Source organism: Paralimibaculum aggregatum (assembly GCF_030270585.1).
Lineage (GTDB): Bacteria > Pseudomonadota > Alphaproteobacteria > Rhodobacterales > Rhodobacteraceae > Thermohalobaculum > Thermohalobaculum aggregatum.
The window spans coordinates 1-105,891 of sequence record NZ_BSYI01000017.1 but is presented as its reverse complement, the minus strand read 5'-3'; the positions used below and the strand labels follow the sequence as shown (position 1 = coordinate 105,891).

Genomic DNA, 105,891 nt, shown 5'->3' with positions numbered 1-105,891 from the left:
CCGGCCGACATGCGCGCCCGCGCCGAGCTGGTGCGCCAGCGCGCGCTCGACGCCCGGGCCCGCAAGCAGTCCGAGCCGCTCGACATGCAGTCGGACCCCGAGTTCCTCGATCTCGACGAGGACCCGCGGCTCAATGCCGGCCATGGCCAGCCGGCGCGCGATCCGCTGGCCGGGCGCCGTCCGGCCGCCGGGATCTCGGCACCGCGCCGCGAGCCGGCGCCGAAGCCGCAGGAGCCCGGACAGCGCCAGGGCCTCTTCACGATCAACAAGCTGATCCACCGGGTCGCCGGCGGCGGCGGCCAGCAGGACCGGCTCGACCCGCTGAGCCTCGCGGGCGGCCGCCGCGGCGACGAGGACGACGACGGCGAGATCCCCGCCTTCCTCCGTCGCCAGGCCAACTGATCGGGCCAAGCGCCCGCGGCAGCACCATAACGGCCGCCATCACGCGGCCGTGAAACTCCCGGAAGACAGCGCCGTGGCCCGGCGGTGTCTTCCTTTTGTTTGAAGCGTCAGCGCCGGGAAGCTTGCGCTTTACTTCACCCGGCGGCGCCTCGTCGGGCGCCACACTTGGCGCTGACGGGCGTCTGTTGCAAAGCGTCACAAAGCGTGATTTGAGTCTGACGCTTCCGGCACGTACCTCCATCCCGAAAGAGGGGCGTCAACGCCTCGACAATGCGATAATTAGGCAACCGTTACAGGCGGTGCGAGCGGGACAGGATGGCGGCAATGCGCAGGACCGTGAAGTCGGCGATTGAGTTCGAGGGCGTCGGGCTCCACAGCGGTGCGACGGTCAGGGCGCGCATCCGGCCATGCCATGTCGGCGGCGGCCTCCGCTTCCGGCGCATCGACGTGGCGCAGGGCGAGGGCGACATCCCCGCGCGCTACGACCTGGTGACCGACACCCGCCTCTGCACCAAGCTGACCAATGCCGCCGGGGTCTCCCTCGGCACCGTGGAGCACGTGATGGCGGCGCTCGCCGGCAGCGGCGTGACCGATGCGCTGATCGAGGTCGACGGGCCGGAGATGCCGATCATGGACGGCTCCTCGGCGCCGTTCGTCGCGGGGCTGCTCGAGACCGGCTTCATGCGGGTGCCGGCGGTGCCGCGGGCGATCCGGATCCTGCGCCCGGTGCGGGTCGAGGACGGCGACCGCTCGGCGGCGCTGCTGCCGGCGCCGCAGCTCAAGCTGCGCTTCACCATCGACTTCCCGGAGCCGGCGATCGGCACGCAGCGGCTGGTGCTCGGCCTCTCGGGCGATGCCTTCGTCTCGGAGCTGGCGGAGTGCCGGACCTTCTGCCGCGCCGGCGAGGTCGAGGCGCTGCGCCGCATGGGGCTGGCGCGGGGCGGCAGCCTGGCGAACGCCATCGTGGTCGATGGCGGCCGGGTGCTCAACCCCGAGGGGCTGCGCCGGGCCGACGAGTTCGTGCGCCACAAGATGCTCGATGCGGTGGGCGACCTGGCGCTGGCCGGGGCCCCGATCATCGGCGCCTATGAGGGCGTGCGCGCCGGCCACGAGATGACCAACCGGCTGCTGCACGCGCTGTTCGCCGCGCAGGATGCCTGGGAGTGGACGCGCCCGCTGCCCGGCCAGCTGCCCGCCGCCAGCGGCGCCCGGCTGCCGGCGATGCCGCTCGAGGCCGTCGCGGTCTGACCGCGGCTGCCCGCGGCACCCCGCCGCGCCGCAGTGGCGGGGACCCCTTCCCCTCGCGCCCGCACCCGTCTATCTTCCCGGCCAAGCGACGGATGGGGCAGCATGGCCCCACCAAGAGGAACGGGTGGCAAAGATGCGTCGGCTGACACGGTATGCGGTGGTGCTCGCGACGGTAGCGGGGCTCGGCGCCTGCACCTCGGTGAAGGAGTTCTTCACCGGCCCGCCCGAGAAGAGCGTCGAGGAGCTGACCGCCAGCGAGATCTACGAGCGCGGCCAGGCCCAGCTCGCCGCCGGCAGCGAGGTCGCGGCGGCGCGCACCTTCAACGAGATCGAGCGGCTCTATCCGTTCTCGCAGTTCGCCAAGCGGGCCAACATCATGTCGGCCTATGCCTCCTACGAGGGCGGGCAGTATACCGATGCGCGCAGCGCGGCGCGGCGCTATGTCGAGCTCTATCCCTCCGACGAGGACGCGGCCTATGCGCAGTACATCATCGCGCTGACCTATTACGACAACATCTCCGATGTCGGGCGCGACCAGAACATCACGCGCAACGCGCTGCAGGAGCTGACCGAGGTGGTGCGGCGCTATCCGAACTCGGACTATGCCCGCGACGCCGCGCTGAAGATCGACCTGACGCTCGACCACCTCGCCGGCAAGGAGATGGAGATCGGGCGCTATTACCTCAAGCGCGGGCATTATTCCTCGGCGATCAACCGCTTCAAGGTGGTGGTCGACGAGTACCAGACCACGAGCCAGGCGCCGGAGGCGCTGCACCGGCTCACCGAGGCCTATCTGGCGCTGGGGCTGGAGCGCGAGGCGATCGCCTCGGCCGCGGTGCTCGGGCACAACTATCCGGGCTCGGACTGGTACGTGGCGAGCTACGAGCTGCTCACCGGCCGCGACATCGTGCCGGACAACGACGAGGCCGACGGCTTCTTCTCCCGGGTCTACCGCCAGGTGATCCAGGGCAAGTGGCTCTGAGCGGGGCCGCGCAAACATGCTGCGCGGCCTCGAGATCCGCAACATCGTCCTGATCGAGCGGCTGGACCTGGCATTCCGCGACGGGCTGAACGTGCTCACCGGCGAGACCGGGGCGGGCAAGTCGATCCTGCTCGACGCGCTCGGCTTCGCGCTCGGCCGGCGCGGCCGGCACGCGATGATCCGCACCGGCGCGGCGGAGGGCTCGGTCACCGCGATCTTCGAGCTGGACGACGGCCACCCGGCGCAGGCGCTGCTCGCCGAGCTCGGCCTCGAGGCGCTGCCGGGGGAGCTGATCCTGCGGCGCGTGCAGGCCGCCGGCGGGCCGGCGCGGGGCTTCGTCAACGACCGGCGCACCACCGCGGAGGCGCTGGCCCGGATCGGATCGGCGCTGGTCGAGGTGCATGGCCAGCACGACGAGCGCGGGCTGCTGAACCCGCGGGCGCACCGGGCGATGCTGGACGCCTATGGCGGGCTCGGGCCGCGGGTCGCCGAGGCCGGGTCGCTCTGGGCCGCGGCGCAGGCGGCGGAGGCCGCGCTGGCGGCGGCGCGGGAGACGCTGGCCAGGGCGGCCGAGGATGCCGACTATCTGCGCCACAGCGTCGAGGAGCTGGAGGCGCTGGCGCCCCGGGCCGGGGAGGACGACGCCCTCGATGCCGAGCGCCGGCGGATCCGCTCGGCCGGGCGCATCCGCGAGGAGCTGGAGCGCGCGGCGGGGCTGATCGCGGGGCAGGGCGCCGAGGGGGCGATGGCCGAGGCGCTCAGCCGGCTGGCGCCGCTCGGCGACGATCACGGCGATCTCGTGGCCGAGCCGGTGGCGGCGCTCGACCGGGCGATGGTCGAGCTCGGCGAGGCGCAGCGCGGGCTCGAGGCGGCGCTGGAGGCGCTCACCGTCGATCCGAACCGGCTGGAGGCGGTGGAGGAGCGGCTCTTCGCGATCCGCGCGCTGGCCCGCAAGCACGGCGTGCAGGCCGATGCGCTGCCCGATCTCGCCGCCGACATGGCCGCCCGGCTCGACGCGATCGACCACGGCGCCGAGCACATCGCCGGGCTGGAGGCCGAGGCCGGCGAGGCGCGCGCCGCCTTCGACGCGGCCGCCGCGGCGCTCGGCGAGGCCCGCCGCGAGGCCGCCGCCCGGCTCGACACCGCGATCATGGCCGAGCTGGCGCCGCTGCGCATGGAGGCCGCCCGCTTCGTCACCGAGATCGCGCCGGCGCCGCCGGGGCCGGAGGGCGCCGACCGGGTGCAGTTCACCGCCGCGACCAACCCGGGCAGCCCGCCGGGCCCGGTCGACAAGGTCGCCTCCGGCGGCGAGCTCTCGCGCTTCCTGCTGGCGATGAAGGTCTGCCTCGCCGCCCGCGCGCCGGGGCTCACGCTGATCTTCGACGAGATCGACCGCGGCGTCGGCGGCGCCACCGCCAATGCCGTCGGCCGCCGGCTGGCGCGGCTGGCCGAGACCGCGCAGGTGCTGGTGGTGACGCATTCGCCGCAGGTCGCCGCGCTCGGCGCGCATCACTGGCACATCGCCAAGCGCTCCGACGGCGCCACCACCGTCACCGGCGTCGAGGCGCTGGACCCGGCGGCGCGGCTCGACGAGATCGCCCGGATGCTGGCCGGCGCCGAGATCACCGCCGAGGCGAGGGCGGCGGCGCGGGCGCTGCTCGAGGCGGCGGAATGACCGCGCCGGCAGGCCGTGCCGCGGTCTTTCACGCCGCGGAAGAATCGGCTAGTCTCGCGCTTCGAGACGGATGTGGGGCGGATTCCGGGGTCACGCTATGATTGCACGGGTTGGCGGCGGCGCCATGGATCTGGTCACCTCCATCATCGATGGCGGTGTCGAGAAGTGGAACGAGGGGCTGGTGCCCTTCTTCACCAGCCCCTACGGCATCGCGGTGCTGTTTCTCGTGCTGTTCCTGTTCCTGAACTCGATGCGCATGCGGCTGTGAGGCCCGCGGCGGCGCCGGCGGCAACCCGCCGGCCGCACCGCTCCCCGGCCTGCCCCCAGCTCTGGAGACCGTGCCGATGACCGCTGTCCGATCCCGCCGCGTCCCGGTCCGGACGCTCGCCGCCGCGGCGGTGTTCGCCGGGCTGCTCTCGGCCTGCCAGGTGCCGGTGGCCCAGCCGCTGCCGCCGTCCTATCAGCCGCCCGCCTATGTGCCGCCGCCGCAGCCCGGCTACCCGGTCGACAGCCGGGTGGACCGCCGCGAGATGCGCCGCTTCTGCCGCAACGAGGCGGCCGGGCGCTACGGCGTGCCGCGCGATGCGGTGGCGCTCGGCGAGATCGAGCGCGCCGGCAGCGGCTACCGGCTGTTCGGCGAGGTCGATCTGCCGCGGGCGCTGGCCACCTTCTCCTGCCGGTTCGGCCCGCGCGGCGGCTTCGACGGCATGGCCGAGATCGACCGCCGGGCCAAGCGCGGCCCGAAACCGGGCCCGAAACCCGGGCCGAAGCCGGTGCCGCCGCCGCCGCAGGCCCCCTCGCTGCGCGAGATGGAGCGCTTCTGCCACGACGAGGCGGTGCGGCGCTACCGCACCGGCGCCAAGGGGGTGACGATCACCCGCTCCTGGAAGGCGGGCGACAGCTATGTCGTGCTCGGCACGGTGCCGCGCCAGGGCGCCGAGTTCGCCTGCCGCTTCGGCCCGCGCGGCGGCTTCGACGGGATGCGCCAGACCAACTGATCCGCAGACCGGCCGGCGCGGCGCCGCGGCGGCGGGACGGCCCCGCGCGCCGTGGGTGGGCCGCGCTGCCGCCGCAGCCGCCGCGACGGTGCAGGGGCGGGGCGCGCGGGGCCGTCCCGCCCTGCCTCAGTTTCCGGGAACGATCTTGCCCGGGTTGAGGATTCCCGCCGGGTCGAGCACCGCCTTGATCTCGCCCATCAGCCCCCAGGCCTCGCCATGCTCGGCGGCCATGTACTTGCGCTTGCCGAGGCCGACCCCGTGCTCGCCGGTCACCGTGCCGCCGAGGCGCAGCGCCCGCTCGTTGATCCGGCCGGCGAGGCGCGCCGCCTCGGCGATCTCGGCCGGGTCCTCCGGGTCGATCAGGATCGAGAGGTGGAAGTTGCCGTCGCCGACATGGCCGACCAGCGGCGCCATCAGCGGGCTTTCCGCGAGATCCGCCTCGGTCTCGGCGATCGCCTCCGCCAGCCGCGAGATCGGCACGCAGACATCCGTCACGTAGCCGCGCGCGCCGGGCCTGAGCGACTGCTGCGCGTAATAGGCCGAGTGCCGCGCCGCCCAGAGCCGGTTGCGCGCCTCGGGCTCGCGCGTCCAGTCGAAGCCCCTGCCGCCGTTCTCGCCGGCGATGGCACCCACCGTCTCGGCCTGCTCGGCGACGCTCGCCTCGGAGCCGTGGAACTCGAGGAACAGCGTCGGCAGCTCCGGCATGTCATAGCCGGAATAGCCGTTGAAGCCGCGGATGGTCAGCGGGTCGAGCAGCTCGATCCGCGCCACCGGCACGCCCATCTGGATCGTCTCGATCACCGTCTGCACCGCGTCCTCGAGCCGCCCGAAGGCGCAGGTCGCGGCCGAGATCGCCTCCGGCTGGCCGTGCAGGCGCAGGGTCAGCTCGGTGATGATGCCGAGCGTGCCCTCCGAGCCGACGAAGAGCCGCGTCAGGTCGTAGCCCGCCGAGGACTTGCGCGCCCGCGTGCCGGTGCGGATCACCCGCCCGTCCGCCAGCACCACCTCGAGCGCCAGCACCGCCTCGCGCATGGTGCCGTAGCGCACCGCGCAGGTGCCCGAGGCGCGGGTCGCCGCCATGCCGCCGAGCGAGGCATCGGCGCCGGGATCGACCGGGAAGAACAGCCCGGTGGCGCGCAGCTCCTCGTTGAGCCGCTTGCGGGTGATGCCGGGCTGGATCACCACGTCCATGTCCTCGGCATGAACCTCCAGCAGCCGGTCCATCCGGCTCATGTCGAGCGAGATGCCGCCGCGCACCGGGATCACGTGGCCCTCCAGCGAGGTGCCGGCGCCCCAGGCGACGATCGGGCAGCCATGGGCGCTGCAGGTGCGGGCGATCTCGGCGACCTCGGCGGTGCTCTCGGGCCAGATCACTGCATCGGGCGGATGCGGCGCATGGTGCGCCTCGTCGGCGCCGTGCTGCGCGCGCACCGCCTCGGCGCGCGACAGGCGCTCGCCGAAGCGCGGGGCAAGCTCGGCGATTGCGGTTTCGATCGACATGGGTTCTCCTCCCCTGGGCTCGGCGATAGAAAGCGTCCCGTGCGATGGCCGGCCGGGCGGAATGCCGGCGCGCAACGAGGGATGCGGCCCCGCGACGGGCGCCGCGGGACAGGACAGGGGGCACCATGGCCGAGGACGGGTTCGACGGCAAGCCGCTGCGCAGCGCGGCCGCCTATGTGCAGGCCGACTGGATCGACTACAACGGCCACATGAACGTGGCCTACTACACGCTGGCCTTCGACCGGGCGCTCGACGAGATCTACGAGCGCATCGGCATCGGCCCGGGGCTGGTGGAATCCCACAACATGGGGCCGATGGCGCTGCAGACCCATATCCACTATGTCGGCGAGCTGCGCGAGGGCGAGCGCTTCGCCTGCGATTTCCGCCTGGTCGATGCCGATGCCAAGCGGGTGCATGTCTATGTCGAGATGCTGGCGCTCGACCGCGCCGAGGCGCTGGCCGCGACCTATGAGAGCCTGACGCTGAACGTCGATCTCGGGGCGCGGCGCTCGGCGCCCTTTCCGGCGGCGGCGGCGGCGCGGGTGCAGGCGCTGCTGGCGGCGCAGGCCGGTCTGCCGAAGCCCGACCGGCTCGGCGCGCCGCTCGGCATCCGCCGGGGCTGAACGCCGCCCGCCGGCGGCCGATCATGGGGCCGTGCCCTTTGCAGTGGCACGGCTGAAGGATTAGGCTGGTTGGCCCACGCGTCCTGCAGACGAAGGCCCCATGTCGTCGCTTCTCACAGCCAAGCACCGCGCCGCGATCCGGTCCCGCATGGAATGGATGGCGGACTATGTGAGCCGCGTCGCGCTCTCGCCCGATCTCACGCTCTGGCCGGTGGCGCTGCTGATCGGCATCGCGGTCGGCTATGCGGTGATCGGCTTCCGGCTTTCGATCTCCGGGCTGCAGACGCTGTTCTACGGCGCCGACGACCTGATGCTGCATTCCACCGCCGCGGCGCTGCCCTGGTATGTGGTGCTGGTGATCCCGGTGCTCGGCGGGCTCGCGGTGGGGCTGCTGCTCACCCGGCTCACCCCCGATTCCAAGGCCCGCGCGGTGGCCGACGTGATGCGCTCGGCGGCGCTGCAGGGCGGCCGGGTCGACCGGGTGCCCGGCATCGCCTCGGCGCTGGCCTCGCTGATCACGCTCTCCACCGGCGGCTCGACCGGGCGCGAGGGACCGGCGATCCATCTCGGCGCGGTGATGGCCTCCTGGGTCTCCGACCGGCTGCGGGCCAGCGCGATCACCGGCCGCGACATCCTCGGCTGCGCGGTGGCGGCGGCGGTCTCGGCCAGCTTCAACGCGCCGCTCGCCGGGGCGCTCTTCGCGCTCGAGGTGGTGCTGCGGCATTATGCGCTGCACGCCTTCGGGCCGATCGTGGTGGCCGGGGTGGCGGCCACGGTGGTCAGCCGCATCCATCTCGGCGACGTCACCGAGTTCACGCTGCCGGGCCATACCGTGGAGTTCTACTGGGAGCTGCCGGCCTTCGTGCTGCTCGGCCTGCTCTGCGGCCTGGTGGCGGTGGTGATGGTGCGCACGATCTTCTTCGCCGAGACGGTCGGGGACCGCGTGCAGGCCGCGCTCCGCCTGCCCGACTGGGCGCGCCCGGCGGTGGCGGGGCTGGCGCTCGGGATGCTCGCCATGGCGGCGCCGCACATCATCGGCGTGGGCTACGAGACCACCTCGCTGGCGCTCACCGAGGCGATCCCGTTCTGGCTCGCAGTCGCCTACGCGGTGATCAAGGTGGCGGCGGTGGCGATCACCCTGGCCGGGCGCATGGGCGGCGGGGTGTTCTCGCCGGCGCTGATGCTGGGCGCGCTCACCGGCTCGGCCTTCGGCGAGGTGGCGATCGACATCTTCCCCTCGGTCTCCGGCAGCCAGGGGCTCTATGCGCTGACCGGCATGGGCGCGATGGCCGGGGCGGTGCTCGGCGCGCCGATCTCCTCGACGCTGATCGTCTTCGAGCTGACCGGCGACTGGCAGGCGGCGATCGCGGTGATGATCGCGGTGCCGCTGGCCAGCGTGGTGGCGGCGCGGCTCGGCACCCGGTCGTTCTTCCTGATGCAGCTCGCGCAGGGCGGGCTGCACCTCGCCGCCGGCCCGCAGGGATACCTGAAGAAGACGCTGACGGTGGGCCATCTGATGCGCCCGCGCGGGGCCGAGAACGGCGCCCCGGACGGGGCCTGCTGGGAGCTCCATGCGCAGAATGTCTCGCTCCGCCAGGGCGACACGCTGGAACGGGCGCTGCCGATGTTCGAGCGCCTCAAGGGGCCGTTCCTGCCGGTGATGGCGCCGCCGGCCAGGCGCGGCGAGGACCCGGAGCTGATCGGCGCGCTGTTCCAGGTCGATGCGCTCCGGGCCTATGCCCGCACGCTCGAGGAGGAGCTGCGCGAGGAGCACAGCTGAGGCGCGTGCCGCACGGGCAGCCCCGGCCGGCGGGCCCCACCCCTGCACCGCCGCGGCGGCTTCGAGGGCATCGCGGCCCACCCATGGCCCGCCGGCCGGGGCTGCCCCCGCGGCACGCGCCCGCCGTGCTCAGCCGAGGACCTGGGCCTCCCAGTCCTTCAGGTTGTAATAGGTGGTGACCCGGGTGATGGCGCCGTCCTGCACGGCGAGGAAGGCCCCGGCCGGCAGGCGGTAGGTCTGGCCGCGCGCCTCGGGCAGCCCCTCGTCGGTGGCGAGATAGGTGCCGTCGACGATGAACTCGGCGGCGGCGCGGCGGCCGTCCGGCGCGACCATGATCACCATCTCGGACAGCGTCTCGCGGTAGCAGCGCGCCATGTGGGCGCAGAATGCCGCGAAGGCCGGCCTGCCGATGCGCCGCGGGCCCTGGTTGACGTCATGCACCGCGTCCTCGGCGAGGCAGGCGAGCATGCCCTCGGCATCGCCGGCGTTGAAGGCGGCGTAGTAGCGCTCGATCAGCGCGCGGGTCTCGGCGGCGGACATGGCACGGGCTCCCCTCTGGCTCCTGCCCGGCCATAGCGCCGCGCCGCGGCCGCGGTCAAGCGGGCTGCCCGGGCGCGCCATGGGTGGGCCGCGATGCCCCCGCAGCCGCCGCGACGGTGCAGGGGCGGGGCGCGCCCGGGCGGCCCGCCCGCCGCCGTCAGATCGAGAGGTATTCCTGGCGCAGGTCCTCGTTGTCGAGCACCTCCTGCGCGGTGCCGTCGAACACCACCTGGCCCATGTCGAGGATGATCGCCCGGTCCGCGAGGTGCAGCGCCGCGATGGCGTTCTGCTCGACGATGATCGTCGTCATGCCGAGATCCTTGATCGCCTCCAGCGTCTTCTCGATCTCCTGCACGATCACCGGCGCGAGCCCCTCATAGGGCTCGTCGAGCAGCAGCAGCTTGAGATCCCGCGCCAGCGCCCGGCTGATCGCCAGCATCTGCTGCTCGCCGCCGGACATCGTGGTCGCCTCCTGCCGGCGCCGCTCGCCGAGCCGGGGGAAGAGCTCGTAGATGCGCTCCACCGACCAGCCCTTCGGCGGCGCGATCTGCGCCAGCTGGAGGTTCTCCTCCACCGTGAGGCCGGGGATGATGCGCCGGTCCTCCGGCACCAGGCCGATGCCGGCGCGGGCCGCCTCGTGGCTCTTCATCTCGTGCAGCGGCTGGTGGTCGAGCCAGATCTCGCCGTGCTTGAGATCCGGCACGCCGATCCGCGCCAGGGTGCGCAGCGTCGAGGTCTTGCCGGCGCCGTTGCGCCCGAGCAGCGCGACGATCTCGCCCTCGCGCACATCGAAATTGACCCCCTGCACGATGTAGCTCTCGCCGTAATAGGCGTGCAGGTCCCAGGCCGAGAAGAAGGCGGGCGCGCCGCCCATGCCCTTGACCGGGGCCTTCATGCCGTCCTGTGCGGCCTTCCACTGCTCGGGGCCGAGAAGGGTGCTGGTATCGGTCATCTGCGGGCGTCCTTGGTTTGCGCGGCGCGGGATGCGGGGGCGGCGCGGCGGGAGGCGCGGCCGAAGGCCAGCACCCGGGTTGCGACGAGGCGGACCAGCGACAGCGCGGGGCTGCGGGCGGGCGCCGGGGCGGCGGCCTGGGCCGTGACATGGGCGGGCGCGGCGAGGGCGCGGTGCGCGGCGTGCCAGTCGGCGGGGCTCAGCAGCCCCCGGGCGAGGGTCACGGGGCTCACAGGTGCGCCCCCCCGAGATAGGCTTCCTGCACCCGCGGGTCGCCCTTGATGTCCTGCGGCAGGCCCTCGGCGATCGGCGTGCCCTGGGCCAGCACCGTGATCTTCTGCGCCAGCGAGAACACCACGTGCATGTCGTGCTCGATCACCACCATGGTGATGCCGCGCGAGGCGATGGTGCGCAGCAGCTCCACCGTGGTGTTGGTGTCGCCGCGCGACATGCCGGCGGTCGGCTCGTCGAGCAGCAGCAGCTTCGGCTCCTGCACGAGGCACATGGCGAGCTCGAGCCGGCGCTTGTCGCCGCGCGAGAGCTGGTCGGCCTGCACCCCTGCCTTGTCGCCCATGTTGAGATCCTCGAGCATGTGCATCGCCTTCTCCTGGATCGAGCGCTCGCCGGAGAGCCGCGACACCGCGTTGAGCGTGAAGGAGCCGTCGCGCCGGGCGAAGGCGGGGATCATCACGTTCTCGAAGCAGGAGAGGTTGCCGAAGATCTCCGGGGTCTGGAACACCCGGCTGACGCCGGCCTGGTTGATCTCGTGCGGCTTCAGGCCCAGCAGCGAGGTGCCGTTGAACACCACCGAGCCGGTATCGGGCTTCAGCCGCCCGACGAAGCAGTTGAGAAGGGTCGACTTGCCCGCCCCGTTGGGCCCGATGATCGCATGCACCGTGCCCTCCTCGACGGTGAGGTTGACCTCGTGCAGCGCCTTCAGCCCGCCGAAGCGCTTGTTGACGTTCTGAACCTCGAGAATGCCCATGCTCTGTCTCCTCATTCCGCCGCTGCGGGGGTCTTGGCGGGGTGCTTGCCGGCCGCGCCGCGGCGCCGGTTGAAGAGCCCGAGGATGCGGTTGAAGCCCTCCATCAGCCCGCCGGGCAGGAAGATCACGATCAGCATGAACATCACGCCGAGGGTCAGGTGCCAGCCCTCGCCGACGAAGAGCGCCAGCACCGAGACCAGCGGCTCGGCGATCGCGGTCGGCAGGAAGGAGAAGAAGTCCAGCAGCTCCGGCTTGTTGAAGGCCGAGAAGATCTGCTCCATGTACTTGATCGCGCCGGCGCCCAGCACCGGGCCGAGCAGCGTGCCGGTGCCGCCGAGGATGGTCATCAGCACCACCTCGCCGCTCGCCGTCCACTGCATCCGCTCGGCCCCGGCCAGCGGGTCGGTCACCGCCATCAGCCCGCCCGCGAGCCCGGCATAGCAGCCCGAGATCACGAAGGCCGCCAGCGTGTAGGGCCGGGTGTTGAGGCCAGTGTAGTTCATCCGGTTCTGGTTCGACTTCACCGCCTTCAGCATCATCCCGAAGGGCGAGCGGAAGATCCGCATGGCGATCCAGAAGCAGAGGATCAGCACCACCGCGCAGACATAGAAGCCGGCATTGAGCTGGATCTCCCAGCCCATGAAGTCCCAGGTCCAGGTCTGGTTCATGTCGAGCCCGAACAGCGAGGAGACCGGCAGCGCCGCGCCGTATTCGATGCCGAAGGCGGTGTCGAGCAGCCGCGGGTCGGCCTGGTCGAGCTGCAGCCCGGTCTCGCCGTTGGTGATCGGGGTCAGCACCGAATAGGCGAGGTTGTAGGACATCTGCGCGAAGGCCAGCGTCAGGATCGAGAAGTAGATCCCCGCCCGGCGCAGCGTGATGAAGCCGATCACCAGCGCGAACAGCCCGCCGAGCAGGGTGGCCAGGATGATCGCCGGGATCGGGTTCATGCTGAGCAGCTTGAACGACCAGACCGCGGTGTAGGAGCCGACGCCGAGGAAGGCGGCATGGCCGAAGGAGAGGTATCCGGTCAGCCCGAACAGCAGGTTGAAGCCGATCGCGAAGATCCCGAAGATCGCGAATTTCTGCAGGAGATCGGGATAGCCCGCGCCGAAGGGGGCGAGGATGATCGGCCCGAAGAGGGTCGCCAGCGCGAAGACCCAGAGCAGCAGCGTGTCCGTCTTGGTGGATGTGGTCATGGCTCAGGTCTCCATCACGCCCTTGCGCCCGAGCAGACCGCGGGGACGCAGGAGTAGGATGACGATGGCAACGAGGTAGATGATGATCTGGTCGATGCCGGGGAGGATGCTCTTGATCTCGTTCATCGAGGCGAAGCTCTGCAGGATGCCGAGCAGGAAGCCCGCGAGCACCGCGCCGCCCAGGCTGCCCATGCCGCCGACCACGACCACGACGAAGGAGAGCACCAGGAAGTCCATGCCCATGTGATAGTCCGGTGGCAGGATCGGCGTGTACATCACCCCGGCCAGCCCGGCGACCACCGCGGCGATGCCGAAGACGATGGTGAAGCGCCGGTCGATGTCGATGCCGAGCAGGCCCACCGTCTCGCGGTCCGCCATGCCGGCGCGCACCACCATGCCGAAGGTGGTGAACTGCAGGAAGGCGAAGACCGCCGCGATCACCACCGCGGCAAAGGCGAAATAGACGAGGCGCCAGTAGGGATAGACCACCGTGTGCGGGTCGAAGCCCAGCGCCATGCCGATATCCGCCGCGCCCGAGAGCGTCTCCGGCGCCGGCTGCGGCAGCGGGTTGGCGCCGAACTGCGCCTTGACCAGCTCCTGCAGCACGATGGCGAGGCCGAAGGTCACCAGGATCTGGTCGGCATGGGCGCGCTTGTAGAAATGCTTGATCAGCCCGCGCTCCATGATCAGGCCGACCAGCAGCATCACCGGGATCGCCAGCAGGATCGATAGTGGCACGGAGAAGTCGAGCATGAACTCGCCGGCCGAGCCGAACCAGTCGACGATGTAGGGCGTCCGCACCTCGAGCGGGGTGCCCCAGGCGGTCATCTGGGTCTCGTCGATGGTGACCTTCTCGAGCCCCATGAAGGCCGAGAGCGACACCGCGCAGAAGGCGCCGAGCATGAACAGCGCGCCATGGGCGAAATTCACCACGCCGAGCGTGCCGAAGATCAGGGTGAGGCCGAGCGCGATCAGCGCATAGGCGCCGCCCTTGTCCAGCCCGTTCAGGAGTTGCAGCAGGATGACGTCCATCGCGGTCCGTGCCCTCGCGTCTCGATTTTGCCCGATGTGGGTTCGGTATGGATTCGGTGCGGCTCCGGCGGGGCGGACGGTCGGCCTCGCGGCGCCGTCATGGGCCCCGGGCGCGCCCGGTCTTCCGCCGCGCGCGCCCTGCCGAAACCCGGTCTCCCATGGGGCCCCGCCGCAGCGGCCGGGCCCCGCAGGCCGCGATCAGGCGCCGTCGTTGAACGGGCCCTTGTTGCAGCCGAGGAGGTCGGTGCCGTACTCGACCTGGGCGCGCGGGGTCACCTCGACCACCTCGAGCACGTCGAACTTGGAGGTCGGGTTCTCCTTGCCCTTCACCACCAGCACGTCCTTGAAGCACTGGTGATCGAAGCCGCGATAGAGGGTCGGGCCGTTGCCGAGCCCGTCGAACTCGAAATCCTCGAGCGCCGCGCCGACCGCCGAGGGACGGAACGAGCCGGCCCGCTCCACCGCATCGGCATAGAGGATCGCCTGGCAGTAGGTGGTGTGCGCCGCCTGGCTCGGCGGGAAGCCGTATTCCTGGCCGAAGGATTTCACGAAGGCCTTCGAGCCCTCGTCCTGCAGCGACCAGTGCCAGTTGGTCGAGCCGAAGATGCCCTTGACGTTCTCGCCGGCGCCCTGCGCCATCAGGCGCGAGTAGAGCGGCACGACGATCGCGAAGTCCTTGCCGTTGACCTGCTTGTCGCGCATGCCGAACTGCACCGCCTGGGTGAGCGAGTTCACCATGTCCTTGCCGTAGTGGTTGAGCACCAGCACGTCGGCGCCGGAGTTCAGCACCGGGGTGAGATACTGCGAGAAGTCGCCCGCACCCAGCGGCGTGCGCACCGCGGCGGCGGTCTGCCAGCCGAGCTGCTCGGTGTATTTCTTGATCGAGCCTTCCTGGCTCCAGCCCCAGGTGTAGTCCGCGGTCAGGTGATAGGCGATGCGGTCGGTGCCATAGGCGTTCTTCAGCACCGGAGCGAGCGCCGCGCCCGACATCTCGGTGTTGAAGAAGTGGCGGAAGCCGTTGGCGCGGCAGTCCTTGCCGGTGGTGTCGTTGGAGTGGGTGAGGCCCGCCATGAAGATGACGCCCTCCTCCTGGCAGAGGCCCTGCACCGCGATCGCCACGCCCGAGGACGAGCCGCCGGTGATCATGATCGCGCCGTCCTTCTGGATCATGCGCTTGGCGCTGGCGCGGGCGGCGTCCGACTTGGTCTGGGTGTCGCCGGTGACGTACTCGACCTTCTTGCCGAGGATGCCGTTGCCCTTGAGAACCTTCGAGGAGAAGGTGCTGAGCATGCCGCCGTCGCCCTCGCCGTTGAGGTGCTTGACCGCGAGCTGATAGGCGCGCAGCTCGTCGGCGCCCTCATCCGCATAGGCGCCGGTCTGCGGCACGTTGAAGCCGAGGGTGACGCTGCTGCCGGTGGGTTCGTTGGTGTAGCTCGCTGCCCATGCGTAGCTGGGGAAAATCGTCGGCGCAGCGATGCCGGCGCCGAGGGCGGCGGAGCCTTTGAGCAGGCCGCGGCGGTTGATGCTGAAGGTGCTCATAATTCCTCCCGAGTTCTGTTGACGCACCTGGCGGGGATCGGCCCCGCCGGCACGTTGCGGGCTCTGCGCCCGCCCTTACCCTCCGGCATCAGTGTCAAACATTCAATAACCAATTGACTTGTCACACTTTTTCTGTCACAACGTTTTCTCGCAAGTGCAAAAAATTGTCAATTCTTTACAACTGTCCGGCAAAGCCGCTGGCGGGGAAGGGAAATCGCCCATGAGCACGAGCATCGTCGGCGCCCGGATCAGGGAACGGCGGCGCAGCCTCGGCCTCACCCAGGCCGATCTCGCGCGCAGGGTCGGCATATCGGCCTCCTATCTCAACCTCATCGAACGCAACCGCCGGGGAATCGCCGGCAAGCGGCTGGCCGACATCGCCCGCGCGCTCGAGCTCAAGGTCAGCGAGCTCGACGGGGCCGCCGAGCGCCGGCTGCACGAGCAGCTCGCCGAGGTCGCCGCCGATCCGCGCCTCGCCAGCCTCGGGATCGAGGCGGAGGCGGCGGGCGAGCTGATCGGCCGCTTTCCCGGCTGGGGCCGTGCGATCGCCGCGCTGGCCCGCTCCGAGCAGGAGCAGGCGGCGCTGGTGCGGATCTTCTCCGACCGGCTGAACCACGACCCGTTTCTCGGCGAGACCGTGCACCGGATGCTGACCCGTATCGCCGCGATCCGCTCCACCGCCGAGATCCTCGACCAGGTGCCGGATATCGACGCCGCCCAGGCCGCGCGCTTCCACGCCATCCTCTCGGAGGAGAGCCGCACCCTCTCCGAGGTCGCCGAGGCGCTCGCGGGCTATTTCGACAAGGCCGCGACGCCGGATCGCGAGGTGACCCCGGGCGACGCGGTGCAGACCTTCTTCGAGGAGGCCGAGCACCGCTTTCCCGCCATCGAGGCGGCGCTTGCCGGCGCGCCGCCGGCCGCCACCGGGCAGGCCGCCCGCGCCACCGCCGAGCTCCGCTCCGGCCCGGTGATCGACCGGCTGATCGAGGAGGCGCCGGGCTTCGGCACCGCCTCGGCCCGCTCCCGCGCCCGGCGGGCGCTGCTGGCCTGGGCCGCCGATGCCGCGCAGGCGCCGCTCGGGGCCTTCACCGCCGAGGCCGCGGCCCATGCCTACGACATCGAGCGCATCGCCGCGGCCACCGGGCTCTGCATCGGGCTGGTCTGCCGCCGGCTCACCGCGCTGGAGCCGGCGCCGGGGCGCCCGCGCTTCGGCTACATCGCCGCCAATGCCGCCGGGGCGATCCTCGATCTGCGCGCGATCCGCGGCTTCCAGCCGGTGCGCCAGGCGACGCTCTGCCCGCTCTGGGCGCTGTCGCGGGCGCAGGCGGCGCCGGAGCGGGCGCTGCGCCAGCTCGTCGCACTGCCGAGCGGGCACCGGTTCGTCTTCGTCGCCCGGGCCCGCGCCGTCGGAGCCGCCGGCTTCGCCGCCCCGCGCGACTATGTGACCGACATGCTCGCGCTGACCGAGGACGACGCCGCCCGCACCGTCTATGGCGCCGGGCTCGAGGCGCGCGCGGCCGAGGAGGTCGGCACCACCTGCCGGCTCTGCCCGCGCAAGCGCTGCGATCACCGGGTCGAGGATCCGCTCGGCGCCGAGATCGCCGCCGCCTGAGGCCGCCGCGCGCCGCCGGGCGGGGCCGCGACCCGATGGATGCAAGACAGCCCGGACGTGACTTGCTACTCTCTCCGCCAGGCCCGCGTTCAGACGGGCTGGTACGACGAGGAATCGCCCATGACGAGCCGCGTCCTTCTGGCCGAGGACGAACCGCATATCATCGAGCTGCTCTGCTTCCTGCTGGGCCGGGCGGGATTTGCGGTGGATATCGAGGAAACCGGACCGGGTGTGCTGAGCCGCATGGCCGAAGGCCCGCCCGACGTGCTGATCCTCGACGTGATGCTGCCGGGGATGAACGGCTTCGAGGTGATGCGCCGGCTGCGCTCCGACCCGGTGGGCGCCGAGGTGCCGGTGGTGATGCTCACCGCCAAGGGCCAGCGCGAGGACCGCGAGGCCGCCGAGAAGCTGAACGTCGACGTCTTCATCACCAAGCCCTTCTCCAATGTCGAGCTGATCGAGACGGTGCAGCGGCTGGCCCACGGGCGCGCCGCATGACCGCCGGGGCGCCCTCCGCCCCGGAGCGCCCCGACCCTCCGGCGCCGCGGGACCCCGGCGTGCCGCCCGACCCCGGCGCGCTGCCCGGCGCGCGGCCCGACCCGCTGCCGAACCCGGTGCCGATGACCGCGACCGCGCCGGACCCGGACGCCGCCTCCGACATCGCGCTGCGCGCCCGCAAGCGGCGCGACGCGGCGCTGCTGCTGCCGGTCTCCGGCGTGGTGCTGCTGATGCCGCCGATGGCGGAGATCTTCGCGGTGGAGGGGACGGTGCTCGGCGTGCCGCTGGTGGTCGCCTATGTCTTCGCGGTGTGGTTCTGCCTGATCGTGCTGGCGGCGCGCATCGCCCACCGGCTCGAGCCCTGAGGGCGCGGCATGTTCTCCCCCGACCGGCTGCTGCTGTTCTGCCTCGCCTATGTCGTGCTGCTCTTCGCGGTGGCCTGGATCGGCGACCGCCGCGCCCAGGCCGGCAAGATGGCCTGGCTGCGCTCGCCGGTGATCTACACCCTCTCGATCTCGATCTACTGCACCTCCTGGACCTTCTACGGCGCGGTCGGCTCGGCGGCGCGGGGCGGGCTCGACTTCATCACGATCTATCTCGGGCCGACGCTGGTCTTCGTCGGCTGGTGGTGGCTGCTGCGCAAGCTGGTCCATATCGGGCGGACGCACCGGATCACCTCGATCGCCGACCTGATCTCCTCGCGCTACGGCAAGAGCCCGGCGCTGGCGGTGGTGGTGACGCTGATCGCGGTGACCGCGACCACGCCCTATATCGCGCTGCAGCTGCAGTCGGTCGCGCTGTCCTATTCGGTGGTGGCGGGCGAGGCCGACCACACGCGCACCGCCTTCTGGGTGGCGGCCGGCATGGCGATCTTCACCATCCTCTTCGGCACCCGCTCGATCGACGCCAACGAGCGCCATCACGGGGTGGTGGTTGCCATCGCGCTGGAGGCGCTGGTCAAGCTCACCGCGCTGGTCGCGGTGGGGCTCTTCGTGGTGTTCGGCGTGATGGGCGGGGTCGGCGAGACCTTCGCGCGGATGCCCGAGGGGATGATCCGGCCCGAGGAGGTGTTCGACCCGCGCTGGGCGGCGCTGACCTTCCTCTCGGCCACCGCGATCATCTGCCTGCCGCGACAGTTCCAGGTGACGGTGGTGGAGAACTCCGACCCGCGCCACCTCGCCACCGCCTCCTGGCTGTTCCCGCTCTATCTCTTCCTGATGTGCCTCTTCGTGGTGCCGATCGCCATCGTCGGGCTGACCGATGCGGCGGGCGAGGCGGGCGACAACCCGGACATGTTCATGCTCACCGTGCCGCTCGCGGCGGGGCAGGACGAGCTGGCGCTGCTGGCCTTCATCGGCGGCTTCTCCTCGGCGACCTCGATGGTGATCGTCGCCGCCATCGCGCTCTCCACCATGGTCTCGAACCACATCGTGATGCCGCTGACCCTGCGCTTCCTCGACCGGGCCGGGGCGATCTCCGGCGATGTGCGCGACCTGCTGCTGATCAGCCGGCGGATCTGCATCGGCGTGGTGCTCGGGCTCGGCTTCCTCTACTACCTGATCGCCGGCGGCTCGGAGAGCCTCGCCGCGATCGGGCTGATCGCCTTCGCCGGCATCGCGCAGGTGCTGCCGAGCCTGGTCGGCGCGCTCTACTGGCGCGGCGCGACCCGGGCCGGCGCGATGTGGGGGCTGGTGGCGGGCGCGGCGCTCTGGGCCTACACGCTGTTCCTGCCGAGCTTCGGCGGGCAGTTCCTGATCTCCGGGGCGGTGCTGGCGGAGGGGCCCTGGGGGCTCGGCCTGCTGCGCCCGCAGGCGCTGATGGGCCTCGGCGGCACCGACCCGCTGATCCATGCGCTGATCTGGTCGCTCGGGGTCAACACCTTCCTCTTCATCACCATCAGCCAGGTGACGCGGCCGGCGCCGATCGAGCAGGTGCAGGGCGCGCTCTTCGTCGACGTGCTGCGGGTGCCGGGGCGCGAGGGGCGCGGCATCGTGCATCGCTCGGCGGCGCCGGAGGATCTCTTCGTGCTGGCGCAGCGCATCCTCGGGGCCGAGCCGGCGCGGCAGCTCTTCGAGGAGATGGCCCGCGAGCAGGGGCTCGCGACCGGCCTGCCGCGGCCGACCGACGGGGTGATCGCCCGCCTCGAACGCGAGCTCGCCGGCAGCGTCGGCGCCGCCTCGGCCCATGCCATGGTGACGCGCGCCGCCGGCGCCGGCGCGATCAGCCTCACCGAGCTCATCGACATCGCCGACGAGACCCAGCGCCTGCTCGCCACCTCGCTGCGCCTCGCCGACAAGACCGCCGAGCTCGAGCGCACCGCGGTGGAGCTGCGCGAGGCCAACACCCGGCTCCGCGCGCTCGATGCGCAGAAGGACGATTTCCTCAGCCATGTCAGCCACGAGCTGCGCACGCCGATGACCTCGATCCGCTCGTTCTCCGAGATCCTGCTGATGGAGAAGGATCTCGACCCCGCGCAGATGCGCCATTTCGTGACGATCATCCACGAGGAGAGCCAGCGGCTCACGCGGCTCCTCAACGAGATCCTCGACATCAACCGGCTCGAGAGCGGCAGCGCCGAGATGCGCATCGAGATCATCGATGCGGAGGATGCGGTGAGCGGCGCCATCGAGACGCTGCGGCCGGTGGCGGCCGGGGCAGGGGTCGTGATCCGCCCCCATGCCGATCTGCGCGGGCAGTTCGTGCTGGCCAATGCCGACCGGCTGCGCCAGGTGCTGATCAACCTCGTGAGCAACGCGATCAAGTACAACGCCGCCGAGGCGCCCGAGGTGCGGATCGAATGGTCGGTGCAGGGCAAGAGCCTCTGCATCGACGTGATCGACAATGGCGGCGGGGTGAGCCGCGAGGAGGCCGAGACGGTGTTCTCGAAGTTCTTCCGCGGCGTGCGCTCGGCCGGCCACCAGGGGGCGGGGCTCGGGCTGCCGATCAGCCGGGCGGCGATCCGGCGCATGGGCGGCGACCTGACGGTGGTCTTCAACGCCGACCAGACGAGCTTCTTCCGGCTGCGGCTGCCGCGGGTGGCGACAGGGGCGGGCGAGCGCGGGCGGGCCGGCGAGGAGGGGCCGGGCGAGGGGCAGGATGCCGCGGCGGCGCGGGGGGCGGCGGAATAGGGGGCTCAGGCGGAGCCGCTGCGGGCGGCGCGCCGCGGCGGTGCCTGCGACCCGGCATCGGCGAGATCCCGGGCAAGGTCGCGATCCCGGGCGCGAAGTTCCTCTTCCTGCGCGATCCAGGCGGCGGTGTTCCCGGCGTGGCGCGACCCGCTCCGGCCCTCGGGTGCCGGCGCCTTGCCGGGCGCAGGGGGCTCAGGCGGAGCCGCCGCGGGCGGCGCGCTGCGGCGGGGCCTGCGTCCCGGCATCGGCGAGATCCCAGGCAAGGTCGCGATCCCAGGCGCGGAGCTCCTCCTCCTGCGCGATCCAGGCGGCGGTGTCCCCGGCGTGGCGCGGCCCGCTCCAGCCCTCGGGCGCCGGCTCATGGCCGGGCAGGGCGGGGTCCCAGCCGGACCCGATCTCCGCGCCGGCGGCGAGGAAGGCCCGGCGGAGGCCGGGGGTGGCGGCAAGGCCCAGCGCCCAGACCGGCCCGCCGAGCCAGAACACGAGCAGGCTCCCCCAGAAGCCGAGGCCGGCATCGCGGGCCAGCAGCGCGCAGGCGAGCGCGGCGGCATAGGCGACGGTCAGCAATCTGGCGGGGTGCGGTGTCATGGCCCCAGCTTGCCCGCCAATCCTTAACGAATCGTGACCGCCCGGCGGCGATCAGTAGGCGGTCTTCTGGAACAGCACCACGAAGAGCGTCACCAGGAGGATGCGCAGGTCGAACAGCAGCGACCAGTTCTCGGCATAGTAGATGTCGTACTCGACCCGCGCCTCCATCTTGGAGAGCGACTCGGTCTCGCCCCGCAGGTTGTTGATCTGCGCCCAGCCGGTGATGCCGGGCTTGACCTTGTGCCGGGCGAAATAGCCGCGGATGCGCTGGCCGTATTCCTCGTTGTGGCTGAGCGCATGGGGCCGCGGGCCGACCAGCGACATCGTCCCGTTGAGCACGTTGAAGAGCTGCGGCAGCTCGTCGAGCGAGGTGCGCCGGATGAAGCGTCCGACGCGGGTGATCCGCGGATCGTCCTTGCGCGCCTGCTGCACCACCCGCTCGGGCACCTCGCGGTGATGCATCGAGCGGAACTTGTAGATCTTGAATTCCTTGTTGTTGAAGCCGAGCCGGCGCTGCATGAAGAACACCGGCCCCGGGCTGTCGATCCGGATCACGATGGCGATCAGCAGCAGCAGCGGCGCCAGCAGGATCAGCAGCAGCGTCGCGATCACATAGTCCTCGAGGGTCTTGAGCAGCGCGCTCCAGCCCGAGATCGGGCGCTGCACCACCTCGAAGAGCGGCAGCTCGCGCGGATAGCCGAGGGCCGGGTGGAAGCGCAGCTGGTAGTCCATCAGCTGGCTGCAGATATAGACGTTGACCGGCAGTTCCTTGAGCTGCTCGATCACCGTCTGCAGCGGCCCGTCGGAGGTCAGCGGCATGGCGATGATGATGTCGTCGACCCGGTGGCTGCGGGCATAGTCGAGCAGCGCCTCGGCATCGCCGAGCACGGCATGGGAGCCGAGCCGGGCAGGCTCCGCCGCCTCGCCCTCCGGCGCCGGCCTGCCGGCTCGGGCGCCCGCGCTGCAGCGGGGCTCGAAGACCCCGACGATATCGGTGAAATAGGGGCTCTTGAGCTTGAAGGTGTCGAGGAAGCGCTCGGCCTCGCGGCCGGTGCCCAGCACCACGAGGTTGCGCCCGATCACCCGGCGCTCCGCGAGCCGGCGCAGCACCTGCGCCACGCCGATGCGCCCGACCAGCAGCAGGACCGTGGCCAGCGCCGCGAAGGTGTAGATCCAGACCCGCGAATAGAGCCCCGAGACCTTCAGCGAGAAGGCGATGGTCAGGAAGAACAGGAAGGCCGAGACCACCGAGACGATCACCAGGTCCGACTTCGCCACCGGGCGCATGATCGCCACCAGCTCGTACATCCCCGAGCGCGACAGCATCAGCACCGTGGTGCCGGCCACGAAGCCGGTGCAGAACACGTAATATTCGAGCAGGCTCGCGTGATAGGGCACATAGATCGCATAGGCGATCACGCCGGCCGCGAGCAGCAGCACGATGTCGATCACCGCCAGCAGATCGGGCACGAAGGAGGCCGAGAAGCGATAGCCCCGGCCAGCCTGCACGACCGCCGGTTCCTCATGCTCGCATGTCATCGGGCTCGTATCCATACTGCCATGCATTGCCTGCAGCCAGCGGCCCACCCCGCGCCTGCTGCCTCTCTCTTAGGTTACTTGGGCCAAACTGGCAAAGCAGAACGTCAGGACCGGATAGATCAGGGATAGATCGCAATCCCGCGCGAGAAGCTGAGGAACACGCTGTTGCCGAGCCCGGTGCCGTCGTCGTCGTTCACCAGGCGGAAGCTGTAGGCCAGCGAGGCGGACCAGTTCTGGGTCAGCCGGTAGGACAGGCTCGGGGCGAGGATGAAGGATTGCGTCAGCTCGTCCTCGTCGCCGAGCTCGATCGAGAGCGAATGCTGCGCCGACAGGGCAAACGAGGTGTGCCGGGTCAGCGCGTGGTTGAGCGATCCGCCATAGCTGGTGACGTTGCGCAGCGCGCCGCCGACGCTGCTCGGCCGCACCCCGTGGCTGGCGAAGAGGGTGAAGGCGGTCTGGTCGGTGCGGCGGAAGGTGGTGCGCAGGCTGCCGTTGAAGCCGAAATCGTTGGAGCTGCTGCTCACCCGCTCGCCGTCGCGCAGCACCATCTCGTCGGTGCGGGAATAGTTGATGCCGAGGCCGGCGCGCAGCGTCGTGCTCGCCGAGAGGCTGGTGCTGAGGAAGCTGCCCATCGACATGCTGTAGGCGATGGTGTCCTCGGCATCCTGGGCGGTGAAGCGGCGCAGGGTCACGTCCATGCCGACGGTGGTGGCCTGGCTGAGATCGTGCCCCCAGGAGAGGCTCGAGAAGGTCGTCGCGTTGTCGACGAGGCTGCCGGTCTCCTCGGAGAAGCTGGTGCGCGTGTGGCTGAGGCCGAAGCTCAGGCGGTTGCGCGGGTTCAGCCGGTATTCGAGGCCGGTGCCGATGTCGAAGCGCGTGCGGATGGTGTCGCGCTCGAGCAGCAGGTCGTCCTCGCCGATGAAGATGACATCCGGCGTGCCGTCGTTGTCCTGGTCCACCGGGATCGAGATGGGCACCGGCTCCAGCGTGAAGAAGGCGGTGGAGCTGCGCGTGAAGGCGAAGTTGCCGTCCACCGCGAAGCGCTGGCCGAGATAGAGCACGCTGCCCGAGACGCGCGGATCGGAGGTGTTGAGATCGTCGGTATCGGCATCGCCGCCGAAGGCCGCGAGCTGGAAGCCGGTGGAGAGGTTCCAGACCGTGCGCCCGGTGCGCGCGCCGAGGTTGAAGCCGAAGATCGTCGTCGAGCCATAGGCGAGGTCGTGCTCGTCGGGCTCGATATCGGGGTTGAACAGCACCGAGAAGCGCTGGGTGAAGCTGCCGCCGAGGTTCCACTCGGCCGCTTTCGCAGGCGCTCCCAGAAGGAGCAGCGCCGCCAGCACGCTGCCTGATCGGGATGCCCGCATGACCCGCCGGCCTTACTCGAAGAGTCCGCGTTCCGGCACAACGACGATATCGCCGTCGCTGATCATCTGGAGCGCGACGCCCGCACCCTCCTCGACGGCGTTGTAGTCGAACAGCGTCACGGTCTCGCCGCCGTTCTCGTCGCGCCGGCGGATCTGGATGCGCGACTTGGCGGCGAAGATGCCCGGCCCCCCGGCCACCGCCAGCGCCTGCAGCACGTCGACCGGCTCGAGCGCCTGGAAGCGGCCCGGCGCGGCGACCTGGCCGAGCACGTAGAAGGTCTGGAGATCCTCGGTGTCGACCTCGGAGGAGGAGCTTACCAGCGACACGGTGACGGTGGGCGGCTCGAGGAAATCCTTGGCCAGCGCGCTGCGGATGGTGGCCTGCAGCGCCTCGGGGGTGCGCCCCTCGGCGACGATGGTGCCGGCGAGCGGCATGGAGATCTTGCCATCGGGCCGGACCAGGACCTGCCGGTTGAGCGAGCTGTCCTCCAGAACCGAAATCTCGACCACGTCGCCCGATTTCAGCAGGTAGTTCTCGATCTCGGCCTCGGCGCTGGCCACATCCTGCGCGACGGCGGTGAAGCCGAACGGCAGCAGGGCGACAATCACGCCCAACAAAAATCTCCGCAGCATTGCCTGCATCCCCTCCTCTAGGCCGGCAATCATGTCCATAGAATGGGGTACATGAAATCGATTCCCCCGTCTACCGCCTTATGCTTGCGGCAAAGACTTCATTCCTTGCCGTAGCCATAGCCGTAGCCGTAATAGTAGTCGGATCCGGCACCGCGCTCGACCTTGTTGAGCAGCACGCCGAGGAAGTTGGTCTCGCCCACGATCAGGCTCTCGCATTCCTCGACCTCGTAGGGCTTGGTCTCGCCGGAGGCGATCACCAGCAGCACCGCGTCGAGATTGGGCATGAAGGCGATGGCGTCGTCGCCGACGAGGAGCGGCGGCAGGTCGTAGATCACGATGTCGGGCTGCAGCATGTCGATCATGCCGGAGAGCACCTTGCCGGTGTTGGCGTGCTGGATCACCTCGGACGCGTCGCGCACCCGCTGCGTGTTGAGCGCCAGGGCGAACCGGTCGCCGATGCGCTGCAGGTACTGTTCCGGCGGGGTCGAGCCGTTGAGCAGCCAGTGGATCGAGCGCCGGTCGGTGATGCCGAGGCAGCTCGAGAGCCGCGGCGAGCGCAGGTCGAGATCCGCGAGCAGGGTGCGGTTCTCAGGGTGCCGGGCGAAGCTGAAGGCCAGGTTGGCGCTGATCACCGTCTTGCCGCAGCCCTTGCTCGGCGAGGTGATGCCGATGCGCTTCCAGCCCTGTTCGAGCGCCAGCTTGGCGAGCCGGGTGCGCAGCATGTCGAAGGCGATATGCGCGGCGTCGGACTTCTGCCGGGTGACGATGCGCTCCCGCTCGAGGATCTCCGGGTCGATATGCAGCTCGGCAAGGCCCGACCAGACCCGGTCGAACGCCGAGGGGCTCGGCTGCAGCGCCGCCTGCTTCGGCTTGGCCGGGGCTTCGGCGCCGCGGCGCTCGCGCGCCTTGGCGATGGCGATCTTCAGGCGTTCGACCACGTCCTGGCCCTCCCGTCAGGTCGCGCGGCGGATGCCCGCCGCGCCGGCTCAGCGATTGAACAGCTCCGAAATGCGGGCGAAGATGCCGCGCAGATTGGTGCGGTCCACGAAATCCTCGATCAGCAGCTCGAGCGGCAGGTAGTACTGGTCGACCGCATAGAGCGAGACCGGCACGATCACCAGCAGCAGCACGCCGAGCAGATAGACCTCGCGGCGGGTGCGCCGGCGTTCGGACTCGGTGGTGATGTAGGGCACGGTCATCAGCGGGCGCATCTCGAGCTTGCGTTCCATGTCGCCCACGGTGCGGATGCTCGGGTTGAGCAGGCCGAGCAGGATCGCCAGCCCCAGCGCGAAGCCGAGGCTGCCGGCGAAGCCGCCGATGGCGATCGCCGGGCGGTTGGGCGAGGTCGGCCGGTCCGGCACCTGGGCCTGCTCGATCACCTCGAAGCGCTCGGCCTGACGGTTGACCTCGAGCTTCTCGCCGGTGGCCGCGAAGGACTGCTTGCGCACCGCCTCGTGGAAGCGGATCTTCAGATCGTCCTCGCGGCGCTGCAGCGCATTGAGCGCCATCGCGACCTCGGGGGTGCGCTCGATGGAGGTCTCGAGCGCGCGCTCGCGGGCCTCGTCTCGCGCCGCCTCCTCCTCGAGGAGCTGGATCTCGGTCTCCAGCGCGCGGAGCTGGCGCTCGAGCCCGGACTTGATGCGGTTGGCCCGGTCGGTGGCGCTCTCGAGCACGGCGGTCGGGTCGACCTCGCGCAGGTTCGCCTCCATCTGCGCGATGCGGTTCTTCATGGTCCGCACCTTCGGATGGCTGTCGGCATAGAGGCTCTGGGCCCGCACGAGCTCGTGGCGCAGGGTCTGCAGGTCGCGCTCCTGCGGCGACATCGTCTCGCCGGTCGCATCGGCATAGCGGCCGGTGCTGAGCGCGGTCTGGATCACCTGGCGCTGCTCGACGAGCTTCAGCATCTTGGCCTTGCGGTCGAAGCGGCGCTCGCGGATCGAGCTCAGCTCGCGGCGGCGGAATTCGAGGCTGTCGGGCAGGGCGAGCTGGTTGGCGGCCCGGAAATCGGCGAGCTCGGCCTCGACACGGACCAGCTCCTCCTCGATCTGCGCCACCTCTTCCTTGAAGAAGTCATGCGTCTGCGAGGCGCGGGCGCTGCGCGCGCGGATGTTCTGCTCGAGCACCGTGGTGACGAACTCGTTGGTGATCCGGGCGGCGCGCTTGGGGTCGCTGTCGCGGTAGGAGATGGTGAAGGCCGCGACCACGCCGCGCTGGCCGCTCACCTCGATGCGGCGCAGCGTGGTGGACTGGCGCATCAGGTCCACCTTGGCGGATTTCGAGAGGTCCGCGCGCTCCTCGTAGAGATTGAGCCGGTCGATCAGCCCGAGCAGGTTGGACCGGGTCATCAGCCGCTGCTGGATCAGCTCGAGCCGCTCGGTGGCGGTGGCGGTGACGGTGGACCGCGCGAGCGCGCCGGGGATCTGCTGGCTCTCGATCAGGATCTTCGCGGTCGCGACATAGGTCGGCGGGATGAAATAGGCGAGCAGGAAGGCGAGGCCGCTGAACACCACCACGATCGAGACGATCATGACGGCGCGGCGGCGGATCATCCTCAGGATGTCCTTCAGCTTGATCGAGGCTTCCATGACGATCCTCTCCTCAGGGCGCCTGCGCGGCGGGGCGCCGCGTCAGTGCGACTGGCTCACGAGCACCGGGGACCGGCCGAGCGGCTTGAACTTGTCGAAGATGCCGTGCTTCTCGACACCCGCCAGGAAGTCGCGCAGCACCTCCTCGGTGATCGTCTTCTGGTCGTCGGAAAACCCGTAGACCAGGCAGAGATCGCACAGCGAGTTCACCAGGCGCGGGATGCCGCCGGTCGCCTCATGGATCAGCTCGCAGGTCCGCCGCGGAAAAATCTGCCAGCGCGCGCCGGCGATTTCAAGCCGGCGCTGGATGTAGTCGTAGACATCCTCGGCACCGAGCGCCTCGATGTGGAAATCGGCGGCGATGCGCTGCACCACCTGCACCAGCTCGGGCCGGCGCAGCAGGTCGCGCAGCTGCGGCTGGCCGACGAGGATGATCTGCAGCAGCTCGTCCTTGTCGGCGTTGATGTTGGAGAGCATCCGCAGCTCCTCGAGCGAGGCGGGCGACATGTTCTGCGCCTCGTCGACGATCAGGATCGAGCGCTTGCCCTCGGCATAGTTCTCGATCAGGAATTCCTGGAAGCGCTGGAAGTTGCGCACATAGGAGACATCCTCGAACGACTGGTCGAAGGACATCATCACCCAGTGCAGCAGGTCGCCGCGGCCCTCCTGCATGTTGGAGACGAGGCCCACCACCACGTCCTCCGGCAGCTCGTTCATCAGGTGCCGGAGCAGGGTGGTCTTGCCGCTGCCGATCTCGCCGGTGATCACCGTGAGCGGGGCCCGGCTGGTCACGCCATAGCGCAGCATGGTGAAGGCGAGCGTGTGGGTGTTGGACCAGTACAGGAAGTCCGGGTCCGCCGTCATCAGGAACGGGCGGTGCTTCAACTCGTAAAAGGCTTCGTACATGTCTTGCCGGTCCTTTTCCCGCCGCTCACTCGGCGGCGGGCTTGGGCTCGAGGCTGTCGAGCCTTGCCTGGGCGCCGGCGATCTGCGGCACCTCGCGTTCGCCCGCCAGCTCGATCGCACGCGACAGTCGCACCCGCGCCCCCTCCGTGTCGCCGGTCTCGGCGAGCACCACACCGAGATGATATTGCACGATCGGGTTATTGGGGAGTTTCTTTGCGGCCTGCTCGAGCACGTCGCGCGCGCCGCGGGCATCGCCGCGCAGGAACATCAGCCAGCCATAGGTGTCCTGGAAATGCGGCACCTCGGTGTCGCGCAGGCGCTTGGCGATCACGAAGGCGCGGTCGATCTGCTCCTCGCTCGGGTTGTTGTCGGTCATCAGGCTGGCGAGGTTGTTGGCGATCACCTCGGAATCCGGCTGCCGGTCGAACAGCACCTGGTACTCGGCTATGGCGGCGTCGATCCGCCCGGTCTGCTCGAGCAGCATGGCGTTGTTGAGCCGCAGGGTGTTGTTGTCGGTCTCCTCGATGCCGAGCTGCAGCGCCTTCTCGGCGACCTCGCGCTCGCCCTTGAGCAGGTGGTAGCGGAACAGCGCGAGATGGTTCATCGGCTGCGTCGGATCGGCGGCCACGGCCTCGCGGAACATGCGGCCGGCAGCGTCGGTGTCGCCCTCCACCATCGCCAGCGTGCCCTTCAGCCGGATCGCGCCGGAGGCCGCCGGGTTCTCCGCCAGCGCCTCGTCGACGACGGCCTTCGCGGCCTCCAGATCGTCGTTGCGCAGATGCGTGGCGACGAGCGCCGCGAGATAGCTGCTGCGGCCCCCGCCGGATTCGGCGCTGCTCGCCTCGAGAAGCCGGATGGTCTCGTCATAGCGCTTCTGGCCGGCCAGGGCGGCGGCCATCAGCCGGTCGGCCAGCTCGCTGGTCTCCTCGTTCTCGCCCAGCGCCTCGGCGATCCGCTCGACGCCCTTGTAGTCGCGCCGGCGCAGCTTGACCCGGGCCAGCGCCTCGACCAGCCGGATCTCGCCGCGCCGCTTCGACAGCGCATCGGTGATGACGCCCTCGGCGACCTCCATCCGGCCCTCGCCCATCAGGTGGCTGGCATAGTCGAGCACCGGCGAGACCGCGTGGTCGGAGACCTGCACCGCCTTGGCCTTGCGCTCGGCGGCGAGGTCCTTGCTGCCGTTGCGCTCATAGGCGACCGCGAGCAGCCGGATGGTCTCGAGATCCTCCGGCGCCTCGGCCTCCGCGGCGCGCAGGTCGCGGATCGCGGCATCGTAGTCCTCGGCCTCGATCTGCAGCCGGCCGCGCAGGGTCAGCGCCTTGGCGTGGGTCGGGTCGGTCGCCAGCACCTCGTCGATCAGCGTCGCGGCGGCGGCGTTGTCGTTGCGCGAGATGGCGAGGCGGGCCAGCCCCAGGCGGGCGGTCTGCAACACCTCCTCGTCGTTCTCCATGGTGACCAGGAGCCGCTTCAGCCGGCGCTCGGCATCGTCGAACTTGTCCTGCTGGATCTCGACATCGACCATGGCGAGCTCCAGCGTGCCGACGGCCGGGCTGTCCTTGCGCAGCTCGATCAGGCGCTTGAGCTCGGCGATGCCGGCCTCCGCGCCCTCGGTGGCGATGACCATGCGCACCAGATCGAGCTGGCGGTCGGTGTCGTCGGGGGCGAGCTCGGAGATCCGGCGCAGCGAGGCCTCGGCCTCCGCCGCCTTGTTGTTGCGTAGCTGCCAGCGGGCGAGGGAATCCCAGAAGGAGAGCTCCTCCGGGTCGAGCTCGGTCAGGCGCTTCAGCGTCTCGCCGAGCTCCGCCTCGCGCTTCAGCTCGGACAGCAGGTTGAGCTTGAAGAGCTGGACGCGGATGTTGTCCGGCTCCACCCGCTCGCCCTCGAGGGTCTGCTCGAGCGCCTTCTCGCTGTCGTCCTCGCGCCGCGAGATGGCGGCGAGCACGATCCAGGCGTCGCCGTTGTCGGGATCGAGCTCCAGCGCCCGGTCGGCCTTGGCCTTGGCCTTCTCCATTTCGCCGACACGCATCGCCACCACCGCCTCGAGGGTGACCACACGCACGTCGTCGGGCGCGAGCTGCGCCGCCGCCACCGTGGAGGTCAGCGCCGGCTCGGTCTCGTTGAAGGCCAGCATGATCTGCGCCAGCCGCAGATGCGCGTCGAGCTGCGAGGCATCGAGCGAGATCACCTTGCGGTACTGGAACACGGCGGCGGAGAAGTTGTCCTGCTGCTCGTAATACTTGCCGAGCTCGAGGTTGGCGCCGACATGATTGTCGTTGAGCTTGATCGCGTTGCGGAACTCGAGGCTCGCCTTCACCGCCTGATCCTGCTCCAGCAGCTCGATGCCGTTCTGGTAGTGCTTCTCGGCGCGCTCCTCGACGCTGTCGCAGGCGGCGAGCGCAAAGGCGCAGATCAGCCCCAGGATCAGGCCGCGGACAATGGCGCCATAGCGCCGGTAGGCCGAGCGGTGGATCAGGAGAGAAGCGGTTTGCGTCATGCTCTGGGCTCCCTTCGGCAGGCCGTCAATTCCACGACGTTCGGACAAGGCGCGCCGTTCACCATACCGAAACGTCTATCCGCGAAACCGGCGGACGGATGCAAGCTATGGGCTGCTATATCCAAAAACTTCCTTGCCGCATAGCACCATCGCTGGACGATGGCGCATTTTGCAGCATGGGCGCGTTGTTTTGATCCCAGTATAGGACAGCCCCGCAAATGCGCCTGTGGGTTGATTATTCCGGCAGGTGCATGCGCAGCTCGGGAATTGCCAGGCCGAGCATCCGGCGCAGCCGCTCGGCGCCCTCGGCCTCGCTCTCGCCGGCTGCCAGCGGGGTGATCAGGCGCACCAGCGCGCCCTCGGTGCGGCCCGAGGTCAGGCTGTCGACCACCGTATAGAACTTCGCCGCATAGTCGCTGGTGAGCCGCCGGCCGGCCTGCTGGAAATAGTAATACACCATCTGCCGCGCGCTGCCCTTGCGGATGATCGCGCGGTTGACCGGGATCACCGTGCCGTCGTCGATGGTGATCTCGGCGCGCTGCCAGGCGTTCACCTCCCAGCCGCCGCTCGGCAGGCAGACCTCGGGCGAATGGATGCCGCTGCCTTCGGTCAGCTTGTCGTAATAGGCGATCCAGAGATCCACCGGCTCGCGCTCGGTCTGGTTGATGTAGGTCCGGCCGAGATAGTCGTCGGCGCGCAGCACCTGCAGGATGTTGGAGGAGACCGGCCGCTCCACGCTCTCCCAGCTGCCGAGCGCGTTGGGGAACTGCACCAGCGGCGCGCGCTCCGGAACCACGGGCTGGGGCTTCGGCGTGAACTGCCAGACCGCCGCCGCCAGCGCGGTGACACCGAGCGCCGCGATCAGCCCGGTGGTGACCGGGATCGCGAGATAGCGCCGGATCTGCGCGCCGAGCCCGTCGAAATCGAGGTCGATCGATTCCGAGAGCGGCTTCGGATCGGGCTGCAGCCGCTGCATCCCCGCGGCGAGGCCGAACAGGATCGCCACGCAGGCGATGAAGATCACCCAGCCCTCGAAGGCGTGCAGGAAGCCCTCGGCCATCTCGATGCCCCAGAGATCCACCGTGACCCCGATGATGCCGATGCGCAGCGAGTTCATCAGCACGGTGATCGGCGCCGCCGAGAGCAGCAGCACGATCTTGTGCCAGCGCGGGCCGGTGTAGAGCACGCCGAAGACATAGGAGAAGCTCATCACCGGGAAGAGGTAGCGCAGCCCCGAGCAGGCCTCGGCCACCTGCAGCCGGTAGACGCCGAGATCGATCACGTTGCCGTCGAGGAAGACCGGGATGCCGAGCGCCGAGATCACGTCGACGCCGATCCGCGAGGACACCATCTGCAGCCAGATCGAGAGCGGCCAGTAGATGAAGTTGGGCAGCGGCAGCATGAAGATCAGGTGCAGCACCGAGGGCCAGAAATACCAGCCGCGGCGTGCGCCGAAGAGGGTGAGCACGGTGCCGCCGATCCAGAGGATCATCGCATAGGTGACGATGTCGGGTATGCGCACCAGGAGGCCGAGCAGCCCGACGAGGATCGCCAGGATCACCACCGCCACGCCGGGGGCGCGGTCGGTCACCGGGCCGGCCGAGGGCGGCACCGACTTCATCTCGCGCATGAACATGTAGAGCGAGAGCAGCGGGATGATCGGCCCGTGGCTGTATTCCGGCACCTGCCAGGCGAAGATCAGCGCGTCGATGCCGTAGGAGAAGAAGAACAGCCCGGCCAGCAGGTGCAGCGACATGAGCAGGCTGCCGCCCGAGACGGCCCAGCCACCGGCTGCAAGCCCGCCGCCCGTCGGTCCAGACTGATCGACCATCGCTCCACCCCTCCGTCACCCGGTCCGGCCGCACCCTGCCGCCGACGATCGCGACCGGCAGACGGGCGTTCCCGCACGTCCCCGTGCTGTACCGGCTGGGCCATGGTAAATCAATCTTGCCGGGAACTTGCGGGCTGAATTCTCGCGCTGCTGTGAAGCAATTTGGCTTGCGCGGCGCGCTGCGGATTGTCTTGCCGGTGCGGATGCCCATCTGGGAATCGAGGGGGCGGTGGAGGCGGCGATGGATCTCGCACGACAGATCGACATCTATTGCGAGCGCGTCGGCGCGGCCTTCTGGGCCGAGCCGCTGAACGCGCTCACCAACCTCGCCTTCGTGGCGGCGGGGATCGCGGCGCTCTGGCTGCAGGGGCGCACAGGCGGGGCCGGGCCGCGGCGCGAGCTCACCGCCGGCGCGCTGATGGCGGCCGGGCTGATCGCCGGCTTCGCGCACACCATCGGCCTGCTCTGGGCGCTCGGCGCCGGGCCGCTCTACACGCCGCTGGTGCTGCCGGCCTATGCGGTCTCGATGCTCTTCGTGGGCGCCGGGCTCTGCGCGATGCCGCGCCTCATGGCCGACCCGGCGCCGGACTGGGCGGTGGCCTGGCTCGCGGGCAACGCCGTGGTGGTGGGGATCGGTTCCTTCCTGTTCCACACCTATGCGACACCCTGGGCCGGGTTTGCCGATACCGGGCCGATCATGCTCTTCATCTTCGGCTATTTCGCGGTGGCGATGCTGCGCTTCGGCGGGCTCGGGCGCGGCGCGGCGGCGGCGGCGACGCTCGGCTTCCTCGCCGCCTCGGTGCTGCTGTCGCGCGGGATTTCCTCGGGGCTCGGCCCCTATGCCGGGCCGTCGGCGGGCTATTACCCGGCGCTGGTCGGGTTGCTGGCGGTCGGGCTCTGGCTCGACATCGGCCGCGGCCATGCCGCCGGCGGGCAACTGATCCGGGCGGCGGGGCTCTTCGCCGCCTCGCTCGGCTTCCGCTCGGTCGACGGGCCGCTCTGCGACTGGCTGCCGATCGGCACGCACTGGCTCTGGCATCTCTGCAACGGGCTGCTGTTCTGGCTGCTGCTGCGGGCGGTGGTGCGGCACGGGCCGGTGCCCCTGCGGCAGGCTGCGGCCGCGGCGCTCCGCGCGGCGGCCTGAGCGGGCGCGGCCTTGCGGCGCGCGCGCCGCGGCGCTACGAGGGGGCACCCATCTCCGGAGGCGCCCGATGAAGCTCGCAGTCTATGTCACCCTCAAGCCCGGCGTGCTCGACCCGCAGGGCGCCGCGATCTCGCAGGCCCTGGCCGGCCTCGGCTTCGACGGCGTCCAGGGCGTCCGCCAGGGCAAGCTGATCGAGCTCGACCTCGCCGAGGAGGATCGTGACCGCGCCGTCGAGACCGCCACCCGGATGTGCGAGAAGCTGCTGGCCAACACGGTGATCGAGACCTACCGCATCGAGCCCGCCGAGCCGGCCTGATGCGCGCGGCGCTGCTGACCGCGTATCGCGCGCCGCTCGAGATCGCCGATCTGCCCGATCCGGACTGCCCGGCCGACGGCGTGGTGCTGCGGCTCTCGGCCTGCGGCGTCTGCCGCTCCGACTGGCACGCCTGGGGCGGCGCCGACCCGGACATCGCGCTGCCGCAGGTGCTCGGCCACGAATATTGCGGCGTGGTGGAGGAGGCCGGCCCGCAGGTGACCGGCTGGCGCCGTGGCGATGCCGCGATCGCCCCCTTCATCCTGGCCTGCGGGCGCTGCGCCGACTGCGCGGCGGGAAACCAGACCGTCTGCGGCTCACAGATCGTGCCGGGCTTCACCGCACCCGGCGCCTTCGCGGCGCGCATCGCGGTGCCGCGGGCCGATGCCAATCTCGCGCCGCTGCCGGAGGGGCTCGACCCTGCGGTCGCCGCCGCCCTCGGCTGCCGCGTCACCACCGCCTGGCAGGCGCTGACCGGGCGCGCCGGGCTGATGGCCGGAGAGTGGCTCGCGGTGCATGGCACCGGCGGGGTCGGGCTCTCGGCGGTGATGCTGGGCGTCGCGCTCGGCGCGCGGGTGGTGGCGGTGGACATCCAGCCGGAGAAGCTCGCCCTTGCGGAACGCCTCGGCGCGGCGGCCGTCGTGGATGCCCGCGCCGGCGACGCGGCGGAGGCGATCCGCGAGCGCACCGGCGGCGGGGCGCATGTCTCGATCGAGGCGCTCGGCATCGCGGCCACCACCGAGGCCTCGCTGGCCTGCCTGCGCCCGCTCGGCCGGCATGTGCAGATCGGCATGCCGGCCGGCGAGAGCGCGCGCATGACGCTGCCGATGGACCTGGTCTATTCCCGCCAGCTCGTGCTCTACGGCACGCGGGGGATGCCGGCCTGGCGCTATCCGGCGCTGTTCCGCCTGCTCGAGGGCGGCCGCGTGCCGCTGGACATGCTGGTAACCCGGCGGATCGGGCTCGAGGGCGTCTCGGCCGAGCTTGCCGCGATGGACGGGCCGACGCCGCCGGGCGTGGCCGTCGTCACCCGGTTCTGAGGCGCGGCGATGGCCAAGGGATGGCTCCGGCGCCTCGTGCCGTTTCCCCGGCGCGCGACGCTGCGGCGCTGGTTCCCGAGCTTCGAGACCCGCAACATCGCCCATCTGATCGCGCGCTCCGGGGCGGATCTGCTTGTCGATGCCGGCGCCAACGAGGGCCAGTTCGCGCGCCGGATGCGCGCCGCCGGGCTCGGCCTGCCGATCCTCTCGGTGGAGCCGCTGGCCGGGCCGCATGGCGTGCTCTCGGCCCATGCCGCGCGCGATCCGGCCTGGCAGGTGGCGCCGCGCCTCGCGCTCGGGGGCAGCGCCGGGCGGGCGGTGCTGCACCGCTATGCCGATCACACGCTCTCCTCGGTGCTGGCGCCGCATCCGCGCGCGGCCGGCAGCCCGGCCCTCGGCATCGAGGGCACCGAGGAGGTGGAGCGGATCACGCTCGATGCGCTGCTCGCGGCGCATGCCCCGGCGGCCCGCCGGCCGTTCCTAAAGCTCGACGTGCAGGGCGCCGAGCTCGATATCCTGGCGGGCGCGCCGGCGGCGCTCTCCGCTGCGCCCGGGCTGCTGGTGGAGCTGCCGCTGATGCCGTCCTATGCCGGGGAGCCGGGCTATCTCGAGATCCTCGGGGCCCTCGACAGCGCCGGTTTCGTGCCGGTATATTGCGCCCGCGTCGTCGCCCGGCGCCGGCTCGGCCCCTGGCTGCAGATGGATTGCCTCCTGCTGCGACGGGACGGGATCTGAGCCGCTCCGCCCGCCGGCCCTATCGAGGAGACCCCCCATGCGCGCCGCCGTCATCGTCTTCCCCGGCTCCAACTGCGACCGCGACATGGCCGTCGCGCTGGAAGCCGCCGCCGGCCGCCCGCCGGCGATGGTCTGGCACAAGGAGACGGCGCTGCCCGAGGGCATCGACCTCGTGGCGCTTCCGGGCGGCTTCTCCTTCGGCGATTATCTGCGCTGCGGCGCGATCGCGGCCCGCGCGCCGATCATGGCTGCGGTGCGAGCCCATGCGGCGGCTGGGGGCATGGTGCTCGGCGTCTGCAACGGCTGGCAGGTGCTGATCGAGGCGGGGCTGCTGCCCGGCGCGCTGATGCGCAACGCCTCGCTGAAATTCGTCTGCCGCGACGTGCATCTGGCCGTCGGCACCCGGGCCAGCCCGTTCACGCAGGGCTTCGGCAACGGCGCGGTGGTGCGCTTCCCCGTCGCCCATCACGACGGCGCCTTCGTCGCCGACGAACGCCTGCGGGTTCGCCTCGCCGAGGAGGACCGCGTGGCGTTCCGCTATACCGACGCCGCCGGCAAGCCGGCGCCGGCCGCCAATCCCAACGGCTCGACCGACAACATTGCCGGGGTGCTCTCGGAGAACCGCCGGGTGCTGGGCATGATGCCGCATCCCGAGCGGCTCGCCGATCCGGCCCTCGGCGGCAAGGACGGGGCGCAGCTCTTCGCGAGCCTCGCGGCCAGCCTCGAGGCGGCCTGATGGCCCACCGGGCCTTTCGGGCCGGGGCGGCGCTGGCGCTCGCCGGGCTGCTGTCGGCCTGTGCCGCGACATCGCCCGATCCCGCGCCCGTGGCGGCGCCGGAGCCCGCGGCACCGCCCGCGGCACCGCCCGCGGCCCGGCCGGCCTTCGATGTCCAGCCGCCGCTGCTCGGCCCGGTGCTGGCGCCGCAGAGCCTGCCGGCGCCGGCCTCGATCACCCGGGAGCGGGTGGAGCGCCTCGCCGTCGCCTGCTGGCTCGACGACGAGCTCGCCGCCGAGATCATGCTGGTGGACCGCCGCACCGGCGACATCGTCGCCGCCGGGGAGACCGGCGAGCTGCTGCGCATCGGCTTCGCCGCCGCCGGCCCGCTGGAGACCGCGGTGCAGCTCTCCGGCCCGGCGCTCGCCGACGCCGGGCGGGCAGGGCGCATGAGCCGGGCCCTGGCCAACGCGCTCGAGGGCGAGCGGCCCGCCTGCTGAGCCGCGGGCCCGCATCAGAGCATCACGCAAACCTGCTTCGCCCGCCTTTCCCAGCCCCGGGGGATCGGCTAGAAGGCGGGCGTTGCCAGCCGGGAGGCCGCCATGCACGAGACCGCACGCAAGGAACCGCTCCGCCGGGAGCCCGATGTCACCCAGGCGCTTGCCGCCGATCACGGGCTGAAACCCGACGAGTACCAGCGGATCCTCGATCTGCTCGGGCGCACGCCGAGCTTCACCGAGCTCGGCATCTTCTCGGCGATGTGGAACGAACATTGTTCCTACAAGTCGTCGAAAATCCACCTGCGAACTTTGCCGACCGAGGGCCCGCAGGTGATCTGCGGCCCGGGCGAGAATGCCGGCATCGTCGATATCGGCGACGGGCAGGCGGTGGTCTTCAAGATGGAGAGCCACAACCACCCCTCCTTCATCGAGCCCTACCAGGGCGCGGCGACCGGCGTCGGGGGCATCCTGCGCGATGTCTTCACCATGGGCGCGCGGCCGATCGCGGCGATGAACGCGCTCTCCTTCGGCGCGCCGGACCATCCCAGGACCCGGCGCCTGCTCGCCGGCGTGGTGGAGGGCATCGGCGGCTACGGCAATGCCTTCGGCGTGCCGACGGTGGGAGGCGAGCTGCGCTTTCACCCCGCCTATAACGGCAACTGCCTGGTCAACGCCTTCGCGGCGGGCCTCGCCGATGCCGACAGGATCTTCTACTCCGCCGCCAGCGGCGTCGGCCGCCCGGTGGTCTATCTCGGCGCCAAGACCGGGCGCGACGGCGTCGGCGGCGCCACCATGGCCTCGGCGGAGTTCGGCGAGGATGCCGAGGAGAAGCGGCCCACCGTGCAGGTCGGCGATCCGTTCACCGAGAAGCGGCTGCTGGAGGCCTGCCTCGAGCTGATGGCCACCGGCGCGGTCGTCTCGATCCAGGACATGGGCGCGGCCGGGCTCACCTGCTCGGCGGTGGAGATGGGCGACAAGGGCGATCTCGGCGTCGCGCTCGACCTCGACGCGGTGCCCTGCCGCGAGGCGCACATGTCGGCCTACGAGATGATGCTCTCCGAGAGCCAGGAGCGGATGCTCATGGTGCTCGACCCGGAGAAGGAGGCCGAGGCGCGCGCGGTCTTCGAGAAATGGGATCTCGACTTCGCCGTGGTCGGCGAGACCATCGCGGAGGACCGGTTCCTCGTGCGCCACGGCGGCGAGGTGAAGGCCGACCTGCCGCTGAAGGCGCTCTCCGGCGAGGCCCCGGTCTATGACCGCCCCTGGACCGAAACTGCGCCGCCGCCGCCGCTCGGCGAGATCCCGGCGATCGACCCGGCCGAGGCGCTGCTGCGGCTGATGGGCAGCCCGGCGCTCTGCAGCCGCGCCTGGGTCTGGGAGCAGTATGACCACATGGTGCTGGCCGACACCGTCGTCCGCCCCGGCAGCGATGCCGCGGTGGTGCGCGTGCATGGCACGGAAAAGGCGCTGGCCTTCACCGCGGATGTGACGCCGCGCTATTGCAGGGCCGATCCGCTGCAGGGCGGGCGGCAGGCGGTGGCCGAGGCGTTCCGCAACCTCTGCGCCACCGGCGCGCGGCCGCTCGCGGTGACCGACAACCTGAATTTTGGCAACCCGGAGCGGCCCGAGATCATGGGCCAGTTCGTCGGCTGCATCCGGGGCCTCGGCGAGGCCTGCCGGGCGCTCGACATGCCGGTCGTCTCGGGCAATGTCAGCCTCTACAACGAGACCGAGGGACAGGCGATCCTGCCGACGCCGACGATCGGCGCGGTGGGGCTGCTGGAGTCCCTCGACCAGGTGATCCCGATGGCGCCCGGCGACGGCGCGACGCTGATGCTGCTCGGCCCGGTGACCGGGCATCTCGGGCAGTCGGCGCTGCTCTGGGAGCTCTGGGGCCGCGAGGAGGGCGCCGCGCCGCCGGTGGATCTCGATGCCGAGCGGCGTGCCGGCGAGTTCGTCCGCAGCCTGCGCGACAAGGGGCTGATCTCGGCAGCGCACGACCTTTCCGATGGCGGGCTCGCGGTGGCGGCGGCCGAGATGGCACTGGCCGCGGGCCGGGGCGTCGCGCTGGACCAGCGCTCGGACCTGCCGGCGCTGGGCTGGTTCTTCGGCGAGGAGCAGGGGCGCTATCTCGTGGCGGCCACCGGCGAGGAGGCCGCGGCGGAGATCGCCCGTGCCGGGCGCATCGCCGGCGTGCCGGTGGCGCGGGTCGGCGAGATCGGCGGCGACACCGTGGCGCTCGGCGAATCGCGGCTCAAGCTTGCCGCGCTGCGCGAGGCCTGGTCCGGCGGGCTCGCCCGCCTGATGGGCGAGGACGCGGCCGGCTGACGGCCGGGGAGCCCTAGGGAAGCCCTATCCGGCGGCGTATTTCTCGAGGAACGCCGCCGCCGGCAGGCGGCGCAGATCCGGCAGTGCCCGGCGCAGGCGGTCGTGGTCCCAGTCCCACCAGGCGAGGCGGATCAGCCCTGCGGCGATCTCCTCGGGGTGGCGCGCGCGGATCGGCCGGGCCGGGTTGCCGCCGACGATGGCATAGTCCGGCACGTCCTTCGTGACCACCGCGCCCATCGCCACCACGGCGCCGTGGCCGATGCGGACCTCCGGCCTGATCATCGCCATGTGGCCGATCCAGACGTCATGGCCGATCACGACCCGCCGTGCCGCGCGCGCCGCGAAGAAGGCCTCGTCGTCGGCGGCATCGTCCCAGTAGCTCGCCGAGCGGTAGAGCATGTGGTGCTGGCAGGCGAGATGCATCGGATGGTCGGTCGCGCCGATGCGCACGAAGCTCGCGATGTTGGCGAACTTTCCGATCTCGGCATTGGCGATGTCGCAGAACCGCTCCGCATAGGAATAGGCGCCGAGCTCGGAATTGAGCAGCCGGGTGCCCTCGCAGAGCTGGGTATAGGGCCCGAGGGTCGCGTTCTCGACCGTGCAGCCCGGCTGGATCTCGGGCTCGATGGAAAACCGCGCCACTCAGCCCCCCTGGATCAGGCGCCGCCGCAGCCAGCCCGAGAGCTGGTCCATCAGGATCACCACCACGATGGTCAGCGAGATGATGTAGAGCGTGTTCTCCCAGTCCTTCGAGGTTCGCATGGTCTCCACCAGAACGAGGCCGATCCCGCCCGCGCCGAGGGCGCCGATCACGGTCGCCGAGCGGGTGTTCGCCTCGAGATAGTACAGCGTCTGGCTGATGAAGACAGGCAGGATCTGCGGCAGCACGCCGAAGCGCATGCGCTGCAGCCGGCCCGCGCCGGTGGCGCGCACGCCCTCGACCTGCCTGTTGTCGATGTTCTCCAGCGCCTCTGAGAACAGCTTGCCGAGGGTGCCGGTATCGGTGATCGCGATCGCCAGCGCGCCGGTCAGCGGCCCGAGCCCGAAGGCCCGGATGAAGATCAGCGACCAGATCAGGTTGTCGATCCCGCGCACGAAGTCGAAGACGCGCCGCACCGCGAAGCGCACCGCCATCGAGGGGGTGAAGTTGCGCGCCGCGAGGAAGGCCAGCGGCAGGCCGAGCAGCACCGCGGTGAGCGTGCCGAGCACCGCCATCATGATGGTCTCGAGCAGCGCGACGAAGACATGGCCATGCTGCCAGTCCGGGTTCTCCCAGAAGCTGCGGAAGATGAAGCCGGCGTTTGAGATCTCCGGATCGATCCGCTCGTCGGACATCGCGAGGCCCCAGAGCCCGCGCCAGGAATAGCCGTTGAGCACGCTGTCGAAGGGGAACCAGAAGTTCTCCCAGCCCCAGAAATAGCGGTGCACCTCGATCTTGGTGCGGGTGATCTGCAGACGCCGGCTGACGGTGGGCCGGGCGTCGAGCTTCACCTCGCGGATGCTCGCCCAGTCCGGCACCAGGCCCTCGGGGAGGAGATCGGCAAGCCCGGTCTGCGCGGGATGGCGGATCACCGCGCCATCGGGGGTGACGGTCTCGTAGCGCTCGTCCGGCAGGTGCCGGATCACCGTGCCGTCGGCGAGGCGGCTCTCGATGGCGTCGCCGACCGGGCGGGCGATCACCGAGCCGTCGGGCAGCAGGGTCTCGACCCCGCGCTCGTGCGCCCGCGCCCGGAGCGTGCCATAGCCCGGCACGGTGAAGCTGACGCTGCTGCCCTCGATCACCGCCGCATAGCCGTCGCCGAGATCGATCCGGGCGCCGTCGCCGGTCGGCACCACCCAGTCGGGCGGCGTGTCGTAGGTGGCGGTGCGCTCGCCCTCGACCGAGACCTCGAGCCCGCCGCGGCGCAGGTTCTGCTCGACATGCACCTTGTGCTTGACGGAATCGACGCCGAGCAGCAGCGCGCGCTCGGGCCGGGCGCGCTCGATCAGGTCGCCGATGCCGAAGGCCAGTCCGGCATAGACGAGATAGCCGATCACCAGGGCGAGCAGGCCGAAGCCGAGCAGCACGCGGCGGCGCAGCATCCGCGCCGCGGCCGGTGCCAGGTCCACCGGCGCCACGAGGGACAGGGTCATCGCGCGCCCTCCGGTCCGCCGGTCAGCCGTGCCCGCAGCACCGAGGAGACCTGGTCGATCGCCATGATGGAGAGGAACAGCAGCACGAAGAGCGCCGCCGTCTCGTCGCCGGCGCCCTGGCCCCAGCCGATGGTGCGGCGCAGCTCCGCGCCGATCCCGCCGGCGCCGACGAAGCCGAGGATCGCCGAGGCACGCACGTTGATCTCGAGGCGCAGCAGGAAATAGCTCAGGAAGTTCGGCGCCACCTGCGGCAGCACGCCGTAGCGGATGCGGCTGGTCCAGCCGGCGCCGACGGCGCGCAGACCCTCGACCGGCCGCTGGTCGATGTTCTCGGTGACCTCGGAGAACAGCTTGCCGAGCGCGCCCGAGGTGTGGAACGCGACCGCGATCATCGCCGGCACCGGCGAGGTGCCGAGCACGAAGATCAGGAACAGCGCGACGATCAGCTCGGGAAAGGCGCGCATGACATCCATCATCCGGCGCACGACCGTCACGATCCAGCCCGGCACCCCGAGATTGCGGGTGGAGACGAAGGCGAGCACCATCGCGAGCGCACCGCCGAGCAGCGTCGCGGTGAGCGCGATGTTGAGCGTCTCGATCAGCGCGGGCAGGAACCTGACCAGCAGCCCGAAGAAGGCCGGCCCGGCCTCCCATGCCTCGCGCACGATCTCGGAGGGATAGTCGAAGAACTGGCCGAGCCCGGTGAGGAAACCGCCGGAATTCATCGCGTTGGCCTCGCCATAGCCGGCGACGAGGGTGGCGATGAGCAGCAGCGCGGTCAGCCCGGTATAGATCCGCCGGCGCCGTTCCTGCGCGAAGATCTGCGTCTGCAGGGCGGTCTGCGACATGGGGGGTCTCGGCGCTCCGGAGTGGGGGAGGCGGCGCGGCGGCCGGAGGGTGTGCGGCCCCTCGCGGAGCCGCACCTGCGTCGGGTCAGGAGAGCGCGAGGATCACTCGGATTTCGCCTTGCGGGCGCCGATCACCGAGAGATAGGCCTCGTGCTTGATCGGGGCCAGGCCCTTCACCTCGCCGGCCATCACGCTGTAGGCGCATTCGGGGTCCATCGACTCGAGCGAGGCGACGACACCGGTGACCTCGAGCTTGACCCGCTCCGGCAGCGACTTGCGCAGCACGATCGGGCCCTCGGGGATGACCTTGGATTTCCAGATCTCGCGCAGCTCGGTCATGTCGACGAGGCCGGCATCGGTGGCCTTGCGCAGCGCGCCCGAGTTGTAGCCGTCCTCCCAGGCGCCGAGGCCGTCGGCCCAGGTCACGCCCGCGTCGTAATCGCCGTTGTAGACGCCCACGATGGTCTGCTCATGGCCGCCGGCAAAGACGACATCGCCGAAGAACTCGCCCGGCTTCATCGAGTAGCCCTGCTCGGGGATCTCGATCGACGGGATCAGGTAGCCCGAGGTGGAGTTCGGGTCGCCGAAGGCGAAGGTCCGGCCCTTCATGTCGTCGAGGTTCTCGATGCCCGAGTCGGCGCGGGTGAAGCCGATCGAGTGGTAGCCGTAGGAGCCGTCCACGTTGATCTTCACCAGGATCGGCTCGACGGCGTCCGGGCTGGTCAGGAACACCTTGGCATAGGCCGAGGCGCCGAGCCAGGCCAGGTCGAGCGAGCCGCCGAGCAGGCCCTCGATCACGCCGTTGTAGTCGGCCGGGGCGAAGAGCTTGGTCGGCACGCCGAGCTGCTCCTCGACGGCAACGCGCAGGCACTCGTTGGAGCGCAGGCGGTCGGAGGCGTTCTCGCCGCCGAGCAGGCCGATGCGGAACTCCTCGATGCCGGGCGCGGCCTCGTCGGCGACAGCCGCGGAGCCGAGCGCGATGGTTGCGGCAGCAGCCGCGATCAGAGCCTTGATGGTCATCGGTATCTCCCTCTCTCTCCTGCATCGCCCCGGCGGCGCCGCCGCCCGGGACCGATGGTGATCGTCCGGTCGTGTCAGGCGGTTGCGGCGAGCGCGTCGAGGCTCGTCGAGGTCGCCGCCTCGTTGAACGCGGCGCCGGCGCCATAGATCTCGCGGGCCGCGCTGGTGGTGAGCTCCGAGGCGGCGCCGTCGAACACGATCTCGCCGAGGCGCATCCCGATCACGCGGTCGCAATAGGTGCGGGCGGTGTCGAGCGTGTGCAGGTTGCAGATCACCGTGATGCCCTCGTCCTCGTGGATGCGGCGCAGCGCCTGCATCACGATCTCGGCGTTCATCGGGTCGAGCGAGGCGATCGGCTCGTCGGCCAGGATCATCTTCGGCCGCTGCATCAGCGCGCGGGCGATCGCCACGCGCTGCTGCTGGCCGCCGGAGAGCGCCTCGGCCCGCTTCATCGCGTGCTCGGCGATGCCGAGGCGGTCGAGCGCCGCCAGCGCATCCTCGAGGTCGCGCCGGGCAAAGAGGCCGAAGAGGCTGGCCGCCGTGTTCATGCCGTTGAGCCGGCCGAGCATCACGTTGGTCACCACGTCGAGCCGCGGCACCAGGTTGAACTGCTGGAAGATCATCGCGCAGTCGCGCTGCCAGCGACGCTTGGCGCCGCCGCGCAGCGCCAGCACGTCGGTGCCGTCGACGAGGCAGGCGCCCCCGGTGGCCTCGGTCAGCCGGTTGATCATGCGCAGCAGCGTCGACTTGCCGGCGCCCGAGGGGCCGATGACGCCGAGCATGATCGGCCGGTCCACGGTCGCGGTGAAGCCGCGCACGGCGCGGGCGGTTCCGAATGTCTTGCTCAGCGCTTTGAACTCGATCCGCATCTTGGCCCCCGGCGCCGGTCGGTTTGGGCCTCAGTAGTGGCGGAGGAGCACGATTTTGCGACGCGGCCGTGTCACTTCGGTGACCTGTTGCGCTGCGGCGAGGCTGACCTCAGGCGCTGGCCCGGGCCTTGCCGAGACGGGGCAGGCGTGCCCGCTTGAGCGCCCGGCGGAGCGCCTCGGGCTCCCGGTCGGAGAAGACCTCCGCGAGCACCGCATCGACCTGCGCGGGCGCATCGCTCCAGAGCTCCCAGAGGAAGCTGTCGGGATGACGGGCGGTCAGGCCGAAGGCGGCGAGCCGCCGCGCCGGGAAGTCCCGCAGGTTGAAGGTGAGGAGGAGTTCGGCCTCCGCCGCCGCCGCTGCCGCCAGCACATGCGCGTCGCCGGCATCCGGGAGCCGGATGGTCGCCTCGGTATCGGGGTCCGCCGCGACCAGCGCCTGCGGGAACATGGCGCCGAGCTCGGCCCGCGCGGCCCCGGCCGCAGGCAGGCCCTCCGGCGCCTTCCGGGCGATCGCGCGCAGCCATTCGTCGAGCACCCGCGCCGACCAGAGCGGGCAGAACAGCCCGGCAGCGGCGGTGCCCAGCACCAGGCGCCGGACCTGCGGGGGATAGAGCACGCAGGCGTCGAGAAACACCCGCCGGGCTGCGCTCACGGCTGCATCCGGAAGGTCAGCGCCTTCAGATATCCGGTCTCGGGCAGTGCCATGTGCTGCGGATGGTCGGGCCCCGCGCGCCCCGAGAGCACCAGCGCCGCCTGCCGCCCGGCCGCGCCGATGCCGCCGGTGCAGGCCTCGCGGAAGGCCTCGGCCGAAACCGCCCCCGAACAGGAGCAGAGCACCAGCCAGCCCTCCGGCTCGACCAGCGGCGCCGCCAGCCGCGCCAGCCGGGCATAGGCGCGGAGCCCCGCCTCCAGCGCGCCCTTGTGCGGCGCGAAGGCCGGCGGGTCGCAGATCACCATGCCATAGCGCTCGCCGGCCTCGGCCGCCGCCCGCAGCGCGTCGAAGGCATCCCCCGCGCGGGTCTCGAAACGGTCGGTCACGCCCATCCGGCGCGCGGCCTCCGCCGCCAGGGCGAGCGCCGGCTCCGAGCTGTCCACCGCCACGGCACGCGCGGCGCCGCCGGCGATGCAGGCCAGGCCGAAGCCGCCGACATGGGTAAAGACGTCGAGCACATCGCGCCCGGATGCCAGCGCCGCCGCCGCCGCATGATTGCCGCGCTGGTCGAAATAGAGCCCGGTCTTCTGCCCGCCGGCGAGGTCGGCGAGATAGACCGCGCCGTTCATCGCGACCTCGACCGGGCCGTCGAGCGGGCGGCCGAGCACCTCGAGCCGGGTCTCCAGCCCCTCCAGCCGCCGCGCGCGGGAGGTCGCGCTGATCACCACGGTGGCCGGCGCCAGCACCGCCTCGAGCCCGGCGAGCAGGTCGGGCAGACAGCGCTCGATCCAGGCCGCATTGGGCTGCACCACCACCGCCTCGCCGAAACGGTCGATGACGAGCCCCGGAAACCCGTCGCCCTCGGCATGGACGAGGCGGTAGAACGGCGCGTCGTGGAACGCCTCGCGCAGGCGCAGCGCCGCGCCGAGGCGGGCGGCGAACCAATCCGGGCCGATCTCGGCCTCGGGGTCGGGGTCGATCAGCCGCGCCGCGAGCTGGCTCTGCCCGTTGAAGGCGGCGAGGCCCAGCACCCGGTCGCCCTCGACGAGACGCACGAGGCTGCCGGGCTCGAGCGCCTTGGTGCGCCGGTCCATGGCGATCTCGTCGGCATAGGCCCAGGGCGCGCCCTGCGAAAGGCGGCGGCCCTTGCCGGGGCGGAGCTTCACCGTGGGGCGCGAGGCGGCGGGGTCTGTCGGGCTCTCTGTCATGGGGCCTGCCAATAGGCCCTCCGCCGGCGCCGGGCAATCCCGCAGGCCCGGCGGGCGCAACGAAAAGAGGGCCGCGTGCGCCGCGGCCCCCTCCGTGATCCTTGGGCTGTCCGGACGGTCAGGACCGTCCGCCTCGCGCCGTCAGCAATGGAAAGGAGAATGCTCCTTCCGCAGGCCGGCCGGCGCTTCACCGTTCAGACGCCCAAAGGTCTCACTCGACATTGGACCACCTCCTTTCCGTTGTTGACCACTGCAAGCAGGCTGCCGGATCGCCGCCACGCAAGCAAGCTCTTTCTCCGGCGCGTCGTGCTTCGCCTGCCTCGACATATCGGGTAGAGTGCCGCCGTTCCGCATCCCGTTCCGCGGGCATCCCGTTCACCGACGAAGTTGAGGAGATCGTCACCTTGGCCAAATTTCTGGGAACCAATTTCGACGACTACATATTCGGCACCGTCTTCAACGACGAGATCGAAGGCCGGAACGGCGACGACACCCTGGTCGGCCGCGACGGCGACGACAACCTCGCGGGCCAGGACGGCAACGACGATGTCTATGGCGAGGAGGGCGCCGACACCGTCACCGGCGGCGACAACCGCGACTATCTCGACGGCGGCCCGGGGCCGGACACCCTCGGCGGCGGCAACGGCACCGACACGCTGTTCGGCGGCACCGGCAACGATCTGCTGGGCGGCGACGGCGACCCGGACATCCTCGGCGGCGGGCCGGGCAATGACAGCCTCGTCGGCGGTGCCGGCGACGACACCATGGGCGGCGGCACCGGCAACGACACGCTCGATGGCGGCGACGGCTTCGACACCGCGGTCTTCGATGTCGGATACGGCGAGTACGACAGCCGCCGGATCAACGCGGACACCTTCGAGATCATGCCCGGCGACGGCAGCGAGGACCGGCTGACCTCGGTCGAGCTGGTGCAGTTCGATGGCGGCGTGCTCGAGGTCGGCCCGGCGACCGAGGACGAGGGGCTGGTCTTCCGGCTCTACCAGGGGGCCTATGGCCGCCCGGCCGATGACGGGCTCGACTTCTGGACCGCGCAGCTCGCCGCCGGGGTCTCCGAGCAGGTGGTGGCGGATGCCTTCATCACCAGCCCTGAGTACTACGACCGCTACGGCGAGGACCCGACCGACGAGGACCTGATCGAGCTGCTCTACGAGAACGTGCTCGGGCGCGAGGCGGATCTCGCCGGCAAGGCCTTCTGGCTCGGCCAGCTCGAGGGCGGGCTGGCGCAGGAGGACATGCTGCTGCTCTTCACCGAGAGCCCGGAGAATGTCGAGGCCTACGAGGACGAGCTCGAGGTCGGCCTCTTCTTCATCCAGGACGATCTGGTGATCTGAGCGGGCGGAGGCGTCAGATGCCGTCCGGCTCCGCGATGCCGTGCGCGGCGAAGAAGGTTTCGAGGGTCTCGGGATCGGCGCCTCCGATCACCGCCATGCCGGCCGCGAAGGCGGCCTGCTCCGGCGCATCAAGATAGACGCCGTTGAGATCGAGGAACACGACGGCTGCCAGCCAGGCCAGACGCTTGTTGCCGTCGACCAGCGGATGGCGGGTGGCAATGCCCTCGAACATCAGCGCGGCGAGATGGTGGGGCGATGCGTCCGGCGCGTATTGCTGCGCGAGGCGGGCACGGTCGAACCCGGCGAAGAGATCGTCCGGGCTGCGAATCTGGAGTTCGGCACCGTGCCGAGCCATCAATTCGCGTAGATAGGCGAGAATGGCCTCGGGCTCCGGCCAGTTGTATTCTGTCACTGGCCGAAGAGTTTGAGGGTAAGGGCGTAGCGCGCGCCCATCTTCTCCGCAGAACGGCGGGTGCGCTCATAGGCGCCGTCTGCCTTGGCGACGGTCATGCGGCCGTCCTCCACGGTGACGCTCACCTCGGCGCCGATCTCCGTACCCATGGCTTTGAGCTCGTCCCGGCTGACCGGCACGAAGGCGCCGTTCCCGATCTTCTTGATCTGGGTGGATTTGATGGATTGTGCCGTCTTGCTTCGGGCCAGCACGGATTTCCCGGAGCGAGACACAAGCTTGCCGCGCTTCTTGCCCGTTCGAACAATTTTTGCCTTCTCAGCCAAGGATCGCACTCCGCCGCCCACTCGCAATATATACCAACGTATATACGCGCGCGCAAGTGATCTGGCCTACCTCGTGAACTTCTTGTACTTGATCCGCTTGGGCTCCACGGCGTCGGGGCCGAGGCGGCGGATCTTGTCTTCCTCGTAGGCCTCGAAGTTGCCCTCGAACCACTCGACATGGGCGTCGCCCTCGAAGGCGAGGATATGCGTGCAGATCCGGTCGAGGAAGAAGCGATCGTGGCTGATCACCACCGCGCAGCCGGCGAAGTCCAGCAGCGCGTCCTCGAGCGCGCGCAGCGTCTCGACGTCGAGATCGTTGGTCGGCTCGTCGAGCAGCAGCACGTTGCCGCCGGAGCGCAGCAGCTTGGCCATGTGCACGCGGTTGCGCTCGCCGCCGGAGAGCAGCGAGACCTTCTTCTGCTGGTCGCCGCCCTTGAAGTTGAAGGCGCCGCAATAGGCGCGGGAGTTCATCTCCGCATCGCCGAGGGTGATCACGTCGAGCCCGTCGGAGATCTCCTCCCAGACGGTCTTGTTGGCATCCAGCGCGTCTCGGGACTGGTCGACATAGGCGAGCTGCACGGTGTCGCCGAAGGTGATGCTGCCGGCATCGGGCGTCTCGTCGCCCACCAGCATGCGGAACAGGGTGGACTTGCCGGCGCCGTTCGGCCCGATCACGCCGACGATGCCGCCCGGCGGCAGCGAGAAGGAGAGGTCCTCGATCAGCAGCTTGTCGCCATAGCCCTTGCGCAGGCCCTCGGTCTCGATGACCTTGCCGCCGAGCCGCGGCCCGTTGGGGATGACGATCTGCGCACGGCCGACGCGCTCGCGCTCGGACTGGCCGGCAAGCTCCTCGTAGGCCTTGATGCGGGCCTTCGACTTCGCCTGCCGCGCCTTGGCGCCCTGGCGGATCCATTCCAGCTCGCGCTCCAGGGTCTTCTGGCGCGACTTGTCCTCGCGCGCCTCATGCGCCAGGCGCTTGGCCTTCTGCTCGAGCCAGGCCGAGTAGTTGCCCTCGTAGGGGATGCCGCGGCCGCGGTCGAGCTCGAGGATCCAGCCGGTGATGTCGTCGAGGAAGTAGCGGTCGTGGGTGACGATCAGGCAGGTGCCCTTGTACTCGATGAGGTGCTTCTGCAGCCAGGCGATGGTCTCGGCGTCGAGATGGTTGGTCGGCTCGTCGAGCAGCAGCATGTCCGGCGCCTCGAGCAGCAGCTTGCAGAGCGCGACGCGGCGGCGCTCGCCGCCCGAGAGGGTGTCGACGGATGCGCTGTCCGGCGGGCAGCGCAGCGCCTCCATGGCGATGTCAACCTGGGCGTCGAGATCCCAGAGGTTCTCGGCGTCGATCTCGTCCTGCAGATTGGTCATCTCCTCCATGAGCTCGTCCGAGTAGTCCTCGGCGACCTTCATCGCGACCTCGTTGAAGCGGGTGATCTTGGCCTGCTTCTCGGCCACGCCGAGCATCACGTTGCCGCGCACGTCGAGGCTCTCGTCGAGCTGCGGCTCCTGCGGCAGGTAGCCGACCTTGGCGCCCTTGGCGGCCCAGGCCTCGCCGGTGAAGTCCTTGTCCTGCCCCGCCATGATGCGCAGCAGGGTGGACTTGCCGGCGCCGTTGACGCCGACGACACCGATCTTCACCCCCGGCAGGAAGGAGAGCCGGATGTTCTCGAAGCATTTCTTGCCGCCCGGATAGGTCTTGGAGACGCCATCCATGTGATAGACATACTGATAGCTCGCCATGTCGCGGTTCCCTCATGCGGCCGGGTTTCGGGAGATTGGCCGGCAGAGATAGCCGCCTTCCGCGCGGCGTGCAATGACGTCGCGCGGCAGAACGCACCGGAATGGCGGCTCGGGCGCGAGGCAGCCGCAATCCTGCCCGCCCTGCGCGGCGACCGGGCGGGCCCGCCGCTAGCTGGTGCGCCCCCGGGCCTCGTCGAGCAGCCGGTCGAGGAACTTGTCCGGCAGGTCGAACTCCTCCCGCGCCGCCTCGATCACCCGCGGGTCGAGCACCGGGGGCGAGAGGTCCATGCCCTCCGCGAGCCGGTCGCAGATCAGTGAGATCGCGGCGATGCGGGCGTGCTTCTTGTCCTCGGCGGGGACAACTGTCCAGGGGGCGAAATCGGTGGAGGTGCGCTCCAGCATCTCGTCGATGGCGTCGACATAGGCGTCCCAGCGGCCGCGGTTGCGGAAATCCTCGTAGGACAGCTTCCAGCGCTTCAGCGGATCGCGCAGGCGCTTCTCGAAGCGCTCCCGCTGCTCCTCGCGAGAGATGTGGAAGAAGATCTTGACGATGCGGGCGCCGTCATCCGCCAGCATCCGCTCGAAATCGTTGATCTCGCGATAGGCCGCCTTCCAGCGCTTCTTCGGGGCGAAGCCCTCGACCCGCTCGACCAGCACGCGGCCATACCAGGAGCGGTCGAAGGCCGCGATCGACCCGTTCGGCGGCAGCCGCTCCATGAAGCGGGCGAGGTAATGGCGCTCCTGATAGTATTCCCGCGGGGCGCCGATCGGCCAGACCTTGAAGCTCCGCGGGTCGAGCGCGGCGGAGATGCGCCGGATCGTGCCGCCCTTGCCGGCGGCATCCCAGCCCTCGAAGACCAGCACCGCCTGGCGCTCGGAGAAGAGGTAGGCCTGCTGGATCACCGCGAGCCGGCGCTGCAGATCGAGGAGCAGGCTCTCGTAGCGCTCGCGCGACAGGCTGGGGCTGAGATCGACGGCCGAGAGCGGGCCTGCGGCGGGGGGCTTTGCCATGGGCTGACCTTTGTTGCTGCGGGAGATCAGGCTAGCGAGCCAGCCCGGCAGCGGCAATCGTGCCGGCCCGCCGGAGCGGCCCGGCGCCCGGCGCTGCCGATCCGCGGCGCCCCTGGCACTGGGCCGCACGGCGCGGCAGCGGCGGCCCGGATGGCGCGGCCGGGTGCATCCGCGCGCGGATGCGCGCGCACGCCCGCGCCGGCCTGCGCCTCCTGCCTCCCGCGCCGCCCGCATTCCGTAACCGCCTGCCCGGGAAGGTGTCATTCGAGCGACGAAATTCCCGGATCAGACGCCCGTTGCCATTGACAGCCCGGCCGCCGCACCGTGAATAGGGCGTTCCGGTTTCCACGAGGGGGGGCGCCCATGTTCGTCCGAGGACCACTCGCCATGCCCGGCCAGCGCATCGGCATCCTCGGCGGATCGTTCGATCCCCCGCATCAGGGCCATGTGCACATCACGCGCTGGGCGCTGCGGCGCCTGGCGCTTGACCGTGTCTGGTGGCTCGTCTCGCCCGGCAACCCGCTGAAGGCCGCGGGACCGGCCGAGCTCGACCGGCGCATCGCCGCCTGCCACGCGCTGATCCGCCACCCGCGGGTCGAGGTCACCGATATCGAGCGCCATCTCGGCAGCCCCTACACCGCGCATACCCTCGCGGCGCTGCGCCAGTGCTATCCCGGCGTGCGGCTGATCTGGCTGATGGGCGCGGACAACCTGGTCAACTTCCACCGCTGGGAGCGCTGGACCGAGATCATGGAGCACACGCCCGTCGGCGTGATGGCGCGGCCGGGCGAGCAGCTCCGGGCCGGTTTCTCGCCGGCGGCGCGGCGCTTCGCCCGCGCGCGGCTGCTGCAGCGCGATGCGGCAGCACTCGGCCACCGGCCCGCGCCCTCCTGGGTGCTGCTGACCGGGCCAATGTCGCCGGCCTCCTCCACCGCCATCCGCCGGCGCGGGGACTGGCCCTGAACCCGGCCGCGCAGAAAACGACGAAAATCCGTGCGAAATCCACGAGCTTGGCCGCCTGAGTTCTTGTCATCCGTGCGCTGTTAACGGAAGGTACACCTAATTGGGGTGCGCGGGCGGAGGTCCGGGAAATGCTGGTGGCGCGTAAATCGGGCTTCGGAGCGGGGGCGGTGCAGGTCGCCGGCGCGCTGCTCGCCTGCGCTGCCCTGCTCGGGGCGGTGCTCCCGGGCGCGGCACGGGCCGAGGCGCCGCAGCGCGCGCCGGTGCCGCTGGCGCGTGCCTTCGCGGCCCCGGCGCCGGTGCTGCCCGAGGACGGCAGCGCGATCCGCGCGCGGCTCGGCCTTTCCGGCAATGTCGGCTGGGCGCTGGCCGATCTCGCCACCGGTGAGGTGATCGACAGCCACGAGGCCGAGCGCAGCTTCGCCCCGGCCTCCGTCACCAAGCTGCCGACGGCGCTCTATGCGCTGCACGAGCTCGGGGCGGAGCACCGCTTCGAGACCCGGCTGCTGGCCACCGGGCCGGTCGCCGGCGGGGTGCTGCGCGGCGATCTGGTGCTGGTCGGCGGGCTCGACCCCGAGCTCGACACCGACATGCTCGACGGTCTCGCCGAGGCGCTCGAGCGGGCGCGGATCGGCAAGATCACCGGGCGGTTCCTCGTCGATCCCGGCGTGGCGCTGACGGTCGAGGCGATCGACCCGCAGCAGCCGGTGGATGTCGCCTACAACCCCGGCATCGCCGGGCTCAATCTCAACTTCAACCGGGTGTTCCTGCGCTGGGGGCCGCGGGTCGGCACGGGCTCCGGCGGCGACGGCGTTTCGCTCACCGCGAAGGCGCAGCGGCTCGATCCGCCGGTCTCGTCGGTGAAGGCCGTGGTGGGGGGCGAGACCGGCACGCGCTATGGCTTCGTGCACCGCATCGAGGCGGACCGCGAGGTCTGGGGCCTCGCCGAGCGGGTGCTGAAGGGCAGGGGCTCGCGCTGGCTGCCGGTGAAGCGCCCGGCGCTCTATGCCGCCGATGTGCTGCGCAGCCTGGCGCAGGCCCGCGGCATCCGGCTGCCGGTGCCGCAGCTCGGCCGCTCGGCGGAGGGCGACGGCGCGCCGCGGCTGCTGGCGCGGGTGCAGAGCCGCCCGCTCGCGCCGATCCTGCGCGACATGCTGAAATACTCGACCAACATCACCGCCGAGGTGGTGGGCACCGCGGCCTCCTTCTCGGCCGGGGCGGTGCCGGCGACGCTCACCCAGTCGGCCGCGCTGATGAATGCCTGGGCGACCCAGATCGCCGGCGGTGCGCCGGGCGATCCGCGGATGCGCTTCGTCAACCATTCGGGGCTGACCACCGAGAGCCGGGTCTCGCCGCTGCGCATGGTGCAGTTCCTCGTGGCGGCGACGCGGCTCGCGCACGGGCCGATCCCGGGCACCAGCCGGCTGCCGGGGGCGGGGGCGCTGCTGCTGCGCGACTACTCGGTGGCGGTGGAGGACGATCCGATCCCGCTGGACGAGGTCGAGATCCGCGCCAAGACCGGGACCATGGACTATATCCGCGGCCTCGCCGGCTATATCCAGGCCGAAGGCGACCGGCGTTATGCCTTCGCCATCTTCTCCAACGACCTGCGCAAGCGCGGGGCGCCGCGGCGCGGCATCGACCGCAGCTGGATGAACCGGGCGCGCGGCTTCGAGCGGGCGCTCATCCGCTCCTGGATCCAGCGTTTCGGCAGCTTCGTGCCGCAGGGCGGCTGAGCGGGATCAGCCGGTGACCTCGGCCGCCGGCAGTGCCGGCGGCGCGGGGCGGGTCACCGGATGCGGGCAGGGGATCGCCTCGGCCGCGCAGGCCCGCAGGAAGCCCGGATCGGCCTCGATCCGCGCCATTTCCGCGGCAAGCCCCGGCCAGCGCCCGAGCCCCTCGAGCAGCGGCCCGTGCCGGCTCGGATAGATCTGCGCCCAGCGCAGGCAGACCGCGAGATAGTCCTCGACGATGCCCGTCGTCCCCGCCGCGCCCCCCGGCACCAGCGGGCCGGCGGCGAGCTGGCCCTCGAGCATCGCGCAATGCCCGGCGAGGCGGGTGCGCAGCCCGGCGACGAGATCCGCCTCCCGCCCCGCCGCGATGTAGCGATGGGCGTAGAAGGCGGCGCGCAGATCCGCATGCACCGTGTTGGAGAGGTAGAACAGCCAGCGCAGCGCCGCTGCCCGCGCCGCCGGGTCGTCGGCCGCGGGGCCGGAGGGGCCGAAGCGCCCGGCGCGCTCGGCCAGATGCAGCAGGATCGCGCCGGTCTCGAAGAGCACGAACCCGCCATCCTCCAGCACCGGGATCAGCCCCTGCGGGTTCAGCGCCAGATAGGCCGGGCTCCGCTGCGCGCCCCGCGCGCGGTCGACCCGCACCGGCTCATAGGCCATGCCGAACCGCTCGAGCGCGATGCGCACCACGAGATTGGCGCTGTCGGGCGACCAGTGCAGGCGCATCGGTCCCGCTCCCATCGCCGCCGGTGCCTCAGGCCACCGGCTCGAGCTTCTGGTGGCGCGCGCGGGCGCCGCGCTCGATCGCGGCAGCCGCCAGCCGGCCGACGCGCAGATCGTGGCGGATGATCTCGAGCATGCGCATCTCGGTCTGCTGGATGCGCCCGTCGGCGGCGGCGACGTCGCAGGCCAGCGCATAGGCGGTCTCGCGCAGATGGTCGGGCAGGGCGCCCTCGACGAGGCCGATCAGCGCGTCGATGCCGTCCTCCTCCTCGAAGAGATCGGCGACCAGCGACGAGATGTGGCCGATGCGGTCGCGGTCGTAGCCCTCGAAGACCGGCAGGATGCCGACGATCGAGGTGATCGCCGCAAGCTCGCTCTGGACGATCTTCTCGTCGGCCGCCGAGACGGCGATCATCACCGCGATGAGCGCGTCCTGCGGGCTGAGGATGTCGGTGTTCATGCGTGTCTCCATGCAGCGCAGTGCGGGCCGCACGCTATGCGCGGCCGCAGGGGCTTGGCAAGCCTCGCGGACGTGAACGCCGGCGTCAGAAGCGGTAGCTGAGCGCCAGCCCGCCGAGGAACTGGTTCCGGCTGCCGCGCAGCTCGGTGATCGGGCTGTCCGCCGCGTCGCCGACCAGCATGGTGTAGCGCATCACCGCCGTCACGCCCCAGTGCTCGGAGAAGTAGTAGCTGCCGGCCAGCGTCGCCGAGATGTCCTTGAAGCCGGCGCCGGCATCGTAGACCGGCAGGCCGGAGGCCATGCTCGCCGCCGGGGTCACGCCGAAATAGGTCTCGTTGTAGTCCTCCGAGGCGAAGGTGGTGGTGCCGATCAGGTTGATCCGGATGTCCTCGCCGATCGGCACGGAATAGCGCAGCCCCGGCTGGATCAGCACGCCGCCATGGGAATCGGCGATGTCGTAGGTGAAGCGGCCGATGAAGGTGAAGGCATCGGTGCCGGGCAGGAAGAAGGGCAGGTTGATCTCGACGAAGCCGCCGATCTCCACCGCCGCATCGACCTCCGGCAGCAGTGCCACCACCGGGTCGTCGACATCCGAGCCGCGATTGCTGCGATATTGCACCAGCGGCCCGAAATCGATGAAGCGGATGCCCGATACGTCGATCTGCACGCCCTGTCCCGCGGTCTGCAGGCCGAAGCCCTGATAGCGCAGCGAGATCGGCACGACCGGGATCGGGTGATACTCGTCGGCCCCCTCGTATTCCGTGTTGAACCCCGCGCCGAGGCCGACACTGCCCTCGAATGTCTCCTGGGCGGCGGCGGGGGCGGCGGCGAGCGCCGCGAGGATGCCGAGGGCGCTGATGGCCTGCAACGGGGCCGTCGGGGGGCGGGTCGTGCTGGGGCGGATCGGCATGGGAGCCTCCTTCGCTTCTGCAACTGCCGATAGAGGTAGGGCGGTGATGGCCCCGGCGCCAATCGCCCCGCGCCAATCGCCTGATGCCAATTGCCCGGTGCCGGCCTGCCGGTGCAGGCGACGCTCTGTTGACCGGGCGGTGCCGCAGGACTAGGCGTGATGCCAGCGCCGGGAGAGGCGCCGAGACAGAGGAACCGGACCGATGAGTGAGATGCGCGACGCTGCCCTTGCCTGCAAAGCCTGGTGCTTCGAGGAGGCGAGAAAGCTGGTCAAGCGCTTCGAGAAGACGCCGCCGGAGAAGGGCTACGCGCTGTTCGAGACGGGCTATGGCCCGAGCGGGCTGCCGCATATCGGCACCTTCGGCGAGGTGGCGCGCACCACCATGGTCCGCCATGCCTTCGAGGCGATGTCCGATATCCCGACCCGGCTGATCTGCTTCTCCGACGACATGGACGGGCTGCGCAAGGTGCCGGGCAACGTGCCCAACCGCGAGATGCTGGCCGGGCACCTGAACAAGCCGCTGACCGAGGTGCCCGACCCCTTCGGCACGCATCCCTCCTTCGGCCAGCACAACAATGCCCGGCTGATGGCGTTCCTCGACCAGTTCGGCTTCGAGTACGAGTTTGCCAGCTCGACCGAGTATTACCGCGCCGGCCGCTTCGACGAGATGCTGCTGGTGGCGCTGGAGCGCTTCGACAGGATCCAGGAGATCATGCTGCCGACGCTGGGCGAGGAGCGGCGGGCGACCTATTCGCCGTTCCTGCCGGTGAGCCCGAAGACCGGCCATGTGCTGCAGGTGCCGACGCTGGAGCGCAACGTCGCCAGGGGCACCATCGTCTACGAGGAGCCGGACGGCGAGCGCGTCGAGATCCCGGTGACGGGCGGCAACGTCAAGATGCAGTGGAAGCCCGACTGGGCGATGCGCTGGGCCGCGCTGGGGGTGGACTACGAGATGGCGGGCAAGGACCTGATCGACTCGGTCACCCAGTCGAGCAAGATCTGCCGCGCCCTCGGGCGCCCGTCGCCGGAGGGCTTCAACTACGAGCTCTTCCTCGACGAGAACGGCGAGAAGATCTCCAAGTCCAAGGGCAATGGCCTGAGCATCGAGGACTGGCTGAGCTATGCCAGCCCCGAGAGCCTCTCGCTGTTCATGTACCAGAAGCCGAAGACCGCCAAGCGGCTGTTCTTCGACGTGATCCCGAAGACGGTGGACGAGTATCACCAGCATCTGCGCGCCTATCCCGGCCAGGATCTGGCGAAGCGGCTGGCCAACCCGGTCTGGGCGATCCACGGCGAGGCGGTGCCGGAGAGCGATCTGGCAGTGCCCTTCTCGATGCTGCTGACGCTGGCCTCGGCCTCCTCGGCGCATGACAAGGAGATGATGTGGGGCTTCATCCGCCGCTATGCGCCGGAGGCGAGCCCGGAGACGCATCCCGGCCTCGATGCCGCGGCGGGCCATGCGGTGAAGTATTTCGAGGACTTCGTCGCGCCCACCAAGACCTTCCGCGCACCGGACCCGCGCGAGCGGGCGGCGCTGGAGGATCTGCGCGGCCGGCTCGCGGCGCATGCGGGGGAGAGCGATGGCGAGGCGCTGCAGACCATCGTCTTCGCCGTCGGCAAGGAGCACGGCTTCGAGCCGCTGCGCGACTGGTTCAAGGCGATCTACGAGGTGCTGCTCGGCACCAGCCAGGGCCCGCGCTTCGGCAGCTTCGTCGCGCTCTACGGTGTGGCCGAGACGGTGGCGCTGATCGACAGGGCGCTGGCCGGGGAGCTTGCCGGCGCCGCCTGAGGGCCGGCCCGTTCAGCCAGCGGGGTCGAGCGCCGCCAGCAGGTCGGTCACCCGCTCGCCCTGCACCGCCACATGGGCCCGCATCGCCGCCGACGCGGCCTGCGGGTCCGCCGCCTCGATCGCCTCGACGACCTCCGCGTGCTCGGCGTTCGAGCGCTCGATGCGCCCGCGCGCCCGGAGCTGGTGCCGGCGATAGGGCTTGAGCCGGCGCTGCAGCGCCTCCGCCTGCTCGATCAGGAAGGAGTTGCCGCAGGCCGCCCGGATCGCCGCGTGCAGGCGCTCGTTGCCATAGTAGTAGACGTCGAGATCCCCGTCCGCCGCGGGGCGGGCCAGCTCGTCATGCAGCCGGCGCAGCTCGGTCACCTGGGGCGGGCTTGCCCGGCGCGCGGTGAGCGCCGCGCAGAGCCCCTCCAGCTCGGCCATCACCTCGAACATCTCCAGCAGCCGCCGCGGCCCGATCTCGGCGACGAAGCTGCCGCGCTGGCGGCGCTGCTCGATCAGGCCGGCGGCGGCAAGCTGCGCCAGCGCCTCGCGGATCGGCGTGCGCGAGACGCCGAAGCGCTGCGCCAGCGCCGGCTCCTCGAGCCGGGTGCCGGGGCCGAGCGCGCCGGTGAGAATGTCCTCCTCGAGGATGTCGCGTAGGCCATCGGCGCGGCGTTCGGCCATTTCGGGCTCCGGGGCAGGGGGCGAGGGGCACAGCCTTGCCGATCCGTCGACCGAAATCAAGCATCCGTGTCCTTTTGGGCTCCAAATGTATACATTCAACTTGCCCGGCGGACGCATCTCGGGTTAGCTCATGCGCAGCGGATCGGCTCGGATCGATTCGACACAAGGGCCAATGCGCCCGAAACCCGGGAGGAAATGATGACCAGCAGAAACCGGACCCTGTCCGCCCTCGGCGCTTCCGCGCTCGCCCTCGCGCTCGCCGTCCCGGCCGGCGCGGCCGAGCTCAAGCTCAGCCACCAGTGGTCGACCTCTGACGTGCGCCACAAGATCGCCGAGATCGTGGCCGAGGAGGTCGCGGCGGCCGATGTCGATCTCGAGATCAAGATCTACCCGTCGAAATCGCTGTTCAAGCCGCGCGAGCAGTATCGCCCGCTCTCCACCGGACGGCTCGACATGACGGTGTTCCCGCTTTCCTATGCCGGCGGCGAACGGCCCGAATACAACCTCACCCTGATGCCCGGCCTCGTGAAGAACCACGACCATGCCGCGCGCCTCAACGAGAGCGCCTTCATGGACGAGATCGAGGCGCTGATGGCCGAGGACGACGTGATGGTCCTGGTGCACGGCTACCTGGCCGGCGGCTTCGGCGGCAAGGACAGGTGCATCACCAGCCCGGACGACGTGCAGGGCATGCAGACCCGTGCCGCCGGCAAGGCCTTCGAGCAGATGCTCGCCGCGGCGGGCGCCTCGATCGCCTCGATGGCCTCCTCGGAGATCTACACCGCGATGCAGACCGGCGTGCTCGACGCGGCCAACACCTCCTCCTCGAGCTTCGTCTCCTACCGGCTCTACGAGCAGATCTCCTGCTACACCCCGGCCGGCGACGTGGCGCTCTGGTTCATGTATCAGCCGATGCTGATGAACAAGTCGACCTTCGAGGGCCTGACGCCCGAGCAGCAGGCCGCGCTGAGGGCTGGCGCCGCCAAGGCCGAGGCCTATTACCTCGAGGAGGCCAAGAAGGCCGATGCCGAGTCGGCCCGGGTGTTCGAGGAGAACGGCGCCGAGATCGTGCAGATGAGCCAGGAGGATTTCGACGCCTGGCGCGCCATCGCCAAGGAGTCGTCCTACAAGGCCTTCCTCGAGAGCGTGCCTGACGGCCAGCGCCTGCTCGACCTCGCCCTCGCCGTCGAGTGATGCCATCGGGGTGCGGCGGGCCGCCCGCCGCGCCCCTGACGCGACCCCGCTCCCCCGCACGTTCCGAGGCAAGGAGGCCGCATGTCCCACGCCCTTCCCACCGGCACCGACAAGCCCCGCCCGGAGACCCGGCTGCAGCGCCTCGTCGGCGCGCTCTCGACGGTCTCCGGCGTCTGTTCCGCCACGATGATCGCCGCCGCGGTGCTGATCACCTGCCAGATGGTGGTCGTGCGCTACGTGCTCAACGGCTCGACGATATGGCAGACCGAGGCGGTGACCTATCTGATGATCGCCGCGACGCTGCTCGGGCTGCCCTATGTGCAGCGCCGCCGCGGCCATGTGCAGGTCGACCTGATCCCCGAGATGCTGCCGCGCGGCGCGCGGCGGGTGCTCGCCGCGATCACGCTGGCGCTGGCGGTGGCGATGATCGGGCTGATGGCCTGGCATTCCTATGATGTCTGGAAACTCCATTTCGACCGCGGCTGGCGCTCCGGCACCGCCTGGGACGTGAAACTCTGGGTGCCCTATCTCGCCATGCCGGTGGGTTTCGGGCTCTATCTGCTGCAGCTCATCGCCGATTTCGCCGCCGAGATCGCGCCGCCGCCGGAGGCCCGCTGACATGGACCCGCTTACCCTCGGCGCGTTCGTCGCCATCGCAACCGTGCTGATCCTGGTTGCCGGCATTCCGGTGGCGGTCGGCCTGCTGATCACCGCCTCCGCCTTCATCGCGATCTTCGACGGCCCCGGCGCACTCGAAGAACTTCCCTACAAGTTCTTCTCCCAGCTCGACAATTTCGCGCTGCTCTCGATCCCGATGTTCGTGATCATGGGGGCGGCGATCGCCTCCACCCGGGCCGGGGCCGATCTCTACGAGGCGCTGGAGCGCTGGCTGACCCGGGTGCCCGGCGGGCTGGTGATCTCCAATCTCGGGGCCTGCGCGCTGTTCGCGGCGATGTCGGGCTCCTCGCCGGCCACCTGCGCCGCCATCGGCAAGATGGGCATCCCGGAGATGCGCCGGCGCGGCTTTCCGGACGGTGTGGCGGCGGGCTCCATCGCCGCCGGCGGCACCCTCGGCATCCTGATCCCGCCCTCGGTGACGATGATCGTCTACGGCATCGCCACCGACACCTCGATCGGCCGGCTGTTCCTCGCCGGCGTGCTGCCGGGGCTGCTGCTGGTCGGGCTCTTCATGGTCTGGTCGCTCTATGCCACCTGGGCGGCGGGGCAGGGCGGCGAGGCGCTGACGCGGCGCATCTACAGCCGCGCCGAAAAGTTCGAGGTGCTGCCGCGGGTGCTGCCGTTCCTCGCGATCATCCTCGCGGTGCTCTTCGTGCTCTATGGCGGCGTCGCCACGCCATCGGAAACGGCGGCGCCGGGCGCGCTGCTCTGCGTGCTCTTCGCGGTGGTGATCTACCGGATGTATTCCTTCACCGCGATCTGGGGGGTGCTGCGCGATTCGACCCGCGAGTCGGTGATGATCCTCTTCATCATCGGCGCGGCGGGGGTCTACTCCTACATGCTCTCCTCGCTCTTCATCACGCAGGAGATCGCCGCCTGGATCGGCTCGCTGGAGATCGGCCGCTGGTGGCTGATGGGGGTGATCAACCTGTTCCTGCTGGTGGCCGGCTTCTTCCTGCCGCCGGTGGCGGTGATCCTGATGGCGGCGCCGATCCTGCTGCCGATCGTCACCACCGCGGGGTTCGATCCCTACTGGTTCGCCGTGGTGCTCACCATCAACATGGAGATCGGGCTGATCTCGCCGCCGGTGGGCCTCAACCTCTATGTCATCAACGGCATCGCGCCGGACATCTCGCTGCGCACGATCCTGGTGGGCTCGGTGCCCTATGTGCTCTGCATGGTGCTGGCGATCGTGATCCTCTGCGCCTTTCCGGGGCTGGCGACCTGGCTGCCGGATCTGGTGATGGGCCCGGCGATCGGGGGGATCTGACGATGGCGGGCGGCATCCTGTCCGATCTCCTGGCCCGCGTCACCGATGCCGGCCGCGCGATCTCCGGCATCGGCGATGCCGAGCCGCCGACCCCCGAGGCGCTGGCCGGGCTCTGCGCGGACCTTCTCGGCGGGCGCGGCGAGGCGACGGGGCTGGCGCTGGCGGCGCGCATCCTTGAGGGATACGCGGGGTTCGGAACGGCGGAGCGGCGCGACGTTCTGCGCCGCATCGCCACCGGGTTCGGGCCGGATGCCGCACGGCTCGGGGCGGCGGTGGCCGAATGGCAGGCCGCCCCCGGCGAGGCCGCTGCCCGGGCGCTGCACGACGCCGCCGAACCGCGCAGCCAGCACCTCCTGCGCACGCTCAACCGCGCGCCCGGCGGCACCGCGGCGCTGGTGAAGATGCGCGAGGACCTGATTGCCTTCCTGCGCGCCGAGCGGGAGGCGCCGGAGGCCGGGGCGCTGGCGGCGCTCGACAGCGACTTCCGCCATCTCTTCGCCTCGTGGTTCAACCGCGGCTTCCTCGAGCTGCGCAGCATCGACTGGAACACGTCGGCCTCGGTGCTGGAGAAGATCATCGCCTATGAAGCGGTGCACGCGATCCAGGACTGGGACGACCTGCGCCGCCGCGTCGCCGCGCCGGACCGGCGGCTCTACGGCTTCTTCCACCCGGCGCTGCCCGGCGAGCCGCTGATCTTCGTCGAGGTCGCGCTGACCGACGCGATCCCGGCCGCCATCGGCCCGATCCTCGCGCAGGAGCGCCAGCCGCTTGACCCGAAATCCGCCACCACCGCGGTGTTCTACTCGATCTCCAACTGCCAGGTCGGGCTGCGGGGGATCTCCTTCGGCTCCTTCCTGATCAAGCAGGTGGTCGAGGAGCTGGCCCGCGAGACGCCCTCGGTGAAGGTCTTCGTCACGCTCTCCCCGGTGCCGGGGCTGCGCGGCTGGGCGCTGGCCGAGGCCCGCCGCGGCGAGGCGGGGCTGCTCGACGACGAGCTGCGCGCCACCGTGATGCGGCTCGACCCGCCGGATGGCAGCATCGACGCGGTCCAGGCCGCCGAGGATGCGGCGCGGCTCGGCCGGCTGACCGCGCTCTACCTGCTCGAAGGCAAGGGCCGCGGCGGGCTGCCGGCCGATCCGGTGGCGCGCTTCCACCTCGGCAACGGCGCCCGGCTCGAGCGGGTCAACCCCGGCGCCGACCATTCCGCCCGCGGGCTGCGCGGCGCCTGGGGCGTGATGGTCAACTATCTCTACGACCTTGACGAGATCGAGAAGAACCACGAGGCATTCGCGAACGAACGCAGCGTGGCCGCGAGCGCGTCCGTGCGCCGGCTGCTGCGTGCCTGAAGGAGACCGCCGATGACCAACCATCTCGCCGACACGCTGGGCCTCTCGCGCACCGACCGGGCCACCCACCCATTCGCCGAACTGCGCGACGGGCGGCATTTCAGCTATGGCGACGTGACCGCGCTCTCGGCGCGGATGGCCGCGGCGGTGACCGGCCTCGGCGTGAAGCCGGGCGACCGGGTGGCGGTGCAGGTGGACAAGAGCATCGAGGCGCTGATGCTCTATCTCGGCGTGATCCGGGCCGGGGCGGTCTTCCTGCCGCTCAACACCGGCTACACGGCGCAGGAGATCGACTACTTCGTCGGCAATGCCGAGCCCTCGCTGCTGGTCTGCGCCCCCGGTCGGCGCGAGGCGCTGGAGCCGGTGGCATCGGCCGCCGGCTGCCGGCTCGAGACGCTCGGGGTCTGGCAGGACGATGGCGGCGAGCATGGCAGCTTGCTCGGCCATGTCCCCGACAGCGCCGAGGGCTTCGCGGACGTGCCCCGCGGCCCGGAGGACCTGGCGGCGATCCTCTACACCTCCGGCACCACCGGGCGCTCCAAGGGCGCCATGCTGAGCCATGACAACCTCGCCTCCAACGCGCTGGTGCTCAGGGATTTCTGGCAGTTCACCGCCGATGACGTGCTGCTGCATGCGCTGCCGATCTTCCACACCCACGGGCTGTTCGTCGCGACCAACACGACGCTGGTGGCCGGCGGTGCGCTGCTCTTCCGCGAGAAGTTCGACGCGGGCGCCGTGCTGGAGGACCTGCCACGGGCGACCGCGATGATGGGCGTGCCGACCTTCTACACCCGGCTGCTGGCCGAGCCCGGCCTCTCCCGCGAGGCGGTGAAGAACATCCGCGTCTTCATCTCGGGCTCCGCGCCGCTGCTGGCCGAGACCCATCGCGACTGGCAGGCCCGCACCGGCCACGCGATCCTCGAGCGCTACGGCATGACCGAGACCTCGATGAACAGCTCCAACCCCTATGACGGCGAGCGCCGGGCCGGCACGGTCGGCTTCCCGCTGCCGGGCACGGAGGTGGTCGTCACCGATCCGGAGACCGGGGTGCCGCTGCCGGCCGGCGAGATCGGCATGGTCGAGGTGCGCGGGCCCAACGTCTTCAAGGGCTACTGGCGGATGCCGGAGAAGACCGCCGAGGAACTGCGCGAGACCGGCTTCTTCATCACCGGCGATCTCGGGCGCTATGACGCGGATGGCTATCTCAGCATCGTCGGCCGCTCGAAGGACCTGATCATCTCCGGCGGCTACAACGTCTATCCGAAGGAGATCGAGACCGCGATCGACGCCATCGAGGGTGTGGTGGAGAGCGCGGTGATCGGCCTGCCGCATCCGGATTTCGGCGAGGGCGTGGCGGCGGTGGTGGTGCGCAGCGATCCCGGCCTCAGCGCGGAGACGCTGCTCGGCGCGCTCGAGGGCCAGCTCGCCCGCTTCAAGCAGCCCAAGCGGGTGTTCTTCGAGGACGAGCTGCCCCGCAACACCATGGGCAAGGTGGAGAAGAAGGCGCTGCGCGAGCGCTTTGCCGGCACCTTCCAGGGCTGAGGCGGCTCACCAGCGCGGCGGCGCGAGCCCCGCGGCGAACCAGGTGAGTGCCGTGACGATGGAATGCACCGGCAGCCCGGTGGCCTCCGCCGCGGCACGGGCATAGGGCGGCAGGTTGGTGCATTCGAGCAGGATCGCGCCAACTCCGGGCTCGGCAGCCAGTGCCGTCGCCGCGGCGACGACCTCGGCCTCCGCTGCGCCCGTGTCGAGCGTGGTGCCGCCGCCGAGGATCGGGCCGGCCAGCGCGCCGCCCGGCGGCATTCCCCGCACCGCCGTGCCCGCCGGCACCCCGGCCGCCGCCAGCAGCTCCGGCGACAGCGAGGCCGCCTCGATGGTGAGCACGCCGAGCCGCCGGCCGGGCGGCAGGGTCGCGGCGATCGCCCCCGCCTGCATCAGCGCCGAGGCCAGCACCGGCACGCCGAGCGCCTCGGCCAGCGGCCGCTGCAGCGGCGCGAGGAACCCGCAGGAGGTCGCGATCCCTCGGCAGCCCTCCGCCACCAGCCCGCGCCCGGCCTCCACGAAGGGCGCCAGCAGGCCCTTGCCGGCACCCCGCACCGCCGCCGCCGCCGCCGCCCCCGGCACCCGCGCAAAGCGCACCGGGAACGGCCAGGTCTCCGGGTTGCCGATATCGCCCGGCGGGCGCGGAAAGCGCGTGTCGAGCATCAGGATGCCGATGGCGGGCGGCTGCGGGGATCTAGTCGTTGCCATTACGGCACCCGCGCGGGTAGGACGAAAGGGCACCATGTGCCGTCCGGGGGGCGGGCACCGGTGATCCGGTGTCGGCACGGCACGCCATCGCGGGGAGGGCGAGAATGGCTGACTGGTCCGGCGGCTATGTGGTCGATCAGGATTACATCCGGGAGTACTACGAGGAATACGCGCCCGCGCATCTCGACTTCGCCGTCGCGCAATGCGGTGTCTCTCCGCCGGCGCATGACGGTTCGTCGTTCCGCTATTGCGATATCGGCTGCGGTCACGGGCTGGTCGGCACGGTGGTCGCGGCGGCCAATCCGCGGGCCGAGATCCACAACATCGACTTCATGCCCGGCCATGTCGCGAGCGGGCGGCGGCTGGCGGCGGAGACCGGGCTGCGCAACATCGCCTTCCACGAGCTCTCCTTCGAGGAGGCCTGCGAGGCGGACCTGCCGCAGTTCGACTACATCGTGGCCCATGGCATCCACTCCTGGGTCTCGCGCGAGGCGCGTGCCGCGCTGGTGCGCTTCGTCGGCCAGCAGCTCGCGCCCGGCGGCGTCTTCTATGTGAGCTACAACGCGCTGCCCGGCCGGTCCATGCTCGAGCCGCTGCAGCGGATGCTGTGGGAGCGCGCGCGCATCACGCCCGGCAAGTCCGACGACGTGGCGATGCAGGCGGTCGAGTTCGTGCGCAAGCTCGTCGAGGTCGAGGCAAGCTCGCTGACGCTGAACAAGTTCATCATGCACAAGCTCGATGAGATCGTCGACCGGCCGACCCGCTACCTCGCGCATGAATACCTGAATGCCGACTGGAACCCGTCCTATGTCACCGAGGTGATGGAGGAGATGGCCGCCGCCAAGCTGTCCTACGCGGCCTCGGCGGAGCTGCTGCGCAACCGCCCGGAATGGTGCCTCAACGGCAACCAGCTCGCGCTGGTCCACGAGCAGCCGACCGACGCGATGCGCGAGCTCACCCGCGACTACTGCATGAACACCGCCTTCCGGAAGGACATCTACAGCCGCGGCGGGCGGCGGCTGAGCCCGGTAGGCCGGGCAGCGGTGCTGGGTGAGCGGGTGATCGCGCTGCGCTGCGCACCGGAGGCCCTGAGCTTCGAGGTGGAGCTGCCCGGCCAGACGCTGCAGTTCGACAACGAGGCGACGCGGATCGTCGCCGCGCGGCTGGCGCACGGGCCGGCGACCATCGCCACGCTCGCCGAGGAGGTCGGCATCGAGGCGGCGATCAGCACTGCCGAGGTGCTGCTGATCTCGGCCCAGGCGCTGCCGCTGATGCGCACCGAGGCGCAGCCGGTGCCGAGCTTCAACGCCGCCGTGCACCGCCATGCCATGGGCGAGGTGGCGATCGGGGTCTTCGCCAGCCCATACGGCGCGGGGCTCTCGGCGGGGCTGGTCGATCAGGTGATGGCGGAGCTCGGTGCCGACGGACCCGATGCGGACACGCTGTCGCGCCGGATGCTGGCGGCGATGGAGGCGATCGGCCGGCTGCCGGTGCGCGACGGCGAGGCGCTCGAGGGCGAGGCGGCGGTGGCGCATATCCTGCCCGAGGCGGAGAACTTCATCGCCAACCGGGCACCGGCGCTGCGGGGGCTCGGGATCATGCCGCCGCTGCCCGCCGGCGCCGCCTCCGAGACCGTCGCCGACGGCGCGCCGGGGCGCGTGCCTCCCGCTTGACAGCGCCGGGCCGGGCCGCCAGCGTTGATCGGGAGCCGGCGTCAGACCGGCGTCAAGGCGGTGCCGGCCCGGGCCGGCGCGCGCAGGGATGCCGGCACGGACCGGCGCACAACAGGGGATCATCCGATGAAGGCATTTCTCGCGGCCACGGCGGTGGCGGTCATTCTCGGTGCGGCGGGCCAGGCCCAGGCAGAGACCTGGGACATGCCTATGGCCTATGCCGACAGCAACTACCACACGCAGAACGGCAAGCTCTTCGCCGAGGCGGTGACGATCTGCACCGGCGGCGAGCTGGAGATCACCGTGCATGGTGGCGGCTCGCTGTTCGGCGGCGGCGACATCAAGCGCGCGGTGCAGACCGGCCAGGCGCCGATCGGCGAGCGGCTGCTTTCGGCCCACCAGAACGAGAGCCCGCTCTTCGGGGTCGACAGCGTGCCCTTCCTCGCCACCTCCTTCGAGGCCTCGGACAGGCTGGCCGCCGCGGCGCGCCCGGTGCTCGAGAGCCTGCTGGCCGAGCAGAACCTCGTGCTGCTCTATTCGGTGCCCTGGCCGCCGCAGGGCTTCTATGCGAACAAGCCGATCGAGGGCGTGGCCGACATGGCGGGGCTGAAGTTCCGCGCCTACAACGCCGCCACCGCGCGGCTCGCCGAGCTGGCCGGCATGCAGCCGGTGCAGATCGAGGCGGCCGAGCTCTCCCAGGCGCTGGCCACGGGCGTGGCAGAGGCCTTCATCTCCTCCGGCTCGACCGGCTACGACCGCAAGGTCTGGGAGCATCTCAGCCATTTCTACGACACCCAGGCCTGGCTGCCGCGGAACTATGTCTTCGTCAACAAGGATGCCTATGACGGCGCCTCGGAGCGGGTGAAGGGCTGCCTGCGCTCGGCGGCGATGATGGCCGAGGTGGCCGGCACCACCCGAGCCCGCGAGCTCACCGGCTGGTATGTCAAGGAGCTCGCCGCCAACGGCATGACCGTCGGCGCACCGGGCGAGCGACTGGCCGCGGGGCTGGCCGAGCTCGGCGCGATCCTCGCCGCCGAGTGGGCCGAGGCGGCCGGCAGCCAGGGCGCCGAGATCCTCGAGGCCTTCGGGGCGGAGTGAGCCCGGTGCCGCAGGTGGCGGCGCGCCTGCGCCGCGCGCTCGATGCGCTCTACCTCGCCGCCGCCTGGGTCGCGGCGGCGGCGCTGGTGGCGATGCTGGGCGTGATCTGCGTGCAGATGGCGGCGCGCTGGTTCGCCTTCGGCTTCCCCGGCAGCACGGCCTATGCCGGCTACTGCATGGCGGCGGCGAGCTTCCTGGCGCTGCCCCATGCGCTGAACCGCGGCGCGCATATCCGGGTCGGGCTGCTGCTCTCCGCGCTCGGCCGGCACCGGCACTGGGGCGAGCTCTGGTGCCTCGCGGTGGGCGCGGGGCTGGCGAGCTACTTCGCCTGGTACGCGATCCGGGCGACCCGCTGGTCGCTGAAGTTCAACGATATCTCGCAGGGGCAGGACGCGACGCCGCTCTGGATCCCGCAGCTCGCGATGTGCGCCGGCACGCTGCTGCTGGCGCTAGCGCTCTGGGACAATCTCGTGTTGCGGCTGCTGACGCGGGACGACAACATCCGCGCCGAAACGGTGGAGGCTGCGCGCGATGGCTGACCGGGCAGGCCCGCCACCTCCCCCACCCCTGCACCGTCGCGGCGGCTGCGAGCGCATCGTGGCCCACCCAAGGGAGGCGGCGGGCCGGCGCTTGCCGAATGCTCTCGCGCCCTTCCCCATCCGCGGCGCGGCGGTGCTCTCCGGGCGCGGGGTGGGCGGGCGGGCGCGCCCGGAGAGCACCGCCGCGCCGCGGATGGGGGGCTGAGATGGAGGCGCTCGGCTTCGCCGCGATCTTCCTCTTCGTGCTGTTCCTGCTGCTGGGCAGCGGGGTCTGGGTGGCGCTGGCGCTGATCGGCGTCGCGGTCACCGGGATGGAGCTCTTCACCGCACGGCCCGCGGGCGACGCGATGATCACCACGATCTGGTCGACCTCCTCGTCCTGGACGCTGACCGCGCTGCCGCTGTTCATCTGGATGGGCGAGATCCTCTACCGCACGCGCCTCTCGGAGGACATGTTCCGCGGCCTCAGCCCCTGGATGACCGGGCTGCCCGGCGGGCTGCTGCACACCAACATCGTCGGCTGCACGATCTTCGCCGCGGTCTCGGGTTCCTCCGCCGCCACCCTCACCACGGTGGGCAAGATGGCGATCCCGGAATTGCGCCGCCGCGGCTATCCGGAGTTCATGACCATCGGCACGCTGGCCGGCGCCGCCACGCTCGGTCTGATGATCCCGCCCTCGCTGACGCTCATCGTCTATGGCGTCACGATCAACGAATCGATCTCCAAGCTCTTCATGGCCGGCATCCTGCCCGGGCTGGTGCTGGCGCTCGGCTTCATGGGCTATGTCGTGGGCTGGCACTATCTCCGCCCCGGTCAGCGCCCGGCGCCCGAGCCGCGGATGCCGCTCCGCCAGCGGCTCTGGGCGGCACGGGCGCTGATCCCGGTGCTGCTGCTCGTCGCCTTCGTGATCGGCTCGATGTATCTCGGCTTCGCCACCGCCACCGAGGCGGCGGCCTTCGGGGTGGTCGGGGCGCTGGTGCTGGCCGCCGGCCAGGGCGCGCTCACGCCGGCCTCCTTCGGCGCCTCGCTGATGGGGGCGGTGCGGACCTCGGCCATGGTCGCCTTCATCCTGATGGGCGCGGCCTTCCTGTCGCTCGCCATGGGCTTCACCGGGCTGCCGCGGGCGCTCGCCGGCTTCATCGCCGGGCTCGAGCTCTCACCCTTCGCGCTGATCCTGGCACTCACGGTGTTCTACATCGTGATCGGCTGCTTCCTCGACGGGATCTCCTCGGTGGTGCTGACCATGGCGGTGGTCGAGCCGATGGTGAACGTGCCGGCCTTCCGCGAGCTCGGCTTCGACATGATCTGGTTCGGCATCTTCGTGGTGGTGGTGGTGGAGATGGCCCAGATCACCCCGCCGATCGGGTTCAACCTCTTCGTCATGCAGGGGCTGGCCGGGCGCGAGATCGGCTATGTCGCGCGCACCGCATTTCCGATGTTCCTGATCATGCTGGCGATGGTCGGGGTGCTGCTGATGCTGCCGGAGCTCGCCACCTGGCTGCCGGAGACCATGCGCACGCGTCCTGGCTGATCGGCCCGGCCGATCGGCGGCGCAACGCCCCGCCGCCGACCATGGGTGGGCTCTTGAAACCTCTGCCGGAGGGCGGACCCTCGACAGGGTGGGGGAGGCGGCGGGCCTCCCCGGCCCGTCTCAGCGCAGCACCTCGACCTTCCAGGTGCCGTCGGTCTTGGCGGTGTTGACCGAGAACAGCCCCAGCGTGTCGCCATGCTCGTCGAACAGGATCTCGCCCGAGGCGCCGAGATAGTCGATGTCGCGGCCCTCGGCGATCAGCGCCTTGGCCTTGGCCCATTCGCCCGGCATCACCGGCACGCCGGGGGCGTTGGCGACCTTGCGCAGCGCCTCGGCCATGCGCGAGGGGTCGGCCGCGCCGATCTGCTCGATCGCCAGCGCGGTCAGGTAGACCGCGTCATAGCCATGCGGCGTGAAGGGCACGGTGGGGTCGAGCCCGGCGCTCTCGAGCGCCGCGGCAAAGCGCCGATAGGGTTCGGAGGTGTCGTCGGCGGCGGCAATCATGAACAGCGAGAAGCCCATGTTCTCCGCACCGACCTGGGCGATCAGGCCCTCGTTCACCATGCCGTCGGCGCCGATGAAGGTGTCGTACTTGCCCTTGCGGATCGCCGCTTCCATGATCTCGGCCCCGGAGGCGTCGTAATAAGCGAAGATCACCAGCGCCTCGGCGCCCTCGACATCGAGCCGGTCGACCAGCTCGCGGTAGTCGGTCTCGCCGGCCGTGTGCTCCTCGAGCGCCAGCACCTTGCCGCCGTTCTGCTGGTAGACCTCGACGAATGCCTTGCCGACGCCGGCATTGTAGTCGTCATCGGCATAGGTCACGGCGACGCGGGTGATGTAGCGGTCATGCACCATCCCCGAGAGCGCCACCGAGAGATAGGCGTCGGAGGGCGGCGTGCGGAACACCAGGTCCTGGTCCTCGAGCCCGGTGATCGCCGGCGAGGTGGCGCTGTGCGAGAGCACCACCCGGCCCGCCGGGATCGCCACCTCGCGCGCCATCGCCAGGGTCGCGCCCGAGCAGGTCGCGCCGATCACCGAGACGATCTCCGGATCCGCCAGGATCTCCTTCGCCGAGGTCACCGCGGGCTCCGGCGCGCAGCCGCCATCGCCCTCGACCAGTTTCAGCGGGCGCGCATCGGCAAACAGCCCGCCCTGCGCGTTGATCTCCTCGGCGGCGAGCCGCTGGGTCGCCGCGATCTTCTGCCCGACATGGGAATAGGCTCCGGTGAGATCGGTGATCGCCGCCACCCTGACCTCCTGCGCCGCGGCGTCGCCGGCCGCTCCGGTCATGCCGGCCAGCGCCATCCCTAGCGCCGCCAGAGCCCCGCGAATATGCCACTGCCGATTGCTCATGCTGTCCCTCGCTGTACCAAGTCATGCTGCATTGCAGTAATTTGCCTGCACAATGCCGTTCCGCGGGTCTCCGTGCAAGGTCCACCCGCTATGAGTGCGTGCCTCTGCCGTGCAAATTGTTATATGCCTTCCCTTTCTGCGTGTGCCTCGCTTTAATAGCCATTGAAGAACTGTTTTGGTATACCACGTGCCCGATCTGGTTCGTGCTGCGAGACGATTCGGGTAGGGGCAGCGAGGAAGAGGGGGACCACCCATGACCGAGACAACCGTCGCGCGCGGCAGCAGCCGCCGCGAGTTCCTGCGCGGCAGCGCGGTGGCGGGGGCGGCCACGCTGGCTGCGCCGGCCCTGGCCACCGCTCAGGGCGCGACCACCACCTGGCGCGTGCAGACAGCCTGGTCCGGGGGGGCCGGGCTCGAGACCTTCCGCGCATGGTGCGCCTCGATCGTCGAGAAGACCAACGGCCAGCTCGCCTTCGAGCCGCTCGACCCGTCCAACGGCGTCGGCGGCTTCAAGATCTACAACGCCGTTTCCGAGGGCCGATTCGAGGCCGGCAACGTCTTCACCATCTATTCCGGCCAGCTCTTCCCGGCGGGGGATTTCCTCAGCTCCTACCCGATGGCGATGCGCGCGCCGCACGAGTTCGACACCTTCTACTACGGTCTCGGCGGGCTGGAGCTGGCGCGCAGGCAGTTCGCCAATATCGGCCTGCACTATGTCGGGCCGGTCCATCACGGGCCGAACATCATCCACTCGAAGAAGATGATTAACCGGATCGACGATTTCCGCGGGCTCAGGATGCGCACCCCCGGCGGCATGGTTGCCGAGCTGTTCCAGGCGGTCGGCGCCGAGACGGTCTCGCTGCCGGGCGAGAAGATCTTCGCCGCGCTGCAGTCGGGCGAGATCGACTGCGCCGACTATGTCGGCCCGGCGATCAACTACGATCTCGGCTTCGCCAAGGAGACCCGCTTCATCTCGATGGGCCCGCCGGGATACATGTCGGTCTACCAGCCGGTCGACCTGATGGATCTCACGGTGAACATGGCCGCCTGGCAGGCGCTGGCGCCGGAGATGCAGTTCTTCCTCGACAACGAGGTGCAGGCCTATTCCAACCTGCACCACGCGGCGATCCAGAAGGCCGACCAGGAAGCCTGGCCGAAATTCGAGGAGGCCGGCACCATGGTGACCCGGCTGTCGGACGAGGATGTCCGCCTGCTGACCAAGCTGGCGCTGCCGATCTGGATGAAATATGCCAAGCGCGACGCCGCCTCGACCGAAATCTTCAAGATCCAGCTCGACTACATGACCAGCGGCTCGCTAGGTTATGTCGACAAGGTGATGGCCGACTTCATCGCCGCCGATCTCTGACTGCGTTCTCGGCGCCTTGCAGGGGCCGAACGGGGAGGGGGCCGCCGCTCGCGGCCCCCTTTCTCGTGCGGGATCAGTGTTTGGTGCCGTGGCCGCCGTCATCGGAGCGGTGCCCGCCGCCATGCATCTCCGAGCTCGGCTTCATCTCCACCTTGACCTCGACCTCGATCTCGCCGGCCGCCTCGAAGCTGAGCGTCATCGGGAAGCTGTCGCCCGGGCGGAAGTTTCCGGCGGCGCCGAACAGCATCATGTGATGCCTGCCGGGTGCGAGCGCCACGGTGGCGCCGGCGGGCAGCTCGACCGCCTCCACCCGCATCATCTTCATCACGCCGTCCGCCATCTCCATGGTGTGCAGCTCGACGGTCTCGAAGGCCGGCGAGCTGGCGGCGAGCAGCCGGTCCGCGGTCTCCCCGCCATTGGTGATCTCGACATAGGCCGCGGCCGGGCGGTTGGGCAGGTTGGGCCGCGCCCAGGGATGGTCGATGACCAGCGCGCCGAGCGTGAACTCATGCGCGAGGGCCGGGGTCGCGGCGGCGAGCAGGGCGGCCGCGAGGGCGGGAACGAGCAGCAAGCGTTTCATCAGGGTCTCCGTTTCGGATTGCAGCGGTTCGGTTTGGGTTCGGCATGGCGCCGGTTCCGGCTTCCCGTGCCCGGCGCCGGTTTCGTTCAGAACGCGACCTGGTAGCCGAGGGTGACCGTCCAGTCGGTCTCCATCTGCGGGCCGTTCAGGTCCTGGTAGACCGGCACGCCGACCTCCAGCGCCAGGCGATGCCCGCGCAGGTAGCCGGACTGCCCGGCGAGGTTGATCCCGGCCAGCAGGCTCACCGTCCGGCCGCCGTAACTGTCCGGGTCGGCGGTCTGCACCGGCGCCATGATGTGCCGGTCGATGCCGTCGATGCGGCCGAGATGGCGCCCGGCGACACGGCCCGAGACGCTGATCCAGGGGCGCGGCGAATAGCTCGCCCAGGCGGTCAGCTCGGCACCGTGGCCGAGGCTGTAGCCCTCGTCGTTCTCGCCGAGGCGAAGGGTGCCGCTGGCCTGCGCGCCCCAGCCGAAGCCGCCGGCATGGCCGCTGTAGGTGAGCCCCGGCAGCAGGTCCGCGGTGCCGGAGCCGAGTTGCATCGCATAGGGCAGCCGCAGCACCGGGGTCATGCCGGTCGGCGCCAGCACGCTGTCGGTCTCGGTGATCGACCCGGTCGGCAGGCTGAGCCCGGCATTGACGTGGACATGGTGCGTCCCGTCCTCGTAGAGCCGCACCAGCCCGCCGAGCTTCACGTCGCCGAAGCCGGAGGTGGCGGTCGAGAAGGTGCCGAGGCGGGTGGTGCCGGTCGCCCCCATGAAGGTGATGTGATCCATGTCCTTGGTGACGTAGCTGCCCATGGCCGTCAGCGTCAGCCAGTCGGTGGGGGCATACATCGCGCCGACCATGTGCATGGTCATCTGCATCTCGGTCGGCACCACGCGCAGCGTCGGCGGCTGCATCGGCGCGCCGAAGAAGCGGTTCGGCACGGTGGTGGCGATGGTCTCGGGGGAGACCGCGTCGGTGCCGATGCGGTTGCCCTCCATGGCCATGTGCATGAAGCGGTAGGAGATCATGAACTCCCCCGCCTCGTGCATGTGGTCGCCCATCACGCCGATGGGGGCATGGCCGTCGGCGCGGACCGGGCCGGGGCCGGCCTCGTCATGGGCAAGCCCGGCAGCCGGGCAGGACAGTGCGCCCGCGAGGAGCGCGGGGAGAAATCGTCTGGTCATCGTCTGTCGCCTCGATCGCGCGCGTGGCCGTTCGGCCCGCGCTGTCCCTCAGAAAAGGTGGTTCCGTCGGGTGCGGTCAGGCGGCGGGCGGGGCCCGCGGGGGATGCGCGCGCAGGCCGGTGCGGGCCGGCGCCGGAGGCGGCACGAGCCGCGGGCGCGCTGCCGCGGCAGGCGCGGGCCGGGGCAGGTCGGGCAGGCCGGCATCGGCGAGCGCCGGGCCGAGTCCCATCCAGGGGCAGGGATCGGCGGCCTGGGTCTCGCCGCCGTCGGGGCCGGGCTCGGTCGGCCCGTCATAGCCCTCGAGCGCGACATAGACGATCTGCCCGCCGAGGCAGAGCGCGATCAGCCCCTCTTCCGCCGGCTTCGGCGCGGCCAGCGCCGTGCCCGCGACAAGGCGCAGCACGAGCAGGCAGACGACGAGCCCGAGGGCGAGAGATTGGCGGAGCCGCAGCATGGGGCGGAGCCTAGCCCGGCCGTTCACCCCGCGCAATCGGGCGCCCCTGCGACCTCTGGCACCGGGCGCCAGGGGCGCCACGGGGCGCGGCGGTGCCGGGAGGGAGGCGGGGTCCGCCGGGCGAAGGGGGGCGCAACGGTGATCTCCGGTGCAGCGGCTGCAGGGTGGGCGGGGCCCGGCGGACCCCGCCTCCCGGGTTCTGCCGGGCGTCAGGCGAGCAGCAGCACCCCGTCATCGGTGGTGTTCTCTGTGAGGTTCCGGAACTCCGGGCTCTCGGCGAAGGCCAGCAGCAGCCCGGCGGTGTCGATCACGCCGGTGTCCACCGCGTTCTGCCAGAAGGCCTCGCCCGCCTCGTCCGGCGCGCGGCCGAGGAAGTTGCCGTAGAACTCCTCGACGATCTCGTCGTCGTTCGGCACCTCGCCGCCGAAGAGCGAGAGGAACTCGTCCGACGCCAGGATCGCCTCGGCCACCATGTCGAGCCCGTCCTCGGCGGCTACATCGGTCCAGAAGGTGACGCCGGCGATGTCGCCCTCGCGGCCGAGCCCGACGCCGTAGAGCCGGAACACCGAGGCGGCGAGCGGGTCGTCGCTGACCGTCACGGTCTCGTCGGCAAACTGGAAGCTCTCGAGATTGAGCAGCGCGACCGAGGTGCCGTCGGTGGTGGCGGTGAAGCCGCCGTCGATATAGCCGAAGGCGGTGGCCTCCAGCGGGCCGGCGAAGACCGCGATGTCGGTGCCCGAGCCGCCATCGACCACGAGGATGCCCTCGGAGACCGCCAGCACGTCGTCGTCGCCGGTGCCGATGGCATCGGTCGCGTCCGGCACGTTGAGCGGCAGCAGCACCTCGTCGATCGCCTGGAGCAGCCCGTTGGCGGCGCGGATGTCGGAGGCGGCGTCGATGAAGCTGGCATCGGCGAAGCCCGGGTCCTCGTCGGTGAGCCCCGCGCCATCGACCGACGGGGCGCTGCCGAGCATCGAGGCGAGCGCCGGGCTGCCGGCCAGCTCGGTGCGCGAGAAGCTGCCGTCGATCACGTGGTAGAGCAGCACCGAGGACAGCAGCGGGATCGGGTCCGCCGCCTCGCCCGAGAGCGTGGTGAGCGCCGCGACGATGCTGTCGAAGGCGGCTTCCTCGGTGCTGCCGTCGCCGCCGAGCTGGGCGGCGAGCGACTGGAAGGCGGCATCGGTCGGGGCGAACAGGGTGAAGTCGTCATCCGCGCCGCCGAGCGCCGAGACGAGATCGGCGGCGGTGAGCGCGGCGAGCAGGATGTCGAAATCGTCGTTGTTGCCATCGAAGCCGTCGCCGGAGGCCGCGACGATGTCGGCGATGGTCTCGGCCGGCGCCGGGTCGGGGAGGTCGAGCGGCAGCAGCACGCCGTCGATCGGCTGCACCGTGCCGTTGGAGGCGGGCAGGTCGGTCAGCCCCTCGACGAAGGCGGGGTTCGGCACCTCCGGCTCGGCGTCGATCACGGTGCCGTCACCGGTGACGATCACCAGCGCGCCCGGCAGCAGGGTGCCGACGCTGGGCAGGGCCGCGAGCGCCGCGACCGAGAGCGCCTCCGGCACGCTGTGATAGCTGAGGATGTCGGCGAGCAGCGGGATCGGGTCGTCATCCGGCGCGAGGTCGGCCAGCCCATCGGCGATGGCCGCGAAGACCGCGTCGGTGTCGGCGGTGTCGCCCTCGAAGCCGAGCGCCACGGCGAGGTTGGCAAAGGCCGCATCGGTGGGGGCGAATACGGTGAACTCGGCATCCGGGTCGTCGAAGAGCTCGTCGAGCCCGGCCGCCTCGAGCGCCGCGGCCAGCACCTCGAAGCCCGGCGTGCCGGCGGCGATGTCGAGGATCGAGGGCGTGTCGTTGCCGGGGATGTCGAGCGGCACCAGCACCCGGTCGATCGCCTGGATGGTGCCGTTGGAGGCGGCGATGTCGGCCGAAGCGATGGAGGCGTCGAGCAGATCCGGCTCGAGGTCGATCAGACGGCCCTGCTGCGCGGTGATCGCGGCGCCCTCGAGCAGGGTGTCGATGCTCGCGGTCTCGAAGATCTGCGAAGCGGATTTCGCGCCGGGCGAGACATGGTAGAGCAGCACATCGGTCAGCACCGCCACCGCGTCGCCCTCGTCGTCGAGATCGGCCAGCGCGGCGGTGAGGAAGGCGGCCACCGCATCGAGATCGGCGCTGTCGCCGTCATAGCCGAGATCGGCGGCGAGCTGCACGAAGGCCGCATCGGTCGGCGCCAGAACCGTGAGGTCGGCCTCCGGATCGTCGAGCGCCGCGGTCAGTTCCGCGGTCTCGAGGAAGGCGGCCAGCAGCGTGAAATCCGGGCTGCCGGCGGCGATGGCCGCGATGGTCATGTTCTCTTCCATGGATGTCGTTCCCTGTCGTTTCGTCGCGGTCTTCGAGGACCGCCCGCTGCCGCAGAATTAGAACGCCGGGCAGGATCTCACAGAAAAATCTCTGCCGCTGCGCGGCGGATCGGCGCCCGCCCGGTGACCGTTGGTGCTTTTCCCCGGGAGAAGCGCATGCTAAAGGCGCCTCGCCGAATGCGGGGGCGCGGCCCTCGCCCATTCCCAACCGACGCAAGCGAACGAGGACCGAGGCCATGGCCGTGACCCGCACCTTCTCCATCATCAAGCCCGATGCCACCAAGCGCAACCTGACCGGCAAGATCAATGCCAAGCTCGAGGATGCGGGCCTGCGCATCGTTGCCCAGAAGCGCATCCACATGACCAAGGCGCAGGCCGAGAAATTCTACGAAGTGCATGCCGCGCGCCCGTTCTACGGCGAGCTGACCGACTTCATGAGCTCCGCGCCGGTCGTGGTGCAGGTCCTCGAGGGCGAGGACGCGGTGGCGAAGAACCGCGAGGTGATGGGCGCGACCAACCCGGCCGAGGCGGCCGAGGGCACCATCCGCAAGGAGTTCGCGCTGTCGATCGGCGAGAACTCGGTGCACGGCTCCGATTCGGAGGAGAACGCCGCCATCGAGATCGCCTATTTCTTCTCCGGCACCGAGATCGTCGGCTGAGGCTTCGGCCCGGCCGGCCGGCGGCACAGCCGGCCCTGCGAGACGCAACGACCCGGCCGGTGCCGCACCGGCCGGGTTTTTCATGCGCGGCCCTCGGCCTCCGGCAGGGTCCAGGCCAGCGCCGCGCCACCGGCGGTGACCGCGGACAGCAGGCCGAGCAGCACCGGCAGCCCGGCGAGATCCGCCACCAGCCCGAGCCCGCCGCCGAGCAGCAGCACCGCCCCGATCGCGGTGTTGGAGAGCGCGGTGTAGAGCGCCCGGCGGTCGTCGTCGGCCATGTTGGTCAGATAGATCTTGCGCCCGGTGCGCACGCCCTCATAGCCGGTCTGCGCCGCGGCGACCGCCAGCACCGCCCCGGCGATGCCGCCGAGCCCGCCGGTCGGCGCCCCCGTGGCAGCGGCGGCAGCCAGCGCGATGGCCGCGAGGGCGCCGCCAAGGGCCAGCGCCTTCCGGCTCGAGCGGTCGGCGAGGTGGCCCCAGATCCAGCCCGAGGCGATGGAGGCGATCCCGGCCGCGATCACCAGCGGCCCGAGGCTGCCGAGGCCGGTACCGCCATCGCCGGTATGCGAGAGCATCACCAGGAAGGGCAGGGCGAAGGCGGTGGGGGTGAGCAGCGCGCGGGCCAGCACGAAACGGCCGAGCTGGCGGTCGCTGCGCAGCGGCGCGATCAGCTCGCGAAGCCCGTGCGTCCGGCCGCCGCCGCGCGGCGCATCGGCCGGCTCGTTGAGGGCGAGGGCCGTGGCGGCGGCGCCGAGCCAGGCCAGGCCCGCCACCAGCGCGGCGCCGGCGATCGCCGTGGGGGTCAGCGGCAGGATGCCGCTGGCGAGCAGCCCGCCGAAGACGAGCACCGCGGCGGCCCCGAGGCTGGCGGCACGGCCGGTGATGCGGCCCCGGCGGTCCTCCGCGACGGTGCGGGCCAGCATGTCCTTGTGGCTCACCGAGCAGACCGCGCGGGCCACCGCCAACAGCGCGAGAAGGGCCAGGATCACGAGGCCGGCGGCCAGCCCCTCGAGGGTCAGCGCGGCGAGGCCGATGCCGAGGGCCGCGACCCCTTGCAGCGCGGCGCCGAGCGCCCAGAAGCGCTTGCGCTGGCGGGCGGCACGGATCCGCGGGGCGAGCGCGAGCTGGGGCAGCAGCGCACCGGCCTCGCGCACCGGCACCAGCGCGCCGACGACGCCGGCCGGCGCGCCGAGCGCGCTGAGCAGCCAGGAGAGCACGAGCTTGGGATTGATCAGCCCGTCAGCCAGCTTGAACAGCGTCAGCGCGGCGAGATTGAGCGCCTCGCCAGCGGTGCTGCCGCGGCGCTGCGGCGGCCTCGCGTTCTCGGCTGCCGTCGGCGCGGGGGTCGTTGCGGTCATGGGTCACCTCCTCGGCGGTGAGAGCTAAGACAGCAGATCGGGATTGCGACCCGCAAGGCGGTTCGCGGGGGCGCCGCGTCGGGCCGGGCGCAGGCTGCCGATGTCATGCTCGCGGCGCGGGGGCGATGTTGCGCCGATTGCCACCAGACCGGCTGCCACCGGCGCTCCCGGCGGTCACGCGCCGCGGGTGGTTCGGGTGCCACCTGCGTGACAGTGGACGCGGCGCCCCCGCGGCGCGCGCCGGAGGCGCAGTGCCACCCGCTTGCCGCTGGCGGGAGAAGCGGGCGGCGGCGTCCTCACCTTCCACGAACGGCATCGTGATTGCGCACCTGATGCCGTGCCCCGCAAAGGGGCCATGCGCTTCTGCAACCGGGGGTCTGCCGGATGCGGTTTGCCTGCCATGCTGCCGTCGCCGTCCTGCTGCGCCTTGCGCCGTTCCTGGGTCCTGGCGTCGCCTGCCGCTGCCTGCTGTCCGCAGAGCGACTGCGCGATCGAGTAGCCTGCCGGCCCGCGGAGCTACCGTATCCGCCTGCCCGCGGCGGCCGCCACGAAGGCTGCCATGGGGGCCCCTGTCCCGGTTCTGCTCTACCAACACGGCTATCGCGGCCCTGCGGCGGCGGCGATGCGCAGCCCGGCGCTCGCCGAGAGGCTCGGCGCCGTCCTCGTCGCGGTGCAGTTCGATGGTGACGACTGGCAGATCGCCAACATGCCGGGGCACAGCCGGGTGCCTAGCTCCGACGCGCGCGTCCATGCGGATGCTCTGTTGGCCGATCTCGCGGGGCGTCACCCGGACGCTCCGAGGCGCATCGTCGCCACCGGCTTCTCGGGGGAGGCTTGATGGTCTGGACCCTGGCCCGCCGCGGCCCGCCGCGGCTCATGGGCTGCATTCCCGTGGCCGGAATCTTCCGGGTGCCGGTGCCGGAGCGCCGCGAGACCGGGGTGCGGTCGGTCTCCGTCGTGCACATCCTTGGCCGGGCCGACCGCATCGTGCCGCTCTGCAGGCACGCCATCGGAGACAAGCTGCAGGGGGCGGTGGCGGCAGCGCCGGCCGTGTTTTGCCCGGAGCGGCGGCTTCGGCCCGGAGGCACTCGCGCCCGGCGCGCCGGAGGGGCTCGCCTGCACCCCCCGGCGCGGCCTCGGCGGTGCGCGGCTCGAGCTCTGCCTGCACGGCGGCGGGCACAGCCTGCGCATGGAGCACATCGCCCATGGCTGGGCGGGGCTGGTGGCGGATGGCCGGCTCTGGCGCGTTTCGGTGGGACATGGTTAACCGATGGCGTGCTAGGGTGCCCGCGCCCGACCATGCCCCGACCGGAGGATCCATGACCCGCCCCGCGTCTGCCCGCATCCGCACTGCCATCGCAGTCCTCGCCCTGGCACTCCTGGCCCTCGCCCCCGCCGGGGCGCGGGCCGAGGCGCCGGAGGACCCGGTCTCCCGCCTGGTCGAGGCGGTGCACTTCCCCGAGCTGGCCGAAGGCGTTTCGCGCAGCTTCACCGGGCCGCCGGCGGCGCAGCTCGCGGAGACCTCCCCGGAGCTTGCCGAGGCCTGGACCGCGGCGGCGCCGCTGCATTTCCCGGCCGATGGCATCCTGGCGGATTTCCGCGGCATTCTCGCGGCGATGGCGCCGGCGACGGTGGCCCATATGCTCGCCTTTGCCGAGAGCGATCTCGGTGCCCGGATCGCCGATGCCGAGCGTGCGATGGCCGATCCGGAGGCGGTCGGGGAGCTGCTCTCCGAAGGCGGGGCGCGCTGGGACCGGCTCGGCGAGGAAGACCCGGCCCGGCGCGCGCTGCTGCGCGAGATCCAGGGCGCGACCCATGCGGTGGAGATCGGGGCGATGGCGCTCAGCAGCTTCAACATGGCGATGGCGCGGGGCATGCTGGCGGCCGGCGGCGCCGGACCGCGCCTCGGCGAGGCGGAGCTGGCGGAGGCCTGCCAGTGCGGGCCGGAGGCGTTCCGCGGGCTGCTGCAGGCGCCCTATGACGCGATCTATGCCGGGGCCTATGCGGGCTTCGACAATGCCGAGCTGGAACGCTATCGCGACTTCCTGCGGATGCCGGCCTCGGAGACCTATTTCGCCCAGTTCTCCGGCGGTTATGTCGCGATGCTGGAGCGCCGCGCCGGGGCCTTCGGCGAGGATGTCGCCGCGCGGCTGCTGCGCGAGCGGATCTGAGGGCGGGAACGCCGCCACCGCGCCGGCCGACGCGGCGGCAGGCGTCACGCGCCGAGCGCAAACTCCCCGAGGCTGGGAATGTGCCGTGCCTCGACATCGGCCCAGACATAGCCGCGGGCGGTGGCCGAGCCGATGCCGGGATTGCAGTCGAGCGGGTCGAGCTGGAACTGCGGCGCCTCCGGCGGCGCCTCGCCGATCTGCGGGAAGAGCGCGGCGAGGCGGGCGGTGTCGAGTGGCACCCGGCCGAGCCGCTCGGCGCCGAGCAGCGCCTGTGCCTCGGCGTCGCGCGCCGCCCAGCCGGCGAGCGGGCGGAACCAGCGCTGCAGGAGATGCGCCTGGCAGAGGAAGGGCGCGGCAAGGGAGGCGTCGAGATCCGGCGGCGGCTCGCCATGCGGGCGGTAGATCTCCAGCGGCGCCAGCAGGTAGCGCGCGAACATGCCGTGAAAGGCATGGCCCGCGGCGAGCACCGCGAAGGCCCGGCGTCCGTCCGGCGCGGCCTCGGCGCGGCTCGTGGCCGGGGTCTCGAGCACCGCCCGCGGGCGGTTGTGCTCGACCGTGAGATAGCTCCAGACCTCGCCGGCCCGCATCAGCAGCGGCTCCGGCGTCAGCAGCTTGCGGCGCACCGGGCGCCTTGCCGGCACTGCCCATTTCGCCCGGAGCTTCTCCAGCGCGGCGGCGCGCCGGCGCAGATCCGCCGGCGACATCCCGTGCGCCTCGTTCAGCCGGAGATCGGCGCCGCTCTCGATGATCCCGCCGGCCCTGACCATGAGCGCGGGATGGTCGATCCCGTGGCGGTGGAACTGGTCCGCCAGCACCAGCCAGAAGGCGGCGTCGTCGGCCTCGGCGGGCTCGTCCCCGAGCGCGAGGCCCTGCGCCGCGGCGAGCATCGCGAGGATCGCCTCCGGCTCCAGCGGCAGGCGCAGATGCTGCTCCACCGTCGCCTTCAGGTCGGCGGCGTGATCGGAGGCGTAAAGCCCGGTGCCCCAGGTGCCCATCGCAAGCCTCCCGTGCCGCGCATGAAAAAGGCCCCGGCCGCTGGGGCCGGGGCCTGATCGCCTGGCGCGCGCGGGCAGGGCCTCTGCCCCGCGCCGCGCGGCCCCGGTTCACTCGATGACGAGATCGCCGAGATAGGGGAAGTTCATCGCGTTGACGATGGCGGCAGCGCCGACGCCCTTCTTCGCGGCCCAAGCGAGATCCTGCCAGTGGAACGGCACGAAGGCGGCCTCGTCATAGAGGATCTGCTCGACCTCCTGCAGCATCGCCGCGCGCTTGGCCTCGTCGGTCTCGGTCAGGCTCGCCTCGGTCAGCTCGTCGACCTTGGCGTTGGAGTAGTTGCCCGAGTTGTACTGGCCGCGGCCGGTCTCGGTGTTCACCGTCATCGCCAGGAACTCGTAGAAGTTCGCCGAGTCCTCGGTGTCGGAGTGCCAGCCGATCATCATGATGTCGGCGGCGCGCTCGTCGAACTTCGGCCAGTACTGCGCCTTCGGCATGGTGGTCAGGTCGACCTCGATGCCGATCTTGGCGAGCATCGCCACGGAGGCCTCGCAGATCTTGAAGTCGTTCACGTAGCGGTTGTTCGGGCACATCATCGTGACCTTGAGCCCGTCGCCGTAGCCGGCCTCCTCCATCAGCTTCTTGGCCGCGGCCACGTCGAAGCGGGGCTTGAGGTTCGGGTTGTGGCCGAGATAGCCCTCGGGGGACATCTGCGCGGCGACGGTGCCGAAGCCCTTCATGATCTTGGCGACGATGCCCTCGTTGTTGATCGCATGCACGATGGCGTTGCGCACGCGGGCATCCTTGAAGGCCTCGACCCGGTCCTGGTTGAGCTGCAGCGTGATGATCCGGGTGCCGGTCATGGTGATGAGATCGACATTCGGGTCGTTCTCGATGCGCTCGAGATCGGTCGGCGGCACCGGGGCGATGAAGTCGACATCACCGGCCAGCAGCGCGGCGACGCGGGTCGGCGCCTCCTTGATCGGGGTCAGCACGATCTCCTGGACGTTGCCCGGGCTCTCGGTGTCCCAGTAGCCGGGGAAGCGCTTGAACACGACGCGCACGCCCTGCTCGCGCTCGACCAGGGTGAACGGGCCGGTGCCCGACATGTTCTGGCTGGCGAAGCTGTCGCCGTGCTTGATGATCTCGGCCTTGCCCTTGTAGAACTCGCTGTCCATCGGGAAGACATAGGTCGCGGTGTGCAGGACCAGCGGGCTCGGGCCCTCGGTCTTGAGCTCCACGGTGTGGCTGTCGATCGCGGTCATCGAGGCCCACTGCGCGAAGATGCCCTTGAAGTCGGGCGAGGTCTTCAGGCGGTCGAAGGTCCAGACGACGTCCTTCGCGGTCATCTCGCGGCCGGAATGGAACTTCACCCCTTCGCGGAGCTTGAAGCGCATGGTCTCGCTGTCGACGCGCTCCCAGGAGGTGGCGAGGCGCGGCTCGAAGGAAAGATCCTGCGTCCAGCGCACCAGCGGGTCGAAGACCATGTGGCTGAGCTGGAGCGTGCCGCCGGAGAGCTGCTCGTGCGGATCGAGCGAGACCGGGTCGGCGTCATAGGCGACTTTCAGTGTCTGTGCGGATGCCGGCGCGCCGAGCGCCAGCACGAGCGCCGCGGCTGCCGCGGCTATGGGGCGGAGAAAGGTCATGCGTACTCTCCCGAAATTGGCTCGTGCCAAAGAGATATTGTCGGTTCCCTGGCGCGCTTGGATGCGCACACTGCGCTGACCGTCCGCGCTCGCCCCGCGAATGTCAAGCTTGGGGGGAGGGCGCCGGACCGTGCCGCGATCTCAGCCCTCGAGCCCCGTCGCCAGTGCCGCGAGCTGGTCGAGCACCTGGCCCCAGCCGGTCTCGAAACCCATGGCGAGGTGCTGCGCGCGGCCGGCCTCGTCGACATGCAGCACCCGCATGGTGTAGCGCGTGCCGGCGCCTTCCGGCTCCAGCGTGACGATGCTGGTCATGAACGGCTTCGGTGCCGGGCGGAAGCCGGCGGTCATCGCATCGGTCGAGACGATGCGGGCGTTCTCCGCCGCCTCGAGGATGCAGCCGCGACTGGGCATCTCGGTGCCGTCCGGCAGGCGCATGGTCAGGTCGAAGGCGCCGCCGGGGCGCAGCTCGATGGCGCAGCAGGTGACCTCGACCGGCGACGGCGCGATCCAGCGCCGCAGCATCTCCGGCGCCGCCCAAGCCTGCCAGATCGCCGCCGGCGCCGCCGGGATCAGCCGCGAGATCGACAGCTCCGGCGCGCCGCCATCGGTTGCCACCGTCATCAAACCCTCCCTCGGCCAGCCGTGCCGCCTGCGGCGATCACGCTTTGCGCAACCCGCGCATTTGTCAAGCGGCGGGCATTGCAGACCCCATGGCCAATGCCCTAGCTAAACACTCAGGCGTGACACGGAGGCGGCATGGCCGGCAGCGGCGGGACCATCGAGGGGCAGGGCGGGCATGGCGCGGCGGCGGGCGCGCGCTTCCGGATGCGGGCCTCGGCGCTCGGCGGCAAGGCGGCGCGGGCGCTGGTCTGGCCGGCCTGGATCCTCGCCGCGCTGATCGCGGGGCCGGCGGTCTCGGTGGCGATCACCGCGGCCTTCGGCGATCTCGAGACCTGGAGCCACCTCGCCGCCACGGTGCTGCCGCGCTATGCGCTCACCACCTTCTGGCTGCTGCTGATCGTCGGCACCGGGGTCGCGCTGATCGGCACCGGCGCGGCCTGGCTGGTGACCGCCTGCCGCTTCCCCGGGCGCGGGCTCTTCGAGGTGGCGCTGGCGCTGCCGCTGGCCTTCCCGGCCTATGTGCTGGCCTATGCCTATACCGACCTGCTCGACCATCCGGGCATCGTGCAGTCGACCCTGCGCGACGTGACCGGCTGGGGGCCGCGGGACTACTGGTTCCCCGAGATCCGCTCGATGCCCGGCGCGGCGGCGATGCTGATCCTCGTGCTCTATCCCTATGTCTATCTGCTCGCCCGTGCCGCCTTCCTGCAGGGCTGCCCGACCGCGATGAACGTCGCGCGCACGCTCGGCTCGGGGCCCTGGTCGGCCTTCTTCCGGATCAGCCTGCCGATGGCACGCCCGGCGATCGTTGCCGGCATCGCGCTCGCCGCCATGGAGACCATCGCCGATTTCGGCACGGTGGCGCATTTCGGCGTGCAGACCTTCGCCACCGGGATCTACAGCGCCTGGTTCTCGATGGGCGACCGGGCGGCGGCGGCGCAGCTCTCCACCTGCCTGCTGATGCTGGCGCTGACCCTGGCCGGGCTCGAGCGCGCCCAGCGCGGCGCGGCGCAGCGCCACCAGGCCGGGCGGCGCTACGAGGCGCTGGGGGTGGCGCGGCTCACCGGCTGGCAGGCGGCGGCGGCGGTGACGCTCTGCGGCGTGCCGGTGATCTTCGGCGTGCTGGTGCCGCTGGCGATGCTGGTCAGCATGGGGGTGGACAGTGGCCAGAGCCCCTTCGAGACGCGCTATCTCGGCTTCGCCCGCAACTCGCTGGTGCTGGCGGGCTCGGCGGCCACGATCACCGTCCTGGCGGCGCTGCTGATCGGCTATGCCGAGCGCCTCGCGCCGGGGCGGGTCAGCCGCGCCGCGGCGACCATGGCCGGCATCGGCTATGCGATCCCCGGCGGGGTGATCGCGGTGGGGCTGCTGGTGCCGCTCGCGGCCTTCGACAACGGGCTCGACGCGCTGGCACGGGCGCATCTCGGGGTCTCCACCGGGCTGCTGCTCACCGGCACCATGGCGGCGCTGCTGCTCGCTTATTCCGTGCGCTTCATGGCGGTGGCGCTCAATGCCGTGGAGGCGGGGCTTTCGACGATCCGCCCGGCGATGGACCAGGCCGCGCGCACCCTCGGCCACGGGCCGGCGGCGACGCTGGCGCGGGTACATGCGCCGCTGCTGCGCGGCTCGCTGCTCACCGCCGCGCTGATCGTCTTCGTCGACGTGATGAAGGAGCTGCCGGCGACGCTGATCATGCGGCCCTTCAACATGGATACGCTGGCGGTGCAGGCCTATCGCCTCGCCGCCGACGAGCGGCTGGCGCAGGCCGCGGTGCCGAGCCTGGTGATCGTGGGCTTCGGCTGCCTGCCGGTGATGCTGCTGGCGCGCGAGATCCGGCGCTCCCGCCCGGGGCACGCGCGCTGATCGGGGCTCAGGCGCCGGGGCCGGCCGGGTCCTTGTGCACGATCACATCCGCGTCCGGCACCGCCGCCATGATCTTCCGGCGCAGCCGCGCGCCGATGTCGTGCGCCTCGCGCAGGCTGCGGGCGCCGTCGATCTCGACATGGATCTGCACGAAGATCCGCGAGCCGGAGCGCCGGGTGCGCAGGTCGTGGTAGCCGGCCAGCCCCTCGTGCCCCTCGGCGATGCCGCGGATCGTGGCTACGGTCTCCGCATCCGCCTCGCGGTCCATCAGCCCGTCCACCGCGCGCCGGCCGATGCGCAGCGCGCCGGCCAGCAGCATTCCGGCAGCCAGCAGGCTGAGCGCGGTGTCCGGCCAGGCGACGCTCCAGAGCCGGGAGGCGGCGAGCGCCGCGATGGCCGCGAGATTGGGCACCAGGTCTGAGAGATAGTGCAGCCGGTCCGCCGCGACGATCTGCGAGCCGGTGCGGCGCACCACGCGGGACTGCCAGAGCACCAGGCCGAGGGTCAGCATGCTGGCCGCCGCCATCACCGCGATGCCCGAGGCCTCGCTGCCGAGCATTGCCGGGTGGCCGATCCGGCCGAGCGCGCTCCAGGTGATCGCCGCGGCCGAGCCCGCCACCAGCAGCGCCTGTGCCAGCGCGAAGAGATCCTCCGCCGCGCTGTGGCCGAAGGCATGGTCCTCGTCCGGCGGGCGGGCGGCATAGAGGATGGCGGCGATCGCGCCGAGCGAGATCAGGAGATCGGCGGCGCTGTCGGCGAGGCTGGCGCCGATGGTCAGCGCGCCGGTGGCCAGCAGCCCCCAGAGCTTGAGCGCCACCAGCAACACCGCCACCGATGCCGCGGCGATCCCCGCCGAGAGCGCGAGGCGCAGCCGGCTGCCCTCGGCGGTCGGGCGCGCGTCCGTCGCGCGGTTGTCGGTCACGGGGGGCACCTCCGGAGTGCGGCCTGCTCGCGCCCCTCCTAAGCCCTGCGCCGCGGAACGGCAACGCCCGGCCCTCCAGCGGAGGACCGGGCGCGTCTCGGCCGGCATCGCGGCCCCCGGAGGGGCCGCGGCGGATCACTTGTAGCCGATCTCGTCGTAGATCGCCTGCGCCTGCGGCTGATACTCGCCGAGCGCCGAGAGGTTGAGCTCGTCGGCCTTGAACGCGCCGAGCTGCTTCACCGAGGAGGAGAGCCCGACGCCCTCGACCACCGGGAACTCGTCATTGCCTGCCGCGAAGTATTCCTGCGCCGAGTCGGAGACGAGATACTCGATGAACTTCACCGCGTTCTCGCGGTTCGGCGCATGCCGGGCGACCGCGGCGGCGGAGATGTTGACATGCGCGCCGTCGCCGTCCTGGTCGGGGAACACCCAGCCGATGCCGTCGATGCCGTCGGAGAGGTCGCGCACGTCCTTCCGCAGGCCGCGGGCGAAGTAGTAGGTGTTGGCGATGGCGATGTCGCACTCGCCGGAGACGATGCCGCGCAGCTGGTCGGTGTCGCCGCCCTGCGGCTCGCGGGCGCGGTTGGCCCAGAGGCCCTCGCCCCAGGCCTTGGCGGCCTCCGGCCCGTCATGCGCGATGCGCGAGGCCATCAGCGAGAGCATGTAGATGTTGGAGCTCGAGCGGGTGCAGATCATGCCCTTGTATTTCGGGTCGGCCAGGTCGGCATAGGTCTGCGGCGGCTCGGCGACGCGCTCCTTGGAATAGAAGATGATGCGCGCGCGCGAGGAGATGCCGAACCACAGCCCGCCCGGATGGCGCAGCGCCGCGGGCACGCGGGTGTCGAGGGTCTCGCTCTCCACCGGCTGCAGCAGCTCCGCCTCCACCGCGCGCCAGATCCGGCCGGCATCGACCGTGATCAGCACATCGGCCGGCGAGTTGGCGCCCTCGGCCTTCATCCGCTCGATCAGCGCGTCGGCCTTGCCTTCGATCCGGTTGATCCTGATGCCGGTCTCGGCCTCGAAGTCGGAATACAGCCGCTCGTCGGTGTCGTAGTGGCGGGAGGAGTAGAGATTGAGCTCGCCCTCGGCCATGGCCGGGGCCGCGAGCGCGACCGCGAGGGCGGCGGCGAGCAGGGCGTGACGGGTCATCTGGGTCTCCCTTGGGTCGGGCCGCGACGGGTTGCGCGGCCAATCCTGATCATGACGCTCGGGATTCAGCACAGAATAGCCGAGCAATCAAGTCGGATACGAGCCGGAGCGGCTGCGCGCTGCGGTCGCGGCGGGCGGATCAGCCGGCGCGGGCGGCCTCGCGCGCCGCGGTCCCGGCCGCTGCGCTGCGCGGCAGGCGGATCTCGAAGACGGTGCCTTCGGTGGTCGAGCGCAGCAGCTCGAGCCGCCCGCCATGGGCCGCCACCAGCTCATGCGCGATGGCGAGCCCGAGCCCGGTGCCGCCGCGCCGGGCGCCGCCGCGGAAGGGCTTGAAGATGTGCTCGCGCGCCCGCGCCGGAAGCCCCGGCCCGGTATCGGCGATGCAGATCCGCTCGAGCCCGTTCTCGCGGGCGGTGCTGACGGTGATCTCGCCGCGCCGGCCCGACTCGGCGAGCGCCTCCGCCGCGTTGCGCATCAGGTTGGCGATCACGCGGTAGAGCTGCTCGGGGTCTGCCGGCACCGTGTGCTCCCCCGGCACCTCGATGCGCACCGCCACCGGCACCGTGTCCGGCCCGAGGCCGAGGGTCTCCGCCACCTCGTGCACCAGCGCCGCCAGCGCCACCTCGCGCAGCTCCGGCGCGGTCTCCTCGGCGCGGCCGAAATCCAGCGTGCGCTGGCACAGGCGGATCGCCCGGTCGAGGGTGGCGAGCATCTTCGGCATCACCCGCACCACGGTCGGGTCTGAGGAGGTCTCCAGCCGGTCGAACAGCAATTGCTGCGCCGCCAGCATGTTGCGCAGGTCGTGGCTGATCTTGGCCAGCGCCTCGCCCAGCGAGGCCAGCCGCGCCCGCGCCTTCAGCGCGCCCTGCACGTCGCGCTGCAGCCCGGCCAGCGCCTGCTCGGCCTCGGCCAGCTCGCCGATCCTGGCCTTGGGCTCGATGATCCGGGTGGCGTCCTCGGGGTTCTGCTGGAAGCTCTTCATGCTGTCGATCACCCGGGTCATCGGCGCCACCACGGTGCGGCGGATCGCGAGGAACACCACCGCCGCGGTCAGCACCGAGATGATCAGCGAGAGCCGCAGGATGCGCAGGCCGTAGTCGAGCATCGCCGCGCGCAGCGGCGCCGCGTCGAGCGTGATCTCCAGCGCCTCGGCGCCCTGCGGCGGCATCCCGATCACCCGCACGTAATGCGGCCCCGGCGGCGAGGCCAGCCGCGACAGCGCATCGGCGACCAACTCCACCGACATCATGCTGCGCAGGTCGTAGGAGCTCTCGACCATCTGCGGCGGGTCCGGCGCCAGCATCATCGCCCGCGCGCCGTCGCGATGCACGACGATGGTCGAGACCTCGGCCTTCTCGAGCAGCGCCCGCTGCATGTCGAGATCCGGAATGCCCATCGGATAGGCCAGCATCACCAGCACCGCCATCTCGGCCCGTGCCAGCCGCTCGTTGAGATAGTCGATGCGAAAGCGCGCCACCGAGGGGATGAAGATCACCACCTCCACCAGCATCACGATGAGGAGCGTGACGATCAGCAGCCGCCCCGACACGCCGCGCAGGAAGCCCATTCCGTCCCCAGTGCCCGAGGTTTCCGCCAGACACCTTAGCCTGCGTATGAGAATGTGTCAGCCCAAATGGGCCAGCAGGCGGACGACGCGCTTGACCATCGGGCTCTCGAAGAGCCGGGGCCTGAAATAGGCGCCGGCGGCCTGCTTCGCGCTCTCGCCGAGGGTGGGATAGGCGGCGACATGGCCGGAGATGTCCTTGACCCTGAGTCCCTTCGAGAGCGCCAGCGACCAGATCTGGATCAGCTCGCCGGCATGGGGCCCGGCGATCCCGGCGCCGAGGATGCGGCCCTTCGGGCTGGCGATCAGCTTGACCAGGCCCTCGGTCTCGCCCTCGGCGATGGCACGGTCGTTGCCCGAGAAGGGCGCGCGGTGGATCTCCACCGTCTCGCCGCGCGTCGCCGCCCCGGCCTCGGTCAGCCCGACCTCGGCGATCTCGGGGTCGGTGAAGGTGACCTTCGGGAGGTGATCGTCCTTCGCGCGCACCGGGAGGCGGAACAGGGCGGAGCGCACCACCAGCCCGGCATGGTAGCTCGCGACATGGGTGAACTGCAGCCCGCCGGCGGCGTCGCCGATGGCATAGACGCGGGAATTGCTGGTCGAGCGCAGGCCCTTGTCCACCGTCACGCCGCGCGGGGTGTGCTCGACCTCGCCGGCCGCGAGATCCAGCCGCTCGAGGTTCGGCCGGCGCCCGGTGGCGACCAGCAGATGGCTGGCGGACACCTCGCCGCCGCCCTCGAGATGGAGCGTGACCGCGCCGGGCGCGCCGGAGACACGCTCCGCCTTGCCGGCGACGATCTCCACCCCCTCGGCGCGCAGCCGGTCCAGCGCCACCGCGGCCAGCTCCGGGTCATGGCCGCCGAGGGGCGTTGCCGCCTCGATCACCGTCACCCGGCAGCCGAGGCGGACATGCGCCTGCGCCATCTCCATGCCGATCGGCCCGCCGCCGAGGATCGCGAGGTGACCCGGGCGCTCGCGCAGCTCCCAGAGTGTCTCGTTGGTCAGGTGCGGCGTCTCGGCCAGCCCCGGGATCGGCGGCACGAAGGGGCCGGAGCCGGTGGCCACCACGAAGCGGCGCGCGCGGATGCGCTGCCCGCCGGCCTCGACCTCGCGCGGCGAGACGAAGCGGCCGGCGGCGCGAATCACCGTGCAGCCGAGCCGCTCGAAGCGTTCCTGGCTGTCATGCGGGGCGATGGCGTCGATCGCCGCCTGCACATGCGCCATGGCGCCGGCATAGTCGATCTGCGGTTCGGCCGGCGCGACGCCGAGCCCGCCCCGGCGCGCCTGCTCGGCGCGTTTCGCCGCGGCCAGCAGCGCCTTGGAGGGCACGCAGCCGTAGTTGAGGCAGTCGCCGCCCATCCGGCCGGCTTCCACCAGCACCACCGAGGCGCCCATCTGCACCGCGCCGGCGGCCAGGGAGAGCCCGCCCGAGCCCGCGCCGATCACGCAGAGATCCGGGGTCAGCACGGGGGCCTGTCCACCTGCATCAGGCATCGCTGTTCTCCTTCTTCGTGCCGAGCCCGAGGCCGAGCCGGCGCAGCACCACGGGCAGCGCCGCGAGCGCCGCCAGCCCGATCAGCGGGCCGAGGATATGCGGCTCGAAGATCACCCCGAGATCCGGCTTGCGGCCCTCGGCGATCTCGGTGCCGAGCCCGGCCCCCACCGAGGTGTAGACCACCGTCGCCGGCATGATCCCGAGAAATGTCGTCCAGACGAAGGTGCCGAGCCGCGCGCCGAGGAAGGCCGGCGCCAGGTTGGCCACCCAGAACGGCACCACCGGCAGCAGGCGCAGGATCAGCAGGAAGCTCACCTCGCCCTCGTGAAAGCCCCGCTCGAGCCGCCCGAGCCAGCCCTGCGCCCTGCTCTTCAGCCAGTCGCCGAGGGCGGTGCGCGCGGCGAGGAAGATTCCCGTGGCACCCAGCGTGGCCGCGGCGATCACCAGCGCCGCGCCGGTCCAGGTGCCGAACAGCAGCCCGCCGAGCAGCGTCAGCCAGATCGCACCGGGGATCGAGAACGCCACCACCAGCGCATAGGCCGCCACGAAGGCCAGCGCGGCGAGCGGATAGTTGGCGTCGCGCCAGCCGCGCAGCTCCTCGTAATGCGCCGCCAGCGCGTCGAAGCTCAGATAGTCGCTGGCAAAGACCAGCCCCGCCGCCGCACCGAGGCCGATCAGCAGCAGCGGCAGACGGCGCAGCCAGCCGCCGCGCCCTGCCGCACGCCGCGCGGGGGGGCATTCCGGGCAACTCTCTGTCGGCGCGGCCATGGCGCTCTCCTCGGTGATGTGGGTCATGGACCGGTCTCCTCCTGCGGCGTGACCCGACACATGGCCCATCCTATGCCGTCGGACCAGCGGCGGGGAGGCACTGTCACGCCGGCTTGATCCCGGGGTGAACGGGTGCATTCCGGGCGAGAGACCGGCCTTGCCAGATTGACAGCCGCCCGGCCTGCGGATATGCGACGTGATCCGAGATCACCGCCGTGCCTCGGCCCCCTTGCGGGGCCGCGCCGGCATCTGCGCTTTGGAGACGACAATGAAACGCACCTATCAGCCGAGCCGGCTCGTGCGCAAACGCCGCCACGGCTTTCGCGCCCGGATGGCAACGAAGAACGGCCGCAAGATCCTCAACCGGCGCCGCGCGCAGGGTCGCAAGAGCCTCTCTGCCTGACCGGCGGCGGTCGGCATGACCGCGCCCGGCACGCAGGAGACCGGCAGCGCCCCGCCCCCCGAGGGCCGGGCGCCGGTGCCCGGTTCCGCCTCCGGGATCGAGACGCTCAAGCTCCGCCGCGACTTCCTGGCCTGCGCCAGGGCGCGGAAATGGGTGGCCCCCGGGCTGATCCTGCAGGCGCGGCAGCGCGGGCCCGATGCGGCCGGCGCGCCGCGGCTCGGCTTCACCTGCTCCAAGAAGATCGGCAATGCCGTGACCCGCAGCCGCGCCAAGCGCCGGCTGCGCGAGGCCGCGCGCGCGGCGCTGGTGCCGGCGGCGCGCGACGGCTGGGACTATGTGCTGATCGGGCGGCCGGGGGCGACGGTGGCGCGGCCCTGGACCGTGCTCGTGGAGGACGTGGCGGTTGCGCTCGAGAAGGTGCACCGCCCGCCGAAACCGCGGCCCGCGGCCCGGCCGGGGAAGGGCGCGTCGTGAGCCCCGTGGCCTGGGTCCTCGCGCTGCCGGTGCGCGCCTATCGCCTGGTGCTCTCGCCCTGGGTGGGGATGCATTGCCGCTTCCAGCCGACCTGCTCGGCCTATGCGCTCGAGGCCCTGGAAACCCACGGGGCGGTCAGGGGCACGCTCCTCGTCCTGCGCCGCATCGGCCGCTGCCACCCCGGTGGCGGCGACGGCTACGACCCGGTGCCGCCGCCGCGCCGCTGATGCCGCCGCCGATGCGTCCCGCCCCTGTCCCGCCCGCGCCGGATCGGCTATAGCTCCGCCCATGCTCGATACCGCCACCGACGACCAGATCATCGCCCGCCTCTATGCCGGGGCACCGGACAGCCTGGAGTTCCGCAAGCTCCGGAAGCGGCTGCTGCGCGAGACCCGCGAGGCGCTCGCCGCCTATGCCATGCTGCCGGCGGGGGGCGAGCGCCCGCGCTGGCTGGTCTGCCTCTCCGGCGGCAAGGACAGCTACACGCTGCTCGCGGTGCTGCTCGAGCTGCGCTGGCGCGGGCTGCTGCCGGTGGACCTGCTCGCCTGCAATCTCGACCAGGGCCAGCCGGGCTTTCCCGCCACCGTGCTGCCGGAGTTCCTGGCGACGCTCGGCGTGGCGCACCGCATCGAGTACCGGGACACCTATTCCATCGTCACCGCGAAGGTTCCGGCCACCAAGACCTATTGCAGCCTCTGCTCGCGCCTGCGCCGCGGCCATCTCTACCGCATCGCGCGCGAGGAGGGCTGCCAGGCGGTGGTGCTCGGCCATCACCGCGACGACATCCTCGAGACCTTCCTGCTCAACCTCTTCCACGGCGGGCGGCTCGCGGCGATGCCGCCGAAGCTGCTGAACGAGGAGGGCGATCTCCTGGTGCTGCGCCCGCTCGCCCATGTGGCCGAGGCGGACTGCGCCCGCTTCGCCCGCGACATGGGCTTCCCGGTGATCCCCTGCGATCTCTGCGGCAGCCAGGAGGGGCTGCAGCGCGCCCAGGTCAAGGCGATGGTCGACGAGTGGGAGCGCCGCCATCCCGGCCGCCGCGCGGTGATGTTCAAGGCGCTGACCAATGCGCGCCCGAGCCACCTGGCCGACCCCGCGATCTTCGACTTCGCCGCCCTCGTGCCCGGCCTGCCGAAGGGCTGACCGCCCCCGCCTCCCATGGGTGGGCATGTGCTCGCGATGTCGCGGGCGTGACGGTGCAGGGGTGGGGGAGGCGGGGGCGCCGCCTCACACCAGCAGATCGTCCGCCAGCACGAAGACCCCGTTCTCCACCAGCGGCTGCGTGCGCTCGACGTTCTCGGTGCTGTCGGCGAAGAAGACCAGCAGCGCCTCCGGCGCGGTGCCGGCGGCGAAGGCATCGGTCCAGAAGGTCCGGCCGCCATCGTCCGGCCCGCGGCCGAGCACGTTCACGTAGAGCGCGTCGATATAGGTGTCGATCACCGCCTGGGCGGGGTCGTCGGCACGCAGATCGGCGCCGCTCACGCCGTAGCTTTCCTCGAATTCCAGGCTGTCGATGAAGAAGCCCGCGGCCTGCGCGAAGCTCACCGCGCCGCTGGCCAGCGCATCGACCCAGAAGCGCAGCCCGCCCTCGTCCGGCGTGCGCGCGAAGCCCGCCGAGTAGAGCCGGTAGCCGGACTCCACCGCCTCGGTGCCGAGGGCGAGGTCGTAGAGATAGTCGCCGTCCTCGAGGTCGATCCGCTCCACGTCGCGCAGCTGGTCGGTGCCCTCGGGGGTGGTCAGCGTCACCGTGCCGTCGCCGCCGAGGCTCGGCAGATGCGTCGCGCTGGTGCCGGCATAGACCGCGCGGTCGTCGCCCTGGCCGCCCTCGATGGTATCGTCGCCGGTGGTGGAGAAGATCACGTCGTCGCCGCTCAGCGCCTCGATCAGATCGGCGCCGCCGGTGCCGATCAGCGCCGGGTCGCTGCCGGGCGTTCCGGTGATCGCGTCCGAGCCGCCGACGCTGGCGATCTCGAGCATCGCGGCGGTCAGCGGCGTGCCGTCCTGCGGCGCGTGCAGGATGTCGACCGAGGTTCCGGCATCGAGCTGCAGCCGCGTGAGGTTGGAGAAGGGCTTGCTCGCGGTCGCCAGCACCGCTGCCGGATCGGCGAAGCCGAAGCCGGTGGAGACGCGGATGAGGTCCGCGCCGAGGTCGAAATCCTGCAGCGAGGCGCTGCCGTCGCCGGGCGCGACCGCGAAGATGTCGGCGCCGCCCTCGAGCAGCACGATATCGGTGCCCGGCCCGCCGCGCAGCAGATCGCCGCCCGCGCCGCCGAAGATCGTGTCGTCGCCGGCGCCGCCGTCGATCTCGTCGGCGCCGGCGTTGCCCTGGAGCTGGTCGTTGCCGGCACCGCCGTCGATGGTGTCGTCGCCGGCATTGCCGTCGACGAGGTCGTCGCCGCCGAGCGCCGCGAGCATGTCGGCCGCCGCGGTGCCGAGCAGCGGCACATCCGCCCCCTCGGTGGCGAGCGGGAAGGGCGCGCCCTGGGTGTCGAAACCGAGGATCTCGTAGCCGATATCGGCCAGCAGCGCCTTGTCGATCTCGGTCACCGTCTTGGCGGTGCCGGTGATGGTGATCGGATCCATCAGCACGCTGTCGCCGGCGAAGCCGTCGGCGACGTGGAGGCTCGCATCCAGCGGCACGCCCCCGGCGCCGACCAGTGCCACGGCATTGGGCCCCGCCGCCGCCCCGCCGGCGCCCATGACGCGGTAGATCTCCGCCGTGCCGATGCCGAGCACATGGCCGATCTCGTGCGCGGCGGTGGTGACGAAGTCGTTCATCCCCGGCACCGGGCCATCGGTGGCGAAGCTCCAGTTGCCGTCGGGCTCGAAGGTGATGCTGCCGGCCCAGGGCTCGAAATCGGTGGCCGGACCCTGGCCGCGGAAATCGCTGGCCACCCGCAGGTCGAGCGGATCGCCGAGACCGAAGCCGTCGAGGCTGGTGCCGGTCGGCCCAGCCAGGCCCAGCTCGCCGGTCAGCGGCGCGGCGCCGACGAACACCACCAGGTCGTCGATCGGCGCATCCAGCGTGACGGTGCGCACCGCGCCGCGGTTCGAGGGATCGGTGACGTCGAAGGAGATCCCCGCGGGCACGTCGTCGAACTCGTCAAGGATCACCGCCTCCCAGAGCGCCGCCGCCGTCTCCATCGCGGCACGGACGGCAGGATCGTCGAAGAAGCCGGTGCTGTCGAAACGGTAGTCGATCCGGATGTCGAAGGTCATGGGCGCGCTCCTCCGCAGCTGACGCTGGGGTCAGGATAACCCGGACCCGCCCCCGGCGGCCAGCGCGGGCTCAGCGCGCAAGCCGGCGGAAGGCGCTCTTGTCCCGCTCGGTCTGCTCGGGGTGCTCGGCCAGGGTCGGCGCGGCTTCCGGCGGGCTTCCCGCGGCCGCGTGCGCGCCGTTGACCTGCGCGGGCGGCTGCTCGGCGGTGAAGAGCGGGCTCTCGCGCGGCGCCCGCAGCGACGGCGAAGGGGCGGGGAGGCCGCTGTCCACAGCCGGGCGGCGAACGACCTCGGCAATCACCAGCTCGTCCCCGTCGCCGAGGCAGAGCCGCGCCACATCCCGGTCGGAGATCAGAAGACCCAGCCCGTCCCCGATCGCCCGAAGCTTCACCCTGTACATGGCATCACCCCTGAATTAAGGCGAAATTAAGGTAACCCGATTGCCTGATGCAACCATGCAGTTTGTCCCGGACCGGGGCGGCAACGACAGGGAGACGACCATGGAGCGCATCGTGATCCTGACCGGGGCAGGGGTCTCGGCCGAGAGCGGCCTCGGCACCTTCCGCGACAAGGGCGGGCTCTGGTCGCAGTACGACCTCGAGGATGTCGCGACCCCGCAAGGCTATGCGCGCGATCCGGAGCTGGTGCTCGGCTTCTACAATGCGCGCCGGCAGAACTGCCGCGCGGCCGAGCCCAATGCCGCCCATGCGGCGCTGGCACGCCTGCAGCGGGCGCGCGCGGGCGTGACGCTGGTCACCCAGAACATCGACGACCTGCACGAACGCGGCGGGGCGTCGGAGGTGCTGCACATGCATGGCGAGCTGATGCAGGCGCTCTGCGCGGCCTGCGGGCACCGCTGGGGCTGGAGCGGGGACATGGGCCTCGGCGATGCCTGCCCGGCCTGCGGCGCGGCTGGCACCGTGCGCCCGGATGTCGTGTGGTTCGGCGAGATGCCCTATCTCATGGACGAGATCTTCGCACGCCTCGCGGCGGCGACGCTCTTCGTCTCGATCGGCACCTCGGGCGCGGTCTACCCGGCCGCGGGCTTCGTCGACGAGGCGGCGGCGCAGGGCGCGGAGACGCTGGAGATCAACCTCGAGCCGAGCGAGGGCAGCCGGCTGTTCGAGCGGCAGATCCTCGGCCCCGCGACCGAGACCGTGCCGGCCTGGGTCGATGCGCTGCTCGCCGGTGGAGGAGGCGCCTGAGCGAGGCCGGGGCGCAGGCGGGCGCAGATCGCCCGCCGCTCCGATCAGTTGGCGAGGGCCGCCACGACCTGCTTCTTGACCTTGAGCGCGCGGGTCGAGAGCACCGCGTCGTCGCTCTTCACCAGGAAGGCATCGAGCCCGCCGCGATGGTCGACCGTGCGCAGAGCGGCAGCCGCCACGCGGAAACGGAAGGACCGGCCGAGCACGTCGGACTGCAGCGTCACCTGGTTCAGGTTGGGCAGCCAGCGGCGGTTGGTCTTGATGTTGGAATGGCTGACCTTGTGGCCCGTGGCCACGGCCTTGCCGCTCAATTCGCATCGACGGGACATGGTCTCGCTCTTTCCTCGGCAGATCGGGCCGCCGGACACCGCGCCGAAAAACGGTCGCGGCGCGCCCCTGCGGCCCCGTGAATCCAGAGGCGCCTGCCTAGCCCCTGCGGCGCCTCCGGTCAAGGCCCCGCGGCGGTTTAGCCGGTCAGAACCGCTCGACCCAGGGGCGCAGCTCGACCTCCCAGGCCCAGGCGCTGCGGTCCTGCTCGAGGAAGTGCCAGTAGCTGCGCGCGATGGCATCCGGGTCGAGCATCGAGTCGGGGCTGTCCGGGGCCTCGCTGCGCTCCGGCCGGCTGGCGCTGCGGATGCCGCCATCGATCACGAAATGCCCGACATGGATGCCCCTCGGGTGCAGCTCGCGCGCCATCGACTGCGCCAGCCCGCGCAGCGCGAACTTGCCCATCGCGAAGGGGGCGGACTGCGGATAGCCCTTGACCCCTGCCGAGGCACCGGTCAGGAGCACCGCCCCGTGGCCCGCCGGCAGCATCCGCCGCACCGCCTGCTGCGCCGCATAGAAGGCCCCGAGCGCGGTCACCGCCACGGCCTGCGCCACCGCCGCGGGGTCGAGTTCGGCGATCGGCCCGCGCACCCGGGCGGAGGGGTTGTAGACCAGCACGTCCGGCGCGCCGGTCTCGTCGAGTTCCTCGAAGAGCGCCGCGACCTGCCCGGCATCCGAGGCGTCGCAGGCATGGCGGCTCGCCCCGGTCTCCGCCGCCAGCGCCGAGAGATCGCCGGGGTCGCGGGCGGCCAGCGCCACCCCCAGCCCCCTGGCCGCGAAGAGGCGGGCGAGGCTTGCCGAGAGCCCCGATCCGGCGCCGATGATCAGCGCGCGTCGGTGGGTGGGCGTCATGGAGCACCTCCTGCGCGGCATCGCTCCCGAGGCCGCATCCCAGCCTAGCGGCCCGCCCCGGCCGCGCGCAAGCCGCCCGCCCGCGCGCCGGCCTGCGGTCAGGTGGCCGCGTTGACCTCCGCCGGCGGCTGGCCGAGACTGTGGCGCAACATCGGGCAAGGGCGGAGGCGCAGGCATGGCGCAGACCATTCTCATCACCGGGGCCAACCGGGGCATCGGGCTGGCGCTGGCGCGGCAGGCGCATGCGCGCGGCGACAGCGTGATCGCCACCGCGCGGCGCCCGGGCGAGGCCGAGGCGCTCAACGCGCTGACCCGCCGCAGCGGCGACATCACGGTGGTGGGGGCCGACGTCACCAGCCCCGAGCAGCTCGCAGGCATCGCCGCCGCCGAGAAGCGCCCGATCGACCTCGTGGTCTGCAATGCCGGGCAGTATCATGCCCGCGGCGCGCTCGACGATCCGGCATACACCGCCGAGGCGTGGTCCGGCACGCTGATGACCAATGTCGCCGGCGTGTTCTTCACGGTCCGGGCCTTCCTGCCCAACCTGCTGGCGGCATCCGCCGGCCGCGTGGCGGTGATCTCCTCGATCATGGGCTCGTCGGCGCGGGCCAAGGGCAATGCCTACATCTACCGCGCCTCGAAGGCGGCGGCGACCAACCTGGCCTGCAACCTCGCGGCGGAGCTCGCGCCGCAGGGGATCGCCGTCGGCGCCTATCACCCGGGCTGGGTGCGCACCGACATGGGCGGCGCCGCGGCGGATGTCGCGGCCGAGGACAGCGCGAAGGGCCTGCTCGCGCGCTTCGATGCGCTCGGGCTCCAGAGCACCGGCACGGTCGAGGATTTCGAGGGCAACCCGATCCCCTTCTGAGCCGCGCGGCAGGGGCGCCGCGCGCTCCCCTCAGCTCACCGCGTCGATGACCTTCTTCACGTCCTTGTCGGCGTCGATCATCGCCTGCTGGTTCTTGCGCAGCCTGTCGAGCACCTTCTCGGCCTGCTTGTGATCGGCCTCGATGGTCTTGAGCAGCTCGCGCGCCTTGGCCGGGTTGGTCTTGGCCAGGGTCTCGAAGGTCTTCTGATTCGCCGCGATCTTCTGCGCGATGGCGAGCCACTCGGTGAAGTAGGCCTTGTTCTCGTTGATCAGCTTCGCCACCGTATCCTGTGCTGCCTTGGCCCGGGCCAGCAGCTCCTGCAGCGTCTTCTGCGCTGCCGCGAGCTCCCTGCTGCGGTCCTCGAAGCCCTTGCGGTTGTTCTCGAGCACCTTCTGGTTCTTCTCCAGCCGGCTCTTGTAGTCCTCCACCGTCATCTTCGGCGGCGGCTCGCCACCGGCCTCGAGGCGCTTGCGGGTCTCGGCGTCGTAGACCCCGGTGATCTTCACCTCGACATGCTTCTGGAACTTCTTGACCGCGGCTTCCGTCTTCGGCCCGAAAATCCCGTCCACCACCAGCTTGACGCCGAGCTTCGGCACGGCATTGAGCTTCTTCTGCAGGTCCTTGACCTCGTTGCCCTGGTCGCCTCGCTTCAGATTAGCCACAATTCGCTCCCGATTATTGCCTTGTCGGGAGCATCAAGGGACAGCTTTTGCCGCTGGTCAACCGGTTTGGTTGATGGATCGAACCGTTTTCATGCCATCCCGTCCGTCCATTTCCCGTGTGCACCGGCGCCGTATCGTGGATCGGGGCGCGTCATGGTTTCCGGCGAGGCCTCACGAACCGTTGCGTTTACGGATTTCTTACCAGCCTGCCTAACGCCCGCATTACCGTTAGCAGGCTAACGTCTTCCCGTGATCCGATGTGGCGATTGGAGTGATGTGGAGGTGACCATGGGTGAGTCCGGGATCGGGCTGGAGAACGGGGCAGGGCCGGGGGCGGCGATGGCGCCGCCGCAGCAGCGGGGGGCGACCGAGCTGGATCGCGAGCTGATCGGCGAGCTGGTCGAGAGCTATGGGGTGGAACTGGTCGGCGAGCTGAGCGCGAGCCTCCGGGCAGAGGCGGCGGAGGATCTCGCGCGGCTCGATGCGGCGATCGCCGGCGGCGACGTCGCCGAGGCGGCACGGCGGCTGCATTCGGTGCGGGGCGCGGCGCTCAATCTCGGCTGCCTCGGCTTCGCACGCTGCGCGCAGCACTGGGAGAAGGCGGCGGAGGCAGGGCGGCTGCCCGGGCTCGAGGAGCGCTGCATGCTGGGCGCACTGCTCGAGGTCTCGCTTGCCGAGCTCGAGCGGGTCACGGCGCTGGCGGCGGCCTGATGCCGTGGCTCATCCGGGGCCCAAGCCGTGGCCCATCCGGGGCTCAGCCGGCGCGCCGCAGCGCGCGCGCGTCGGCCGGGCGTTCGACCAGAACGGCGGAGATGTCGTCCTCGAAGCCGGCACCGCCGGTTTCCTCGGCCAGGCTCTCCATCAGCACGCGCATCAGCGCATCCGGGGCCCGGTCGCCGGCGCGCCCGATGAGCCGGGCCAGGCCGGCGGCCTCGATCATCGTGCCGTCCGGCCGCTCCGCCTCGGCGATCCCGTCGGAGTAGAGCAGCAGCCGCTCGCCGGGGGCCAGCGTGAGGTGCTCGTCCGAATAGGGCAGGTCCGGCAGCAGGCCCACCGGCGGGCCGCCGCGGCCGTGGAAGCGCACCCTGCCGCCGGCCCCGAGAACCGCCGGCGCGGTGTGCCCGGCCTGGCAGAAGGTGGTGGCGCCGGTCTCGAGATCGATCACCGCCAGCACCATGGTGAAGTAGAGATCGTGCTTGCCGCTGCTCAGCAGCCGCGCGTTGAGCTCGGCCACCACCTCGGCGGGGCTGCGAACCGCATGGCCGCCGGCCTCGGCGCGAAAGGCGATGTTGTCCGCCGGATCGGCGCCGCTGAGCAGCTGCGCGAGATGCACCGTGCGCAGCGCCGCGGCAACGCCGTGCCCCGAGACATCCACCGAGAAGACACCCACTCCGCGCTGCCCGATCGGGAAGTAGCCGACAAGGTCGCCGCCGACATGGCCCGCCGCGCGATAGGCCACCGCGCAGGCCGCGCCGTTGCAGGCGCCGAGCGCCGGCGGCACCAGCTCGGCCTGCAGGAGGCTCGCCATCGCCAGATCGCGGTCGAGCATCTCGTGCGCCGCCTTCAGCCGGCCATAGGCGGCGGCGGTCTCGGCGCGCTGGGCGATCAGCCGGGCCTGCATCCGGACGATCCGTTCCCCCGCCAGCAGCCGTGCCATCAGCTCGGTCTCGTCCACCGGCTTGGTGAGGAAATCGTCGGCGCCCGCCTCGAGCCCGCGGGCGATGTCGGCGCGCTCGTGCTTGGCGGTGAGCAGGAGCACGTAGACATGCGGCCCGTCGGCCGCGGTCTCGGCCCGCAGGCGCTGGCAGAGCTCGGGGCCGGTGAGGCCGGGCATGATCCAGTCCGAGATCACCAGGCGGATCGGCTCGGCGCGCAGCAGCGCGAGCGCGTCACGGCCGTTGTCGGCCTCGATCACCTCGTATCCCCTGCCGCGCAGGAGGGTGCGGAGCAGCAGCCGCTGGGTCTTCGAATCGTCCGCCACGAGGACACGGCGAGACAGGGGCGCCTCCGGGGGCACCTCCGCCGGTCCCGCCCCCGTCGCCGCCAATGGCACGGTCATCGCATTCGCCCTTCCGACTGGCCCGCAGGCCGGTTCGCTGCAGCTTGCCGGTGATCGCTTAAGCCATCGTTAATGGGGCATTCGCGACCCATTGGGGAAATCTTAACCCAGAAGCGCGACCCTGCCGGGATGGAAAGGCCAACGGGAGCGGTCGCATGATCGAGACGCGGGAAATCGACGACATGCTGGTGGCGCGGGTGCTGCGGCGGCGGCTCGATGCCGAGGTCGCCCCGGATCTCAAGGCGGCGCTGATCGACCTGGCCGATGCCGTGCCGGGCCGGCTGGTGGTCGATCTCGGGGCCGTCGAGTTCATCGACAGCTCGGGCCTCGGCGCGCTGGTCGGCGTGCTCAAGCATTGCGGCGCAAGCGAGCGGCTGGAGCTGGCAGGGCTCAGCCGGCCGGTCCGCCGGGTGTTCGACCTCACGCGGATGACCGGGGTCTTCCGCATCCGGGAGTTCGCGCCGGCGCGGTGAGCCCCTGCGCGGCTCGCCCGAAGCGGAGGAGAGCCCTGTGTCGGACGGTGCCTGCGATCTTCGGGCCTGCGCGGCCGTCGAGATCACCAGCGAGCTCGGATGCATCGGCCCGGCGGTGGAGCGGCTCTTCGCGCCGCTGGCCGGCAGGCTGGAGGGCGAGGGCGCCGTGGCAATCCGGGCCGAGGAAATGCGCCTCTGCCTGGCCGAGGCGCTGAACAACTGCGTCGAGCACGGCTATCGCGGCATGCAGGGGCGGCCGATCCGGGTCGAGCTGAGCCTGCGCGGTGCCTGGCTCGCGATCCGCGTCGCCGATCGCGGCATGCCGCCGCCCGGCCGGCTGCTGGCGGGCCCGCCGCCTGCCGATGCGGCGGCGCCGGGCCAGGATGCGGCGCTGGCCTCGGGCAACCCGGCGGCGCTGCCCGAGGGCGGCTGGGGCTGGGCGCTGATCCGGCACCTCGCCGACGATGTCCGCCTCGAACGCCGCGATGGCTGGAACATCCTGACCATGGAGCGCCGCCTTGACCGCTGACGCACAGAACCGGCGACGACGCTTCCGTCCGCACTGGCTCGCGGTCAACCGGCTGCGCTTCAAGTACAGCCTCGGGCTCGCGCTGATCGCCTGCCTCGCGGTAGCCTCGCTGGCCGTGCTGGCGCCGCAGATGACCCGGCAACCCGCCGCGGCGCGCGAGATCCGCCTGGCCGCCGAGCAGGCCCATCACCTGCGCCGCGCCGCTGATATCGCCGCCGCGCTCACCGCCGCACCGCCCGTCGCCGCCGCCGATCTGCGCCCGGCGCTGGCCGAGACACGGCGCGCGCTGGCACGCGCCCACGCGGTGCTGACCCGCGCACCCGGCGCCGCCGAACGGCTACCCGGCCGGCTGCCCGGCAATCTCGCCGCACGCTATGCCGGGGCGGAGGGGCTGGATGCACGGCTCGCCGCGGCGCTCGGCCAGCTCGCCCGGGGCCAGCCGCCGCCGCCGGAACTGGTGCTCCATCTGATCGACGATCTGGAAGCGATGGCCGCGCTGCACGAGGCGGCGGCGCTCGGCCGACTGGAACGGCTGGGTCTCGCGCAGCGCGTGATGCTGCTGCTCCTGCTCCTCGTGCTGATCGCCGAGGCGGCCTTCGTGTTCCGGCCGATGGAGCGTTCGATCGCCGAATCGGGCGAGAAGATGCACGAGATCTTCTCGGTGATGGGGCAGGGCGTGCTGGTCACCGATGCCGAGGAGGCCGTGGTCTTCCACAATGCCCGCCTCGGCGAGCTGCTCGAATGCCCCGAGGGGTGGAACCCCAACGGCCAGCAGATCGCCGATGTGATCGGCATGTTCGCCGACCGGGGCGATTATGGCCCGCGCCTGCTGCCGGGCGAGCCGTTCCGCCCGGAGCTCTACATGTCCGGCGATTTCGAGGGGATCTACCACGAGACGCTATCGGGCAAGACGATCTCGGTCGCCACCACCGAGCGGAAGGGCGGCGGCTGGGTGTTCTCCTTCACCGACATGACGCGCCAGAAGGAGCAGGCCCGCACCCTCGCCGCCGCCGAGCGCCAGGCCGCGGCCAACGAGGCGCGCGCGCGGGAGCTTGCCATCGTCGCCGAGCACACGCTCGACATGGTGATCCTGCTCGACCGCACCGGGCGGATCACCTGGGTCAACAACGCCTTCACCGGCTTCACCGGCTTCGCCAGCGCCGACGTGATGGGCCATCCGCTCTCGGTGCAGTTCGGCGAGGACACCTCGGCGGATGCCTATGCCGAGCTGACCGACGCGATCGGCGCCAACCGCTCCGCCGCCTGCGAGCTGCTGCTCTATTGCCGCGACCGGCGGCACTACTGGGCCGATGTCACGCTCAGCCCGGTGCTTGCCGAGGATGCGCCGGAGGAGGTGATCTGCTTCATCTGCTCGCAGCGCGACGTTACCCGCCGCCGCCAGATGCAGGACAAGCTCGCCGCCTCGGAGGCCCATGCCATCGAGTTCGCGCGCCGCGCCGAGGCCGCGAGCCAGGCGAAATCGACCTTCCTGGCCAACATGTCGCACGAGATCCGCACGCCGATGAACGGCATCATCGGCATGACCGAGCTGCTCTGCGAGACCGGGCTGTCGCCGGACCAGAAGGTCTATGCCGAGACCATCCGGCAATCCGGCGAGGCGCTGCTGGTGATCATCAACGACGTGCTCGACTTCTCCAAGATCGAGGCCGGCAAGCTGGTGATCGAGCCGGCGCCCTTCGATCTGCTCACCGCGGCGGAGGATATCGTCGCGCTGTTCTGGGCGCGGGCGCAGCAGAAGGAGATCGGCCTGGTGCTCGACTACGACCCCGAGCTGCCGGCGGGCTTCGTCGGCGATCTCGGGCGGATCCGGCAGATCGTCATCAACCTGGTGGGCAACGCGGTCAAGTTCACCGACCGCGGCGGGGTGCGCCTCTCGGTTACCGGCGTGGTGGAGCATGGCAGCGCCGTGGTGGAGATCGCGGTGAGCGACAGCGGCATCGGCATCCCGCGGGCGCAGCTGCCGATGATCTTCGGCGAGTTCGTGCAGGCGGACCAGACTTCGCGGCGGAAATTCGAGGGCACCGGGCTCGGCCTCGCGATCACCAAGCGGCTGGTCGATGCGATGGACGGGGATATCTGGGTCGAGTCGGAGCATGGGGTGGGCACCAGCTTCACGCTCCGCCTGCCGCTCCCGGTGGATGCGGGGGCGGTGCCGGCGGAGCCCGCGGAGATCGCCGCGCTGGCGGATCGCTGCGTGCTGGTGGCGACCGCCGAGGCCGGCCTGCGCGACGAGCTGGCCGGGCGGCTCACCCGCTGGGGGCTGCGGATCGTCAGCGCCGACGATCCCGGAGCGCTGGCGGGCCTGCCGGAGAATCTGGCCGTCGCGGTGATCGACGAGGGCTTCGGCCTGCCGGCGGAGGGGCTGGGCTGCCCGGCGGTCCTGCTGACCGATGCCGGGCTCGACGACGAGCGTGAGCGGGCGGGCGCCTGCCCCGGCGCGCCCTTCGCCCGCTGCCCCAAGCCGGTGCGCCTGCCGCTGCTGCGCAATGCGGTGCTCGCGGCGCTCGACCCGGCCGGCCATG

The 105,891-nt window shown here is 71.1% G+C and carries 98 protein-coding genes and 3 pseudogenes; 48 read left to right on the top strand and 53 right to left on the bottom strand.

What is annotated here, in order from left to right; genetic code table 11:
• From QSJ97_RS12360 to QSJ97_RS12335, 6 genes and pseudogenes are all read left to right on the top strand, one after another.
• A pseudogene (locus tag QSJ97_RS12360) lies at positions 1-402 on the top strand (hypothetical protein); the annotation flags it as partial.
• A 324-nt stretch (positions 403-726) separates the two neighbouring features.
• Positions 727-1,650: a UDP-3-O-acyl-N-acetylglucosamine deacetylase gene (lpxC, locus tag QSJ97_RS12355; RefSeq protein WP_285672075.1), complete on the top strand. Its 924-nt coding sequence runs from the start codon at positions 727-729 to the stop codon at positions 1,648-1,650.
• 133 nt (positions 1,651-1,783) lie between these two features.
• Positions 1,784-2,632: an outer membrane protein assembly factor BamD gene (locus QSJ97_RS12350; RefSeq protein WP_285672081.1), complete on the top strand. Its 849-nt coding sequence runs from the start codon at positions 1,784-1,786 to the stop codon at positions 2,630-2,632.
• Between the two features lie 16 nt (positions 2,633-2,648).
• Entirely contained in the window at positions 2,649-4,307 is a 1,659-nt protein-coding gene (gene recN, locus QSJ97_RS12345) for a DNA repair protein RecN (protein ID WP_285672074.1), read from the top strand.
• 97 nt (positions 4,308-4,404) lie between these two features.
• Complete coding sequence (locus QSJ97_RS12340) at positions 4,405-4,575, top strand: hypothetical protein (RefSeq protein WP_285672073.1); 171 nt, start codon at positions 4,405-4,407, stop codon at positions 4,573-4,575.
• A 76-nt stretch (positions 4,576-4,651) separates the two neighbouring features.
• Entirely contained in the window at positions 4,652-5,305 is a 654-nt protein-coding gene (locus tag QSJ97_RS12335) for a YsaB family lipoprotein (protein ID WP_285672072.1), read from the top strand.
• 126 nt (positions 5,306-5,431) lie between these two features.
• On the opposite strand, the gene QSJ97_RS12330 is transcribed toward QSJ97_RS12335, so the two are convergent.
• The gene (locus QSJ97_RS12330) at positions 5,432-6,805 is read right to left on the bottom strand and encodes an FAD-binding oxidoreductase (RefSeq protein WP_285672071.1); all 1,374 of its coding nucleotides are present in this window, start codon (positions 6,803-6,805) and stop codon (positions 5,432-5,434) included.
• Between the two features lie 125 nt (positions 6,806-6,930).
• On the opposite strand from QSJ97_RS12330, the gene QSJ97_RS12325 reads away from it, so the two are divergent.
• Together QSJ97_RS12325 and QSJ97_RS12320 are read left to right on the top strand one after the other, a co-directional pair.
• On the top strand, positions 6,931-7,428 hold the full coding sequence (locus QSJ97_RS12325) for a thioesterase family protein (protein WP_285672070.1): 498 nt from the start codon (positions 6,931-6,933) through the stop codon (positions 7,426-7,428).
• Between the two features lie 100 nt (positions 7,429-7,528).
• On the top strand, positions 7,529-9,208 hold the full coding sequence (locus QSJ97_RS12320; protein ID WP_285672069.1) for a chloride channel protein: 1,680 nt from the start codon (positions 7,529-7,531) through the stop codon (positions 9,206-9,208).
• 129 nt (positions 9,209-9,337) lie between these two features.
• Here the strand turns inward: QSJ97_RS12320 and QSJ97_RS12315 are convergent, their stop codons facing one another.
• From QSJ97_RS12315 to QSJ97_RS12285, 7 genes are all read right to left on the bottom strand, one after another.
• Positions 9,338-9,748: a ketosteroid isomerase-related protein gene (locus QSJ97_RS12315; RefSeq protein WP_285672068.1), complete on the bottom strand. Its 411-nt coding sequence runs from the start codon at positions 9,746-9,748 to the stop codon at positions 9,338-9,340.
• 157 nt (positions 9,749-9,905) lie between these two features.
• On the bottom strand, positions 9,906-10,643 hold the full coding sequence (locus QSJ97_RS12310) for an ABC transporter ATP-binding protein (protein ID WP_285672080.1): 738 nt from the start codon (positions 10,641-10,643) through the stop codon (positions 9,906-9,908).
• 53 nt (positions 10,644-10,696) lie between these two features.
• Positions 10,697-10,933 carry a hypothetical protein gene (locus tag QSJ97_RS12305; RefSeq protein ID WP_285672067.1) on the bottom strand — a complete coding sequence of 79 codons (237 nt, stop codon included), beginning with the start codon at positions 10,931-10,933 and terminating at the stop codon, positions 10,697-10,699.
• The gene (locus QSJ97_RS12300) at positions 10,930-11,685 is read right to left on the bottom strand and encodes an ABC transporter ATP-binding protein (protein ID WP_285672066.1); all 756 of its coding nucleotides are present in this window, start codon (positions 11,683-11,685) and stop codon (positions 10,930-10,932) included. The genes QSJ97_RS12305 and QSJ97_RS12300 overlap by 4 nt, the downstream gene beginning before the upstream one ends.
• 11 nt (positions 11,686-11,696) lie before the next feature.
• Complete coding sequence (locus QSJ97_RS12295; protein ID WP_285672065.1) at positions 11,697-12,881, bottom strand: branched-chain amino acid ABC transporter permease; 1,185 nt, start codon at positions 12,879-12,881, stop codon at positions 11,697-11,699.
• A gap of 3 nt (positions 12,882-12,884) precedes the next feature.
• Positions 12,885-13,913, bottom strand: coding sequence for a branched-chain amino acid ABC transporter permease (locus QSJ97_RS12290; RefSeq protein ID WP_285672064.1), 1,029 nt, complete (start codon positions 13,911-13,913; stop codon positions 12,885-12,887).
• A gap of 198 nt (positions 13,914-14,111) precedes the next feature.
• Positions 14,112-15,452 (bottom strand): substrate-binding protein, encoded by a 1,341-nt coding sequence (locus QSJ97_RS12285; RefSeq protein WP_285672063.1) that lies wholly within the window; start codon positions 15,450-15,452, stop codon positions 14,112-14,114.
• Between the two features lie 220 nt (positions 15,453-15,672).
• Here QSJ97_RS12285 and QSJ97_RS12280 point away from each other — a divergent pair, with 220 nt between their 5' ends.
• The 4 genes from QSJ97_RS12280 to QSJ97_RS12265 all read left to right on the top strand — a co-directional run bounded on the left by QSJ97_RS12280 (position 15,673) and on the right by QSJ97_RS12265 (position 20,690).
• Entirely contained in the window at positions 15,673-17,064 is a 1,392-nt protein-coding gene (locus tag QSJ97_RS12280; RefSeq protein WP_285672062.1) for an XRE family transcriptional regulator, read from the top strand.
• A 120-nt stretch (positions 17,065-17,184) separates the two neighbouring features.
• Positions 17,185-17,562 carry a response regulator transcription factor gene (locus QSJ97_RS12275; protein ID WP_285672061.1) on the top strand — a complete coding sequence of 126 codons (378 nt, stop codon included), beginning with the start codon at positions 17,185-17,187 and terminating at the stop codon, positions 17,560-17,562.
• Entirely contained in the window at positions 17,559-17,927 is a 369-nt protein-coding gene (locus tag QSJ97_RS12270) for a hypothetical protein (protein WP_285672060.1), read from the top strand. Before QSJ97_RS12275 ends, QSJ97_RS12270 begins: the two co-directional genes overlap by 4 nt.
• A 9-nt stretch (positions 17,928-17,936) precedes the next feature.
• Positions 17,937-20,690 carry a sensor histidine kinase gene (locus QSJ97_RS12265; RefSeq protein WP_285672059.1) on the top strand — a complete coding sequence of 918 codons (2,754 nt, stop codon included), beginning with the start codon at positions 17,937-17,939 and terminating at the stop codon, positions 20,688-20,690.
• A 192-nt stretch (positions 20,691-20,882) separates the two neighbouring features.
• Here the strand turns inward: QSJ97_RS12265 and QSJ97_RS12260 are convergent, their stop codons facing one another.
• The 9 genes from QSJ97_RS12260 to xrtD all read right to left on the bottom strand — a co-directional run bounded on the left by QSJ97_RS12260 (position 20,883) and on the right by xrtD (position 32,630).
• Positions 20,883-21,278 (bottom strand): hypothetical protein, encoded by a 396-nt coding sequence (locus tag QSJ97_RS12260; RefSeq protein ID WP_285672058.1) that lies wholly within the window; start codon positions 21,276-21,278, stop codon positions 20,883-20,885.
• A 51-nt stretch (positions 21,279-21,329) separates the two neighbouring features.
• Complete coding sequence (locus tag QSJ97_RS12255) at positions 21,330-22,817, bottom strand: undecaprenyl-phosphate glucose phosphotransferase (RefSeq protein ID WP_285672057.1); 1,488 nt, start codon at positions 22,815-22,817, stop codon at positions 21,330-21,332.
• 119 nt (positions 22,818-22,936) lie between these two features.
• Complete coding sequence (locus QSJ97_RS12250; protein ID WP_285672056.1) at positions 22,937-24,181, bottom strand: TonB-dependent receptor; 1,245 nt, start codon at positions 24,179-24,181, stop codon at positions 22,937-22,939.
• Positions 24,182-24,193: 12 nt separating this feature from the next.
• Entirely contained in the window at positions 24,194-24,790 is a 597-nt protein-coding gene (locus tag QSJ97_RS12245; RefSeq protein ID WP_285672079.1) for a polysaccharide biosynthesis/export family protein, read from the bottom strand.
• A gap of 122 nt (positions 24,791-24,912) precedes the next feature.
• On the bottom strand, positions 24,913-25,752 hold the full coding sequence (locus tag QSJ97_RS12240) for a CpsD/CapB family tyrosine-protein kinase (protein ID WP_285672055.1): 840 nt from the start codon (positions 25,750-25,752) through the stop codon (positions 24,913-24,915).
• Positions 25,753-25,800: 48 nt separating this feature from the next.
• Positions 25,801-27,399, bottom strand: coding sequence for a GumC family protein (locus QSJ97_RS12235; RefSeq protein ID WP_285672054.1), 1,599 nt, complete (start codon positions 27,397-27,399; stop codon positions 25,801-25,803).
• A gap of 42 nt (positions 27,400-27,441) precedes the next feature.
• Entirely contained in the window at positions 27,442-28,305 is an 864-nt protein-coding gene (locus QSJ97_RS12230; protein WP_285672053.1) for an ExeA family protein, read from the bottom strand.
• Positions 28,306-28,330: 25 nt separating this feature from the next.
• Positions 28,331-30,799 (bottom strand): tetratricopeptide repeat protein, encoded by a 2,469-nt coding sequence (locus QSJ97_RS12225; RefSeq protein WP_285672052.1) that lies wholly within the window; start codon positions 30,797-30,799, stop codon positions 28,331-28,333.
• Between the two features lie 235 nt (positions 30,800-31,034).
• Positions 31,035-32,630, bottom strand: coding sequence for a VPLPA-CTERM-specific exosortase XrtD (xrtD, locus tag QSJ97_RS12220; RefSeq protein WP_285672051.1), 1,596 nt, complete (start codon positions 32,628-32,630; stop codon positions 31,035-31,037).
• Between the two features lie 241 nt (positions 32,631-32,871).
• Here xrtD and QSJ97_RS12215 point away from each other — a divergent pair, with 241 nt between their 5' ends.
• The 7 genes from QSJ97_RS12215 to purL all read left to right on the top strand — a co-directional run bounded on the left by QSJ97_RS12215 (position 32,872) and on the right by purL (position 39,405).
• The gene (locus QSJ97_RS12215; RefSeq protein WP_285672050.1) at positions 32,872-33,774 is read left to right on the top strand and encodes a hypothetical protein; all 903 of its coding nucleotides are present in this window, start codon (positions 32,872-32,874) and stop codon (positions 33,772-33,774) included.
• A gap of 67 nt (positions 33,775-33,841) precedes the next feature.
• Complete coding sequence (gene purS / locus QSJ97_RS12210; protein ID WP_285672049.1) at positions 33,842-34,090, top strand: phosphoribosylformylglycinamidine synthase subunit PurS; 249 nt, start codon at positions 33,842-33,844, stop codon at positions 34,088-34,090.
• Entirely contained in the window at positions 34,090-35,127 is a 1,038-nt protein-coding gene (locus QSJ97_RS12205) for a zinc-dependent alcohol dehydrogenase family protein (RefSeq protein WP_285672048.1), read from the top strand. Before purS ends, QSJ97_RS12205 begins: the two co-directional genes overlap by 1 nt.
• 9 nt (positions 35,128-35,136) lie before the next feature.
• Complete coding sequence (locus tag QSJ97_RS12200; protein WP_285672047.1) at positions 35,137-35,862, top strand: FkbM family methyltransferase; 726 nt, start codon at positions 35,137-35,139, stop codon at positions 35,860-35,862.
• A gap of 37 nt (positions 35,863-35,899) precedes the next feature.
• Entirely contained in the window at positions 35,900-36,598 is a 699-nt protein-coding gene (gene purQ / locus QSJ97_RS12195) for a phosphoribosylformylglycinamidine synthase subunit PurQ (protein ID WP_285672046.1), read from the top strand.
• Entirely contained in the window at positions 36,598-37,077 is a 480-nt protein-coding gene (locus QSJ97_RS12190; protein WP_285672045.1) for a hypothetical protein, read from the top strand. The genes purQ and QSJ97_RS12190 overlap by 1 nt, the downstream gene beginning before the upstream one ends.
• Positions 37,078-37,179: 102 nt before the next feature.
• The gene (purL, locus tag QSJ97_RS12185; RefSeq protein ID WP_285672044.1) at positions 37,180-39,405 is read left to right on the top strand and encodes a phosphoribosylformylglycinamidine synthase subunit PurL; all 2,226 of its coding nucleotides are present in this window, start codon (positions 37,180-37,182) and stop codon (positions 39,403-39,405) included.
• A gap of 24 nt (positions 39,406-39,429) precedes the next feature.
• On the opposite strand, the gene QSJ97_RS12180 is transcribed toward purL, so the two are convergent.
• The 7 genes from QSJ97_RS12180 to QSJ97_RS12150 all read right to left on the bottom strand — a co-directional run bounded on the left by QSJ97_RS12180 (position 39,430) and on the right by QSJ97_RS12150 (position 46,135).
• Positions 39,430-40,047: an LbetaH domain-containing protein gene (locus QSJ97_RS12180; RefSeq protein ID WP_285672043.1), complete on the bottom strand. Its 618-nt coding sequence runs from the start codon at positions 40,045-40,047 to the stop codon at positions 39,430-39,432.
• Entirely contained in the window at positions 40,048-41,538 is a 1,491-nt protein-coding gene (gene phnE, locus QSJ97_RS12175; RefSeq protein ID WP_285672042.1) for a phosphonate ABC transporter, permease protein PhnE, read from the bottom strand.
• On the bottom strand, positions 41,535-42,386 hold the full coding sequence (gene phnE / locus QSJ97_RS12170; RefSeq protein WP_285672041.1) for a phosphonate ABC transporter, permease protein PhnE: 852 nt from the start codon (positions 42,384-42,386) through the stop codon (positions 41,535-41,537). Before phnE (QSJ97_RS12170) ends, phnE (QSJ97_RS12175) begins: the two co-directional genes overlap by 4 nt.
• 102 nt (positions 42,387-42,488) lie before the next feature.
• Positions 42,489-43,400, bottom strand: coding sequence for a phosphonate ABC transporter substrate-binding protein (gene phnD, locus QSJ97_RS12165; protein ID WP_285672078.1), 912 nt, complete (start codon positions 43,398-43,400; stop codon positions 42,489-42,491).
• An 80-nt stretch (positions 43,401-43,480) separates the two neighbouring features.
• A complete protein-coding gene (phnC, locus tag QSJ97_RS12160) occupies positions 43,481-44,275 on the bottom strand; it encodes a phosphonate ABC transporter ATP-binding protein (RefSeq protein WP_285672040.1) in 795 nt (264 codons plus the stop codon).
• A gap of 109 nt (positions 44,276-44,384) precedes the next feature.
• Positions 44,385-44,927 carry an RSP_2648 family PIN domain-containing protein gene (locus tag QSJ97_RS12155; RefSeq protein WP_285672039.1) on the bottom strand — a complete coding sequence of 181 codons (543 nt, stop codon included), beginning with the start codon at positions 44,925-44,927 and terminating at the stop codon, positions 44,385-44,387.
• The gene (locus QSJ97_RS12150; RefSeq protein ID WP_285672038.1) at positions 44,924-46,135 is read right to left on the bottom strand and encodes a class I SAM-dependent rRNA methyltransferase; all 1,212 of its coding nucleotides are present in this window, start codon (positions 46,133-46,135) and stop codon (positions 44,924-44,926) included. The genes QSJ97_RS12155 and QSJ97_RS12150 overlap by 4 nt, the downstream gene beginning before the upstream one ends.
• A gap of 404 nt (positions 46,136-46,539) precedes the next feature.
• Here QSJ97_RS12150 and QSJ97_RS12145 point away from each other — a divergent pair, with 404 nt between their 5' ends.
• Positions 46,540-47,487, top strand: a complete 948-nt coding sequence (locus tag QSJ97_RS12145; protein WP_285672037.1) for a DUF4214 domain-containing protein — start codon at positions 46,540-46,542, stop codon at positions 47,485-47,487.
• Between the two features lie 13 nt (positions 47,488-47,500).
• On the opposite strand, the gene QSJ97_RS12140 is transcribed toward QSJ97_RS12145, so the two are convergent.
• The 4 genes from QSJ97_RS12140 to QSJ97_RS12125 all read right to left on the bottom strand — a co-directional run bounded on the left by QSJ97_RS12140 (position 47,501) and on the right by QSJ97_RS12125 (position 50,967).
• A complete protein-coding gene (locus QSJ97_RS12140) occupies positions 47,501-47,899 on the bottom strand; it encodes a type II toxin-antitoxin system death-on-curing family toxin (protein ID WP_352231081.1) in 399 nt (132 codons plus the stop codon).
• A complete protein-coding gene (locus QSJ97_RS12135) occupies positions 47,896-48,222 on the bottom strand; it encodes an AbrB/MazE/SpoVT family DNA-binding domain-containing protein (RefSeq protein WP_285672035.1) in 327 nt (108 codons plus the stop codon). Before QSJ97_RS12135 ends, QSJ97_RS12140 begins: the two co-directional genes overlap by 4 nt.
• Before the next feature lie 66 nt (positions 48,223-48,288).
• Positions 48,289-49,956 (bottom strand): energy-dependent translational throttle protein EttA, encoded by a 1,668-nt coding sequence (gene ettA, locus QSJ97_RS12130; RefSeq protein ID WP_285672034.1) that lies wholly within the window; start codon positions 49,954-49,956, stop codon positions 48,289-48,291.
• Between the two features lie 168 nt (positions 49,957-50,124).
• Entirely contained in the window at positions 50,125-50,967 is an 843-nt protein-coding gene (locus tag QSJ97_RS12125; protein ID WP_285672033.1) for a polyphosphate kinase 2 family protein, read from the bottom strand.
• A gap of 387 nt (positions 50,968-51,354) precedes the next feature.
• On the opposite strand from QSJ97_RS12125, the gene QSJ97_RS12120 reads away from it, so the two are divergent.
• Positions 51,355-51,930, top strand: a complete 576-nt coding sequence (locus QSJ97_RS12120; RefSeq protein ID WP_285672032.1) for a nicotinate-nucleotide adenylyltransferase — start codon at positions 51,355-51,357, stop codon at positions 51,928-51,930.
• 128 nt (positions 51,931-52,058) lie between these two features.
• On the top strand, positions 52,059-53,663 hold the full coding sequence (gene dacB, locus QSJ97_RS12115) for a D-alanyl-D-alanine carboxypeptidase/D-alanyl-D-alanine endopeptidase (protein WP_285672031.1): 1,605 nt from the start codon (positions 52,059-52,061) through the stop codon (positions 53,661-53,663).
• A 6-nt stretch (positions 53,664-53,669) separates the two neighbouring features.
• On the opposite strand, the gene QSJ97_RS12110 is transcribed toward dacB, so the two are convergent.
• Positions 53,670-54,383: a glutathione S-transferase family protein gene (locus QSJ97_RS12110; protein WP_285672030.1), complete on the bottom strand. Its 714-nt coding sequence runs from the start codon at positions 54,381-54,383 to the stop codon at positions 53,670-53,672.
• Between QSJ97_RS12110 and QSJ97_RS25000 the strand changes: the two are divergent.
• Positions 54,316-54,579 (top strand): annotated as a pseudogene (locus tag QSJ97_RS25000) (hypothetical protein); the annotation flags it as partial. The gene QSJ97_RS12110 and the pseudogene QSJ97_RS25000 overlap by 68 nt on opposite strands.
• Here the strand turns inward: QSJ97_RS25000 and QSJ97_RS12105 are convergent.
• Both QSJ97_RS12105 and QSJ97_RS12100 read right to left on the bottom strand, forming a co-directional pair.
• Positions 54,481-54,840, bottom strand: a pseudogene (locus tag QSJ97_RS12105) (tellurite resistance TerB family protein); the annotation flags it as partial. The pseudogenes QSJ97_RS25000 and QSJ97_RS12105 sit on opposite strands and share 99 nt — an antisense overlap.
• Positions 54,841-54,925: 85 nt before the next feature.
• Entirely contained in the window at positions 54,926-55,750 is an 825-nt protein-coding gene (locus QSJ97_RS12100) for a MipA/OmpV family protein (protein WP_285672028.1), read from the bottom strand.
• A 202-nt stretch (positions 55,751-55,952) separates the two neighbouring features.
• Here QSJ97_RS12100 and QSJ97_RS12095 point away from each other — a divergent pair, with 202 nt between their 5' ends.
• Positions 55,953-57,539: a lysine--tRNA ligase gene (locus QSJ97_RS12095; RefSeq protein ID WP_285672027.1), complete on the top strand. Its 1,587-nt coding sequence runs from the start codon at positions 55,953-55,955 to the stop codon at positions 57,537-57,539.
• Between the two features lie 12 nt (positions 57,540-57,551).
• Here the strand turns inward: QSJ97_RS12095 and QSJ97_RS12090 are convergent, their stop codons facing one another.
• Positions 57,552-58,205: a GntR family transcriptional regulator gene (locus QSJ97_RS12090; protein WP_285672026.1), complete on the bottom strand. Its 654-nt coding sequence runs from the start codon at positions 58,203-58,205 to the stop codon at positions 57,552-57,554.
• A 198-nt stretch (positions 58,206-58,403) separates the two neighbouring features.
• Here QSJ97_RS12090 and dctP (QSJ97_RS12085) point away from each other — a divergent pair, with 198 nt between their 5' ends.
• The 5 genes from dctP (QSJ97_RS12085) (at position 58,404) to QSJ97_RS12065 (ending at position 64,235) form a co-directional block, all read left to right on the top strand.
• Entirely contained in the window at positions 58,404-59,399 is a 996-nt protein-coding gene (dctP, locus tag QSJ97_RS12085; RefSeq protein WP_285672025.1) for a TRAP transporter substrate-binding protein DctP, read from the top strand.
• Between the two features lie 81 nt (positions 59,400-59,480).
• Entirely contained in the window at positions 59,481-60,017 is a 537-nt protein-coding gene (locus QSJ97_RS12080) for a TRAP transporter small permease (RefSeq protein WP_285672024.1), read from the top strand.
• Position 60,018: 1 nt separating this feature from the next.
• Entirely contained in the window at positions 60,019-61,347 is a 1,329-nt protein-coding gene (locus QSJ97_RS12075) for a TRAP transporter large permease (protein WP_285672023.1), read from the top strand.
• Positions 61,348-61,349: 2 nt separating this feature from the next.
• Entirely contained in the window at positions 61,350-62,693 is a 1,344-nt protein-coding gene (locus QSJ97_RS12070) for a malonyl-CoA decarboxylase (protein ID WP_285672022.1), read from the top strand.
• 12 nt (positions 62,694-62,705) lie between these two features.
• On the top strand, positions 62,706-64,235 hold the full coding sequence (locus QSJ97_RS12065) for a malonate--CoA ligase (protein WP_285672021.1): 1,530 nt from the start codon (positions 62,706-62,708) through the stop codon (positions 64,233-64,235).
• 6 nt (positions 64,236-64,241) lie between these two features.
• On the opposite strand, the gene QSJ97_RS12060 is transcribed toward QSJ97_RS12065, so the two are convergent.
• The gene (locus tag QSJ97_RS12060) at positions 64,242-64,943 is read right to left on the bottom strand and encodes an aspartate/glutamate racemase family protein (protein ID WP_285672020.1); all 702 of its coding nucleotides are present in this window, start codon (positions 64,941-64,943) and stop codon (positions 64,242-64,244) included.
• 104 nt (positions 64,944-65,047) lie between these two features.
• Here QSJ97_RS12060 and QSJ97_RS12055 point away from each other — a divergent pair, with 104 nt between their 5' ends.
• The 4 genes from QSJ97_RS12055 (at position 65,048) to QSJ97_RS12040 (ending at position 69,785) form a co-directional block, all read left to right on the top strand.
• Positions 65,048-66,616 (top strand): methyltransferase regulatory domain-containing protein, encoded by a 1,569-nt coding sequence (locus QSJ97_RS12055; RefSeq protein ID WP_285672019.1) that lies wholly within the window; start codon positions 65,048-65,050, stop codon positions 66,614-66,616.
• Positions 66,617-66,742: 126 nt separating this feature from the next.
• Positions 66,743-67,714: a TRAP transporter substrate-binding protein gene (locus QSJ97_RS12050; RefSeq protein ID WP_285672018.1), complete on the top strand. Its 972-nt coding sequence runs from the start codon at positions 66,743-66,745 to the stop codon at positions 67,712-67,714.
• A 5-nt stretch (positions 67,715-67,719) separates the two neighbouring features.
• Entirely contained in the window at positions 67,720-68,253 is a 534-nt protein-coding gene (locus tag QSJ97_RS12045; protein WP_285672017.1) for a TRAP transporter small permease, read from the top strand.
• Positions 68,254-68,459: 206 nt separating this feature from the next.
• Complete coding sequence (locus tag QSJ97_RS12040; protein ID WP_285672016.1) at positions 68,460-69,785, top strand: TRAP transporter large permease; 1,326 nt, start codon at positions 68,460-68,462, stop codon at positions 69,783-69,785.
• A 120-nt stretch (positions 69,786-69,905) separates the two neighbouring features.
• Here QSJ97_RS12040 and QSJ97_RS12035 read toward each other — a convergent pair whose 3' ends face one another.
• Positions 69,906-71,138, bottom strand: coding sequence for an ABC transporter substrate-binding protein (locus tag QSJ97_RS12035; protein ID WP_285672015.1), 1,233 nt, complete (start codon positions 71,136-71,138; stop codon positions 69,906-69,908).
• A gap of 253 nt (positions 71,139-71,391) precedes the next feature.
• Here QSJ97_RS12035 and dctP (QSJ97_RS12030) point away from each other — a divergent pair, with 253 nt between their 5' ends.
• Entirely contained in the window at positions 71,392-72,504 is a 1,113-nt protein-coding gene (gene dctP, locus QSJ97_RS12030) for a TRAP transporter substrate-binding protein DctP (protein ID WP_285672014.1), read from the top strand.
• Positions 72,505-72,577: 73 nt separating this feature from the next.
• On the opposite strand, the gene QSJ97_RS12025 is transcribed toward dctP (QSJ97_RS12030), so the two are convergent.
• From QSJ97_RS12025 to QSJ97_RS12010, 4 genes are all read right to left on the bottom strand, one after another.
• Positions 72,578-73,084 (bottom strand): copper chaperone PCu(A)C, encoded by a 507-nt coding sequence (locus QSJ97_RS12025; protein WP_285672013.1) that lies wholly within the window; start codon positions 73,082-73,084, stop codon positions 72,578-72,580.
• A gap of 86 nt (positions 73,085-73,170) precedes the next feature.
• Positions 73,171-74,256: a transporter family protein gene (locus tag QSJ97_RS12020; RefSeq protein WP_285672012.1), complete on the bottom strand. Its 1,086-nt coding sequence runs from the start codon at positions 74,254-74,256 to the stop codon at positions 73,171-73,173.
• A gap of 76 nt (positions 74,257-74,332) precedes the next feature.
• Positions 74,333-74,710 carry a hypothetical protein gene (locus tag QSJ97_RS12015; RefSeq protein ID WP_285672011.1) on the bottom strand — a complete coding sequence of 126 codons (378 nt, stop codon included), beginning with the start codon at positions 74,708-74,710 and terminating at the stop codon, positions 74,333-74,335.
• A gap of 209 nt (positions 74,711-74,919) precedes the next feature.
• The gene (locus QSJ97_RS12010) at positions 74,920-77,055 is read right to left on the bottom strand and encodes a fasciclin domain-containing protein (protein WP_285672010.1); all 2,136 of its coding nucleotides are present in this window, start codon (positions 77,053-77,055) and stop codon (positions 74,920-74,922) included.
• A gap of 248 nt (positions 77,056-77,303) precedes the next feature.
• On the opposite strand from QSJ97_RS12010, the gene ndk reads away from it, so the two are divergent.
• Positions 77,304-77,726, top strand: coding sequence for a nucleoside-diphosphate kinase (gene ndk, locus QSJ97_RS12005; RefSeq protein WP_285672009.1), 423 nt, complete (start codon positions 77,304-77,306; stop codon positions 77,724-77,726).
• Between the two features lie 80 nt (positions 77,727-77,806).
• On the opposite strand, the gene QSJ97_RS12000 is transcribed toward ndk, so the two are convergent.
• The gene (locus QSJ97_RS12000; RefSeq protein WP_285672008.1) at positions 77,807-79,084 is read right to left on the bottom strand and encodes an MFS transporter; all 1,278 of its coding nucleotides are present in this window, start codon (positions 79,082-79,084) and stop codon (positions 77,807-77,809) included.
• 559 nt (positions 79,085-79,643) lie between these two features.
• Here QSJ97_RS12000 and QSJ97_RS11995 point away from each other — a divergent pair.
• Together QSJ97_RS11995 and QSJ97_RS11990 are read left to right on the top strand one after the other, a co-directional pair.
• On the top strand, positions 79,644-79,922 hold the full coding sequence (locus tag QSJ97_RS11995) for an alpha/beta hydrolase family protein (protein ID WP_285672007.1): 279 nt from the start codon (positions 79,644-79,646) through the stop codon (positions 79,920-79,922).
• Positions 79,923-80,403: 481 nt separating this feature from the next.
• A complete protein-coding gene (locus QSJ97_RS11990; protein WP_285672006.1) occupies positions 80,404-81,255 on the top strand; it encodes a hypothetical protein in 852 nt (283 codons plus the stop codon).
• Between the two features lie 44 nt (positions 81,256-81,299).
• On the opposite strand, the gene QSJ97_RS11985 is transcribed toward QSJ97_RS11990, so the two are convergent.
• The 3 genes from QSJ97_RS11985 to QSJ97_RS11975 form a co-directional block, all read right to left on the bottom strand.
• On the bottom strand, positions 81,300-82,250 hold the full coding sequence (locus QSJ97_RS11985; RefSeq protein ID WP_285672005.1) for a hypothetical protein: 951 nt from the start codon (positions 82,248-82,250) through the stop codon (positions 81,300-81,302).
• A 108-nt stretch (positions 82,251-82,358) separates the two neighbouring features.
• Positions 82,359-83,894: an ABC transporter substrate-binding protein gene (locus QSJ97_RS11980; RefSeq protein ID WP_285672004.1), complete on the bottom strand. Its 1,536-nt coding sequence runs from the start codon at positions 83,892-83,894 to the stop codon at positions 82,359-82,361.
• Positions 83,895-84,035: 141 nt separating this feature from the next.
• Positions 84,036-84,515 (bottom strand): SRPBCC family protein, encoded by a 480-nt coding sequence (locus QSJ97_RS11975; protein ID WP_285672003.1) that lies wholly within the window; start codon positions 84,513-84,515, stop codon positions 84,036-84,038.
• A 204-nt stretch (positions 84,516-84,719) separates the two neighbouring features.
• On the opposite strand from QSJ97_RS11975, the gene QSJ97_RS11970 reads away from it, so the two are divergent.
• Positions 84,720-86,378, top strand: coding sequence for an ABC transporter permease (locus QSJ97_RS11970; protein ID WP_285672077.1), 1,659 nt, complete (start codon positions 84,720-84,722; stop codon positions 86,376-86,378).
• A gap of 7 nt (positions 86,379-86,385) precedes the next feature.
• On the opposite strand, the gene QSJ97_RS11965 is transcribed toward QSJ97_RS11970, so the two are convergent.
• The 5 genes from QSJ97_RS11965 to QSJ97_RS11945 form a co-directional block, all read right to left on the bottom strand.
• Positions 86,386-87,300, bottom strand: a complete 915-nt coding sequence (locus QSJ97_RS11965; protein ID WP_285672002.1) for a cation diffusion facilitator family transporter — start codon at positions 87,298-87,300, stop codon at positions 86,386-86,388.
• Between the two features lie 135 nt (positions 87,301-87,435).
• A complete protein-coding gene (locus tag QSJ97_RS11960; protein ID WP_285672001.1) occupies positions 87,436-88,449 on the bottom strand; it encodes a Fe(3+) ABC transporter substrate-binding protein in 1,014 nt (337 codons plus the stop codon).
• Positions 88,450-88,588: 139 nt separating this feature from the next.
• The gene (locus tag QSJ97_RS11955; RefSeq protein WP_285672000.1) at positions 88,589-90,016 is read right to left on the bottom strand and encodes a sensor histidine kinase; all 1,428 of its coding nucleotides are present in this window, start codon (positions 90,014-90,016) and stop codon (positions 88,589-88,591) included.
• Positions 90,017-90,073: 57 nt separating this feature from the next.
• Positions 90,074-91,507, bottom strand: a complete 1,434-nt coding sequence (locus tag QSJ97_RS11950; protein ID WP_285671999.1) for a dihydrolipoyl dehydrogenase family protein — start codon at positions 91,505-91,507, stop codon at positions 90,074-90,076.
• Positions 91,500-92,303 carry a TVP38/TMEM64 family protein gene (locus QSJ97_RS11945; RefSeq protein WP_285671998.1) on the bottom strand — a complete coding sequence of 268 codons (804 nt, stop codon included), beginning with the start codon at positions 92,301-92,303 and terminating at the stop codon, positions 91,500-91,502. The genes QSJ97_RS11950 and QSJ97_RS11945 overlap by 8 nt, the downstream gene beginning before the upstream one ends.
• Before the next feature lie 241 nt (positions 92,304-92,544).
• Here QSJ97_RS11945 and rpmH point away from each other — a divergent pair, with 241 nt between their 5' ends.
• The 4 genes from rpmH to ttcA all read left to right on the top strand — a co-directional run bounded on the left by rpmH (position 92,545) and on the right by ttcA (position 94,296).
• The gene (gene rpmH, locus QSJ97_RS11940; RefSeq protein ID WP_285671997.1) at positions 92,545-92,679 is read left to right on the top strand and encodes a 50S ribosomal protein L34; all 135 of its coding nucleotides are present in this window, start codon (positions 92,545-92,547) and stop codon (positions 92,677-92,679) included.
• Positions 92,680-92,694: 15 nt separating this feature from the next.
• The gene (rnpA, locus tag QSJ97_RS11935; protein ID WP_285671996.1) at positions 92,695-93,153 is read left to right on the top strand and encodes a ribonuclease P protein component; all 459 of its coding nucleotides are present in this window, start codon (positions 92,695-92,697) and stop codon (positions 93,151-93,153) included.
• Positions 93,150-93,380 carry a membrane protein insertion efficiency factor YidD gene (gene yidD / locus QSJ97_RS11930; protein WP_285671995.1) on the top strand — a complete coding sequence of 77 codons (231 nt, stop codon included), beginning with the start codon at positions 93,150-93,152 and terminating at the stop codon, positions 93,378-93,380. Before rnpA ends, yidD begins: the two co-directional genes overlap by 4 nt.
• Before the next feature lie 61 nt (positions 93,381-93,441).
• Positions 93,442-94,296: a tRNA 2-thiocytidine(32) synthetase TtcA gene (ttcA, locus tag QSJ97_RS11925; protein ID WP_285671994.1), complete on the top strand. Its 855-nt coding sequence runs from the start codon at positions 93,442-93,444 to the stop codon at positions 94,294-94,296.
• A gap of 84 nt (positions 94,297-94,380) precedes the next feature.
• Here the strand turns inward: ttcA and QSJ97_RS11920 are convergent, their stop codons facing one another.
• The gene (locus QSJ97_RS11920; protein WP_285671993.1) at positions 94,381-96,372 is read right to left on the bottom strand and encodes a DUF4214 domain-containing protein; all 1,992 of its coding nucleotides are present in this window, start codon (positions 96,370-96,372) and stop codon (positions 94,381-94,383) included.
• Positions 96,373-96,442: 70 nt separating this feature from the next.
• Positions 96,443-96,772 carry a hypothetical protein gene (locus QSJ97_RS11915; protein WP_285671992.1) on the bottom strand — a complete coding sequence of 110 codons (330 nt, stop codon included), beginning with the start codon at positions 96,770-96,772 and terminating at the stop codon, positions 96,443-96,445.
• A gap of 100 nt (positions 96,773-96,872) precedes the next feature.
• Between QSJ97_RS11915 and QSJ97_RS11910 the strand changes: the two genes are divergently transcribed.
• Positions 96,873-97,577, top strand: coding sequence for an NAD-dependent deacylase (locus QSJ97_RS11910; protein ID WP_285672076.1), 705 nt, complete (start codon positions 96,873-96,875; stop codon positions 97,575-97,577).
• 44 nt (positions 97,578-97,621) lie between these two features.
• On the opposite strand, the gene rpmB is transcribed toward QSJ97_RS11910, so the two are convergent.
• Both rpmB and QSJ97_RS11900 read right to left on the bottom strand, forming a co-directional pair.
• A complete protein-coding gene (gene rpmB / locus QSJ97_RS11905; protein ID WP_285671991.1) occupies positions 97,622-97,906 on the bottom strand; it encodes a 50S ribosomal protein L28 in 285 nt (94 codons plus the stop codon).
• Positions 97,907-98,051: 145 nt separating this feature from the next.
• Entirely contained in the window at positions 98,052-98,756 is a 705-nt protein-coding gene (locus QSJ97_RS11900) for an SDR family NAD(P)-dependent oxidoreductase (protein WP_285671990.1), read from the bottom strand.
• A 175-nt stretch (positions 98,757-98,931) separates the two neighbouring features.
• On the opposite strand from QSJ97_RS11900, the gene QSJ97_RS11895 reads away from it, so the two are divergent.
• On the top strand, positions 98,932-99,624 hold the full coding sequence (locus tag QSJ97_RS11895; protein ID WP_285671989.1) for an SDR family oxidoreductase: 693 nt from the start codon (positions 98,932-98,934) through the stop codon (positions 99,622-99,624).
• Between the two features lie 30 nt (positions 99,625-99,654).
• Here QSJ97_RS11895 and QSJ97_RS11890 read toward each other — a convergent pair whose 3' ends face one another.
• A complete protein-coding gene (locus QSJ97_RS11890) occupies positions 99,655-100,287 on the bottom strand; it encodes a peptidoglycan-binding domain-containing protein (RefSeq protein WP_285671988.1) in 633 nt (210 codons plus the stop codon).
• 288 nt (positions 100,288-100,575) lie between these two features.
• Here QSJ97_RS11890 and QSJ97_RS11885 point away from each other — a divergent pair, with 288 nt between their 5' ends.
• Positions 100,576-100,998: an Hpt domain-containing protein gene (locus tag QSJ97_RS11885; RefSeq protein WP_285671987.1), complete on the top strand. Its 423-nt coding sequence runs from the start codon at positions 100,576-100,578 to the stop codon at positions 100,996-100,998.
• A 43-nt stretch (positions 100,999-101,041) separates the two neighbouring features.
• Here QSJ97_RS11885 and QSJ97_RS11880 read toward each other — a convergent pair whose 3' ends face one another.
• Positions 101,042-102,346 (bottom strand): PP2C family protein-serine/threonine phosphatase, encoded by a 1,305-nt coding sequence (locus QSJ97_RS11880; RefSeq protein ID WP_285671986.1) that lies wholly within the window; start codon positions 102,344-102,346, stop codon positions 101,042-101,044.
• Positions 102,347-102,501: 155 nt separating this feature from the next.
• Here QSJ97_RS11880 and QSJ97_RS11875 point away from each other — a divergent pair, with 155 nt between their 5' ends.
• The 3 genes from QSJ97_RS11875 to QSJ97_RS11865 all read left to right on the top strand — a co-directional run.
• Positions 102,502-102,819: an STAS domain-containing protein gene (locus QSJ97_RS11875; protein ID WP_285671985.1), complete on the top strand. Its 318-nt coding sequence runs from the start codon at positions 102,502-102,504 to the stop codon at positions 102,817-102,819.
• Positions 102,820-102,856: 37 nt separating this feature from the next.
• Entirely contained in the window at positions 102,857-103,348 is a 492-nt protein-coding gene (locus QSJ97_RS11870) for an ATP-binding protein (protein WP_285671984.1), read from the top strand.
• On the top strand, positions 103,338-105,891 hold a 2,554-nt coding region (locus QSJ97_RS11865), incomplete at its 3' end, for an ATP-binding protein (RefSeq protein ID WP_285671983.1). The genes QSJ97_RS11870 and QSJ97_RS11865, both read left to right, overlap by 11 nt.

What these genes read in the sequence shown, in the direction of transcription:
- QSJ97_RS12080 (WP_285672024.1), top strand. Translation starts at nt 59,481, where the DNA reads ATGTCCCACGCCCTTCCCACCGGCACCGACAAGCCCCGCCCGGAGACC.
- QSJ97_RS12340 (WP_285672073.1), top strand. Translation starts at nt 4,405, where the DNA reads ATGATTGCACGGGTTGGCGGCGGCGCCATGGATCTGGTCACCTCCATC.
- QSJ97_RS12315 (WP_285672068.1), bottom strand. Translation starts at nt 9,748, where the DNA reads ATGTCCGCCGCCGAGACCCGCGCGCTGATCGAGCGCTACTACGCCGCC.
- QSJ97_RS12250 (WP_285672056.1), bottom strand. Translation starts at nt 24,181, where the DNA reads ATGCGGGCATCCCGATCAGGCAGCGTGCTGGCGGCGCTGCTCCTTCTG.
- purS (WP_285672049.1), top strand. Translation starts at nt 33,842, where the DNA reads ATGAAGCTCGCAGTCTATGTCACCCTCAAGCCCGGCGTGCTCGACCCG.
- rnpA (WP_285671996.1), top strand. Translation starts at nt 92,695, where the DNA reads ATGACCGCGCCCGGCACGCAGGAGACCGGCAGCGCCCCGCCCCCCGAG.
- purQ (WP_285672046.1), top strand. Translation starts at nt 35,900, where the DNA reads ATGCGCGCCGCCGTCATCGTCTTCCCCGGCTCCAACTGCGACCGCGAC.
- QSJ97_RS12260 (WP_285672058.1), bottom strand. Translation starts at nt 21,278, where the DNA reads ATGACACCGCACCCCGCCAGATTGCTGACCGTCGCCTATGCCGCCGCG.
- QSJ97_RS12300 (WP_285672066.1), bottom strand. Translation starts at nt 11,685, where the DNA reads ATGGGCATTCTCGAGGTTCAGAACGTCAACAAGCGCTTCGGCGGGCTG.
- QSJ97_RS12200 (WP_285672047.1), top strand. Translation starts at nt 35,137, where the DNA reads ATGGCCAAGGGATGGCTCCGGCGCCTCGTGCCGTTTCCCCGGCGCGCG.
- QSJ97_RS11895 (WP_285671989.1), top strand. Translation starts at nt 98,932, where the DNA reads ATGGCGCAGACCATTCTCATCACCGGGGCCAACCGGGGCATCGGGCTG.
- dacB (WP_285672031.1), top strand. Translation starts at nt 52,059, where the DNA reads ATGCTGGTGGCGCGTAAATCGGGCTTCGGAGCGGGGGCGGTGCAGGTC.
- QSJ97_RS11900 (WP_285671990.1), bottom strand. Translation starts at nt 98,756, where the DNA reads ATGACGCCCACCCACCGACGCGCGCTGATCATCGGCGCCGGATCGGGG.
- QSJ97_RS12000 (WP_285672008.1), bottom strand. Translation starts at nt 79,084, where the DNA reads ATGACCGCAACGACCCCCGCGCCGACGGCAGCCGAGAACGCGAGGCCG.
- QSJ97_RS11950 (WP_285671999.1), bottom strand. Translation starts at nt 91,507, where the DNA reads ATGCCTGATGCAGGTGGACAGGCCCCCGTGCTGACCCCGGATCTCTGC.
- QSJ97_RS12120 (WP_285672032.1), top strand. Translation starts at nt 51,355, where the DNA reads ATGCCCGGCCAGCGCATCGGCATCCTCGGCGGATCGTTCGATCCCCCG.
- QSJ97_RS12055 (WP_285672019.1), top strand. Translation starts at nt 65,048, where the DNA reads ATGGCTGACTGGTCCGGCGGCTATGTGGTCGATCAGGATTACATCCGG.
- QSJ97_RS12075 (WP_285672023.1), top strand. Translation starts at nt 60,019, where the DNA reads ATGGACCCGCTTACCCTCGGCGCGTTCGTCGCCATCGCAACCGTGCTG.
- QSJ97_RS12020 (WP_285672012.1), bottom strand. Translation starts at nt 74,256, where the DNA reads ATGACCAGACGATTTCTCCCCGCGCTCCTCGCGGGCGCACTGTCCTGC.
- QSJ97_RS11885 (WP_285671987.1), top strand. Translation starts at nt 100,576, where the DNA reads ATGGGTGAGTCCGGGATCGGGCTGGAGAACGGGGCAGGGCCGGGGGCG.
- QSJ97_RS12265 (WP_285672059.1), top strand. Translation starts at nt 17,937, where the DNA reads ATGTTCTCCCCCGACCGGCTGCTGCTGTTCTGCCTCGCCTATGTCGTG.
- QSJ97_RS12215 (WP_285672050.1), top strand. Translation starts at nt 32,872, where the DNA reads ATGGATCTCGCACGACAGATCGACATCTATTGCGAGCGCGTCGGCGCG.
- QSJ97_RS12190 (WP_285672045.1), top strand. Translation starts at nt 36,598, where the DNA reads ATGGCCCACCGGGCCTTTCGGGCCGGGGCGGCGCTGGCGCTCGCCGGG.
- lpxC (WP_285672075.1), top strand. Translation starts at nt 727, where the DNA reads ATGCGCAGGACCGTGAAGTCGGCGATTGAGTTCGAGGGCGTCGGGCTC.
- purL (WP_285672044.1), top strand. Translation starts at nt 37,180, where the DNA reads ATGCACGAGACCGCACGCAAGGAACCGCTCCGCCGGGAGCCCGATGTC.
- ttcA (WP_285671994.1), top strand. Translation starts at nt 93,442, where the DNA reads ATGCTCGATACCGCCACCGACGACCAGATCATCGCCCGCCTCTATGCC.
- QSJ97_RS12310 (WP_285672080.1), bottom strand. Translation starts at nt 10,643, where the DNA reads ATGAAGGCCCCGGTCAAGGGCATGGGCGGCGCGCCCGCCTTCTTCTCG.
- QSJ97_RS12010 (WP_285672010.1), bottom strand. Translation starts at nt 77,055, where the DNA reads ATGACCATCGCGGCCATCGCCGCCGGCAGCCCGGATTTCACGCTGCTG.
- phnC (WP_285672040.1), bottom strand. Translation starts at nt 44,275, where the DNA reads ATGCGGATCGAGTTCAAAGCGCTGAGCAAGACATTCGGAACCGCCCGC.
- QSJ97_RS12255 (WP_285672057.1), bottom strand. Translation starts at nt 22,817, where the DNA reads ATGACATGCGAGCATGAGGAACCGGCGGTCGTGCAGGCTGGCCGGGGC.
- QSJ97_RS12060 (WP_285672020.1), bottom strand. Translation starts at nt 64,943, where the DNA reads ATGGCAACGACTAGATCCCCGCAGCCGCCCGCCATCGGCATCCTGATG.
- QSJ97_RS11980 (WP_285672004.1), bottom strand. Translation starts at nt 83,894, where the DNA reads ATGACCTTTCTCCGCCCCATAGCCGCGGCAGCCGCGGCGCTCGTGCTG.
- QSJ97_RS11880 (WP_285671986.1), bottom strand. Translation starts at nt 102,346, where the DNA reads ATGACCGTGCCATTGGCGGCGACGGGGGCGGGACCGGCGGAGGTGCCC.
- QSJ97_RS12285 (WP_285672063.1), bottom strand. Translation starts at nt 15,452, where the DNA reads ATGAGCACCTTCAGCATCAACCGCCGCGGCCTGCTCAAAGGCTCCGCC.
- ndk (WP_285672009.1), top strand. Translation starts at nt 77,304, where the DNA reads ATGGCCGTGACCCGCACCTTCTCCATCATCAAGCCCGATGCCACCAAG.
- QSJ97_RS11955 (WP_285672000.1), bottom strand. Translation starts at nt 90,016, where the DNA reads ATGGGCTTCCTGCGCGGCGTGTCGGGGCGGCTGCTGATCGTCACGCTC.
- QSJ97_RS12235 (WP_285672054.1), bottom strand. Translation starts at nt 27,399, where the DNA reads ATGGAAGCCTCGATCAAGCTGAAGGACATCCTGAGGATGATCCGCCGC.
- phnE (WP_285672041.1), bottom strand. Translation starts at nt 42,386, where the DNA reads ATGTCGCAGACCGCCCTGCAGACGCAGATCTTCGCGCAGGAACGGCGC.
- recN (WP_285672074.1), top strand. Translation starts at nt 2,649, where the DNA reads ATGCTGCGCGGCCTCGAGATCCGCAACATCGTCCTGATCGAGCGGCTG.
- QSJ97_RS12290 (WP_285672064.1), bottom strand. Translation starts at nt 13,913, where the DNA reads ATGGACGTCATCCTGCTGCAACTCCTGAACGGGCTGGACAAGGGCGGC.
- QSJ97_RS12150 (WP_285672038.1), bottom strand. Translation starts at nt 46,135, where the DNA reads ATGACAGAGAGCCCGACAGACCCCGCCGCCTCGCGCCCCACGGTGAAG.
- QSJ97_RS12295 (WP_285672065.1), bottom strand. Translation starts at nt 12,881, where the DNA reads ATGACCACATCCACCAAGACGGACACGCTGCTGCTCTGGGTCTTCGCG.
- QSJ97_RS11915 (WP_285671992.1), bottom strand. Translation starts at nt 96,772, where the DNA reads ATGTACAGGGTGAAGCTTCGGGCGATCGGGGACGGGCTGGGTCTTCTG.
- QSJ97_RS12090 (WP_285672026.1), bottom strand. Translation starts at nt 58,205, where the DNA reads ATGGCCGAACGCCGCGCCGATGGCCTACGCGACATCCTCGAGGAGGAC.
- QSJ97_RS12205 (WP_285672048.1), top strand. Translation starts at nt 34,090, where the DNA reads ATGCGCGCGGCGCTGCTGACCGCGTATCGCGCGCCGCTCGAGATCGCC.
- QSJ97_RS11985 (WP_285672005.1), bottom strand. Translation starts at nt 82,250, where the DNA reads ATGGGCACCTGGGGCACCGGGCTTTACGCCTCCGATCACGCCGCCGAC.
- QSJ97_RS11975 (WP_285672003.1), bottom strand. Translation starts at nt 84,515, where the DNA reads ATGACGGTGGCAACCGATGGCGGCGCGCCGGAGCTGTCGATCTCGCGG.
- QSJ97_RS12065 (WP_285672021.1), top strand. Translation starts at nt 62,706, where the DNA reads ATGACCAACCATCTCGCCGACACGCTGGGCCTCTCGCGCACCGACCGG.
- QSJ97_RS12225 (WP_285672052.1), bottom strand. Translation starts at nt 30,799, where the DNA reads ATGACGCAAACCGCTTCTCTCCTGATCCACCGCTCGGCCTACCGGCGC.
- ettA (WP_285672034.1), bottom strand. Translation starts at nt 49,956, where the DNA reads ATGGCGAGCTATCAGTATGTCTATCACATGGATGGCGTCTCCAAGACC.
- QSJ97_RS12330 (WP_285672071.1), bottom strand. Translation starts at nt 6,805, where the DNA reads ATGTCGATCGAAACCGCAATCGCCGAGCTTGCCCCGCGCTTCGGCGAG.
- QSJ97_RS11875 (WP_285671985.1), top strand. Translation starts at nt 102,502, where the DNA reads ATGATCGAGACGCGGGAAATCGACGACATGCTGGTGGCGCGGGTGCTG.
- QSJ97_RS12125 (WP_285672033.1), bottom strand. Translation starts at nt 50,967, where the DNA reads ATGGCAAAGCCCCCCGCCGCAGGCCCGCTCTCGGCCGTCGATCTCAGC.
- phnE (WP_285672042.1), bottom strand. Translation starts at nt 41,538, where the DNA reads ATGACCCTGTCCCTCGTGGCGCCGGTGGACCTGGCACCGGCCGCGGCG.
- QSJ97_RS11920 (WP_285671993.1), bottom strand. Translation starts at nt 96,372, where the DNA reads ATGACCTTCGACATCCGGATCGACTACCGTTTCGACAGCACCGGCTTC.
- QSJ97_RS12335 (WP_285672072.1), top strand. Translation starts at nt 4,652, where the DNA reads ATGACCGCTGTCCGATCCCGCCGCGTCCCGGTCCGGACGCTCGCCGCC.
- QSJ97_RS12230 (WP_285672053.1), bottom strand. Translation starts at nt 28,305, where the DNA reads ATGTACGAAGCCTTTTACGAGTTGAAGCACCGCCCGTTCCTGATGACG.
- xrtD (WP_285672051.1), bottom strand. Translation starts at nt 32,630, where the DNA reads ATGGTCGATCAGTCTGGACCGACGGGCGGCGGGCTTGCAGCCGGTGGC.
- QSJ97_RS11990 (WP_285672006.1), top strand. Translation starts at nt 80,404, where the DNA reads ATGACCCGCCCCGCGTCTGCCCGCATCCGCACTGCCATCGCAGTCCTC.
- QSJ97_RS12015 (WP_285672011.1), bottom strand. Translation starts at nt 74,710, where the DNA reads ATGCTGCGGCTCCGCCAATCTCTCGCCCTCGGGCTCGTCGTCTGCCTG.
- QSJ97_RS12275 (WP_285672061.1), top strand. Translation starts at nt 17,185, where the DNA reads ATGACGAGCCGCGTCCTTCTGGCCGAGGACGAACCGCATATCATCGAG.
- QSJ97_RS12325 (WP_285672070.1), top strand. Translation starts at nt 6,931, where the DNA reads ATGGCCGAGGACGGGTTCGACGGCAAGCCGCTGCGCAGCGCGGCCGCC.
- QSJ97_RS12025 (WP_285672013.1), bottom strand. Translation starts at nt 73,084, where the DNA reads ATGAAACGCTTGCTGCTCGTTCCCGCCCTCGCGGCCGCCCTGCTCGCC.
- QSJ97_RS12070 (WP_285672022.1), top strand. Translation starts at nt 61,350, where the DNA reads ATGGCGGGCGGCATCCTGTCCGATCTCCTGGCCCGCGTCACCGATGCC.
- QSJ97_RS12035 (WP_285672015.1), bottom strand. Translation starts at nt 71,138, where the DNA reads ATGAGCAATCGGCAGTGGCATATTCGCGGGGCTCTGGCGGCGCTAGGG.
- QSJ97_RS12320 (WP_285672069.1), top strand. Translation starts at nt 7,529, where the DNA reads ATGTCGTCGCTTCTCACAGCCAAGCACCGCGCCGCGATCCGGTCCCGC.
- QSJ97_RS12350 (WP_285672081.1), top strand. Translation starts at nt 1,784, where the DNA reads ATGCGTCGGCTGACACGGTATGCGGTGGTGCTCGCGACGGTAGCGGGG.
- dctP (WP_285672014.1), top strand. Translation starts at nt 71,392, where the DNA reads ATGACCGAGACAACCGTCGCGCGCGGCAGCAGCCGCCGCGAGTTCCTG.
- QSJ97_RS11910 (WP_285672076.1), top strand. Translation starts at nt 96,873, where the DNA reads ATGGAGCGCATCGTGATCCTGACCGGGGCAGGGGTCTCGGCCGAGAGC.
- rpmH (WP_285671997.1), top strand. Translation starts at nt 92,545, where the DNA reads ATGAAACGCACCTATCAGCCGAGCCGGCTCGTGCGCAAACGCCGCCAC.
- dctP (WP_285672025.1), top strand. Translation starts at nt 58,404, where the DNA reads ATGACCAGCAGAAACCGGACCCTGTCCGCCCTCGGCGCTTCCGCGCTC.
- QSJ97_RS12040 (WP_285672016.1), top strand. Translation starts at nt 68,460, where the DNA reads ATGGAGGCGCTCGGCTTCGCCGCGATCTTCCTCTTCGTGCTGTTCCTG.
- QSJ97_RS11995 (WP_285672007.1), top strand. Translation starts at nt 79,644, where the DNA reads ATGGGGGCCCCTGTCCCGGTTCTGCTCTACCAACACGGCTATCGCGGC.
- QSJ97_RS12280 (WP_285672062.1), top strand. Translation starts at nt 15,673, where the DNA reads ATGAGCACGAGCATCGTCGGCGCCCGGATCAGGGAACGGCGGCGCAGC.
- QSJ97_RS12100 (WP_285672028.1), bottom strand. Translation starts at nt 55,750, where the DNA reads ATGCCGATCCGCCCCAGCACGACCCGCCCCCCGACGGCCCCGTTGCAG.
- QSJ97_RS11970 (WP_285672077.1), top strand. Translation starts at nt 84,720, where the DNA reads ATGCGGGCCTCGGCGCTCGGCGGCAAGGCGGCGCGGGCGCTGGTCTGG.
- QSJ97_RS11960 (WP_285672001.1), bottom strand. Translation starts at nt 88,449, where the DNA reads ATGACCCGTCACGCCCTGCTCGCCGCCGCCCTCGCGGTCGCGCTCGCG.
- QSJ97_RS12050 (WP_285672018.1), top strand. Translation starts at nt 66,743, where the DNA reads ATGAAGGCATTTCTCGCGGCCACGGCGGTGGCGGTCATTCTCGGTGCG.
- QSJ97_RS11945 (WP_285671998.1), bottom strand. Translation starts at nt 92,303, where the DNA reads ATGACCCACATCACCGAGGAGAGCGCCATGGCCGCGCCGACAGAGAGT.
- QSJ97_RS12110 (WP_285672030.1), bottom strand. Translation starts at nt 54,383, where the DNA reads ATGCGCCTGCACTGGTCGCCCGACAGCGCCAATCTCGTGGTGCGCATC.
- QSJ97_RS12095 (WP_285672027.1), top strand. Translation starts at nt 55,953, where the DNA reads ATGAGTGAGATGCGCGACGCTGCCCTTGCCTGCAAAGCCTGGTGCTTC.
- rpmB (WP_285671991.1), bottom strand. Translation starts at nt 97,906, where the DNA reads ATGTCCCGTCGATGCGAATTGAGCGGCAAGGCCGTGGCCACGGGCCAC.
- QSJ97_RS12270 (WP_285672060.1), top strand. Translation starts at nt 17,559, where the DNA reads ATGACCGCCGGGGCGCCCTCCGCCCCGGAGCGCCCCGACCCTCCGGCG.